The sequence below is a fragment of the Polynucleobacter sinensis genome, from assembly GCF_001595985.1.
In the GTDB taxonomy this organism is placed as follows: Bacteria; Pseudomonadota; Gammaproteobacteria; order Burkholderiales; family Burkholderiaceae; genus Polynucleobacter; species Polynucleobacter sinensis.
Map to the genome: position 1 here is coordinate 1 of NZ_LOJJ01000005.1, position 115,343 is coordinate 115,343.

The 115,343-nt window shown below is 45.6% G+C and carries 108 protein-coding genes, 3 tRNA genes, 1 other RNA gene, 2 pseudogenes and 1 riboswitch (1 of these 115 running past the window's edge); of the genes and pseudogenes, 53 read left to right on the forward strand and 61 right to left on the reverse strand.

Translation table 11 applies throughout. From position 1 onward, the window contains the following. Positions 1 to 923 precede the first annotated feature (923 nt). Together AOB49_RS07195 and AOB49_RS07200 are read left to right on the forward strand one after the other, a co-directional pair. Positions 924 to 1,190, forward strand: a complete 267-nt coding sequence (locus AOB49_RS07195; protein WP_062309447.1) for a hypothetical protein — start codon at positions 924 to 926, stop codon at positions 1,188 to 1,190. 237 nt (positions 1,191 to 1,427) lie between these two features. Then, positions 1,428 to 1,994 carry a tyrosine-type recombinase/integrase gene (locus AOB49_RS07200; protein WP_062309448.1) on the forward strand — a complete coding sequence of 189 codons (567 nt, stop codon included), beginning with the start codon at positions 1,428 to 1,430 and terminating at the stop codon, positions 1,992 to 1,994. Here AOB49_RS07200 and AOB49_RS07205 read toward each other — a convergent pair. Continuing rightward, positions 1,987 to 2,934, reverse strand: a complete 948-nt coding sequence (locus AOB49_RS07205) for a hypothetical protein (RefSeq protein ID WP_156471364.1) — start codon at positions 2,932 to 2,934, stop codon at positions 1,987 to 1,989. The two genes, AOB49_RS07200 and AOB49_RS07205, sit on opposite strands and share 8 nt — an antisense overlap. A gap of 110 nt (positions 2,935 to 3,044) precedes the next feature. Between AOB49_RS07205 and AOB49_RS07210 the strand changes: the two genes are divergently transcribed. Then, complete coding sequence (locus tag AOB49_RS07210; RefSeq protein ID WP_062309452.1) at positions 3,045 to 3,536, forward strand: hypothetical protein; 492 nt, start codon at positions 3,045 to 3,047, stop codon at positions 3,534 to 3,536. Between the two features lies 1 nt (position 3,537). Here AOB49_RS07210 and AOB49_RS07215 read toward each other — a convergent pair whose 3' ends face one another. Together AOB49_RS07215 and AOB49_RS07220 are read right to left on the reverse strand one after the other, a co-directional pair. Continuing rightward, positions 3,538 to 4,014 (reverse strand): hypothetical protein, encoded by a 477-nt coding sequence (locus AOB49_RS07215; protein WP_156471365.1) that lies wholly within the window; start codon positions 4,012 to 4,014, stop codon positions 3,538 to 3,540. 49 nt (positions 4,015 to 4,063) lie between these two features. Further along, positions 4,064 to 5,446 carry a tyrosine-type recombinase/integrase gene (locus tag AOB49_RS07220; protein WP_062309456.1) on the reverse strand — a complete coding sequence of 461 codons (1,383 nt, stop codon included), beginning with the start codon at positions 5,444 to 5,446 and terminating at the stop codon, positions 4,064 to 4,066. A 328-nt stretch (positions 5,447 to 5,774) separates the two neighbouring features. On the opposite strand from AOB49_RS07220, the gene AOB49_RS07230 reads away from it, so the two are divergent. Then, positions 5,775 to 7,091, forward strand: a complete 1,317-nt coding sequence (locus AOB49_RS07230) for a tyrosine-type recombinase/integrase (protein ID WP_062309458.1) — start codon at positions 5,775 to 5,777, stop codon at positions 7,089 to 7,091. Between the two features lie 25 nt (positions 7,092 to 7,116). On the opposite strand, the gene AOB49_RS07235 is transcribed toward AOB49_RS07230, so the two are convergent. Further along, positions 7,117 to 7,773 carry a hypothetical protein gene (locus AOB49_RS07235; protein WP_156471366.1) on the reverse strand — a complete coding sequence of 219 codons (657 nt, stop codon included), beginning with the start codon at positions 7,771 to 7,773 and terminating at the stop codon, positions 7,117 to 7,119. Positions 7,774 to 8,245: 472 nt separating this feature from the next. Here AOB49_RS07235 and AOB49_RS07245 point away from each other — a divergent pair, with 472 nt between their 5' ends. Continuing rightward, a complete protein-coding gene (locus AOB49_RS07245) occupies positions 8,246 to 8,548 on the forward strand; it encodes a hypothetical protein (RefSeq protein ID WP_062309463.1) in 303 nt (100 codons plus the stop codon). Between the two features lie 1,478 nt (positions 8,549 to 10,026). Here AOB49_RS07245 and AOB49_RS07255 read toward each other — a convergent pair. From AOB49_RS07255 to tsaE, 9 genes are all read right to left on the reverse strand, one after another. Further along, positions 10,027 to 10,935, reverse strand: a complete 909-nt coding sequence (locus AOB49_RS07255; RefSeq protein WP_156471367.1) for a hypothetical protein — start codon at positions 10,933 to 10,935, stop codon at positions 10,027 to 10,029. Between the two features lie 2 nt (positions 10,936 to 10,937). Next, positions 10,938 to 11,960, reverse strand: a complete 1,023-nt coding sequence (locus AOB49_RS07260) for an inverse autotransporter beta domain-containing protein (RefSeq protein ID WP_062309468.1) — start codon at positions 11,958 to 11,960, stop codon at positions 10,938 to 10,940. Positions 11,961 to 12,113: 153 nt separating this feature from the next. Then, the gene (locus AOB49_RS12045; protein WP_156471368.1) at positions 12,114 to 12,299 is read right to left on the reverse strand and encodes a hypothetical protein; all 186 of its coding nucleotides are present in this window, start codon (positions 12,297 to 12,299) and stop codon (positions 12,114 to 12,116) included. A gap of 288 nt (positions 12,300 to 12,587) precedes the next feature. Further along, positions 12,588 to 13,196: a hypothetical protein gene (locus AOB49_RS07270; protein ID WP_156471369.1), complete on the reverse strand. Its 609-nt coding sequence runs from the start codon at positions 13,194 to 13,196 to the stop codon at positions 12,588 to 12,590. A 44-nt stretch (positions 13,197 to 13,240) separates the two neighbouring features. Next, positions 13,241 to 14,074 (reverse strand): hypothetical protein, encoded by an 834-nt coding sequence (locus AOB49_RS07275; RefSeq protein WP_062309474.1) that lies wholly within the window; start codon positions 14,072 to 14,074, stop codon positions 13,241 to 13,243. A gap of 40 nt (positions 14,075 to 14,114) precedes the next feature. Next, positions 14,115 to 14,690, reverse strand: a complete 576-nt coding sequence (locus AOB49_RS07280) for a recombinase family protein (RefSeq protein ID WP_156471370.1) — start codon at positions 14,688 to 14,690, stop codon at positions 14,115 to 14,117. 214 nt (positions 14,691 to 14,904) lie between these two features. Further along, a tRNA-Lys gene (locus AOB49_RS07285) sits at positions 14,905 to 14,980 on the reverse strand. Between the two features lie 87 nt (positions 14,981 to 15,067). Next, positions 15,068 to 16,414, reverse strand: a complete 1,347-nt coding sequence (locus AOB49_RS07290; RefSeq protein WP_062309476.1) for an N-acetylmuramoyl-L-alanine amidase — start codon at positions 16,412 to 16,414, stop codon at positions 15,068 to 15,070. Between the two features lies 1 nt (position 16,415). Then, entirely contained in the window at positions 16,416 to 16,943 is a 528-nt protein-coding gene (gene tsaE, locus AOB49_RS07295; protein ID WP_062309478.1) for a tRNA (adenosine(37)-N6)-threonylcarbamoyltransferase complex ATPase subunit type 1 TsaE, read from the reverse strand. Between the two features lie 43 nt (positions 16,944 to 16,986). On the opposite strand from tsaE, the gene queG reads away from it, so the two are divergent. The 3 genes from queG to AOB49_RS07310 are packed head-to-tail and all read left to right on the forward strand — an operon-like array spanning position 16,987 to position 19,257. Then, entirely contained in the window at positions 16,987 to 18,087 is a 1,101-nt protein-coding gene (gene queG / locus AOB49_RS07300) for a tRNA epoxyqueuosine(34) reductase QueG (RefSeq protein ID WP_062309480.1), read from the forward strand. A gap of 43 nt (positions 18,088 to 18,130) precedes the next feature. Beyond that, entirely contained in the window at positions 18,131 to 18,916 is a 786-nt protein-coding gene (locus AOB49_RS07305) for an AzlC family ABC transporter permease (RefSeq protein WP_062309481.1), read from the forward strand. Continuing rightward, positions 18,916 to 19,257 carry an AzlD domain-containing protein gene (locus tag AOB49_RS07310; protein WP_062309483.1) on the forward strand — a complete coding sequence of 114 codons (342 nt, stop codon included), beginning with the start codon at positions 18,916 to 18,918 and terminating at the stop codon, positions 19,255 to 19,257. Before AOB49_RS07305 ends, AOB49_RS07310 begins: the two co-directional genes overlap by 1 nt. A 25-nt stretch (positions 19,258 to 19,282) precedes the next feature. On the opposite strand, the gene AOB49_RS07315 is transcribed toward AOB49_RS07310, so the two are convergent. Both AOB49_RS07315 and AOB49_RS07320 read right to left on the reverse strand, forming a co-directional pair. After that, entirely contained in the window at positions 19,283 to 22,378 is a 3,096-nt protein-coding gene (locus tag AOB49_RS07315; RefSeq protein ID WP_062309485.1) for an FAD-binding and (Fe-S)-binding domain-containing protein, read from the reverse strand. Beyond that, the gene (locus AOB49_RS07320; RefSeq protein ID WP_062309487.1) at positions 22,375 to 23,067 is read right to left on the reverse strand and encodes a GntR family transcriptional regulator; all 693 of its coding nucleotides are present in this window, start codon (positions 23,065 to 23,067) and stop codon (positions 22,375 to 22,377) included. The genes AOB49_RS07315 and AOB49_RS07320 overlap by 4 nt, the downstream gene beginning before the upstream one ends. Before the next feature lie 182 nt (positions 23,068 to 23,249). Between AOB49_RS07320 and AOB49_RS07325 the strand changes: the two genes are divergently transcribed. The 3 genes from AOB49_RS07325 to AOB49_RS07335 all read left to right on the forward strand — a co-directional run bounded on the left by AOB49_RS07325 (position 23,250) and on the right by AOB49_RS07335 (position 26,371). After that, the gene (locus tag AOB49_RS07325) at positions 23,250 to 24,434 is read left to right on the forward strand and encodes a pyridoxal-phosphate-dependent aminotransferase family protein (protein ID WP_062309489.1); all 1,185 of its coding nucleotides are present in this window, start codon (positions 23,250 to 23,252) and stop codon (positions 24,432 to 24,434) included. A gap of 134 nt (positions 24,435 to 24,568) precedes the next feature. Next, complete coding sequence (locus AOB49_RS07330; RefSeq protein ID WP_172793418.1) at positions 24,569 to 24,973, forward strand: GlcG/HbpS family heme-binding protein; 405 nt, start codon at positions 24,569 to 24,571, stop codon at positions 24,971 to 24,973. A 6-nt stretch (positions 24,974 to 24,979) separates the two neighbouring features. Then, positions 24,980 to 26,371, forward strand: coding sequence for a DEAD/DEAH box helicase (locus tag AOB49_RS07335; protein ID WP_062309494.1), 1,392 nt, complete (start codon positions 24,980 to 24,982; stop codon positions 26,369 to 26,371). Here the strand turns inward: AOB49_RS07335 and gluQRS are convergent. Beyond that, positions 26,358 to 27,311 carry a tRNA glutamyl-Q(34) synthetase GluQRS gene (gluQRS, locus tag AOB49_RS07340; protein ID WP_062309496.1) on the reverse strand — a complete coding sequence of 318 codons (954 nt, stop codon included), beginning with the start codon at positions 27,309 to 27,311 and terminating at the stop codon, positions 26,358 to 26,360. The two genes, AOB49_RS07335 and gluQRS, sit on opposite strands and share 14 nt — an antisense overlap. A gap of 15 nt (positions 27,312 to 27,326) precedes the next feature. On the opposite strand from gluQRS, the gene dnaE reads away from it, so the two are divergent. Beyond that, positions 27,327 to 30,944: a DNA polymerase III subunit alpha gene (dnaE, locus tag AOB49_RS07345; protein WP_062309498.1), complete on the forward strand. Its 3,618-nt coding sequence runs from the start codon at positions 27,327 to 27,329 to the stop codon at positions 30,942 to 30,944. 13 nt (positions 30,945 to 30,957) lie between these two features. On the opposite strand, the gene AOB49_RS07350 is transcribed toward dnaE, so the two are convergent. The 3 genes from AOB49_RS07350 to AOB49_RS07360 are packed head-to-tail and all read right to left on the reverse strand — an operon-like array spanning position 30,958 to position 33,679. Continuing rightward, entirely contained in the window at positions 30,958 to 32,115 is a 1,158-nt protein-coding gene (locus AOB49_RS07350; protein ID WP_062309675.1) for a glycosyltransferase family 9 protein, read from the reverse strand. Positions 32,116 to 32,135: 20 nt separating this feature from the next. Further along, the gene (locus tag AOB49_RS07355) at positions 32,136 to 32,921 is read right to left on the reverse strand and encodes a glycosyltransferase family 2 protein (RefSeq protein WP_062309500.1); all 786 of its coding nucleotides are present in this window, start codon (positions 32,919 to 32,921) and stop codon (positions 32,136 to 32,138) included. Further along, the gene (locus AOB49_RS07360; protein WP_062309502.1) at positions 32,918 to 33,679 is read right to left on the reverse strand and encodes a glycosyltransferase family 2 protein; all 762 of its coding nucleotides are present in this window, start codon (positions 33,677 to 33,679) and stop codon (positions 32,918 to 32,920) included. The genes AOB49_RS07355 and AOB49_RS07360 overlap by 4 nt, the downstream gene beginning before the upstream one ends. Before the next feature lie 10 nt (positions 33,680 to 33,689). Between AOB49_RS07360 and msbA the strand changes: the two genes are divergently transcribed. Beyond that, on the forward strand, positions 33,690 to 35,453 hold the full coding sequence (gene msbA / locus AOB49_RS07365; RefSeq protein ID WP_062309504.1) for a lipid A export permease/ATP-binding protein MsbA: 1,764 nt from the start codon (positions 33,690 to 33,692) through the stop codon (positions 35,451 to 35,453). A 14-nt stretch (positions 35,454 to 35,467) separates the two neighbouring features. Here the strand turns inward: msbA and rng are convergent, their stop codons facing one another. The 8 genes and pseudogenes from rng to AOB49_RS07405 all read right to left on the reverse strand — a co-directional run bounded on the left by rng (position 35,468) and on the right by AOB49_RS07405 (position 42,176). Then, entirely contained in the window at positions 35,468 to 36,931 is a 1,464-nt protein-coding gene (rng, locus tag AOB49_RS07370; protein WP_062309505.1) for a ribonuclease G, read from the reverse strand. Beyond that, entirely contained in the window at positions 36,928 to 37,551 is a 624-nt protein-coding gene (locus AOB49_RS07375; RefSeq protein WP_062309507.1) for a Maf family protein, read from the reverse strand. The genes rng and AOB49_RS07375 overlap by 4 nt, the downstream gene beginning before the upstream one ends. Before the next feature lie 7 nt (positions 37,552 to 37,558). Further along, positions 37,559 to 38,002 carry a 23S rRNA (pseudouridine(1915)-N(3))-methyltransferase RlmH gene (gene rlmH / locus AOB49_RS07380; RefSeq protein ID WP_062309509.1) on the reverse strand — a complete coding sequence of 148 codons (444 nt, stop codon included), beginning with the start codon at positions 38,000 to 38,002 and terminating at the stop codon, positions 37,559 to 37,561. 12 nt (positions 38,003 to 38,014) lie between these two features. Continuing rightward, positions 38,015 to 38,404: pseudogene (gene rsfS, locus AOB49_RS07385) on the reverse strand (ribosome silencing factor); the annotation flags it as partial. Positions 38,405 to 38,455: 51 nt separating this feature from the next. Then, positions 38,456 to 39,145: a nicotinate-nucleotide adenylyltransferase gene (locus tag AOB49_RS07390; protein ID WP_245640642.1), complete on the reverse strand. Its 690-nt coding sequence runs from the start codon at positions 39,143 to 39,145 to the stop codon at positions 38,456 to 38,458. Between the two features lie 16 nt (positions 39,146 to 39,161). Further along, positions 39,162 to 40,073 (reverse strand): oxygen-dependent coproporphyrinogen oxidase, encoded by a 912-nt coding sequence (gene hemF, locus AOB49_RS07395; RefSeq protein ID WP_062309679.1) that lies wholly within the window; start codon positions 40,071 to 40,073, stop codon positions 39,162 to 39,164. 55 nt (positions 40,074 to 40,128) lie between these two features. Beyond that, complete coding sequence (purD, locus tag AOB49_RS07400) at positions 40,129 to 41,406, reverse strand: phosphoribosylamine--glycine ligase (RefSeq protein ID WP_062309513.1); 1,278 nt, start codon at positions 41,404 to 41,406, stop codon at positions 40,129 to 40,131. Positions 41,407 to 41,456: 50 nt separating this feature from the next. After that, positions 41,457 to 42,176, reverse strand: a complete 720-nt coding sequence (locus AOB49_RS07405) for a YebC/PmpR family DNA-binding transcriptional regulator (protein WP_062309515.1) — start codon at positions 42,174 to 42,176, stop codon at positions 41,457 to 41,459. Positions 42,177 to 42,317: 141 nt separating this feature from the next. Between AOB49_RS07405 and AOB49_RS07410 the strand changes: the two genes are divergently transcribed. Beyond that, positions 42,318 to 42,402, forward strand: a tRNA-Leu gene (locus AOB49_RS07410). A 251-nt stretch (positions 42,403 to 42,653) separates the two neighbouring features. On the opposite strand, the gene AOB49_RS07415 is transcribed toward AOB49_RS07410, so the two are convergent. After that, positions 42,654 to 42,932, reverse strand: a complete 279-nt coding sequence (locus AOB49_RS07415) for a hypothetical protein (RefSeq protein WP_062309517.1) — start codon at positions 42,930 to 42,932, stop codon at positions 42,654 to 42,656. 98 nt (positions 42,933 to 43,030) lie between these two features. Between AOB49_RS07415 and AOB49_RS12050 the strand changes: the two genes are divergently transcribed. Then, a complete protein-coding gene (locus AOB49_RS12050) occupies positions 43,031 to 43,186 on the forward strand; it encodes a hypothetical protein (RefSeq protein WP_156471371.1) in 156 nt (51 codons plus the stop codon). After that, positions 43,183 to 43,569: a GIY-YIG nuclease family protein gene (locus AOB49_RS07420; RefSeq protein WP_062309519.1), complete on the forward strand. Its 387-nt coding sequence runs from the start codon at positions 43,183 to 43,185 to the stop codon at positions 43,567 to 43,569. The genes AOB49_RS12050 and AOB49_RS07420 overlap by 4 nt, the downstream gene beginning before the upstream one ends. Positions 43,570 to 43,578: 9 nt before the next feature. On the opposite strand, the gene AOB49_RS07425 is transcribed toward AOB49_RS07420, so the two are convergent. Further along, positions 43,579 to 43,806, reverse strand: a complete 228-nt coding sequence (locus AOB49_RS07425) for a helix-turn-helix domain-containing protein (protein ID WP_062309521.1) — start codon at positions 43,804 to 43,806, stop codon at positions 43,579 to 43,581. Between the two features lie 128 nt (positions 43,807 to 43,934). On the opposite strand from AOB49_RS07425, the gene AOB49_RS12375 reads away from it, so the two are divergent. From AOB49_RS12375 to AOB49_RS07440, 3 genes are all read left to right on the forward strand, one after another. Next, on the forward strand, positions 43,935 to 44,069 hold the full coding sequence (locus tag AOB49_RS12375) for a hypothetical protein (protein WP_281177819.1): 135 nt from the start codon (positions 43,935 to 43,937) through the stop codon (positions 44,067 to 44,069). 62 nt (positions 44,070 to 44,131) lie between these two features. Next, on the forward strand, positions 44,132 to 44,431 hold the full coding sequence (locus AOB49_RS11905) for a hypothetical protein (RefSeq protein ID WP_082784099.1): 300 nt from the start codon (positions 44,132 to 44,134) through the stop codon (positions 44,429 to 44,431). Beyond that, complete coding sequence (locus tag AOB49_RS07440; RefSeq protein WP_062309527.1) at positions 44,400 to 44,813, forward strand: surface-adhesin E family protein; 414 nt, start codon at positions 44,400 to 44,402, stop codon at positions 44,811 to 44,813. Before AOB49_RS11905 ends, AOB49_RS07440 begins: the two co-directional genes overlap by 32 nt. Positions 44,814 to 44,914: 101 nt before the next feature. On the opposite strand, the gene AOB49_RS07445 is transcribed toward AOB49_RS07440, so the two are convergent. The 9 genes from AOB49_RS07445 to lptF all read right to left on the reverse strand — a co-directional run bounded on the left by AOB49_RS07445 (position 44,915) and on the right by lptF (position 54,721). Further along, on the reverse strand, positions 44,915 to 46,153 hold the full coding sequence (locus AOB49_RS07445) for a hypothetical protein (RefSeq protein WP_062309529.1): 1,239 nt from the start codon (positions 46,151 to 46,153) through the stop codon (positions 44,915 to 44,917). Positions 46,154 to 46,221: 68 nt separating this feature from the next. Next, positions 46,222 to 46,368 (reverse strand): hypothetical protein, encoded by a 147-nt coding sequence (locus AOB49_RS12055; protein WP_156471372.1) that lies wholly within the window; start codon positions 46,366 to 46,368, stop codon positions 46,222 to 46,224. 86 nt (positions 46,369 to 46,454) lie between these two features. Continuing rightward, positions 46,455 to 47,810, reverse strand: coding sequence for a tyrosine-type recombinase/integrase (locus tag AOB49_RS07450; RefSeq protein ID WP_062309531.1), 1,356 nt, complete (start codon positions 47,808 to 47,810; stop codon positions 46,455 to 46,457). Between the two features lie 160 nt (positions 47,811 to 47,970). Beyond that, positions 47,971 to 49,014: a CobW family GTP-binding protein gene (locus tag AOB49_RS07455; protein ID WP_062309533.1), complete on the reverse strand. Its 1,044-nt coding sequence runs from the start codon at positions 49,012 to 49,014 to the stop codon at positions 47,971 to 47,973. Between the two features lie 8 nt (positions 49,015 to 49,022). After that, positions 49,023 to 50,270: an LVIVD repeat-containing protein gene (locus tag AOB49_RS07460; RefSeq protein WP_062309536.1), complete on the reverse strand. Its 1,248-nt coding sequence runs from the start codon at positions 50,268 to 50,270 to the stop codon at positions 49,023 to 49,025. Positions 50,271 to 50,324: 54 nt separating this feature from the next. Beyond that, complete coding sequence (locus tag AOB49_RS07465) at positions 50,325 to 51,290, reverse strand: Bug family tripartite tricarboxylate transporter substrate binding protein (protein ID WP_062309537.1); 966 nt, start codon at positions 51,288 to 51,290, stop codon at positions 50,325 to 50,327. 160 nt (positions 51,291 to 51,450) lie between these two features. After that, a complete protein-coding gene (locus AOB49_RS07470; RefSeq protein WP_062309539.1) occupies positions 51,451 to 52,392 on the reverse strand; it encodes a CysB family HTH-type transcriptional regulator in 942 nt (313 codons plus the stop codon). 62 nt (positions 52,393 to 52,454) lie between these two features. Further along, positions 52,455 to 53,609: an LPS export ABC transporter permease LptG gene (lptG, locus tag AOB49_RS07475; RefSeq protein ID WP_062309541.1), complete on the reverse strand. Its 1,155-nt coding sequence runs from the start codon at positions 53,607 to 53,609 to the stop codon at positions 52,455 to 52,457. Beyond that, positions 53,606 to 54,721, reverse strand: a complete 1,116-nt coding sequence (gene lptF / locus AOB49_RS07480; RefSeq protein ID WP_062309542.1) for an LPS export ABC transporter permease LptF — start codon at positions 54,719 to 54,721, stop codon at positions 53,606 to 53,608. Before lptF ends, lptG begins: the two co-directional genes overlap by 4 nt. A gap of 118 nt (positions 54,722 to 54,839) precedes the next feature. Here lptF and AOB49_RS07485 point away from each other — a divergent pair, with 118 nt between their 5' ends. From AOB49_RS07485 to AOB49_RS07510, 6 genes are all read left to right on the forward strand, one after another. After that, complete coding sequence (locus AOB49_RS07485; RefSeq protein ID WP_407070232.1) at positions 54,840 to 56,435, forward strand: leucyl aminopeptidase; 1,596 nt, start codon at positions 54,840 to 54,842, stop codon at positions 56,433 to 56,435. 17 nt (positions 56,436 to 56,452) lie between these two features. Beyond that, positions 56,453 to 56,917, forward strand: coding sequence for a DNA polymerase III subunit chi (locus AOB49_RS07490; protein WP_062309544.1), 465 nt, complete (start codon positions 56,453 to 56,455; stop codon positions 56,915 to 56,917). 16 nt (positions 56,918 to 56,933) lie between these two features. Then, a complete protein-coding gene (gene lgt / locus AOB49_RS07495; protein ID WP_062309546.1) occupies positions 56,934 to 57,734 on the forward strand; it encodes a prolipoprotein diacylglyceryl transferase in 801 nt (266 codons plus the stop codon). A 115-nt stretch (positions 57,735 to 57,849) separates the two neighbouring features. Beyond that, positions 57,850 to 59,154, forward strand: a complete 1,305-nt coding sequence (locus tag AOB49_RS07500) for a malonyl-CoA decarboxylase (protein ID WP_062309548.1) — start codon at positions 57,850 to 57,852, stop codon at positions 59,152 to 59,154. A gap of 156 nt (positions 59,155 to 59,310) precedes the next feature. Then, a complete protein-coding gene (locus tag AOB49_RS07505) occupies positions 59,311 to 60,273 on the forward strand; it encodes a Bug family tripartite tricarboxylate transporter substrate binding protein (RefSeq protein ID WP_407070233.1) in 963 nt (320 codons plus the stop codon). A gap of 34 nt (positions 60,274 to 60,307) precedes the next feature. Beyond that, a complete protein-coding gene (locus tag AOB49_RS07510; protein ID WP_062309552.1) occupies positions 60,308 to 61,831 on the forward strand; it encodes a malonate--CoA ligase in 1,524 nt (507 codons plus the stop codon). Positions 61,832 to 61,850: 19 nt separating this feature from the next. Here AOB49_RS07510 and AOB49_RS07515 read toward each other — a convergent pair whose 3' ends face one another. From AOB49_RS07515 to AOB49_RS07545, 8 genes and pseudogenes are all read right to left on the reverse strand, one after another. Continuing rightward, positions 61,851 to 62,669, reverse strand: a complete 819-nt coding sequence (locus AOB49_RS07515) for a sulfite exporter TauE/SafE family protein (protein WP_062309553.1) — start codon at positions 62,667 to 62,669, stop codon at positions 61,851 to 61,853. After that, positions 62,670 to 62,889, reverse strand: a non-coding RNA gene (gene ssrS, locus AOB49_RS07520) — 6S RNA. A gap of 90 nt (positions 62,890 to 62,979) precedes the next feature. Then, positions 62,980 to 63,219 (reverse strand): annotated as a pseudogene (locus AOB49_RS12445) (cell division protein ZapA); the annotation flags it as partial. Continuing rightward, positions 63,194 to 63,478, reverse strand: a complete 285-nt coding sequence (locus AOB49_RS07525) for a hypothetical protein (protein WP_062309555.1) — start codon at positions 63,476 to 63,478, stop codon at positions 63,194 to 63,196. The pseudogene AOB49_RS12445 and the gene AOB49_RS07525, both read right to left, overlap by 26 nt. A 51-nt stretch (positions 63,479 to 63,529) precedes the next feature. Next, complete coding sequence (locus tag AOB49_RS07530; protein ID WP_062309557.1) at positions 63,530 to 64,291, reverse strand: ABC transporter ATP-binding protein; 762 nt, start codon at positions 64,289 to 64,291, stop codon at positions 63,530 to 63,532. Continuing rightward, the gene (locus tag AOB49_RS07535) at positions 64,288 to 65,298 is read right to left on the reverse strand and encodes a FecCD family ABC transporter permease (protein ID WP_245640643.1); all 1,011 of its coding nucleotides are present in this window, start codon (positions 65,296 to 65,298) and stop codon (positions 64,288 to 64,290) included. The genes AOB49_RS07530 and AOB49_RS07535 overlap by 4 nt, the downstream gene beginning before the upstream one ends. Next, on the reverse strand, positions 65,265 to 66,170 hold the full coding sequence (locus AOB49_RS07540; RefSeq protein ID WP_245640644.1) for an ABC transporter substrate-binding protein: 906 nt from the start codon (positions 66,168 to 66,170) through the stop codon (positions 65,265 to 65,267). Before AOB49_RS07540 ends, AOB49_RS07535 begins: the two co-directional genes overlap by 34 nt. Positions 66,171 to 66,172: 2 nt before the next feature. Next, complete coding sequence (locus AOB49_RS07545; protein WP_062309562.1) at positions 66,173 to 68,155, reverse strand: TonB-dependent receptor domain-containing protein; 1,983 nt, start codon at positions 68,153 to 68,155, stop codon at positions 66,173 to 66,175. Between the two features lie 146 nt (positions 68,156 to 68,301). Further along, a riboswitch (cobalamin riboswitch) is annotated at positions 68,302 to 68,516 on the reverse strand. A gap of 71 nt (positions 68,517 to 68,587) precedes the next feature. Here AOB49_RS07545 and AOB49_RS07550 point away from each other — a divergent pair. From AOB49_RS07550 to AOB49_RS07575, 6 genes are all read left to right on the forward strand, one after another. After that, entirely contained in the window at positions 68,588 to 69,205 is a 618-nt protein-coding gene (locus AOB49_RS07550; protein WP_062309564.1) for a Crp/Fnr family transcriptional regulator, read from the forward strand. Between the two features lie 211 nt (positions 69,206 to 69,416). Further along, positions 69,417 to 71,126 carry an oxalyl-CoA decarboxylase gene (gene oxc, locus AOB49_RS07555; RefSeq protein WP_062309566.1) on the forward strand — a complete coding sequence of 570 codons (1,710 nt, stop codon included), beginning with the start codon at positions 69,417 to 69,419 and terminating at the stop codon, positions 71,124 to 71,126. 76 nt (positions 71,127 to 71,202) lie between these two features. Beyond that, positions 71,203 to 72,453, forward strand: a complete 1,251-nt coding sequence (gene frc / locus AOB49_RS07560) for a formyl-CoA transferase (protein WP_062309567.1) — start codon at positions 71,203 to 71,205, stop codon at positions 72,451 to 72,453. 93 nt (positions 72,454 to 72,546) lie between these two features. After that, the gene (locus AOB49_RS07565; RefSeq protein WP_062309569.1) at positions 72,547 to 72,972 is read left to right on the forward strand and encodes a PAS domain-containing protein; all 426 of its coding nucleotides are present in this window, start codon (positions 72,547 to 72,549) and stop codon (positions 72,970 to 72,972) included. Between the two features lie 141 nt (positions 72,973 to 73,113). Then, on the forward strand, positions 73,114 to 74,361 hold the full coding sequence (frc, locus tag AOB49_RS07570) for a formyl-CoA transferase (RefSeq protein ID WP_062309570.1): 1,248 nt from the start codon (positions 73,114 to 73,116) through the stop codon (positions 74,359 to 74,361). Between the two features lies 1 nt (position 74,362). Then, positions 74,363 to 75,295 carry a methionyl-tRNA formyltransferase gene (locus tag AOB49_RS07575; protein WP_062309572.1) on the forward strand — a complete coding sequence of 311 codons (933 nt, stop codon included), beginning with the start codon at positions 74,363 to 74,365 and terminating at the stop codon, positions 75,293 to 75,295. Between the two features lie 25 nt (positions 75,296 to 75,320). Here AOB49_RS07575 and panC read toward each other — a convergent pair whose 3' ends face one another. The 4 genes from panC to metG all read right to left on the reverse strand — a co-directional run bounded on the left by panC (position 75,321) and on the right by metG (position 79,039). Then, positions 75,321 to 76,172: a pantoate--beta-alanine ligase gene (panC, locus tag AOB49_RS07580; protein WP_062309574.1), complete on the reverse strand. Its 852-nt coding sequence runs from the start codon at positions 76,170 to 76,172 to the stop codon at positions 75,321 to 75,323. Continuing rightward, positions 76,169 to 77,038 (reverse strand): segregation and condensation protein A, encoded by an 870-nt coding sequence (locus tag AOB49_RS07585; protein WP_062309576.1) that lies wholly within the window; start codon positions 77,036 to 77,038, stop codon positions 76,169 to 76,171. The genes panC and AOB49_RS07585 overlap by 4 nt, the downstream gene beginning before the upstream one ends. Continuing rightward, on the reverse strand, positions 77,031 to 77,219 hold the full coding sequence (locus AOB49_RS07590; protein WP_062309577.1) for a DUF3460 family protein: 189 nt from the start codon (positions 77,217 to 77,219) through the stop codon (positions 77,031 to 77,033). The genes AOB49_RS07585 and AOB49_RS07590 overlap by 8 nt, the downstream gene beginning before the upstream one ends. Before the next feature lie 149 nt (positions 77,220 to 77,368). Next, positions 77,369 to 79,039, reverse strand: coding sequence for a methionine--tRNA ligase (gene metG, locus AOB49_RS07595; RefSeq protein ID WP_082784103.1), 1,671 nt, complete (start codon positions 79,037 to 79,039; stop codon positions 77,369 to 77,371). Positions 79,040 to 79,178: 139 nt separating this feature from the next. Here metG and AOB49_RS07600 point away from each other — a divergent pair, with 139 nt between their 5' ends. The 3 genes from AOB49_RS07600 to AOB49_RS07610 are packed head-to-tail and all read left to right on the forward strand — an operon-like array spanning position 79,179 to position 82,933. Further along, positions 79,179 to 80,018: a formate dehydrogenase accessory sulfurtransferase FdhD gene (locus AOB49_RS07600; protein WP_245640649.1), complete on the forward strand. Its 840-nt coding sequence runs from the start codon at positions 79,179 to 79,181 to the stop codon at positions 80,016 to 80,018. A gap of 41 nt (positions 80,019 to 80,059) precedes the next feature. After that, positions 80,060 to 80,626, forward strand: coding sequence for a dCTP deaminase (dcd, locus tag AOB49_RS07605; RefSeq protein ID WP_062309580.1), 567 nt, complete (start codon positions 80,060 to 80,062; stop codon positions 80,624 to 80,626). 39 nt (positions 80,627 to 80,665) lie between these two features. Next, positions 80,666 to 82,933, forward strand: a complete 2,268-nt coding sequence (locus AOB49_RS07610) for an arginine/lysine/ornithine decarboxylase (RefSeq protein WP_062309582.1) — start codon at positions 80,666 to 80,668, stop codon at positions 82,931 to 82,933. Between the two features lie 4 nt (positions 82,934 to 82,937). On the opposite strand, the gene AOB49_RS12060 is transcribed toward AOB49_RS07610, so the two are convergent. Beyond that, complete coding sequence (locus tag AOB49_RS12060) at positions 82,938 to 83,168, reverse strand: helix-turn-helix domain-containing protein (RefSeq protein ID WP_156471373.1); 231 nt, start codon at positions 83,166 to 83,168, stop codon at positions 82,938 to 82,940. Positions 83,169 to 83,354: 186 nt separating this feature from the next. Here AOB49_RS12060 and AOB49_RS07620 point away from each other — a divergent pair, with 186 nt between their 5' ends. Next, positions 83,355 to 83,573, forward strand: coding sequence for a hypothetical protein (locus AOB49_RS07620; RefSeq protein ID WP_156471374.1), 219 nt, complete (start codon positions 83,355 to 83,357; stop codon positions 83,571 to 83,573). 28 nt (positions 83,574 to 83,601) lie between these two features. On the opposite strand, the gene AOB49_RS07625 is transcribed toward AOB49_RS07620, so the two are convergent. The 3 genes from AOB49_RS07625 to argH are packed head-to-tail and all read right to left on the reverse strand — an operon-like array spanning position 83,602 to position 87,106. Beyond that, a complete protein-coding gene (locus AOB49_RS07625) occupies positions 83,602 to 85,134 on the reverse strand; it encodes a TRAP transporter large permease (RefSeq protein ID WP_062309587.1) in 1,533 nt (510 codons plus the stop codon). Continuing rightward, entirely contained in the window at positions 85,131 to 85,682 is a 552-nt protein-coding gene (locus AOB49_RS07630) for a TRAP transporter small permease subunit (protein WP_062309589.1), read from the reverse strand. The genes AOB49_RS07625 and AOB49_RS07630 overlap by 4 nt, the downstream gene beginning before the upstream one ends. A 5-nt stretch (positions 85,683 to 85,687) precedes the next feature. Next, positions 85,688 to 87,106, reverse strand: a complete 1,419-nt coding sequence (argH, locus tag AOB49_RS07635; RefSeq protein ID WP_062309591.1) for an argininosuccinate lyase — start codon at positions 87,104 to 87,106, stop codon at positions 85,688 to 85,690. 43 nt (positions 87,107 to 87,149) lie between these two features. Between argH and hemC the strand changes: the two genes are divergently transcribed. Together hemC and AOB49_RS07645 are read left to right on the forward strand one after the other, a co-directional pair. Continuing rightward, a complete protein-coding gene (gene hemC, locus AOB49_RS07640; RefSeq protein ID WP_062309593.1) occupies positions 87,150 to 88,130 on the forward strand; it encodes a hydroxymethylbilane synthase in 981 nt (326 codons plus the stop codon). A 20-nt stretch (positions 88,131 to 88,150) separates the two neighbouring features. After that, entirely contained in the window at positions 88,151 to 88,984 is an 834-nt protein-coding gene (locus tag AOB49_RS07645) for a uroporphyrinogen-III synthase (RefSeq protein ID WP_062309595.1), read from the forward strand. Here the strand turns inward: AOB49_RS07645 and AOB49_RS07650 are convergent. The 3 genes from AOB49_RS07650 to AOB49_RS07660 form a co-directional block, all read right to left on the reverse strand. Continuing rightward, positions 88,976 to 89,548 carry a chorismate--pyruvate lyase family protein gene (locus tag AOB49_RS07650; protein WP_062309597.1) on the reverse strand — a complete coding sequence of 191 codons (573 nt, stop codon included), beginning with the start codon at positions 89,546 to 89,548 and terminating at the stop codon, positions 88,976 to 88,978. The two genes, AOB49_RS07645 and AOB49_RS07650, sit on opposite strands and share 9 nt — an antisense overlap. 2 nt (positions 89,549 to 89,550) lie before the next feature. Continuing rightward, positions 89,551 to 91,065: a DEAD/DEAH box helicase gene (locus tag AOB49_RS07655; protein WP_062309599.1), complete on the reverse strand. Its 1,515-nt coding sequence runs from the start codon at positions 91,063 to 91,065 to the stop codon at positions 89,551 to 89,553. 254 nt (positions 91,066 to 91,319) lie between these two features. After that, on the reverse strand, positions 91,320 to 92,792 hold the full coding sequence (locus tag AOB49_RS07660) for a coniferyl aldehyde dehydrogenase (protein WP_245640645.1): 1,473 nt from the start codon (positions 92,790 to 92,792) through the stop codon (positions 91,320 to 91,322). Here AOB49_RS07660 and msrA point away from each other — a divergent pair. Next, a complete protein-coding gene (gene msrA, locus AOB49_RS07665) occupies positions 92,775 to 93,347 on the forward strand; it encodes a peptide-methionine (S)-S-oxide reductase MsrA (RefSeq protein WP_062309601.1) in 573 nt (190 codons plus the stop codon). The genes AOB49_RS07660 and msrA overlap by 18 nt on opposite strands. A gap of 16 nt (positions 93,348 to 93,363) precedes the next feature. On the opposite strand, the gene pdxH is transcribed toward msrA, so the two are convergent. Then, positions 93,364 to 93,999, reverse strand: coding sequence for a pyridoxamine 5'-phosphate oxidase (gene pdxH / locus AOB49_RS07670; RefSeq protein WP_062309603.1), 636 nt, complete (start codon positions 93,997 to 93,999; stop codon positions 93,364 to 93,366). A gap of 22 nt (positions 94,000 to 94,021) precedes the next feature. On the opposite strand from pdxH, the gene AOB49_RS07675 reads away from it, so the two are divergent. The 6 genes from AOB49_RS07675 to AOB49_RS07700 all read left to right on the forward strand — a co-directional run bounded on the left by AOB49_RS07675 (position 94,022) and on the right by AOB49_RS07700 (position 101,946). Continuing rightward, entirely contained in the window at positions 94,022 to 94,774 is a 753-nt protein-coding gene (locus tag AOB49_RS07675; RefSeq protein ID WP_062309605.1) for a tRNA threonylcarbamoyladenosine dehydratase, read from the forward strand. A gap of 263 nt (positions 94,775 to 95,037) precedes the next feature. After that, entirely contained in the window at positions 95,038 to 96,420 is a 1,383-nt protein-coding gene (locus AOB49_RS07680) for an amino acid permease (RefSeq protein ID WP_082784104.1), read from the forward strand. A 10-nt stretch (positions 96,421 to 96,430) separates the two neighbouring features. Beyond that, positions 96,431 to 97,549 carry an alanine dehydrogenase gene (gene ald / locus AOB49_RS07685; protein WP_062309607.1) on the forward strand — a complete coding sequence of 373 codons (1,119 nt, stop codon included), beginning with the start codon at positions 96,431 to 96,433 and terminating at the stop codon, positions 97,547 to 97,549. 116 nt (positions 97,550 to 97,665) lie between these two features. Beyond that, entirely contained in the window at positions 97,666 to 98,241 is a 576-nt protein-coding gene (locus tag AOB49_RS07690) for a TMEM165/GDT1 family protein (RefSeq protein ID WP_062309609.1), read from the forward strand. A gap of 33 nt (positions 98,242 to 98,274) precedes the next feature. Next, on the forward strand, positions 98,275 to 100,881 hold the full coding sequence (gene pepN, locus AOB49_RS07695; protein WP_062309611.1) for an aminopeptidase N: 2,607 nt from the start codon (positions 98,275 to 98,277) through the stop codon (positions 100,879 to 100,881). 54 nt (positions 100,882 to 100,935) lie between these two features. Then, entirely contained in the window at positions 100,936 to 101,946 is a 1,011-nt protein-coding gene (locus AOB49_RS07700) for a class 1 fructose-bisphosphatase (protein WP_062309613.1), read from the forward strand. Between the two features lie 71 nt (positions 101,947 to 102,017). Here AOB49_RS07700 and cphA read toward each other — a convergent pair whose 3' ends face one another. Next, a complete protein-coding gene (cphA, locus tag AOB49_RS07705) occupies positions 102,018 to 104,588 on the reverse strand; it encodes a cyanophycin synthetase (protein ID WP_062309614.1) in 2,571 nt (856 codons plus the stop codon). Continuing rightward, a complete protein-coding gene (locus AOB49_RS07710; protein WP_062309616.1) occupies positions 104,589 to 106,781 on the reverse strand; it encodes a cyanophycin synthetase in 2,193 nt (730 codons plus the stop codon). It abuts the gene before it with no gap. Between the two features lie 212 nt (positions 106,782 to 106,993). On the opposite strand from AOB49_RS07710, the gene AOB49_RS07715 reads away from it, so the two are divergent. From AOB49_RS07715 to AOB49_RS07755, 9 genes are all read left to right on the forward strand, one after another. Continuing rightward, positions 106,994 to 109,333 carry a cyanophycin metabolism-associated ABC transporter gene (locus tag AOB49_RS07715; protein ID WP_062309618.1) on the forward strand — a complete coding sequence of 780 codons (2,340 nt, stop codon included), beginning with the start codon at positions 106,994 to 106,996 and terminating at the stop codon, positions 109,331 to 109,333. Next, positions 109,330 to 109,806, forward strand: coding sequence for a cyanophycin metabolism-associated DUF1854 family protein (locus tag AOB49_RS07720; protein WP_062309621.1), 477 nt, complete (start codon positions 109,330 to 109,332; stop codon positions 109,804 to 109,806). Before AOB49_RS07715 ends, AOB49_RS07720 begins: the two co-directional genes overlap by 4 nt. 32 nt (positions 109,807 to 109,838) lie before the next feature. Then, positions 109,839 to 109,914 (forward strand) — tRNA-Thr (locus AOB49_RS07725). Between the two features lie 336 nt (positions 109,915 to 110,250). After that, a complete protein-coding gene (locus AOB49_RS07730) occupies positions 110,251 to 111,249 on the forward strand; it encodes a Bug family tripartite tricarboxylate transporter substrate binding protein (RefSeq protein WP_216634701.1) in 999 nt (332 codons plus the stop codon). 113 nt (positions 111,250 to 111,362) lie between these two features. Next, entirely contained in the window at positions 111,363 to 111,890 is a 528-nt protein-coding gene (locus AOB49_RS07735) for a tripartite tricarboxylate transporter TctB family protein (protein WP_082784105.1), read from the forward strand. 44 nt (positions 111,891 to 111,934) lie between these two features. After that, entirely contained in the window at positions 111,935 to 113,434 is a 1,500-nt protein-coding gene (locus AOB49_RS07740; RefSeq protein WP_062309626.1) for a tripartite tricarboxylate transporter permease, read from the forward strand. Positions 113,435 to 113,520: 86 nt separating this feature from the next. Then, a complete protein-coding gene (locus tag AOB49_RS07745; protein ID WP_062309627.1) occupies positions 113,521 to 113,892 on the forward strand; it encodes a DUF2946 family protein in 372 nt (123 codons plus the stop codon). A gap of 73 nt (positions 113,893 to 113,965) precedes the next feature. Further along, entirely contained in the window at positions 113,966 to 114,382 is a 417-nt protein-coding gene (locus tag AOB49_RS07750; protein WP_156471375.1) for a DsrE family protein, read from the forward strand. 79 nt (positions 114,383 to 114,461) lie between these two features. Beyond that, complete coding sequence (locus tag AOB49_RS07755) at positions 114,462 to 114,950, forward strand: copper chaperone PCu(A)C (protein ID WP_062309631.1); 489 nt, start codon at positions 114,462 to 114,464, stop codon at positions 114,948 to 114,950. 92 nt (positions 114,951 to 115,042) lie between these two features. On the opposite strand, the gene ilvD is transcribed toward AOB49_RS07755, so the two are convergent. Beyond that, positions 115,043 to 115,343 carry the 3' portion of a dihydroxy-acid dehydratase gene (gene ilvD / locus AOB49_RS07760; RefSeq protein WP_062309633.1) on the reverse strand. Its footprint extends 1,388 nt past the window's final position, so only the last 301 of its 1,689 coding nucleotides appear in the window; its start codon lies beyond the right edge, outside the window; it ends in the stop codon at positions 115,043 to 115,045.

Sequence of the window (115,343 nt, forward strand, 5' to 3'; positions counted from 1 at the left end):
GCAAAAGTGGTGTTTTCTAGCTTGGCTTTTAGTAACTGTTCTTGCTCCCATAGTTTTGCCAGTAATTTATTGCGCCGGACAACGATAGGGGGCTGATGAATGGGTTTAGTGGATGTGACTAGATTGAGGGCGTCTAAATCGGGCGTTGTTGTGCTCTTTGTGGTTGCCATGTTTTCTCCATAAGTTAATAGGGCAACACAACAATATGGCCAGAAAACCCGTCTGGACAACCGAAAAAGGCTGGATTTTTAGGCTTTGAACAGGATCAAAATAAATTTCAGTTTCTTTATGTTCGGACTAAATAAATTCATAGAAAGATGTAAAACAGTAAGGCAAAGGTTGGCACGCCGAAGGCAATAGTGCTGCGAAACCCGTTCTGATGTGTGACGGTACGCAAATCAGATCTCTTACTATCTGGCCTCTTCGCACTACCAGCCATTACCAAATGGTGAGATGCTTTAAACGACGCCCCTATGTGGCAGTACCGTTTGCGAAGTTGTATGAGTTGGTAGCGTAGAGATACGTGAATGTAGGCTTAGAAGTATTTAGGCTGAAAGTGAGTGGGAAAGCCAATGAAATAAACCCACAAGCTAGTTTGCAAGGGTTCCCTGATATAGACCGCAAATTAGCTGCGTATGACGACACGTAATAGGAGATAGCAAAACCTGCCTATCTTGCACCAGCAAGTTGTGTGTATATCAGTTGAAAACCTCAGTGAAAGAGGCTTGCATGAGTTAAGCCCTTTAACAGGGCTTGGCTTGTGCTTCCTAGTGAAAGATCTTGAAATTCAATAACTCCAATTATGACTATAAAAAATATGATAAAAAGAAGAAAAATGCGATGAGCGGAAGCGAAGAGCTGGTGAACGTAGTTCACCATTGGTATAGTAATTAGTATTAATAAATTAAGATAAAAGGACTGCTATGTTTGTGGTTAACGGTCAAGAATTCGAAGATAGTGATATCAATGCTGTAGCGATGGAGCTCACTGGTCATCTGAGTGACATGCAAATGTCTGATTTAATTAGTCACTTAATGAATGAGTGGCCAGATGAGTCATCTAATGGAGCATCTTTAATGATTCGTGAGGGCGATCAGTCTTTGAAGTTAGGGCACATATCTGATTGTGTTAAAGAAGAAAATGGACATGCATTCATTAGCACTATTCAAGAGTACTTAGACTCAATCTAGCAATATATTCGTGGCAAATCTGCCACGAATTGCCATCAAAATCCATGATTTTTTCACTCAACACATTATTAGTGAATTGTGTTGAGTGCTTGTAACCACTTGAAAATCAAGCGGTAATTTTTCAGTAAATTTCGGTTGAAAACCCATCAAAGTGAACGTATATATGGCCAATTGCGGTAGGAATTTGGCTTTTTTGATTACAAAATATAAGTACAAATAGTAATCAACGGAGGATATATGGCACAAGCAAGAACCCTTACAGATGCAGAGCTAGATAAAGCATTGGCTTATGCACAAACAACAAAAGCAGCAGTACGTAATCGCGCAATACTGCTGTTAACGCATTTAGCGGGCATGCGCATAGGAGAAGTTGCTGGTGTGCGCTACTGCGACGTTTTAAGCAGTGATAAACAGGTTTTAAGTGAGATTCATTTAAGGGCATATCAAACTAAGGGCAATAAAAGTAGGGTGGTCATATTGTCAGAGCGTATGCAAGCCGAATTAACCCAATATATTGCCAAGTACCCTCCGAAAATCCTTACAAATCCCTTGTTTCCAACTCAAAGATCCTCGGGTTTTACTCCCAATACCTTAACGCATGTGATCAATGGCCTATACAGACAAGCGGGGCTAAATGGCGCTACCAGTCACAGTGGTCGTCGTGGATTTTTGACGCGTTTAAGCGAGAAGGGTGTTTCTGTGCGAGTGATGATGCAGTTAGCAGGTCACAGTCAGATGTCGACTACACAGCGTTATATTGATACAAGACCCGATATTTTGCGCAATGCCGTTGAGCTCATCTAGTTTTAAGGGTTTTATAGTGCGCCCTTAGTCGACTATAGATATTCTCAAAATCGTAATTAGGTAGCCTTACTGGTTTTGAACTTGGAAAGCTGCCACGAGCTGCGTTCTCAGCTACTTGCTTGGCTTTCTTAAAAGCTCTGCTGGTTAGGATTGCTAAGTGTTCTTTACTGTCAGCGTCCTCAAACTTCTTCTTAGATTCTTTGAGATCTAATGTCTTGGCATGCTTAGCGCTAACCTTAGCCCATAAACCAATCTTCCATAACGGCATATCGGGGTATTGGGCTTTTGCCATGAAGATGCGTAGTTGAATAAACAAGGGTTCAGAGCGCAGGCGTTGTGCAGCGAGCGCTTTACTTGCTCTTGCTGATTTAGCGGCTAGCGGAACCTTGGCATTATCAATGAGCTTGGAGATCTGTCTGAGTAGATCCACTTTAGGCATGCCAAGTGGGAGGCCTAATACTAATGATGTGGGATTACCTTCGGTGGCGCGAGTTTTGGTTAGATAGTGTTCATAAGGTTTATAAAAAAGCGGTTCAAACACTTCATCCTTTTCAATACGGGCTATTTGTATAACCTTAGGCTTGCTATAAGGAGTGCCATAGATATAAATGCCGCATGTTTGCCACCATGCATCAAATGTCACTGTGGCAATGTCGCCGATTTCATCATAAGTGGCTAGCACCGGTTGAAACTCATTAATAACTACTTGCTTATCAATTGCGGATAGTTTTGTACCCTCTGCTTCATATAGTTGGGCAATGAGTTTATTTTGAGTTTTTTTATCTAAAGCCTTAGTTCGAATCTGCCTGGCAAGTTCATAGCTTGGGCTAATTCGTAAAAACTCAACCATCAGCATGATGTAACCCTTAATACCTTTAGTGGACCAATCCTTCATGGTTCTACCGGGTAGGGCACTAGCGCTTTTTTGAGCTTTATTCATACAAATATATTAACACTTAAGAATGAGGATTAATAGTCAATTCAAAAAAAGTGCTAATAATAAGAAACTACCTATACAGCAATTTCGCTGCTTTATATAGGAGTTTGAAAATGAAGATAACTAATCCAGAAATTACTGAACACATAGAGACGGATTTTTATTCACGACAATATATGAACGTCAATGTAATTTTAACTTTTGACATGGAGAATAATATTGGCGAAACGCAAGAAATGTTTGATTTGAGGTTGCCAGTGAATGCAAATGATAAAAATGCGATTATTTTCTTTCACGAAAAGATGTTTAAAAGAATTTTTAATAAATGTAAGAATATTGGCCGCAATCCCCGTAACTTAATAAAAATAAGTACATGTAGTGATTGGGGGGTATTTGAGTCTTTAACTGGCCATGACTCGTTAGTAAGCTTAGGGCATTCTTGCAAATGGCATTTCGGCAAAAATCGAGATGATTTGGACTCCTGGGAGTTGAATCTAATTAAGCTATATGGCTTTGGTGAAGATGTGGATATGAGTTGGGTGAACGATGAGGAGATAAGAAAGGCTTTGGGAATACCGAAAAAATTAGAGTGGAGAGTTAGTTAAATCAATACGCATAGCCAGCCAACCCCAACTGTTTTTCAACATCTCTAAAGGCCAACTCTATGCTGGCCTTTTTTACATCCTTCGTATTTGGGGATGCGAATACGTATCTACCTTGTGTAGTTACCTTAATTTCTACCAAGCCCAAAGTAGTTGCAAATTGATATGTGGCGGTAAACCTTGGCACTAATTCACCTTTGTAAGACTTATGCGTAACTGATAGCTTAGCTTTGGCTGCTTTGGGTAAGGTCCAATAGTCATTCAAATCAGTGTCGCAGCGCTTAATCAAAGTCTTAACTACGGCTAGAGCATCTTTCTTAGCCATCTTCTTAAGCTGTGGCAGTTCATTGCTTAAATCCTCGCCTGCTTCCAGTCTCGCTTTAACTTGTTTGAAGTGCGATAAGTCACAAGCACGCTCAAGGCTTTGCTTGAGAGCGGCATTTGCTTTACGTTCAAAGAAGGTCTGAATAAATGGGGTCATCAGATCACCATAGCCGTGAGGCATTGAGCAAAGTAGGGTGTATTCATCTTTAGGTAGCCTTACCTAATGCTTTATTGAGTTCGTCCTTAAGCTCTTTCGTGGCTTTCGGGTTGGCTTCTACTAGGGGCAAGTAGATGCCAGTACTTGCACCAACCAAACTAATAACATCATTACGTACTGGGCTGGCGTTCATATAACGCAAAATCTCATCTGCTTGAGCCGTCTTATCATCAGGAATCTTGCCTGCCAACTGCTCAGCAATCATCAGAGGCTTCAAATGACTATAGTGACGCTCAATCATCAGGATTGAAGTGCCCATCTGTTTAGCTAGCTGCCCAAAATCTAATCCCTCTAGTACTCGCTGCGTAGCGTAGTAGTGACGCAGACTATACAAGCTTCTAGGCTTACCATCTTTGTCGCCTTTACTTAATCCAGATTCCCTTAAGCAATCCCCAAAAGCATTGACCAAGTTATACGGTCTTGTGCCATCACGCATTCGGAATAGGTGCTTATCTTCTTTCTTGGCGATTAATTCCTCTAGTGTTAAATCTTTGTATTCAGGTTGAAGTTCCCGCAACTTCTCTAGTAATGGCCACAACTCGTTACGAGCAACGAGTTCACGACCGCCACGCTTACCTTGTGGCAATGTAATGTGGATCACTCGCATGGAAGGCTTTTGAATAAACTCAATATGCTTCCACTTGAGTTCTTTGGTCTCGGTGCCAGGACGAACGCCGGTACAGGCAATGAAAGTGATGTATAGCCCAAGTAGTTCACGTAAGTAGCGTGACTTAGAGGCCCTGCCTTCAGCACCCCATTTACGAATGAACTGTTGAAGCTCAATTAATTCTTCTGTACTAAAGATGCCACGTGCTTCAGTGGCTTCACCAGTGTTCTTAGTGCTAGGTCTTTGGCTCTCGCTCATATAGCCTTGCTCAACCGCGTAATCAAATACGCAGTTAAGTGCGGCATTGTGATTATTCTGAGTAGAGGCTTTGAGTTCGTAGCCAACTTTCTCAGTACGCCAGCGATGAAAATCAGAAATCAGGGCGGGCGTAATGTTGTCTACATGATGGTTGCCAAAGAAGGGCATCAAGTAGGAATCGATGGCTCGATAGTAGTCTGCATAACTCTTTTTGCCTGTTCCAGCCTTTACTTGGGCTTTGAGGTTATTGCTGACGACTTGAGCTACTGCTTTGAACTTCTTGCTAACAACCGATAAACCCCGTTTTTCTAGCACTCTTGACTCGTGAAATAGGTCTTCTGCAACCTGTTTTGCAGCATCTAAATCACTTGTTTTGCTGGTGATTCTGAGCCACTTTTTCTTAGAGCCAATTTTGTAATGTATCTGCCAAAGACTAGAGTTTGAACGGCGTTTTAGGCGCAGTTCATGGGGTCTTAATACGACAGTGGAGTCGGCTATAGCTCGCATCTATAAGGATTCTAGTTGTTAGTCATATTTTATAGAAGTTTTTTCTAAACAGCAAATAATTGAAGTGTGCGATTAGTGTGCGATTGAAATTTGCACAAAAAATAAGCAAAAAAAATGACTTGCGGTTAGCAAGTCATTGTTTCTACTACAGATTCGTGGTGGGTCGGGCGAGATTCGAACTCGCGACCAACGGATTAAAAGTACGACTTTACTGATTCTCTAAAACATAAACTCTATATTTTATATGGTTCACAGGTCGATAGCAAGAAAAAGTATAATACTAAGTATAATAGTCAAAACCCCAAAAACTCTCTAAAAAGAGACCATTTTGACTACTAAAACTGCTGTTCCTGCTGTGAACAAACCAGTCAAAAATCGACTGACTCCCATTGCTGAGTCTATCGAACGTATACGGGGTTATCCATCCACTCTGATTGTCTATAAAACGAATGCCTCTAAGTATTATTGGGTGCGTTTTTTCTTTAATGGCAAGAATCGTATCAAAACGACCAAGAGTGAATCGTCTAAAGATGCCAAGACCTTTGCCATCCAGTTCTATAAAGATGCTCTATTAGACGTTTCTGCCTCTAGAAAGAGTAATAAGAGAAATGCTTTCTCTGTCGTTGCCAATCAGTTTTTTGAGACCACTGAACGCAACAGTAATTCCAAGACCTATAAATCAGACATTAATCGCTATAGACAGAACATTCTGCCGTTCTTTAAACAACAAGATATTGAGACCATTACCAATGCTCAATTGAACGAGTTTGTTGAAGAACTGCATAAGACCAAAATCAAACCTGCCACGATAAAACACCACATTGTTGTGCTTCGTAAGATTATGAAGTATGCGATTGCTAACCAGTTGATGCCCAATCTACCAGTATTCCCTAGAATTACAGGTAGATTGCAGACCTCTGTTAAACGAGATTATCTGACTAAAGACGAATACGAGAAAGTCGTAAAGACTGCCGAGAAACTTGCTGCTGCCAAAGTGAAAGTAAGAACACAGACCATCACACTGCAGATGAAGTATCTCATTCAGTTCATGGTCAATTCTTTCATTCGACCATCCGACCTACGAGTTCTCAAACACAAGCACATTAAAAAGAGAGGTGAGGGTAGGGATGCATGGTTGACCTTGAACCATCCTGCCACCAAGACAAATGCCAATGAAGTACAAGCAATGCCTGCCACAGTAGGCATATACGCAAGTCTAGTCCAACAACTTAAAGACGAGAAATTACCGACTAAACCTGATGACTATGTGTTTTTCCCGCAGATTCGTGAAAACAGAACGACAGCGATGGAAGTGATCTCAAGGTTATTCAAGAAAATCATCGAAGAATCAAAGATTGAAGAAAAAACAGGCAAGAAGATAACCCTATATGGTCTCAGACATACCGCCATCATGTTTAGATTGATTATTGGCAATGTAGATACCCTAGTCCTATCCCGCAATGCTAGAACCTCTCAGAACATGATTGATAAGTTCTATGCCTCACATCTGACTACTGACCAAGTTAGACGACAGTTGCACAATATTCCGTACAAAGAAGTCATCAAGAAGATCTCTACCAAGAAAGTGACTGCTAAAAAGACTTCTGCAACTACAAAGACAAGTTCTAAAACCATTCAGAAGTAGATCGCATAGAGTCTTATCAGAATGATCAATATTTGCCTGGAAACTCACCATTCAATACATTTAGTTGTATCTGTTTTCCCCACTCAATCCACCTTCTAATATTTCTGTTAACTCTTTGACTTTCTGCTGCTGTTGTTGACTTCAACCCAATTGTCTCTGGTATTGATGTTCGCACCTTGAAGTTAGTCGCATAAAACGAATACACCTTTTCACGAAAAACTTTACCCTTATTCTCTTTTGGGTCTGGAGTTTGGGTATATAAACGATAGACATGCAAAACGTCTTTCAAGACACTTAATTTTGGTTCAGAACCTTCAATCAATGAAAATTTACTTGTAGAGATCGATTTATTCTTTTTGCGAGCGTTCTTTAACTTATGTTCACGATTTAAGATAGGTCTCATGTACTTAAGCAAATCACTCACAGATTGATTTACTGGTATTTGAAGAACTATATGATTGTCAAATTCAATTGAATCATTTTTAGACAAAACACGAACAGACTCTTCCTCAAATAGACCTTCGTGCGTTTCCCACCAATCATCAAAGTGTGAGTTCTTAACATCACCCCATTGATAGTAAATTTTTAAAGAACTATCTAGACGTTTGCGTATCTTTGGATCAGACGAATGAAGTGACATCTTGTAAAACTCAAACCAAAGACGATAGAACTCTTTTCTCAAGACTATTGTTTTATGTATCTTTGACATTCACTAATCTCACTTAAAAAATCAGACATAACTTCACTATAAGTCATATGTCTGATTTAATAGTACTGACTCTGTAAGTCATTGAAATATATAGGTATTCCTGTAAAATAGGTACTGTAGATTGAAGTTGAATACTCGATTTCTTAATGCATTATGCAATCTACATAACGTATTGAAAGTGAGATTTACATGCATGAAATTATTGAAGTTCCTGTGAATTGCAAAACACTCTATTTAAGAAATATTGAATCAATTCTGCTGAATTACAACATTTTGTCTCCATCAGAGTTGAGGTATTTCCGAAATAGTGTTGCTGAGCAGTTGCTTGAATTAACGTCCGATCTAGTGGAAGACCTTGGTCGTGACTCAACTCAAAATATGGTTGATAGATTCATTTCAGATTCGTTTCAATCAACACTTATCCATTAATCAAAGAAAGAAATCAATGAATCAAGAAAAAGGAATTAGAGTAATTGGATTTATTACAAACGAAATTGAAGAGAAATATCTTCCGGTTCCAGATAACTACTTATTTAGCGAGAAGGATATGCCAATCGAATTAATTGAAGATTTAAAATTAAACGGTTGGCAAGATAGGAGTGGAAATCTATGGTGGGGAAAAGATTTTCAACCCAATCCTGTCAAAGGAAATGACGGAAATATTTATCTTTGTTTAAGTGATGCAGATATGGAGGATCCTGAGCGTAGCATATCAAGAATGATGCTTGCTCAATCGATGCTTCACTAAAATGCATTGCAGATAGTGTAATTCCCGACAGAGTCCAAAACTCCTGAACCTACATAATAGTGACAACTAATACGAAGAACAAAGTCACTCATTAATAAAAGTTATTCCCACTACGAAACTCTGATTTCAGTAACTTGAAATCTAGGAAATTTTCCAACGGGAAAATACTTTCCATGCTGATTTCATGTTGAAACACTTGAAATCATAAATACAGATGTGACTGTCGTGTGATTAGTCGTGAACTTCACCTAATCCACAGATAGTTACCCAATTTGACCGACAACTCCCTTGAACTCATTGAGACTCAATTGGAGAACCTTTACCTAAAGATTATGAATACAGAACAATTAAGACAATATGCAATAAAAGAACAGGAACTTTCCACAGAGTACCCCAATGAGTCACTTATCCACTCAGAGCGACTCAAATGGAATTCCTATCTATTCAAACCAACCCATTCTGACCTTATAAGACTGTCATTGACTGAATATGTCTACAACCTAGTCAAAGACCAGAATCGATCCATATTCCATCTAACAACCACTTATAAACCATATAAAGACCGAATCTATGCCCAAAGAGATATTGACCAGTTCTTTACTAATTTTTATGTGAAATACCTATTACCTGAAGTATTGAATACCAAGAATATTCATACCGTAATCAAGAAATCCATCCAACCGATTACCTTTACCTTTACCGACGAACATCTACAGTCATTCGATTCAGACCGATTACACCATCATTCCATCCTATGTGTTGATCCAAAAACACTAGATTTCTTCCAATCCCTTTCTGAAGAGAATCCATTCCCATCCAATCTAGAACACACAAAGAAGATATGTACTAGTCATATACGTGAATGTGATCCTATGACTCTCTTGTATTCGTCCAAGATGTTAGACAGATACCCTGACTTCCTTTCATTTCCAGACAAGTTCCACAGAGTTCACCACTAATTTATGTGACCACTATCTATCTAGTGATTCCAAATTAACTAAATAACCATAAGAAACCTAGTCTTCACTAACTTCTCGTTACCCATGTCGGGACAGTCAAGTGAGTTCTAGTCTTAGTTTCTACATCCAATTCTCCAAAGGAAACCCATATGTCGAATTTCCATATTGAATCTACCCCACAAGTTCAATACCCATTACGAATCAGTCGAGAACTTAATACAAGATTTACCAAGATCTCATCTACAACCAAGATACCTAAATCAACACTAGGAAGACTAGGACTCTCAAGATTCTTAGATGACATTGAGGCAAGAGGAATTACTACGGTATTAAAAGAAATGGAATCTGTATGACACCCAAGGAACTGGAAAGTCTTGAGAAAGACTCTATATGCACAATACGTATTAGCAACGACTTGAAAGACCAAGTCATTCAATCTTCTCTTAATAAATTATTAAGTGCTATAAAACTAAACTTAAGGAAAGAAAAATTAATTGTAATTTTGTTGAGAGATAAGTCTTAATCAGCGCAATTTGAGTTGTTGCATGTTGCAAGCAAAAGACTTGCGTTTCCATTTAAAAACCAGAGATGCGGACTTCCTCCATTTTGCAACACCCATGCACCTTCACTTACACGAATTGACATTTTTAATGGGTTAGACTTCTGAGTAATGGTTATGGGTAAAGTTTGAATATTAATCATTTTATTCACGGTACCCATACTTCCAGAAGTAGTTGCGGCAGACTGTTTAAGAGTTGAGTCAACCAAGTAAGTTTCTGTTGTAACACCACCTGAAGTGCTTGTATCACTCATATAAGCAGCACCTGTACCTAATGAATTCAACATAACAGTAGTTAACCCTAAGTTGGATACGCTAGATCCGCATGAAGAACCAGAGGTGGGCACGGGTGAGTAATTGAGAATCGTTGCCTCAGTAGTCCAGCAAGTAGTTCCTGCAGTATTTGGCGAATTAACTCCTGTCCTATTTGCAGAAAACTGTGCGGTAGTTTGAACTATTACCGTAGGAGCAGATTCTATATATGCATAGTTATAAGTTACACCGTCTTTTAAACCACCTGAGAGCACTGATTGTGATGTAGGTTTTCCAGGAAAATTTGATTTCCCATCCTTCCGAACGGTCGTATAACTTCCATCGGAATTTGTCAGCAAATCAGTGCAGTTACCAGCGGCAATATTGACAGGAGAGGATAGTGTCGGTGCAGTAGGTTTTGATTTGCATAATGCCACTCTATACACAGCAAATCTCATTTGAGTTGCGAGTGTATAACAAGCAAGTGAGTCATTAATTTTGCCAGAACCGTCCACTGTACATGCTACAGAACGTTGTGCGTAGGAGTTAAGTGAAAACGTGCAAGCAGCGAAGGAAATAGATGCAAGTAGTATCGAATATAATTTGAGTGTTCGCATTGTTAATACCCTACTGCGTAGAGTCCAAAATTAGGGTTTTGTGTTGCTTTGACAATCAAATTTTCACGTCTGACTTTTTCGTATCTTCTCTCTTCCATACTCTTCAATTCGTATGCATTTTCAGAGAATCTAAATTGCTTTTGATTCGGACTTAAATCTCCACCGAAAATCCACATTAATTTTGCATAATTTGAGTTTGGTAACGCTCCATTGCTATAGTTGACTCTTCCTACATCTAGATTTAAACCATACCAAATTGGTCCCGTGATTGAGTACTGCATGCCATTTGTATTCGGAAGACCTGCCGTACCAGTCCAACTAAAAGTATTTGCCCTTAACATTGTTGTCGGCATGTAGGGGAATGCAATTGCTAGTTCAGCGTTATAACCACCCAGTGATTTCTCTTGCATGCCATTTGCTGCATTAACCCAACCACTTGTTCCCATGTAGTAGTTAAGATTTAACTCGCCTACAGTCGTGCGAATCTCACCACCAACACTTGCTCTTTGATTGCCGTACGGAAATTCATAGTCATAAAAAGCATTTGTTCCCAGTAAAACCTTCTTATCTGCAACCAGTTGACGATAACCAAGACCAAAGTTACCAGTCGTTCTACTGCCTTGTGAGAAAACACTCATTTGAGTAAAAGTTGTGTGAATCTTATCCTCAGACTCATAGATTGGTCGCACTAGCAATATGTTCCATAGCGGCATTCCATTTTGCATGGTTGTTCCGCTAATTTCAGTCGTGCCCCTTTGATAAGAAAAGAGGTTATTTAATATTTCTTGCCCTTGCGCTGAAATTGCACTTGATGCCTGCCCTTTGATGCTATCCAAAACATTTCCTCCTCCACCTGTTGCTGAGGATTGGGCAAGTTGGGCAAGTTTATCTGCAAGCGGATTACCGCTAACAGTACCTGTCGGGGAATTTGTACTTCCACCAAAATTCATGGGTGAGATATCTACAGACTGTGCATATGCATAATTACATAGCACCAACAATCCAATTAATTTTAAATATTTCACTAGGAATTTCTCGTAGATATTTCTACGTATCCTAACAGACCGAAATTATTTAAGCATCAAAATTTATAATTAATTAGGTAATTTATAAAAAATCTAAGGGTAAACATACAAACTAGTAGATCTCTACTGGTTGATTTAAATCATCTTCCCATCCTACGTTTTCTTTGCCATCCGTTGTCTCTGTTCAAACTCAACCGATTCCTGAAACTCTTTATATCGTTTCTCTTGTTCTTTGATGTTCAGAATGACTTCTTCACCAGTAACAATGGATTTATCTTTTAGAAGGTCATCTAGGGTCTTTTTAGGGGGTTTAATAACCTTCTTGAACATCTCTCTCATAAGTCAATTCGGGTACGGGTTTCTGTTCTTGTATGAACATTACCTTTGACTCCTCTTTTAAGATTCTTTTCTTGATTTCCTCGATCCTCATCTCCTCCTCTTTTCTCAAAGAAATAAAGGGTTGTGGATTCATTTTTCCGACGAATTCTAGGTCACTCATGTGAACATACTACCAAGGAATGATGGTTCAGAAATCCATAAAAAAGACCCTCGATTCTACGAGGGTCTAGTGATGTTTTTGGAATGATTTCCTATAGTTCAGAAATCAGTTATTTTGAGAATCTTTCTTTACTGCTTCTGAAAGGCGGGGGATATTTTGCATTCTTCAAGTAATTTTAAAATGTTGGGATCGTTGAATTTAATTAGGACTACTGGCGAACCAAATTTTGAGGGTATTTCCACGTGTAGTTCTGGAGACTTTAATTCAACCGCTAATGGGTTTGTAGATCCCCCAAGGAATAAAGTGGTTAGTCCAGCATACCCATCCAATCCCGAGAAGGGTACTATTGCTTGATTGCTAAACTCTCCCATTGCTAATTTTGCAAACTGTGATTCACCACTGCGCATTCGTAAATATGAAACGTCTTTCTCTTTGGTAATGATTGACTGAGCGTCAGTCTTATCTCCTTTCGTATGCAGAACAAATTCAATATAGGCATCTTCTTCACCCTCGCAAACAATTGAAGTATCTACATATTTTGTTGGATACTGTTCGTCCATAAGTCGTGCTGTTACTAATATTGTTTTGGAGTTAGTGATTTTGTCTATCCTCTCACTAAATACCCATTTATTTTTTAATATTGTTGATTCTCCAGTAAGTTGGTCGCAACCCAGCATACTAAATAATATAAATATTGCCGAAATAGTCTTTAGTCTTTTTGGGTATTGCTTATTCACCGACGTAATCACTGGGTTCACTCACTTGTCTAATTTTTTTATCTTTATAAATTTTTACAGTACTGATACTTTATTCCACTCAATTTTCTAATTTTTTCAGCAAATGCAGTGTATTGAATATCAGTTTTTTTGCAATTATCTACACAAGAGATTTTAGTGATTGTCACTGAATCAGAAGATTGATCATAATTAAGTGAGAGTATTACGTCCTCATCGAACATCCTTGTTTTCATATCAATGACATTCCCTCTGAAGGAGTATTTTGCTTCCAAACTACCTTTACTAGAAACATCATAGAAAAACTTCTCTATTTCTTCTTTATCAGCACTGCTTGCACTAATCCACTTTGGATTTTGCTTACCAATTGTTAAGGTGGAAATAAATCTTCCAGGAATTGGATTTGGTAAAAACCCAATCATTTCAATTGCGTCTGATTTTGAATTTTTAATATTTTCGGAGCAACTAATACCTGTGTAGTCTTTTGAAATCATCCACATATGCGGGCGAAATATTGCGTTTTTAGTTGCATCCGCACCCCCTTCAGTTGCACATAAAAAATTTAACTGAACATCTGTTGAATTATTTTTGATTGCTAATATTTTTTGTTTATTTGAAAAAGAAATAATTACATTTTTATTTTGACTAGAGGCGGACCAATAATCATTTTTCTTGTCATAGTTTGTATCATCCAACTCTTTTCCATTCCAAATAATCTTATCTTTTATTAAACCCCTTTCTAAAGATAGCGACATTGGTTTTTCGGGTTGTCTAAATTTGCTTCCAGTTGGGGATTCCAAGAATTCACAAATCATATTTTGTGTTTCTGCATGTGCATAGAATGTCAAAATTAAAAGTGCTGCTAGCAATATATTTTTCATTTTTTTCCAAGTTTTCGATCTAGAACTAATATTAACTTCTTTATAGAATTGAATAAACAGTGCCTATACCTATTTGTAGTTCTTTTGCAATTTTTTTAATGCCCATACCTTTGCTCCTAAGCAATTGAATTGCGTTTTTCATACCATCATTCATCTTTGTCGGTCTACCCAATTTCACGCCTCTAGACTTTGCCGTTTGAAGTCCTGCAATCACTCGCTCTCTGATGAGTTCTCGTTCATATGCTCCTAATGCTCCCAATATCGAGAACATCATTTTTCCCATCGGGGTGGATGTATCAATCGCCTGCTGATGAAAGAATAGGTCAACTTTGAGTGATTCGAGTTGATTAAGTAACTCAATAAGATTCTGCAAAGACCTGCCGAGTCTGTCGATTGACCAACACATGACCATATCGAATTTGCGTTGAGTTGCCATCTTCATCATTAGATCAAGGGCAGGGCGCCTTGCTTTAACCCCTGAGATGCCTTCATCGATGAACTCTTGAACGATGGTGTAACCCATTCGTTCTGTGATTAGTCGTAGTTCAGTGAGTTGATTCTCACAAGTTTGTTTGTCTGTAGACACTCGTGCGTAGAGTGCGACTCGTTTATTCACTTTAGATAACCTTTCAGAAATGGTGGTTCGGTATCTGGAAGGTAAAGGAGGGCGGGGGAATGGCAAGAATGTTCTGAAGTGAACAGGCAACAAAAAACCCGCAACTCTAATGAATATGCGGGTCTCAGGTTTTTACTGCAAAAGTATAATAATTCACACTAATATACTTTTCTCTAACTAAGTTCAGAATTTATTTAATTAAATCAAGAACTTATGGTGGGTCGGGCGAGATTCGAACTCGCGACCAACGGATTAAAAGTCCGCTGCTCTACCGACTGAGCTACCGACCCAGTAAAGACAGAAATTATAGCAAGAACTTGGTTTGGCTTCCCTGAGTTTGCTGGGGCTGCCCTCTGTGCCTTGTAGTTACAAGTGCTTTAGGCGGTTGAGCGCCTGGCGACTGGTGGATTTTTGGAAAAATAGTCCCTAATTCCCTTCAGAATTGCCTCTGCGATCCGATCTTGATAGGCATCGTCATTGAGCCTGGCTTCCTCTTGTGGATTGCTGATAAAAGCGGTCTCTACCAGAATGGAGGGAATGTCTGGGGCTTTGAGGACGGCAAAACTTGCTTGCTCTACTTTTGGCTTATGCAGGGGTGCGAATCCACCGATTTGTCTCAAGATTGCCTGTCCTACCTGAAGTGAATCTTTGATTTGGGCAGTGGTGGACATATCGAGCAAGAGATTGGCCACTTGCTTGTCTTGAGTCTTGATATTGATACCGCCAATCAGATCCGAGGCATTTTCTTTATTGGCCATCCAGCGCGCGGTAGTACTGCTTGCACCCATTTGAGAGAGTGCAAATACCGATGCACCTTTTGCTCGGGGTTCAATAAATGCATCCGCATGAATGGAGACAAATAAATCAGCTTCAACGCGGCGCGCTTTTTGTACTCTAGTATGTAGAGGCACAAAATAATCCCCCTCTCTGGTCAAGAAGGGGCGCATGTAAGCATCGTTATCAATCTTGTCGCGCAAGCGTTTCGCAATGGAGAGGACGACATGCTTTTCTTTAGAGCCCATTGAGCCAATGGCGCCAGGATCTTCGCCGCCATGGCCCGCATCAATCGCAATCGTAATGAGCCGCCTCTGTTTTTTGGGGGTGATACTTTCTTTTACCTCCGGGATTGCTTGTGCAACTGGTGCCGCAGGTGCTTTAGCGGCTTCCTTTTCTTTCTTAGTTGCAAATTGCGCAATGAGGTCAATTTCTTCATTGGCCTTTTCTAGAGCACTTTCTTTGCGAGCGCTGTTCTTGACTAGCTCCATCAAAGGGTCGGGAGGAGTTGCAGGGTAGAGGTCTAGCACCATCCGGTATTGGTATTCGCCAATCGGATCTAGCGTAAAGAGCTGTGGCTTGATGGGCTCCTTGAGATCAAATACCAGGCGCACCATTCCCGGTTGAAATTGACCTACTCGAATTTGTGAGACATAAGGATCATTAGGTTTGACCTTCGCAACCAAATCCTTGAGGGCAGTATTTAATTCCATTCCTTGTACATCCACCACCAAGCGATCGGGATTGGTCAGGAGTTGCTGCGAAATGGGTAATGCCTTATCGGATTCCAGGGTGACGCGCGTGTAGTCCTCCGCAGGCCAAATGCGTACCCCTAGGATTTTGGCGCCCCAGGCAATATCCATCTCACTCAAGAATAGAATGAAGCCCATCAGCTTGGCTGAGGTTTGAAGATGTTTTCTTCTGGAGGAGTTGATTGCCGACTTACTCATCTCAATTGGATAATCCCTTTAATACTTGATCACCTTGTATAGAGATGGACTTGAGAGTAATTGTTCGTTCGCTCTCTTGGATCCCCGCCTCTAGATAGATCTCAATATCAAATGCGGGGAGGGTGCCTTCTGCTTTACCTGGCCATTCGACTAAGCAGAATCCAGGTTCATCAAAATGCTCTGCAAATCCTGCTTCTTGCCATTCCAGTGGATCACGCATGCGATAGAGGTCAAAGTGATAGGCTGTAATGCTAATTGAACCTGCTAAATCAGCATTTGGGATCTCTAGCGGGTAGGGCTCGCACAGGGTGTATGTTGGGCTTTTTACGCGCCCGTCATAGCCTAACCCCTGAATTAAGTAACGCGCAAAGGTCGTTTTACCGGCGCCCAGATCACCTTCTAGGGAGATGTTGAGGTGGGAGCATGGATTGCTTTGAAAATAATGACGCAGACTTGAGGCCAGTTTTTCGGCTAGGGCGGCGGTTTGCGCTTCCTGCCTACAATGTTGGATTAATGAGTCTTGAGTCATTTGCTTAGTTTATTCAATTATTGCGCTACATTCTGTATTACTTATGTCATCTCCCTCAACCGTAAGCCTTTTAGATCAATCCAATCTGCGTGACTGGCTTAATGAGCAGTCCAAAAAATTAGGCTTTGATGGCTTGCGTATAACTGATACCCATCTAGGGGATGCAAGTGAGCGGCTGAAAGAGTGGCTTGCAGAGGGTAAGCATGGGCATATGGAATATATGAAGCGCCATGCGCAATTACGCTCCGATCCCACTTTATTAGTGCCGGGCACTGTCAGGGTAATTTGCGTCACCATGAACTATCTGTCCCCCACGATTGATTTTGATGGGGAGTGGCAACGTTTGGCTGATCCAACTCAAGCGGTGGTCTCTATGTATGCCCGCGGTCGTGATTATCACAAGGTGATGCGTAATCGTTTGCAAGAGTTCGCACAGATTATTGAATCGAAAATCGGCACATTTGGGTATCGTGTCTTTACAGACTCCGCACCATTGATGGAGGTCGAGTTAGCACGTAAAGCGGGATTGGGATGGCGAGGCAAACACACCTTATTACTCAATCGAGAGTCAGGCTCCACATTCTTCTTGGGTGAAATCTTGGTTGACGTCCCATTACCAATCGATTCGGAAGAAGAATCTCATTGTGGTACTTGTCAATCTTGTATTGAAGTTTGTCCTACTCAGGCGATTACTGCACCCTATCAATTGGATGCCCGTCGTTGTATTTCTTATTTGACCATTGAAAATCCTGATGTAATTCCAATAGAGTTTCGTAGGGCAATCGGCAATCGAGTTTATGGTTGCGATGATTGCCAGTTGATTTGTCCTTGGAATAAGTTTGCCAGACGTACCGACTTACCCGATTTTGCAGAACGTCATGGCATAGGTCAGGCCAGTCTCTTGCAGTTATGGTCCTGGACAGAAGCGGAATTTGAGAAGCGTCACGAGGGAAGTGCCATTCGCCGTATTGGTTATTCTCGTTGGCGCAGAAATCTCGCAGTGGCCCAGGGAAATGCTTTAGCCGATCCAGCTCTTACTGAGGGGGATAAGGCGCCTTTGCGCGAGGCTTTGCTTGGGGCCTTGCCAATGGCTGATACTTTGGTTGCGGAGCATATTCAATGGGCGCTGGGCTCTGAGCTCTAAGTGATTTTTAGCAAAGATCTGCGCTAGCTCTTACAATCATTGCATGTCATCTTCTGACCAACCCTATATCGATCCCAGTGAAATCGCATTGGAGGGTTCGGCGGCGCAACGCTTTAAGAATCGCAGTGATGCTTTCTGGAGTGGCATTCGAGACGCAGCAGGCGCTCCCGCGATGGTCTTGTTTGCTGGTATGGTGGGCTTTGGTGCGATGGGTAAAACCAATGGTCTAGATATTTGGTTCACCACTTTTACCAGTTTCTTCATGTTTGCCTTGCCTGGTCAGGTCGTTCTGTTGGAGATGGTGATCACGGGTTCATCTATGGTGGCAATTGCTTTGGCGGTGACGCTGACCTCCACCCGCTTTATCACAATGACCGTGACACTCTTTCCACAATTTCATGAAAAAGACCGCAATCGCGGTCTCTACGCTTCAGTACATTTGTTGGCGATGACTGCATGGGCGATTTCCATGCGTGAGTTCAATACGATTGAATCAAAGCATCGCTTAAGTTATTTCGTTGGTCTCGGTCTCTTGTGTTGGTGGATTTCTATTCCTGGGACTATTTTGGGCTACCTTCTGGCGGGAGTGGTTCCCGCAGCAATTACTCTGGGGCTCGTATTCATTAATCCTCTTTTCTTCTTGTTAACGTTTACCGAGGTCAAGCCTTGGATCAATCGTATTGCCATAGGACTGGGATTTGTATTGGGCCCACTCTTTTACTTGTTGGATCGCGATACCAGTCTATTAACAACCGGTTTAGTGGCCGGTACCATTGCATACTTTGTAGACCGCAAGTTTTTGCGTAAAAGAGCGGGGTTCGTTGGCTGATGAGTGCTACGCTTGCGGGATGGGGTATTTGGCTTGCTTTATTAGGCGCTACTGTTGGCACTTACTTTTGCCGAGCGATTGGGGTTTTGCTTGCCAAGCGAATAAATCAAGATAGCGAAGTCTTTCGCTGGTTAGCTGCAGTGACCTATTCGATGGTAGCTGCCTTAACAGTCAGAATGATTCTCTTGCCTGTTGGTTTGCTAGATACCGTGCCAGTATGGATTCGGATTTTGATTTGTGCTCTCAGTATTGGCGTGATGGTGTCTCGACCAACACGCCGCCTTGTTCCGGCTCTATTGATTGGAACAGTGCTGATGGTCTCGTACGGCGTAATGCGCTAACTCTATCTCCTTTATATCTGCCGCATCAGAGATGAGCCGCTAGGATGGTGGCGATATGCACTGCATCTCTTTGGGCACCATCTGCAATTTGATGTCGACAGCTTGTACCATCGGCAACCACCCAGCTGTCAGGTGCTTTGCGGATCGTTGGTAAGAGGCTGGCCTCCGCCATCAACTTGGATACTTCGATATGTTCAGCTTCATAACCGAAGCTACCTGCCATGCCACAACAAGAAGACTCAATTAATTTGGGTTCAGCATGTGGGATGAGCTTTAAAAGCGCGAGTGCAGGAGTGACGGCGTCAAAAGACTTTTGATGGCAATGCCCATGAAATAGCACGGGGCGCGTTGCCGATTTAAGTTCAAGTTTGAGATTTCCAGCACTAGCTTCTGCAGCTAAAAATTCTTCCAATAACATCGCTTGTTTGCTGACGGTAACAGCACGTTCGCCAAAGCCCATCACTAAAGCTTCGTCTTTGAGTGTAAATAAGCAGGAAGGCTCAAGACCAATGATCGGAATATTTTTTTCCGCATAGGGCGCCAAGTGATTGACTAGCTCGCTAAGAGTTTCTTTAGCTTGATCAACCATGCCGGCGGCCAAATAAGTGCGGCCACAGCAAAACTCTTTGGAGCAAGTATTGTTTGGTTTCTTGTTAGGAGTAGCGTGCTGATGGGCATTCTTCTGCGGGATATGTACACGATAGCCAGCAGCGTTAAGAACTTTGAGGGCAGCTTGTAAGTTCTCGTCTTCAAAGTAAGCATTGAAGGTATCGGCGAGGAGTACAACGCCTTTGCTGCCGCCCACTTCTATTGCCAGATCTTCCGGCGTAAATTGATGAGACTCTATCTTCTTTCGGTTGCTCCAGAAATGAGTAGATTTCCAGATTGGTAGACTTCTTTGTGCAGAGATTCCCATCAACCATTCTTGTAATTTAGCTATTGGCGCAATGTGGTTGCGAAGATTGAGTAATGCGGGAAGTCCTGGAATGTTACTGATGATAGATGCGTATTTGGGTAAATAAGCAATCGCCAAATCACGCATTGAGTGACCAACCCGCTTCTTATAGGCTGACAGAAATTCAATTTTCATTTTCGCCATATCGACGCCAGTAGGACATTCGCGACGACAAGCTTTGCAGCTCACGCAAAGTTCCATCACCTCTTTGATTGCATCGCTAGCGAGTGGGGAAGTTGCGGGCGAGCCTCCATCTTGAATATCTAGCTGGTTTGAGAGAGCAAGACGGAGGGTATTGGCGCGGCCCCGCGTGAGGTGCTTTTCATCTCTAGTAACGCGGTAGCTTGGGCACATTACCTCAGCATCAAATTTTCGGCAATGACCATTGTTGTTGCATATCTCTACTGCTTTAGCTAAACCATGGGCAGGATCACCGCCCGTTCCCGGTGTGCTGATTTCTTCTGTAACAGGATTGTTTTGCACATTCCATGCCGACCAATCTAGAGCAGGTTGCAGTGGGATAACTTTATAGTGGGGTGGAAAGCGGAAATAATTTGCGTCATCCATTTTGGGTGGATTGATGATCTTGCCAGGATTAAACAAACCCTTGGGATCAAATGCATGCTTGATTTCAGCAAGCGCTTCAGTAATCTGAGGTCCAAATTGCCAAGAGATCCATTCACCTCGGCTGAGTCCGTCACCATGTTCGCCGCTGTACGCGCCTTTGTATTTACGGACTAGGGCAGAGGCCTCTTGGGCAACAGCGCGCATTTTTTGCGCCCCATCACGACGCATATCCAAAATAGGACGGACATGTAGTGTGCCGACAGACGCATGGGCATACCAAGTGCCGCGAGAACCATATTTGGCAAAGACGTCAGTCAACGCCTGGGTATATTCAGCGAGACTTTCTAACGGGACTGCGCAGTCTTCAATAAAGCTCACAGGCTTACCATCACCTTTTAAGCTCATCATGATATTCAGACCAGCTTTACGAACCTCCCATAAATTCTTTTGCATGCTGGCATCGGGCATTGCCACTACAGATCCTGGGAGGCCTAAGTCACCCATCAAGCTTTGTAATGACTTCAATTTTTCTAGTAAGGGTGCATGCGCTTCACCAGAAAACTCCACCAGCAAAATAGCTTCTGGAGTTTGACCATTGACATCAATCAGGGCTGTTTCTATGGTCTTTTTGAAGCTGGGGTTATGACGTGCCAAATCAATCATGGTTCGATCTACAAGCTCAACTGCAGTAGGGCCGAGCTTGACGATATGTTGTGCGCTATCCATCGCTTTAAAGAAACTAGCAAAGTTCACGACGCCCAGCACTTTATGTTGTGGCAGAGGTGAGAGTTTGAGTTCCAGCGACTTGAAGTAGGCTAGAGTACCTTCACTACCTACAAGCAGGTGAGCTAGATTAACGCTGCCATCTTGAGTGTAGGGAAGTTCACTCTGGGGATGAAAGATGTCTAGGTTGTAACCAGCTACACGGCGCAATACTTTAGGAAAGTGCGCTTCGATTTCAGGTTGGAGTTTGTTGGCAAGATTTTTTACAAAATCACCAAATTGTTTGGCAACACCAGAGCTATTTGCGTAGTTGCCAAAATTAGCGACTTGGCCATCAGCAAGCCAAGCATCAATTCCTAAAACGTTGTGCACCATATTTCCGTAGGCGATAGAGCGGCTGCCGCAGGAGTTGTTTCCGGCCATACCTCCAATGGTGGCTTGTCCCGAAGTGGAAACATCGACTGGGTACCAAAGACCATGCGGCTTGAGTGCAGTATTGAGGTGATCCAAGACGATGCCAGGTTCCACAATGGCGGTAGCTCTTTCAGGATCAGCGTGTAGTAGCTTGCGAAAGTATTTGGTGTTATCAATAACGAGTGCGGTTCCGGTGGTTTGACCACATTGACTGGTGCCGCCTCCGCGCGGTAGTATTGGTACCCCAAGATCTGCTGCAATCTGAATCGCATTGGCGATATCTTCGGCGGTTTTGGGTACAAATACTGCGACTGGCATCGCTTGGTAAATAGAGGCATCGGTTGCATAGCGTCCGCGACTGGCGATGTCCGTCATTACCTCGCCTGAGGTTTCTTGGCGCAGGCGTTTGGCTAACTCTGCTTTATTGGCGACAAATTCTGGAAGATCAAGTGGCTTATTCATGCTGTAGTTTTTTCTTCTGATTCTGAATCGATTAATTGGATAACAACATCCCGTTTATTCATCACGTGCTGAATCATCACTTTGCGCATGCGAGCGCTATCGTGGGTCTTGAGCGCATCTAACATTTCTTGATGTTCACCTACGGCCTTTTCCCATTTAACGCCATCTTGATTGGAGCGAAAACGCAGTGCCTCAATGCGGGCATTCACTTGGGTGAAGAGTTGGCTCAAGACGGGATTGTTGGCAGCCTGATTAATCGCATGATGAATCTGAAGATTTAAGCGGTAGTAACTCGATAAATCTCGACGGGCGTACGAGGCCATCATTTCATACTGAAGTGCCTCTAGTTCAGTGAGTGCTTGATCGCTAATATTTTTAGCCGCAAGCTCTCCAGAGTAGCCTTCTAAATTAGCAATCACATCGAAGGTGTGAATAATGTCGTCCCTGCTGAGTTGAACGGCAATCGCACCTCGGTTGGCGATGAGCTCAACTAGGCCATCAGCAGCGAGGCGACGAATCGCTTCCCGAATGGGTGTTCTGGAGACATGGAGTTGTTCAGCCAGCTCTCGCTCATTCAGCTTGCTTCCTGGTGCAATCACGCCTTCGACCAATAAGGACCGGAGCTTTTGGAAGGTCGCTTCGTGCAAGTTTTGGGTGTTGGGCGGTGCCGTCGGCGATAGGGTGGACATTGAATTAATGGGTAAATTTTGTATACATAATGACTATATCTGATTCTGAGGCAAAAATAAGGCCATAAAAACCTATTTTTTTATATTATGGAAAATTATTTTTGCATACAAAATTGTAAATTACCAGAAACTGACTTACACTCATTCGCAAGATTAACTATAAAAACCAAGCGAGACTAGCCATGCTAAAACTTGATAACCACCCGTCTGGACGGCATTTTCTGCATATTCCGGGACCTAGCCCGGTCCCTCCACGCGTTCTGCGTGCAATTAGCTATCAAACTATTGACCATCGCGGACCGGAGTTTGGCGAATTCGGCCTCAAGGTATTGGATGGCATTAAGAAGATCTTTAAAACTGAGCAGCCGGTGATTATTTATTCAGCTTCAGGCACAGGATCTTGGGAGGGTGCCTTGGTAAATGTCCTCAGTCCTGGCGATAAGGTCTTGTTTTATGAAACCGGTCAGTTTGCTAATTTATGGCGTGCTTTAGCAAAGCGCCTTGGATTGGACGTTGAGGTGGTCGGTAAATCAGGGGAAGATACTTGGCGTTGGGGAGTTGATGCCTCCGTCATTGAGGAGCGCTTACGTAAGGATACGCAGCATGAGATCAAAGCGGTTTGCGTAGTTCATAACGAGACTTCGACTGGCGTTACTTCCAATATCGCTGCCGTAAGAAAAGCGATTGACTCGCTTAAGCATCCCGCATTGCTATTGGTAGATAGCGTTTCTGGATTGGGTTCTGCTGACTATGAGCACGATAAATGGGGTGCTGACGTTACTATTGCCGGTTCGCAAAAAGGGTTGATGTTGCCTCCGGGTATTGGTTTTAATGCCCTATCACCAAGAGCAATTGAGGCGAGCAAGAGTAGTAAGACACCCAAATCCTATTGGGCTTGGGATGAAATTTTAGAGTCCAATAAAAATGGCTATTGGCCAACGACACCGAGCACCAATCTGATGTACGGCTTACATGAGGCCATGGATATGATGTTGGCCGAAGGTTTGGATAATGTCTTTGCGCGTCATCAGCGCTTAGCTGCAGCATGTCGTGCAGCAGCCAATGCTTGGGGTCTAGAAATTCAATGCCAAGATAAAGATTGCTATTCACCAGTGCTCACTTGTATTGCCGTGCCCGAGGGAATGGATGCGGATGTCTTGCGTAAGCGCGCTCTTGAGAAGTTCAATCTGTCACTAGGTGTTGGCCTTGGAAAATTGAAAGGTAAGGCCTTCCGTATTGGCCATTTGGGCGACTGTAACGAGCTGAGTTTGATGGCCGCCCTGAGCGGTGTAGAAATGAGTTTAGGCGCCATGGGCTATCAGCTAAAGGCAAGCGGGGTTGTCGCCGCCCAAGAATTCCTCAAATAATCAGTAAGTTGGGTGGAGACAGGGTGTAAGTGGATTTCTGCGGATAGGTTTACTTACACCCCTTATAATTCAAGTACTTATATAGATAGTACTTTCATCAAATAAAGCATATTCGAGTCAGAAAGAAAAACATGTTGGCTACTAAACCTTATTTAACTCAAGCTGATGTTCAAAAGATTTTGGATGCGGCTAACAAGCATGCCGCTGCGAATAACTGGGCAGTGACGATTGCTGTTTGTGATGACGGTGGCCATATGTTGGGCTTAGTGCGTCGCGATGGTTGCGCTCCAGTCTCTGCTTATATCGCTCAAGAAAAAGCGCGCACAGCGGCAATGGGTAAACGCGAAAGTCGTGTTTATGAAGAAATTATTAATAACGGACGAACCTCCTTTTTGTCTGCCCCACATATTGCGGGCATGTTAGAAGGTGGCGTCAATATCGAGGTAAATGGGTTTACCATCGGCGCAGTCGGCGTTTCCGGCGTTAAATCGACCGAGGATGCCGAAACTGCTAAAGCCGGCATTGCGGCCATTCTGTAAGTTACCTTGACAAATACTGTTCCTGAAATAAATTCCCTTACCGGCACCGCTGATAGCGGTGCCACCCCAGCAACAATCACCTTTGCTGATTTTGGTTTAGATCCGAAAATTCAAAAAGCGGTATCTGAGCAGGGCTATAACACCCCAACTCCAATTCAAGCGCAATCCATTCCGCACGTGTTGGCGGGAAGCGATTTAATGGGTGCTGCGCAAACCGGTACCGGTAAAACTGCTGCGTTCGTATTGCCTATCATTCAAAAGATTCTGCGTCACGCTAGTAGCAGCGCCTCGCCTGCGCGCCATCCAATTCGCGCTTTAGTGTTGACGCCGACTCGCGAGTTGGCTGTGCAAGTTGCCGAAAATGCGGCAAGCTATTCAAAGCATACCGATTTGCGCGCTGCCGTGGTTTACGGTGGCGTGGATATGAAAGAGCAAGTGGCGATTTTGCGCAACGGCGTTGAGATTTTGATCGCTACACCCGGCCGCTTGTTAGACCACATCGGTTCAAAAGTCGCCAATCTCTCACAAGTTGAAATTTTGGTTTTAGACGAAGCGGATCGTATGTTGGATATGGGCTTTTTGCCCGACTTACAACGCATCATCGATTTGATTCCAGGACAACGTCAGACTTTATTGTTTTCAGCCACGTTTTCTCCTGAGATTAAAAAGTTAGCGCAAAGTTATTTGCGTACCCCAGTAACTGTTGAGGTGGCACGTCAAAATGCTGCTGCGGATACTGTCAAGCAAGTGGTGCATATGGTGGCGAGTGCCGATAAGCAGCGTGCGATTATGAAGGTTTTAGAAGCACGTACACGCCAAGGCTTATCTCGCCAATGCATCATCTTTACTAATAGCCGTTTAGGTTGCGCACGCTTGGCTCGCGCTCTAGAGCGCGATGGCATTAAAGCTGGCGCGATTCATGGTGATAAGAGTCAGGGCGAGCGCACTTTAACTCTAGATGCGTTTAAGTCGGGGGCAATTGAAGCGCTGGTCGCTACTGACGTTGCTGCACGTGGCTTGGATATTCCTTCAATGCCTTGCGTGATTAATCATGAGTTGCCATTTAATGCGGAGGATTTTATTCACCGCATTGGACGTACTGGGCGCGCGGGTAGTAAGGGTGATGCTATTGCTTTAGTTGATGATAGTGAAAAGCGTTTGCTAGATGACATCGAGAGGTTGATGAAGCGCAAGCTGGAAGTGGCGCCTTTGCCAACGGTTAAAACCGAACCAGGTCAAACCTCCGATCCATTCTTTTATAAGCCGTATGAGGCAGGTAGTGCACCAAAGGCGGCGACTACTGATGCGGTTAATGAAAAACCGGAAGAGAAAAAAGTCGGCATTACCCCGGCTAAGCCATCAGTTGGCGCTTTACTCGGCGGCTTTAAGAAAAAGTAAGCGATTTATTCCAGGCTTGAGTGGCGGCATAAAGCCACTCACCGATAGAAACACTTTCCCCATCAGGTAAATTTTGCAGTCCCAAATGGGTTGCCGCTTTACGCAATTCATTGAGGGACTGTTTTGCATCCTCTGTTTGAATGGCGCTTGCTAAGGTTTGTTTGCTTAATTTCTCGCCATGCTGATCTAGTACTAGTGGTAAGTGAAGATATTGAGGGGTGCTGTATCCCAAGACATTTTGCAAATAAATTTGGCGTGCGGTATTGCCCAATAAATCTTGACCACGTACGACATGGGTGATGCCTTGCTTTGCATCATCGACCACAACGGCGAGCTGGTAGGTGAATAATCCATCCCGACGACGCAAGACAAAATCCCCCACTTCTTGATTGAGATTTTGGCGTTGTTTTCCTAGGGCGCGATCGGTAAATTCAATGACCGAATTGGGGGGTAGCGCTAGCCGCCAAGCGGAGTTACTCGGCGATCCAAGTTCGCATTCATATGTCCTGACCACTGGCGGTCGGCAGATTCCCGGGTAAACAATTTCCTGATTGCGGGCGGGGGTGATTCCTTGAGTCTCTAGAGCGCTCAGAATGGTTTGGCGAGAGCAGGTGCAGGGATAGATCATGCCAAGCCCATTTAGACGCTCTAGGGCGCTTTGATAGGGCTCTGTATATCTCGACTGCCAAGTGACTTCCTCGTCCCAAGAAAGCCCGCATGCAAGCAATTGACGCATGATTTCCTGGTCTGCCCCTGGGACAGTGCGCGGCGCATCAATATCCTCGATTCGCAGTAGCCATTTCCCTTGATTTTTTCGGGCATCCAACCAGCTTCCGAGGGCGGCAACCAAGGATCCGGCATGCAAAGGTCCGGTTGGCGAGGGGGCAAATCGCCCGCGATAGCCGTCGGCTGGGGATAGGGGGTTCTGATGATTCGGCACAGCTAAAATGATCTCATGGCTTTACCCCGTTTTGTTCATCTTCGCGTCCATTCCGAGTTTTCGATTACGGATGGCGTCGTTCGCATTGACGATGCGGTTGCTGCCGCTGAAAAAGATGGCATGGGGGCTTTAGCCCTGACCGACCTGAGTAATTTATTTGGATTGGTGCGGTTTTATACTGCCGCGCGCTCCGCTGGGGTCAAGCCTATCGCGGGAGCGGATGTCTGGATTAGTAATCCTCAGGATCCTGACCAGCCTTATCGTCTTTTGTTGCTGGTGCAAAACCATTCTGGTTATCTCAATCTTTGTCAGTTGCTGAGTAAGGCCTCTCTCGAAAATCAGTCTCGTGGTCGCGCTGAAGTCGACCCTCGGTGGTTTAGTGAGCCTGCTTCAAAAGCTGAGGATAAGGCTGCAAAAAGAACCTTGGCTTATGGTTTGATCGCTCTTTCTGGTGGACGCTGGGGAGATGTCGGTGTCGCGCTGTTAGCGGGGCAGGAGGCCCAGGCTAAAGAGGCCGCTAAGCGCTGGGAAAAAATATTCCCTAATGCGTACTTCATTGAGGTGCAACGTGGTGGTCACCCTCAAGATGAAAAACAATTGCAACTGGCCTGCCACCTTGCGAGTGAGCTCGATTTACCTGTGGTTGCCACGCACCCCGTGCAATTTATGCAAAAGAGCGATTTCACGGCACATGAGGCGCGCGTGTGTATTGCTGAGGGTGAGCTCTTGGGTAACCCACGTCGCCAAAAGAAATTTAATGAGGAGCAGTATTTCTTATCTCAAGAGGAGATGGAAAAGCGCTTCGCTGATTTACCAGTTGCACTTGCGAACTCTGTAGAGATTGCGAAGCGTTGCAATCTTTCTTTGACTTTGGGTCAGCCGCGTTTACCGGATTTCCCAACTCCGCCAGGCATTACGCTGGATGACTACTTGCTGCAACAGTCTGAGATCGGATTGAAGCGCCATATGGAGCGCAACTTCCCTGATCCAGAAGAGCGTGCTAAAGAAGAGGCTCGATATCATGAGCGGCTCGTCTTCGAAGTGAAGACGATTGCTCAAATGGGATTCCCTGGCTATTTCCTGATCGTTGCGGACTTCATTAACTGGGCGAAAAACAATGGTGTTCCAGTGGGGCCTGGACGGGGATCTGGCGCGGGTTCCTTAGTTGCCTACTCTCTGGGTATTACCGACCTTGATCCACTGCGTTACAACTTACTGTTTGAGCGCTTCTTAAATCCAGAGCGGGTATCGATGCCCGACTTTGATATTGATTTTTGTCAGCATGGGCGCGATCGCGTGATTCAGTACGTAAAAGATAAATACGGAAAAGATGCGGTAAGTCAGATTGCAACCTTTGGAACGATGGCTGCGCGTGCAGCGATTCGAGATGTGGGTCGTGTGCTTGAGCAGGGTTATAACTTTGTCGACGGTATTGCGAAGTTAATTCCGAATAAGCCTGGTCAATATATGACCATTGAAATGGCGAAGAAGGAAGAGAAGCAATTAGGCGAACGCGAGAAGAATGAGGATGAAGTGCGTCAGCTTCTCTCTTTGGCGCAGCAGCTAGAAGGCATGACACGTAACGTGGGTATGCATGCTGGAGGTGTATTGATTGCGCCAGGGCGTCTCACGGATTTTTGTCCGCTCTACACCCAAGAGAGTAAAGATCAAGATAGTAGCTCTGTTATTAGTCAGTTTGATAAGGATGACGTTGAGGCGATCGGCTTAGTGAAGTTCGACTTCTTAGGCTTAACGACGCTCACTATTCTTGCGGCTGCTGAGAAGTGGATTAAGACGCTGCATAGCGATCGTCGCGATTGGAATATTGGTGAGATTCCCTTAGATGATCAAAAAGCGTTTGAGGTTCTGAAGAATGCCAATACAGTCGCAGTCTTCCAGCTAGAAAGTCGTGGCATGCAAGGCATGCTTCGTGAGGCTAAACCAGACCGTTTCGAAGACATTATTGCGCTCGTTGCGCTGTATCGTCCGGGCCCAATGGATTTGATTCCAGACTTTATTGAGCGTAAACACGGTCGCCAAAAAGTAGAGTATCCCGATCCGCGTATTGAGCCAGTTTTACAAGAGACCTACGGCATCATGGTGTATCAGGAGCAGGTGATGCAGATGGCGCAAATGATTGGTGGCTACTCATTGGGTGGCGCGGATATGTTGCGTCGTGCGATGGGTAAGAAAAAGCCGGAAGAGATGGCTCAGCATCGCAAGATCTTTAGCGATGGCGCAAAAGCGGGCGGTATCAGTGAAGCTAAAGCTAATGAGATTTATGACTTAATGGAGCGTTTTGCGGGTTATGGATTTAATAAATCCCATGCTGCCGCATACGCACTATTGGCTTATCAAACTGCTTGGTTAAAGGCCTACTATCCCGCTGAATTTATGGCGGCCAACTTATCGCTCGCCATGGATGACACCGATAAGGTGAAGATTCTCTATGACGATTGCTTAGTCAATCAGATTCGGGTGTTCTCCCCTGATATCAATACTGGCGTATATGTATTTACACCTTTACGGGCACCTGATGCGGCACCAGATACACCAATCAGCCATATTCGTTATGGACTTGGCGCAGTCAGGGGAACTGGTGAGGCTGCGATTGAGGCGATTGTGAAGGCGCGTGAGGCAGGTGGGCCATTTAAGGATTTATTTGATTTCTGTGCAAGAGTAGATCGTCGTCAAGTTAACCGTCGCGCAATTGAAGCACTCATGCGTGCTGGTGCATTTGATAGCCTCTATAAAGACTCTATTCCAGCAGGCGGTAATCTTTACGATATTCGGTCTACTTTATTAGCTTCCTTGGCTCGCGCAATTGAGGCGGCCGAGCAAGCTGAAGCCTCTATTAATCAAGTGAGTTTGTTTGAGGTTGCCGGTGAAGCAGATCGTCATTTACCTGAGTTAGTGCGTGAGCCCATCTGGTCGGAGAAGAAGCGTCTTCAAGAAGAAAAAACCGCTCTAGGCCTATGTCTAACAGGCCACATGTTCGATGCCTATCGAGAAGAGACGTCACACTTTATTCGTCAGCCATTGGCTAAGGTAACTGAAGGTAAGGATCAATTGATTGCCGGCATCATCACTTCCGCTCGGATGTTAACGGGCCAACGGGGTCGCATGATGATTGCCACCATCGATGACGGTACTGCTGCAATTGAGGTAACCCTCTACAGCGAGGTATATGAGCCAAATCGCTCATGGCTCAAAGAGGATGAATTACTTGTGGCAAAAGTGAATGTCACGCCCGATAAGTTTTCAGGGGGGATGCGTATTGTGTCCGAAGCGGTGATGGACATCACTGGCGCACGCATGCGTTTTGCTCGCAATATTCATCTCAATATTGATTCGGCAATTGATTTAAAGTCTTTGCGTAGTCAAATTAATCCTTACTTGATGAGTAATCGCGTACGTGATCCAAAATTAGGTCCTGCTAGCGCATCTATGCCAGGTGCGAATGAAGGAATGAAGGGTTTGATGCTGACCGCAGCAGTAACCACTAGTGGCGGCGCATGTTTAATGCAATTCCCGGACGAGTTACGCATTTATCCTGACGATGCTTGTCTACATGGCTTAAATCAAATCTTGGCCGCCAAGCAATCTAATACCGTCCAAGTCCAATACCACTAGTTTTTTTAAAGGCCTACGCTTGAAGCGCTTTTTGAAGTGCCTCAATCACTTGTGTAGGTTCTAGATGGTCTAGACATTCGCTATTACTACTAGCGCGATCCTCGCAGCCTGCTTTGCGACAGGGTACGCACTCCCCGGGGCCTTGCAAAATAGTGATGTTTCCAACGGTTTGTGAGCGCGCTCTCAATTGATAAGGTTGCTCGCCAATAAAACCATTGGGCCATGGGCCAAAGTTTGTCGGTGGAGTGGGTCCAAACAAAGCAATAGTCGGGGTGTTGCAGGCTGCTGCTAAGTGCGTAATGGAGGTATCTACGCCAATATAAGCAATGGCCCCGCGAATTAATGTGCCCGCCTGTGGAATGGAGAGATCGCCAGAAGTATTGACGACGTGTTGACGGGTTTGTGCATCCAATAGAGACAAAATATCCTGATTAAGCTGTAAATCTTGCTTGGCTGGGGATGCGCTCAGAACGACTTGATAACCCTGTTTGACAATCCAAGTTACTAGAGCCTGCCAATAGGCTAGCGGCCAGCGCTTATAGGCGGTGAGCGGGCCTGGGTGAAGCACTATATAAGGTGAGCGAAGTTGATTGGCTATCGCTGGTGTGAGTGGATCACCAACAGGAGGTGTAACCGAAATCATTTTATTGAATACATCGCGAGCATTTTGATAAAACACCTCAAGCAGGCGGAGCTTTTCTGTAATGACATGTTGCGCAAAATAGTCCACATTTACTGTATGTAAGCAGATCGCTTTTTTCCAAGCGTTTTGCTTATCGCTCTTACTGCGTTTGGCTTTATCTTGCTCGGTAAGTCCTTGTGGGTGACCTCCTAGGATCCCAATCCTTCTGTGTGCGGCCACAAGACCATAAAGATAGGCGCGATCGCTAGGTTGGGTTACTACAGCTAAGTCGTAGCGCTGAAAGAGTCTTCCAATCAGTGAGAGATATTCTCCAAACCCAGGGCGATCTGAGGTTTCGATTAGCTTACTAATATTCGGATTGCCCTTGAGCATTTCGAGCTTGCCGCGATAGCCTAGAAAATGAAATTCCGCATCTGGCCACAGTTCCCGCGCTTTGGTGATGAGGGGTGTGGTTACCAGCACATCGCCAATTTGACGTGTAGCGATAAACAATACCTTTTTTGGTTTTAGATTTGAAAAGAGGGGCATGGCAGACATTTCAGGCAATTCTATCGACCTGCCTTGGCAAGAATTTTTTCACGCACATGGCGCGCATTTTCTGCTGCGTGTGATTGGTCATTAACGCGATGGTAAAGATGAAGTACTTCAGTAGACCAAGATCCAGACTTGCGAATTAAACCGGCGTTATGCAGTCTGAAAACAAAATCGGCATCTTCATGACCCCAGCCGGTCATCGTTTCATCAAAGCCGCCAATCGCCTCAGCATCGGCTTTCCAGCAGGCAAGATTGCAACCTTTAATGCGTCGCCAGACAAACTTTTTATAGTTACGCCACCAACCATCGCCTAGCTTAATTTTGAGTGGCCAGTATTTATTAATGCCGCCAGATGCGCGAAAGTTCAGGAGATTTTTTGCGAAACGTTGGTAGTCCCAATGGGGCCAGGATAGGATTTCTTTCGTTAAGCGTTCATCAAGTAATGCTCGGCTTCCGGTGATGAAATATCCTGCTTGAGCAAGTTTTCGATGTTGCGCAATGAAATCTGGTTGCACCATGCAATCACCATCTAAAAAAATGAGGTATTCCCCAGATGCTTGTGCGCTTGCGAGATTTCGAATTAAGGAGAGGCGAAATCCTAAATCCTCATGCCAGACATGCTTTATCGAGCGCTTTGATTGGGTTTTAAAGGTATTGATAAATTCAGTGGTCTCAATTTTTGAGCCATCATCCGCAATCACGATTTCAAAGTCATCATCCGTTTGAGATTCTAGGGATTGAAGAACAAAATTCAGAGCATCAATTCTGTTATAGGTTGCAACGATAACGCTGATCTTCATTTTTCTACTTGATTTTGAATGAGCCAGATTTTCATATAGCGATAGTAGCTACCTTCGGCATTTGAGATCGCCAATGCAAGACCTTGCTGACCATCTAAGAAGCCGGCGCGTATGAAATACGTTCTGATAAAAGCCCATGCCCCATGAAGAATTGCCTTGAGCGGTGAACTTCGTTTGCCTTTGGCATACGCTTGTTCTGCTGAGGCAGTTGAGTAGCGGTCGATCTTTTGCAGTACTTGGGAGAAATCCATAAAGCTGTAGTGCAGCATAGGGTTCTCAAGTTTGGCAACCTGACCATCCGGTAGAAGACGCTCATGAACGAGATCATCTGAGAATCGCGCGGTTCCTCGCTTGAATAATCGATCTACGTAGTCTGGGCTCCAGCCTGAGTGGCGAATAAATCGACCACAGTACCAAGATAGGCGTGGAATCGCAAAGCAATTGACATGGGCGGAATGGTGAATAGCGGTCAAAATCTCGCTTTTTAAGGCGGGAGTCAGTCTTTCATCGGCATCTAATGACAAAACCCAGTCTCCAGTTGCTAGGTCTAAAGCCCGATTCTTTTGGGGGCCAAAGCCGGGCCAATCAGCCGGCTGAGAGACTAGGGCGCCGTGCATTTTGGCGATTTCTAGAGTGCGGTCAGTGCTATTGGTATCCACCACCACAATTTGCTGGGCAATCCCCTCTAGGGACGCTAAACAATCAGCCAAATTGGCCTCTTCGTTGCGAGTGATGAGTATGACGGATAAGGTGGGCATAATTCATTATATGAATGCTCAAGACCGTACCGCCCTAAATCGCTTAATTCAGTACCTCAAACCCCATATTGGCTTGATTATTGGCTCTTTATTGGCTATGGCCCTGGTAGCGGGTGCAGAAACCTCCATTCCTGCCTTAATGAAGCCTTTGCTCGATAGGGGGTTCACCGGTGAAATGAACGACAAGCTCTGGCAAGTCCCAGTTTTTCTGGTGGGCTTGGCTTTTGTTCGCGGCATGGCGCAATTTTTATCTAACTATTTGCTTAATCGGGTGATTAATGCAGTTCTGCTCAAGATGCGCATGCAAATGTTTAAGGCCTTGCTGCATTCAAGCACCACTTTCTTTCAGAAGAATTCGGCATCTAGCCTGATTAATGCCGTAGTTTTTGAAGTGAATAACGCCCTTTCAATTATGGGTAGCATGCTTATTAGCCTGGTGCGTGACTCGCTAACGGTAGTGGGATTAATTGGGTACTTGATTTATCTCAATTGGCAACTCACGTTGGTGGTGTTGATGATTTTCCCAATCATCGCCTTGATCATCGGCCGGATTAATAAACGCTTGCGTTCGCTCAATCGTGAGCAGCAAACAATGACCAGTGAGTTAGCTTACATTGTTGAAGAGTCGGCAGCGGGCTATAAGATCGTCAAGGTTCATGGCGCGGAAGAGTATGAGATGCGTCGCTTTATGGATAAGGCGGAGCGCCTACGCCAATTTGCTCTGAAGTCTGCTGTAGCTGGCGGTCTCAATCAGCCGATTACCCAGCTGATCGCATCAATGGCGCTTTCAGTGGTCCTGGTGATTGCCTTGATGCAGTCCGCAACCGAGGGAACAACGGTTGGTGGTTTTGCGGCCTTTATTACTGCCATGATGTTGGTGATCTCACCGATTAAGCATTTGGCAGATATCAATCAGCCTTTGCAGCGTGGTCTTACTGCGGCAGAAATGATCTTTTCATTGATGGATCAACCCTTTGAGGAGGACGAGTCTCGCAAGGCAAATATGAAGCCTCTTCAGAGAGCAAAAGGCGGAATTCGGTTTGAGGATGTAGGTTTTTCATATCAGCAAGAGGCAGGAAGAAAAGATGCTCTTCAGGGCATTAACCTGAATATTCATCCTGGAGAGGTCGTTGCTTTTGTTGGGCCTTCAGGAGGTGGTAAATCCACCTTGGTTAACCTCTTGCCACGCTTCTTTAAGCCAAGTAGTGGGCATATTTTCTTGGATGACATTCCATTGGAGGATATTGTGCTCTCCGATGTGCGCAAACAAATTGCGTTTGTGAGTCAAGATGTCATTCTCTTTAACGATACGATTGCCGCTAATGTGGCGTATGGCGCAGTCGGTCCAGAAGGTATTGATCGTGGCCGTGTGATTGAGGCGCTTGAGGCCGCCAATTTGCTATCCCTCATGAAAGAGTTGCCAGACGGTATTGATACTCAGATTGGGGATAACGGCAATCGCCTGTCAGGCGGTCAGCGTCAACGATTGGCTATTGCTCGTGCGATTTACAAAGATGCGCCGATTCTGATTCTTGATGAGGCTACCTCTGCGCTAGATTCTGAGTCCGAACGTCAGGTGCAGGATGCCTTAGAGCGCTTGATGGCCGGTAGAACTACATTAGTAATAGCACATCGCCTATCGACGATTGAACATGCGGATCGTATTGTGGTTTTGGAGCATGGCCAGGTAATCGAAAATGGATCGCATGAAGACTTGATTAAGCAAGATGGTTTATATGCCAATCTTCACCGCATTCAGTTCTCAAATGCCTAGATGCTCATGGGCCTCTAGCTAAGAACGATGTCGTATTGCTCCTGGCGGAAGCTACCTTCTGCCTGGAGTTTGATCGGCTTGCTGATGAAATCACCTAGCTGCGCCAAGAATTGATTTTCTTCTTCCAAGAAGAGGTCAATGACATCAGGGGCCGCTACGATTCTAAATTCTCGAGGATTGAATTGGCGGTGTTCACGCACAATCTCACGCAAAATCTCATAACAAATCGTCTGGGCAGTTTTGACTTCGCCCTTGCCTTGACAGGTTGGGCACGGTTCGCAGGTAATGTGGGCAAGAGATTCTCTAGTGCGCTTGCGTGTCATCTCCACTAAGCCAAGGGATGAGAATTCGCTGACCGAGGTACGCGCATGATCACGTTCTAAATTGCGCTTGAGCTCATGCAAGACGGACTCTTGATGATCTTTGCTCAGCATATCAATGAAATCAATAATAATGATGCCGCCTAGATTACGAAGGCGGAGCTGACGTGCAATTGATTGAGCCGCCTCCAAATTTGTTTTAAATACGGTGTCATCCAGATTGCGCGCGCCGACATAGCTGCCGGTATTCACATCAATAGTAGTCATGGACTCCGTTTGATCGATCATGAGGTAACCGCCGGACTTGAGATCTACTCTTCGACCAAGTGCTTTATTGATTTCAGCATCTACGTCGAATAAGTCGAATAGAGCGCGCTCACCGCGATGCAGGGTTAGCTTATCCAAAAGATTGGGCATATAGAGCGTGGCAAAGCTTTTCAACTTTTCAAAGTTCTCGGCAGAATCTACGCGGATTTGGGTAGTTTCTTCTCCGGCAACATCACGCAATACACGTTCCGCCAAGCTGAGATCTTGATATAGCAAGCTTGGGGCTGATTTGTGATTTACAGCCTCGCGAATTTTTTCCCAGGTCGTACGTAAGTAGTGCATATCGAGCTGCAACTCAGTATCGCTTGCATCTTGAGCGCTAGTCCGTACAATAATTCCGCCTTTTTCATCGGCAGGCATGAGTCCTGCTAAGCGAGCTTTAATCGCCTCCCGCTCTTCTGGCTGATCAATTCTTTGGGAAACACCAATGTATTTTTCTGTAGCGATATCAGTGCCTGCCGGGGGTAGATACACCAAATTACGCCCTGCAATGCTGAGTTGCGTGGTGAGGCGAGCACCTTTTGTTCCTAATGGATCTTTGAGTACTTGTACTAAAACATTTTGCCCTTCAAAGAGCAGTTTTTCGATCTGTGCTTGGGGATTATTTTGGGTGATATCGGCTACATGCATAAATGCTGTTCGCTCTAGACCGATTTCAATAAACGCTGATTGCATTCCAGGAAGTACGCGTGCCACTTTGGCGAGGTAGATATTGCCAACAATCCCGCGCTGGCGGGTGCGTTCAATCTGGAGCTCTTGAACAGCGCCTTGCTGAATGAGCGCCACCCGAGTTTCCTGTGGGGTGATATTAATCAGAATTTCTTCATTCATATGCGGGTAACTTTGGCGAAATCCAATAATTGGCTTGCTTCATAAATAGGTAATCCCATGATACCGCTATAGCTACCCTTAATTGAGGGAATGAAGGCGCCACCACGCCCCTGAATTCCGTAGGCTCCAGCCTTGCCAAACGGTTCGCCACTAGCGATGTAGTTTGTGATTTGTTCTTTAGACAGATGGGCAAATTGCACTTCTGAAACCTGCACCAAGAAGAGGGGATTTGTTTTTTGGTCAACCGTTAATACAAGAGCGGTCAGGACTTCATGGGTCTTCCCGCTGAGCATTTCTAAAATACGCTCGGCATCTTGTGAGTTGCTCGGTTTTCCTAGAATTTCACCATCAGGATGGTTGGGTAGACTCACTGTAGTGTCTGCGCACAAAATCGGGGCCCAAGGCTTTCCACTTGCTTGCCAACGTTTTAGCGCAATTGCGCTTTTGACAAAAGTGACGCGCTGCACATAATCGCGCGCTTTTTCATTGGGTAATGGAGTCTCAATTGCTTCGGTATCTTCACCTGCTGGCGCAACGAGCATTTCAAACTGCACACCAATTTGTTTGAGTAATTCTTGGCGTCGCGGACTTTGTGAGGCAAGGTAAATGTGGGAATACATGTCAAGCTTACTCTCGATGATAGGGGTGGCCCTGCAAAATTGTCCAAGCGCGATATAGTTGCTCTACCAATAAGACTCTGGCCATGGCATGGGGCAGGGTGAGGCTAGATAAGCGCCACATTGCTTGCGCACCCTCTTTGAGGCTTGCGTCTAAGCCATCGGCGCCACCGATTAAAAAGGTGATATCAAAACCTTCTTGTCGCCAATTTGCTAGCTGCGTGGAGAGGTTCTGAGTAGTTTGATCTTTACCACGCTCATCAAGTGCAATGACGCGAGATCCTTTGGGAATAGCGGCAGCAATTTTGATCGCTTCTTTAGCGGGCGTGAGATCGGGTTTGATTTCTTTGATCTCAATACTGCAATCAGCTGGCATACGTTTGACGTAATCGTGTGTGGCTGTAGCCACCCAGTCTGGCATTTTGTGCCCAACAGAAACGATGGTTAAGCGCATGCCTGAAAATTACTCTTCGTCGTCTTCAGGTTCGCTGGCTTTAGCTAAACCCTTGTCAGCCGCTAATTTCACGCGTACAGGTTTTGCTCCCCACATGCCTTCAAGTTGATAGTAAGCGCGCAAAGCAGGTTGCAGAATATGAACTACGATATCGCCGCAATCAACTAAGACCCATTCTCCGGTTTCGAGTCCCTCTACAGAGATGACTTCTCCACCTTTGGCGTTAACTGCTTCTTTAACCGACATTGCTAGCGAGCGTGTTTGGCGATTGCTAGAGCCAGTTGCAATAATGACGCGATCAAATAATTCACTAAGTTTTGTAGTGTCGTAAACGCGAATGTCTTGCGCCTTAACATCTTCTAAGGCGTCAATCACAACGCGCTGTAATTTTTTTAAGTCCATATTTTCTTTACTATTTTTGAGATATTTGAATTAAGGGTGATCTTAGCCTGATTACTTGTATAAGCCTAGATTTGTAATGATTTCGAGGACATGTGAAGGGATTTGCTCGGATGCAATGGTCTCGCGCGCCGCGCTCTTCAGTTGATTGCGCAAATGAGTTGAGGAAAGATCTACCGCGAGGGTCTTATCCACATATATGTGGCCAAATGCGCTGTTTTCAAGGGTGTTGGTATCGGCACACTGATGTTTATTGAGTAATTCAGTGATTTCTTTAGAAATCTCGCTTGAGAGTTCGTGGTGGGGTCTACTAGCTACTGCAAAATTGACGTAGTTCAGCAATTGATCCCAAGAATTCCATGTAGGAAGGTTGATGAGTGAATCTGCCCCCATTAACCAAATTAAGTTTGCGCTAGGTCCAAAGCGCTCTCTTAAAGCCTTGGCTGTATCAATAGCGTAGCTGGGGCCAGATCGATCAATTTCGATGCGATCGATTCCAATTTGTGTGGCGATCTTGAGATAGAGAAAGGCTCTTGCCAAATCAATACCTGCCGCCTCGGTGAGCCGAAAGCGCACTTCTGCAGAGGTAATCAAAGCGCTTTTTTGCCAGGGCGTGCCACTTGGAATAAGTAAGAGCTCGTCTAAATGCAAAATCTTTGCAAAATGGGTGGCTAGTTTGAGGTGGCCCAGGTGAGGGGGATCAAAGGTTCCTCCCAGAATGCCAATTTTTTTTGGGGTATCCAAATTGAGTGAGACCAATTTAGGCCAGCCAATCACGAGGCTTAAGATAGTGATCGTAAAGTTTGGCTTCAGGAGTGCCAGGCTTAGGTTGCCAGTTGTACCACCATTGCACTACTGGCGGCATCGACATCAAAATCGATTCTGTACGACCGCCCGAGTGCAGACCAAAGATTGTGCCGCGATCGAAAATGAGGTTGTATTCCACATAACGGCCACGACGGTATTCCTGGAAAGATTTTTCTTCGGGCGTAAAAGGTGCTTGATAGCGTCGTTCCACAATCGGAAGGTAAGCATTAATAAATGCATCACCGACTGCGCGAGTCATCGCGAAGCTTTGCTCAAATCCCAGCTGATTAAAGTCATCAAAGAAAACGCCGCCAATACCACGGGGCTCTTCACGATGCTTTAAATAAAAATACTCATCACACCATTTTTTAAAATGCGGATAGAGGTCTTCCCCAAATGGATCTAATGCATCTTTCGCTGTTTGATGAAAGTGTCTGCAGTCCTCATCAAAGCCGTAATAGGGCGTTAAATCAAAGCCGCCGCCAAACCACCATACTGGCTCTTTACCTGGGGCTTGAGCAATAAAGCAGCGCACATTCATGTGGGTGGTCGGAACCTTAGGATTGTTTGGGTGAAATACTAAAGAGACTCCCATGGCCTCAAAGCTACGTCCGGCTACTTCAGGGCGGTGATGCGACGCTGAAGGTGGCATTTGATCTCCGCGGACATGCGAGAAGCCAACCCCACCTTTTTCCAGAATATGACCGCCATCCAAAATACAGGTTCGACCATATCCTTTGAGCTTGCTGTCTTCTGGCTTGTGCCATTCATCCGCAACAAAGGTCTTGCCGTCTAAGGCGCTCATTGCGCTCGTAATGCGATCTTGCAGCCCTAAGAAGTAATCTTTTAAGGCGGCAATATCAATCTGGGTATGTTGTATGTCGGACAAGGGTGACAGTTTTCTCAATATCTAAATCGTGTTATTTAACCGCGCGATAGCCAATATCCTTGCGATATTGCATGCCATCAAACTGAATTTTGTCGATCGCTTCGTATGCTTTGTGTTGTGCGCCGCGCACAGTATCTGCCAGTCCCACCACACACAGTACGCGACCGCCTGATGTGAGTAACTTCCCATCTTGTAACTTTGTGCCGGCATGGAAGGTTAATTGGTCTTCTGTATCTGCAGGAATGCCGGTAATGACATCGCCATTGCGCGGGGTATCGGGGTAGTTATGGGCCGCGAGTACTACTCCCAGGGCAGTGCGACGATCCCAATCTAGCTCGATTTCATTAAGCTTGCCATCTACCGCATGGTCAAGGGCTTTGACTAAATCACTTCTCAGGCGTGCCATGATGGGTTGTGTTTCAGGATCACCCATACGGCAATTGAATTCTAGGGTCTTTAATTTTCCGTCTGGAGAAATCATCAGCCCTGCGTACAAAAATCCTGTATATGGAATGCCGTCAGCCTCCATGCCTTTTACCGTTGGAATAATCACTTCACGTAATGCGCGTGCATGAATTTCAGGTGTTACCACTGGCGCAGGGGAGTATGCACCCATGCCCCCAGTGTTGGGGCCTTGATCGGCGTCTAGTAGGCGCTTGTGATCTTGACTCGTTGCCAGGGCTAAAACATTTTTTCCGTCTACCAAAACAATAAAGCTCGCTTCTTCGCCCGTCAGAAACTCTTCAATCACTACGCGCGCACCTGCATTACCAAATTTATTGTCCGCCAGCATCATGTCGATGGCTGCATGCGCTTCTGCAAGCGTCATAGCTACTACAACCCCTTTACCTGCGGCTAGCCCATCAGCCTTAATCACAATGGGCGCACCTTTAGAGTCAATGTAGGCGTGGGCTTCTAGAGCGTTGGAGAAGGTTTGGTAATCCGCAGTAGGGATACCATGACGCTTCATAAATGCCTTAGAAAAATCTTTTGAGGACTCTAATTGGGCTGCCAACTGTGTTGGTCCAAAAATGCGTAAGCCATTGCTGCGAAACACATCCACAATGCCAGCGGCCAAGGGTGCCTCTGGACCGACTACTGTTAAGTGAATTTTTTCTCTTTTAGCAAAGTCCGCTAATTCTTGAAGATCGGTAATCGGCAAGTTTTCGATAGTGGCAGGAGTTTTTTTAGCGGTCGCGGTGCCACCATTTCCTGGTGCAACATACACTGTTTGCACTTGAGGCGATTGCGCTAATTTCCAAGCTAGAGCGTGTTCGCGACCACCGGATCCGATTAAAAGAATTTTCATAGCGAGCTAAATTAAAAGATAAATAAAAAATGGTTTAAATATGCGGCCAATTACAGTGAGGCATTTGTAAAGACTTCTTGGACATCATCTAAGTTCTCAAGGGCGTCGAGCAGTTTTTGCATGCTCTCAGCTTGTTCGCCTTCAAGCGCAATTTCTGTTTCTGGGCGCATTGCCACAGTAGCTAACTCTGCCTTAAGCCCGGCTTTAGTGATGGCATCTTGCACTTTGGAAAAGTCTGGCACCGGCGTTAACACCTCAAGTGATCCGTCATCATGAGTAATCACATCTTCTGCGCCAGCGTCCAAAGCAACTTCCATGAGTTGATCTTCGCTCGTCCCTGGCGCAAATAACATTTGTCCGCAATGTTTGAAAAGGAATGCCACAGAACCCTCAGTGCCCATGTTGCCACCATTCTTGTTGAATGCATGACGTACTTCAGCAACGGTGCGGGTACGATTATCGGTAAGGCAATCCACAATAATGGCTGCACCATTAATGCCATAACCTTCGTAGCGGATTTCTTCGTAATTTACGCCCTCTAGAGAACCAGTGCCGCGTTGGATAGCGCGTTGCACATTGTCATTGGGCATATTCGCATCTTTGGCCTTATCGATTGCTAGGCGCAGACGAGGGTTCGTGGCAACGTCTCCGCCACCTAATTTAGCGGCAACAGTGATTTCTTTGATGAGTTTGGTCCATATCTTTCCGCGCTTTTCGTCTTGACGTCCTTTGCGGTGTTGAATATTGGCCCATTTCGAATGGCCGGCCATACGGGTAATTCCTTCTCATAATTTGGCTTGAAGACCTCATTTTAAGGGCTTCTGGAGGCAAGAATGGGGGTCCCCCCACTTTTTTTGTTACACTCTCAGCTCTTAGTTTGCTTCAATGCAGTTTTTCCACTGCAAACACCTGCCTCGGTGATGGAATTGGTAGACGTGCCGGACTCAAAATCCGGTGCCGCAAGGCGTGGCGGTTCGAGTCCGCCCCGAGGCACCATGTACTATTTTCTGTAGTACTTCATACACTCGAAATCCTATGTAATTAAAGGCTTCCAAGCCCACTGTATCAAATCTGTAAACTCCCGTCTATTGATTTGTACATAATTTTGTACATAAACTGAGTATTCGCATCTGCCCTATGGGGGGTGGGGTGTACGTTTGCTGCATATATTCCAGCAGCATCATAGATTCAGAAAAAAGCTAATTGAGTAATGAAAGAGCCATTATTTGAAAGATTCGGCTGCTGAACTACTTCAGGCTATATCTTCTAAAGCACTGGTCAATCTGTGCATCCCTCATCTTATTGATGTCATTTGCAATAAATGGGTTTAAGTCACATCTCGGAGCTTTCTTATCCGAAGAACACTTTTCATCCCATAACCTAGAGGCAATTTCATTCGTGCTGTCGAGACAGTCATCAAGCCTGTATTCCCTGTAGAAATAGATAGCAAGCAATATCACCACTACCGCCACTATGAATAACTTAAACCAGTTGCCCGCAATAAAGCCTTTAGATGCTTCACTCATGAGTATGTCTTTCAGAATTGACTATCAATAACCTAATCCTAACATTGACTATGAGTGGATTTAGAATAATTCCAATACATATAACTAAGGGATAGAGTATGGACAACATTGTTGGTTTAATCATTGCACTTGGCATCATGCTTCTCTTTTTCCTGCTGGGCAGGGAGCTGGTTTGCTGGTATTTCAAAATCAATAAAACAGTAGAGCTACTGGAGGAAATTAGAGATTCACTGAAAAATAAGACCCAGCAATGAAGAAGCAAGACGGCTTTCTCTATATCCTCCGCCATCCATGTCGTGTTTTTTCAGACTATGGGGTAGGAGATGATGAATACCTATTCAAAATTGGTGTCACAACTAGAACGGTCAATATTCGTTTAAAGCAGCACAACACAGACTTTAAAAAACATGCTGGAAAGGTGGTTCAGGAAACTGGGCAACTATGGGAAGTGCATGAGGTTTACTCTGTGCAAAATGTGTATGTGGCGGAAAGTATATTTTGGAAAAATACTAAATTTGCCGACATACCTTTTATGGGTGGTGTAGAAATCATAGCCATGAAGTCTGAGGAAGTGCAGCAGGCAATAGATGTTGTTTTAAAGCTTTCTACTGGTGCATCCAGAATGGAGTCTTGGTAATCCCAAAAACTATTTCTTTTTAATTAGGTCTTTAATCTCAACCTGCAGAATTTCGGCAATTCTAGATAAAACCAAAAGGGATGGATTTGCTATCCCCCTTTCAACCTTGCTAATGTACGTCCTGTCTATGTCGCATTGAAAGGCTAAATCCTCCTGCGATAAGCCAATATTTTTCCTGAGAGACCTTACGTTCTTAGCTAGTAACCCCAAAAGCTGCTTATTTCGGTCAGTTTTCATGCTGACAGAGTGCTATGAATGTTCTTTTAGCTCCACGGCATATAAGCTACAAAATAGTTATAAATTCTATTGAATTAATGATGCTTATAAGCTACATTAAAAACTTAGGTACTTTTAAGGGGTTAAAAATGAAATTCATTCTCAAAGCTGCTGCTGTTCTCGCTTTAACTGCAACTGTTGCTTATGCTGCATGTCCTCCATATGCACCATACAACTGCCGACCAGGTCCAAATGGGAAGCAGATTTGTGGCTGTGGCGTTTAATAACTTTTAATTGCTATGAGACCGCCCTCTGTGGCGGTTTTTTTAATTTGAGTGAGCTAATAATGAAAAAGTTAATGATGGTATTAATTTCTTTAGCAAGCACAGTTGCTTTTGCTCAACAATCTAACAACTGGAACAACAGTCCAAACAACTGGAATAACAGCCCAAACAACTGGAATAACAGCCCAAACAACTGGAATAACAGCCCAAATAACTGGAATAACAGTCAGAATAACTTTAATAGCCAGAATGGTGTTTACGACAACAATGGCAATAGGCAGGGTTATCAAGTTCAATCCCCTTCAGGGGTTGTGAATTATTTTGATAACAATGGAAACAGAATTGGATATGCACCCAAGTAAAGCTCTAAAGACAATCTTATTTCTGGCTCTAACATCGATTTCCATGTTTGCTGCTGCTGGGTGGAGTCAAGTCTCAAGTGGCGAAGATGTCGTTGCATACATTGACCCTGCAACTAGAAAAAATGTAAATGGCTACATTAGGGTTTGGGTTCTTTATGACTACAGAGTACCCAAGGTAATAGCAGGGAAATCAACTGGCTCAATTAAGTCTTTGCAAGAATTCGACTGCAAAGAGGACCGTTCAAGAAGTCTATCTACAGTGTTCAATTCTGAGCATATGGGTATGGGAGAAATAAATCACTCAAACTCCGCTTTAGGGGTTTGGGATTACATTCAACCTGACACGGTAAGTATGAAAATCCTTAAAACCCTCTGCAAGTGAAAGCAATCTTGGGGTCTTATGAACCCCTCTATAGGGAGACTATGAAGACTAAGTTATCTCTATGTATGCACAGATTAGAGATAGACAACTAAATACACACCCTACAGAGCTTCTGCTGAGACTGTAGCATCTAGTTTTGTATGTTGTTTAAAGACTCTTAGCATTACATCCTTAGCGACCTTTTGAGCAGATTCTTTTACCAAAATACAGTCGTGAATGGGAAGAGCAACAATTCCTTTGCCATTTAGCTCCAGAAGGACATCAATCAGTATTTCACTCTCCAGGAACATAAACTTCATTCCATTTGATTTGCCAAAGAACCTGCTAATTGGCTTATGAAAAGAGTAAATATCAGCAAATAGATTTCTTTCAATCTTTTCTCGGTAGGGATAAAGTTTTTCTATCTTTTTGGGCACTGTTAGCTCGTAGTCGGTTGAGTTGAGCATCACATTAATCAGCTTTTTAGTCACATCACGAGCTTTTTCCCAGCTTGGGATTAAGTAGCCATCATCAAAGGGTATCGGTGCTTTAGCAAGGCTATAGGCAAGTCTTACAGCCATTTGCCCGTAGTCAAGAGCAATAACCCATTCGTCATCGATAGTTATTTCCCTGATGTCTTCTGACTTCATTCCAATCCAAAAACCACCGTATAGTCTTCCGCCTTCTTCAAAGCTGCCGTTATTGAAGATTCGTTTTAATTCCACTCTTGAATCATCTATATCCTTGTTACCCTGATAGCAAATATCAGCAGCCCTTAAAAAGGAGTTGATTTGCTCCATTTCATCACGGTAATGCCTTGTCAGAGGCGTTTCCTGATAGTGAATTAACTTTCCCCTGGTCTTTCCAATGGGCTTTTCTTCCCTTAGTTGAATGACATTCTTTGACCTCTCTAGTTCTAGGTCTCTAAAGCTGATACCAGCCTCTTTAATTCGGCTTATGAGGCGTTTTCCAGCCCAAAATGTGGTTACCTCACCCGAACTTCTATCGCCTCTTGAAAGCCCTAAAAAAGCCATCTCTGGGGATGTTAGGTTTTTGATATTTTGAGATAGGGTGTTATTAAGAATCTTATGCTCAGAGTCCTGTCGGCTAAGCTGCTGATTTGAGAGGCTAATTGCAATTCGTTTGTTTTTATCGGTAAGGTGACGATGAATCGCTTCACAAATAATGGCAGTAATTTGCCTTTTAAATAGCTCTAAATCTGCTTTTTTTCGAGACCTTTTTCTTAGTCCTAGATGAAGCTCGTAACTCATCAATTGCTTGATTACATCGTCAACCAATGCTTTCATAGCAGCTGTCTTAGCTTGCCTGAGAGGATTGAAGAAGCGGTCTCTTTTAGTCATAAAAAGTATCTAATAAATACCGTTAATTCAACCATGTTTTAGGGTGCTTTTCAGGCTTACACCCTCTATTAATTTCTCCTGCGTTTCTTCCATGTATATATTTCCCCATTCGGAAACTTGCCGTCTAAGATGCCGTCAGCTCCAAACTTACCCGCAATTTCTAGTTCGTTAAATTGAATCGTCACAAACTCACCCAATGCTTTAGCCCATGCCATTGCTTCATCTAGCGTTTGAAACTCATGAATTATGGAATTATGTTTTATGGATATCACTTTAGGCTGGGGAAATATTAAATATGTTTCTACAAAATTGGCTTTAATGCTCGCTTGAGAATCTTTAGTTTTATCTCTCTTCCTCTGCCGCTTCCGTAAGTATCATTCATCGTTTGACGACCCCAGCCGCAGATTTCATCCCGTTGTTCTTTTGGGGTATTGGCATTTCTAAGTAGGTCATTCATGCTGTGCCTAAAGCTATGGGTAGTTTTGTCGATATGCATGGATTTTCTTATCCATTTATTGATGGTTTGGCTGGCTCCATTTGCATTGGGTTTCTTGTCGCCAATCCCATCGCAATACCGAGGGAATAGTGCTTCACCGCTAAAGTCATTTATCTGCTTTTGAATAATCTTTTTTGCGAGAGGTATGAGAGGGACTTCACGAACTGAGTTTAGGGTCTTTAACCTTCTCTTTCCGTAAGGCACTAAATTGATAAAAGGAGTGGCTTCATCTAAGTGGCAATCTTTTTTGCGTAAACCTACTATTTCACCAAGTCTTGCTCCCGTCAGTGCTGATAAAAGAATCACTCTTCTTATCTCGTCATCATTCTCAGAGCAGAATTTAATAATGTCCTGAAGTTCTTCGTTGGTGAAGGGGATGCGCTCAACCTTGTCTTGACCAAGATTTTTTGCTGTTATTGCCTCAAAGGGATTGTTGATAATTACATTCTCTTGTTTGGCTCTTTGAAAGATTGCCTTGATATCATTGATATTGCGTTGAACGGTACCGCTTTTGACTCCGCTTGCCTCCCTATAGGAGACGAACTGTCGTGCATGTTCCCTTGTAAAACTTTCTGCGGGAATATCTCCTGTGGCTTCAATTAACTTGCCCCATCGCATCAATACTTTTTTGCGAAATAATGGGTCGTTACCTTTACCTGCTCGATGATGTTCAAAATAAATATCAGGTAATTCAGATAGCAGGGTAGGGAAGGGTTGAGTCAAGGCGACTAGGGCAAGTTTTTCTACTTCAGTAATTGAGCCATCTCGCTTTTTCTCCTCCAAGTCGCTATGAATTTGATTTAGATGAGGTGTATCGTCAATTTCCCAGCCAGAATTTTCTGCAAAACCTAGCTTTACATTGCCATCACCCTGCTTGAGGTTATAAAAGCTAAGTATTGCTAATGCAGCTAATTTTTTCTCTGGGATTGTGAGTGTTGGATTGTCTCTAAGTGATTTGAATAAAGCATCATGCTCTTTAGCTAAGCGTTGCACTAAAGCAATGGGCTGCCCTGCTGCTGGGTCCAGCTTGATATTGAACTTTGTTCGTCCCAAACGCTCTTGAAGGTCGTTGGGAACCCTTCTTTGATACCAAGCCTGTCCATGATTGTTAAATAAATATTTCACTATCAGCGTGCTTTGGTTGATTATGAATTTAGCCATTTTAACCTTTGTACTTAAAAATGTACATAAAATAGCCTTATTACAAGAATCTAAATCATTGATTTTATTGAATATTTTATCCAGTAAAGAGACCGCCCCGAGGCACCATCAAACCTCAATCCCAGCTCCCCTTTTTTGGGTTGAAGCCTTCGGGGTATTTTCAGATTTTTGTAATGGCTCCAACGGCCTTAAATAATGACTCAATAGTCTCCGCAGAGATATTGGTAGTGATAAATACGATTCTGGAGCCATGATCATCGCTTGGCCAGGCATCCAATTTAACTGGGGGGTGAAATATATGCTGTACGCCTTGTATCACTACGGGCTTACCATCAATATTAAGAATGCCTTTGACTCGGAGGAGATCTGAACCCCTGAGAGTTGTCAGCAATTCCAATGCCGAAGAGGCGGCCTCCCAAGTAAAGGGCTCATCAAATCTCAGCGATAGCGTTTTAATGTTGCGATTGTGTTTTGCGGAAAAGTCCCCCAAATACTTCGGAGATGCTTCGCTATCCTCATCAAGCAAAGATCCTAAAAAGCTCAATGTTTTAGGGTTTACTCTTGCCGAAGAGAGGCCTAAATTAATTAGGCTATAGGGGTCGATTTCACCGTTGACTACGAGTAGCATTTTGGCACTTGGATTGATGGCCGCAATTTCAGATTTAAGTGAGCTTAACTGAGACTCATTAATTAAGTCGCTTTTGGTAATGAGAATTAAATCCGCAATCGCCACTTGCTTAACGACTTCTGGTTGATGTTCAATTTGGTGAAGGCCGTTGAAGCCATCAACCAATGCAACCAATCCATCAAGTCGGTATTGGGCTTCCAGCATAGTGTCACTTGAGAGTGTTTGGACCACTGGGGCTGGGTCAGCTAATCCAGTAGTTTCAATAATGACTCTATCAAATTCGGGAATTTCCCCTACGTGGCGACGTGCAAATAGATCGCGTAATGTCTCCTGCATATCCGTTCTAACGGAACAGCAAATACAGCCATTCGCAAGAAGGGAAATATTTTCAGATGACATTGTCACTAAATCATTATCAATGCCGATTTCACCAATTTCATTAATGACTACTGCCACCCGATTCATATCGGGGTGCAGTAGTAATTTTGAAATCAAGGTGGTTTTACCGCTCCCTAAAAAACCGGTAATAACAGTTACCGGAATTTTTCCGGATAGATGATCCCTCTGAAATGACACGGTATGGCTTAGATATTCATCTCAAGAATGTATAAACCACCACCAAATCGATCAATTGTGTAAACAATGCGTCGATCATCAACAAATACATCATTTAACTGAATTGCACCTGATGGGCAAAGCTTTGGCGCGCCCGGTACGTAATAGGCAATCTCTTCTACCTTGTAAGGATTGGTGGTGTCGTATACGCGAACGCCAGCATTGAAGAAAGTGCCGATGATGATGTGGTCGGATACAAAAGAGCATGGTCCAGGTAGATTTTCATGCAAGTTGTGCGCCCCAAATCGACCGCCACGTTTCGCAAACGCATCATAAGATGGTGCTGGGAATGTACCAATTGGCACTGGATTACCTTCATTACGGGCATCCAATACCCAAACCAATTTAGGCCAATCTGCGCCATTGTCGCGAACACATTCATCGCTCACAATCCAAAGGCCTCTATCAAACAGTGGCAAGACTGTGTGGATGAATCCGTTGAAAGGTGGTGAGTGATTCCATTTGGATACAACTTTGATATTGCTCTTGTCTGAGATATCTAAAACAAATGCACCGCCATCAATGTAACCAACATAGGCTCGATCTGGGCGCTGAGGGAACACGTTTGTGTTATGTGCGCGAAATCCTGTGTCAAATTGCTTTGGAAGGCGTGTAGGTTCTGGCTCCGGGTCACCAACGCGAGTACCGGGATACCACCAGCGTCCAGCTTCAAATGGTTTTAGAGGATTTGAGACATCAATAATGCGATAGAACTGATCGTCCAAAGGGTTTTTAGGTTCGAAGTCCGCTGCGCCGGATGACATGTGAACATAGTTTTCATCTACAAACCAAACTGCATGTACTCCGCGGGAGTGAGGTCCCGAGCAGTCAAAGTAGGAGAGTAATTTAGGCTCTTCAGGAACGGAGATATCAAAAAGATAGAAGCCAACACCTGGCATGCCAACCTGTTTTCCTTGGCGCGCAACAACCATTTTGTTGCCCACTACATCCAGGGAGTTTGAACGAACCTGCATATCAGGTAGATTGGTTTGAATAATTAATTTAGGATTTTTGGGATCAGTTACATCCACTGCAGTGAAATCTTTTGGGGCTGATTCATGCGCCATCCACAATATGCGTCTACCGTCATCTGTTTTTTGCATGGCAATGCCTTCGCCCATGCCGCCAAAACCTGCTAACTCGTGATGAGCAAGCAGTTTCATATTTAGGGATAGGGTTTGATCTGGGCGTGAGGTGGGGGTTGGGTTATTCAACATAAAAGCCTTTTACAGTCAATGTGTTAGTGGTTATTGTGATGCAACTTTTACAGCTTACTCGGATCTAATGCGATTATCTTTGATTAATTTTCCATATCTAGCATTCTCATTGGCAATGAATGCCTTGAACTCATCAGCTGATACATTTTGAGCTTCAAAACCCATTTCAGCATAACGTTTAATCAAGTCGGGGTCTGACATAGCCTTCTGAATACCTGCTTGCATTTGGCGGACGATGGCTGCAGGCGTGCCTGCAGGTGCATAGGTACCCCATGAGTTCACGGTAATAAAATTAGGCACGCCGCTTTCAACGAAAGTGGGTACATCAGGCATTAAGGGAAAGCGTTTTGCGGAAGTCACAGCGAGAGCTTTTAATTTTCCCGACTTAATGAAGGATAAAACAGGCGCGGGATCGGTGAAGGTAAATTGAATCTGATTGGCAGCCAAGTCATTGATTGCCGCAATTCCGCCTTTGTAGGGAACGTGCACGGTTTTAATTTGGGCGAGATTATTAAACATCTCAGCGCCAAGGTGGGCGGCAGTTCCAACACCTCCGCTACCGTAATTAATTTCATTGGGCTTCGCCTTTGCTGCTGCAATTAAGTCTTGAGCATTGTTATAAGGAGATGTTGAATTTACCATCAAGACGCTTGGCCCTGTAGCAATCAGATTGAGTGGGATGAAGTCCTTAGCCATGTCATAAGGTACTTTTGATAGTAAAGGTGTAACGATGGTTGAGCCTTGCGCTCCAAATAAAAAGGAGTAACCATCTGGAGCTTGGCTCGCGGCGTAAACCATTCCAATACTACCGGCTGCACCTGCTTTATTTTCAACTACGACGGATTGCTTCCAGACATCGCTTAGTTTTTGAGCTAGCAGTCTAGCCATAATGTCTGAGCTACCACCCGGTGGATTGGTAACGATCATTTTTACCGGCCTGCTCGGATAGCTTTGGGCTAATACTGTTTGGGTAAAAATGCCTGCGAAAATGGCGATGACAATATATTTACGCAAGATCATAGTCTCTCTGATGTACTTTATTTTTATAAGAACTGTTTTTTTATCGAGCCAGCATATAGGAGGCCTGAAGCTCAGTCAACACCAAACAAGTTGCACACAAGTTTGAGGTTCATTAATACCGTACTACTGCCCGAATGGTGAGCCGGGCATTTAAAACACTTTATATTTCGTAGGGCTCCGACTCATTGTTCATCGCCTGTTCAACAATCTTACGCGTTAAGGTTGGCGAGAATAATTCAATGAAGGTGTATACAAAAGAGCGCAGATAAGCTCCTTGTTTCACCCCCAAATGGGTCACGTTATTGCCGAACAGATGCCCTACGGGGATCACTCGAAGATTCCGATCTCGATCAGCGTCGTAAGCTAGGCCTGCGACGATTCCTACCCCCATGCCCGTTTCAACATAAGTCTTAATGACGTCAGCATCAATCGCCTCCAAAATAATATCTGGAGTGAGATTGCGTTGCGCGAACGCAGCATCAATTTTGCTGCGGCCTGCAAAGGCTCTGTCGTAGGTGATGAGTGGGTACTTTGAGATTTCTTCTAAGGTGATTGTGGCTTGATTAAGAAGGGGGTGGCTTAAGGGCACCATGATGACGTGTTGCCATTGGTAGCCAGGTAAGGCGAGAACTCCTGGGGTATTAGCAATGCCTTCAGTAGCGATGGCAATATCTGCGCGATCATGAATTAATAGCTCAGCAATTTGCCCAGGACTTCCTTGCTGAATACTTACTCGCACCTTTGGAAAGCGCTTGGTAAATTCAGTAAGCACTTTCGGGAGGGCGTAACGTGCTTGCGTATGGGTTGTGGCGATAACGAAATTACCTTGGTCCTGGCTCGCAAAATCTTTGCCTACGCGCTTTAAGGTTTCCACCTCATCAAGGATGCGCTCAATGGAGATCAATATCCGTTTGCCAGGCTCGGTGAGGGATCGAATCCGTTTTCCATGGCGACGAAAGATTTCAACGCCCAATTCATCCTCGAGCTCAATGATGGCTTTAGAGACTCCCGGTTGAGAAGTGAAAAGCGCCTTGGCGGCGGTCGTGAGGTTAAAGTTTTGCCTGACGGCTTCACGCACAAAGCGAAATTGGTGCAAGTTCATATCGATCCCATTCTTTATATCAACAACGATATAGGAATTAAATTCTATATGATTTTGAGGTATTAAGCCTTAGAAACCCAACGCAATCCCACAATTGCCAATATGAAATAGACCAGGGGTGGAATGATGGCGGTCAGCAAAGATGGCCATGAACCCAGAAGCCCCACATTGGAGAAGAGTGAGTTGAATAGTTGAAAACTCATGCCCAGCATGATGCCGCCGAACACTTTGATACCCACGCTGCCTGCTCGGACTTTCAGGTACGCAAATGGCAGGGCAAGAGCAAGCATGACAAAAATGGTTAGTGGATAGACTACCTTCTTCCAAAACGCAATCGAATGCCTTTGAGCATCCTGCTTGTTATCTTTCAGATGAGAAATGAAACGCCCCAAACTGAGGATGGACATTTTTTCAGGGCTCACTAACAGCACGCTCAGAATTTGCGGTGTTACTTCTGACTCAAGACTCACAATCGGGTGGGTAAAGGTATGCGCTGAATAGGCTGGATTTAAAGGATCTGAGGACTTTATTTCTTTAAAGCGAGTTTCAGTCACATCATCTAGAACCCATGTTCCCGATTGATCGAAGCGGCCCGATACTGCGCTACGAATAGATAGTAGACGATAGGCATCATCAAACTCATACATGCGAATATTTTTGATCTCATTGTCTTGTTCAATTTTTCCGACGTTGACGTAACGCACTCCTGGTCGAACGGGCCCGCTACCATCCTCGTCTCGTAAGCGATCTTTGACCCAAACCCCCGTTTTGAATTGCGAGCTATACGAAGAGCCCAAGGCCTTCATACGAATTTGGTCGGAGAGGCTCTCGGTATAAGGCCCAAGCCACTCACTCATGATGAGCGTGACAATAATCAGCGGTAGTGAAATTTTCGCTAGGGTAGTTAACCCCCTGCGGACATCTAAACCAGCAATACGCAAAATAGTAAATTCTGACTGACTGGCCAGCATTGCGAAAACATAAATACTCCCAATCAGTCCTGCGATTGGGATGATCTCAGAAATGCGACTGGGGGCCTTTAATAAAACATGAAGCAGTGCCAATGGGAGTGTGTATTGACCTTTGACAGATCCCAGTTCGCCAAGGATGTCAAAAAATAAAAATAGCGCCACTAAGGCAAATAGAATGAAGCCAAAAGCAGCATAGATCTGCTTGGCTAAATAGCGCTCAAAAATGAAAGGAAAAAGAATTTTCATTTGTTAGCTAAGAAGGCTGGCAATTGACGGCGCCACCACTTTAATGAAGGGTTAATGCGATTGCGAATGAGCACAAATGCGATTCCGAAAGCGAGTAGATGAACTGGCCAAGCTGCCATGAATACATTTACCTTGCCTTGGGCGACAAAATTTTGCGTCAGGTTTAATAAGTTGCTATAGATGAGGTATATCAGGACTGCATAAAACATCGCCGTATAGTTACCAAGTCGAGGATTGACATAGGCGAGCGGAATGGCAATTAACACTAAACCTAAGGCCATTAACGGTAAACCAATGCGCCACAATAACTCTGCGCGATTGGGGTTTGTCGCATTGGTATCGGGGTCGTTCAGAAGCTCAAAGACAGTTTTTTCTCGATCTCTTGGCGCTGGATCTAAGGCGCTCTTATTCTGAATCTTGGTGCTGTATTGAGCAAACTCTAAAATTCGAAAATCGGGTTGAGTGGGCAATCCTTCATAGCGTCTACCATTGCTCAGTACGATCGATTTTTCGCCGCCTTCTGCATTTTGAATAAATCCAGTAGAAGCTACGGCAACACTTAAGCGCCCATTTTTTGTTTCAGCGGCGAAAATATTTTTCACCTCACTTTTTTCAATATCCAATTCTTCGATAAAGAACACACGCTCCGCTTTGGCGGATTCTTTAAATTGGCCAGCAGCAACCATCGAAACATCACTACGCTGTTGGAATCGTTGGCTAATGATGGTTGATTCCCGATTAGCCCAGGGCCAGACAAACAGGGCGAGTAGTCCAATAATCACTAAAAGAGGGGCGGCAAATTGCAGGATGGGCCTGATGAGGCTGGCAACACTCAGGCCGCTGGCGAACCAAACAATCATCTCAGAATCTTTGTACCATCGCACTAGTACGATCAGAACCGCTACAAATAGCGAGACGGTCAACAATACGGCCATATAGCCCAGTGTGGCTAGGGCGATTAATACTAGGGCATCCTCAGGGTTTACCGCCCCGTTGGCGGCAAATCCCAGAATTCGAATCACTAGGGTGGTGATCATGATGGTTACCAAAACCAAAAAGACGCCACCAGTCGTAAAACTGAGTTCTCGGCGTAGGGCTTGGTGAAAAATCATGAATGGATGATGGCGGTTATTGGCTCAGACAGGATGCGAACCTTCATGTCGGAGGATAATGGATAAACAACCCTTTTCCTTTTGAATTGATTTAAAAATACCTTAAGAGATCATGACTATTCAATTTAGTACCAAGATTTTTGCTCAGGCCGACATTAATAACCCTAAATTGCTCAAATCGAGCCTGGTAACCCTACTATCCCAAGCCTCGGATTGTTTAGTTTTGGCCTATTCAAAGGCCGATTTAGACGCCCTCGGCTCTGCAAAATCCAAAACTGGAATTTTGCTTGAATTAGATCGCCTGCTCAATGGCTCGGTTATGCATGCCAACCTCGTTGGTGATCTAGATGCTTTGCAGGCAAGCACCTGTATTTTGCGTGCGGATCCGTCTTGGGGTAAATCTGGTGTTAAGGTCAAGCGCATATTGCTCGTTTCCTTGGGGGATGTAAGTTCGGCTGTTGCGCGCAGCCTTACTGCTTACTCTAAGATCGCACGTGCGACTTTGAAGCAATTGAGCGGTGGATCTATTCAAAACGCATTGTGGTTCATTCCCAGTTTTGCTTTGGGTCATCGCGCAGACTTTATCGCTGAGGAAGTGCGTTTGGCAATTCAGTATGCGGGTGATCAGGCTTATCGTTTTGGGGTTCGTCACCCAAGCATGAAATTCAAAGCCAAAGATAAGGCGGACACCTTTGCTCACCTGATCTTTGCTGGAAACGAGGCTTGTGCCAAGGAGCTCAAGTCGGCAGTCTCTGAGGGCGCTGCCATGGTTGAAGGTATGAATCTTTCTAAAGACCTGGGTAATTTACCGCCCAATATCTGCACCCCTACATACCTTGGTAAAACTGCTCAGGGCTTGAGTAAAAAAACTGGATTAAAGGTTGAGGTTTTGGGGCGCAAGCAAATTGAAGCATTGGGCATGGGCTCATTTTTGGCGGTGGCAAAAGGTTCCGATACGCCTCCTCAATTTATTGTGATGCGCCACCAAGGCGGTAAAGCAGGTGAAGCTCCGATCGTATTCGTAGGCAAGGGCATTACCTTTGATACTGGTGGAATTTCATTAAAGCCGGGCGAGGCGATGGATGAGATGAAATATGACATGTGTGGTGCCGCCTCTGTGATTGGCACTATGTATGCGGCCGCCTTAATGAAGTTGAAAAAGAATGTGATTGGCGTGATTCCTACTTGCGAAAATATGCCATCTGGCCAAGCAACACGTCCAGGCGATATCGTGAAAAGCATGTCAGGTCAAACGATTGAAGTTCTCAATACTGATGCGGAAGGCCGTTTGATATTGTGTGATGCCCTCACCTATGTGGAGCGATTCAAGCCAAAGGCGGTTATTGATGTGGCGACATTAACAGGCGCTTGCATTATTGCTTTGGGCCATGTCCATAGTGGATTATTTTCCGAGGATGAAGGTTTGGTGCAGGCTTTGACTAATGCAGGACACGCTTCGCTTGATACTGTGTGGCGATTGCCTTTAGATGCTGCCTATCATGAGCAACTCAAATCTAACTTCGCTGATGTAGCTAATATCGGTGGAAGACCGGCTGGTAGCGTGACCGCGGCCTGCTTCTTATCTCGTTTTACTGAAAAATATAAGTGGGCACATTTAGACGTGGCTGGTACTGCATGGAAGAGTGGAGCAGCTAAGGGGGCGACTGGTCGTCCAGTACCCCTCTTGATTAATTACTTGCTCGAACAAAAGTAAAAGCGGAAGGTGCTTTGATGGCCCGTATTGATTTTCATAGCAACGTCAGTGACAAGCTGGAATACGCTTGTCGCTTGACTCGCAAAATTTGGAGCGGCACTCCGTCCGGTGAAGCAGTTCGAAATATTGTGATGGTCGGAGAAAAGGCTGATCTCAAAAAATTAGATGAGCTTCTTTGGACTTTTAGTGCAACTGATTTTTTGCCACATTGCTTCATTGAGCATGAGGCAGCCAGTGAAACGCCTATTGTATTAACGGACGATTTCGCATCTGCTGCCCTAGCGCAACTCCCGCATGCAGACATCATGATTCATCTGGGGATGCGAATGCCTCAAGATGTGGCGGCATTAGTTGCTCGTTTCCCGAGAATCGTTGAGGTTGTTACTGTCAACGAGGCAGAGAGATTAGCGGGGCGCGAGCGTTACAAAGCCTATCGCGCGTTGGGTCATGAGTTGCACAACTTCGATCAATCCAAATCCTAATTGTTGATTGGCGCTAATGCTCATTCATCCTCAATTTGATCCTGCAGCACTCCGTATTGGATCATTTGCCATTCATTGGTACGGCTTAATGTATCTCATGGCTTTTGCCCAATTTTTATTGTTGGGTCGCATACGCATTCATGCGCCAAGATACCAATCCTTAGGTTGGGGTTATAAAGATCTTGAGGATCTTTTGTTTGCCGGGGTTTTAGGTGTAGTTTTGGGCGGACGCTTGGGATACACCTTGTTTTATATGCCTGGCTACTATTTGTCTCATCCCTTAAGTATCTTCAAAATTTGGGAAGGCGGCATGTCTTTCCATGGTGGTCTTCTGGGGGTATTACTTGCTCTGCTTTGGTTTGCCCATCGCCGCAACGTATCTTTCTTCGTGGTCAGCGATTTGGTCGCGCCTCTTGTCCCATTTGGATTGGCGTTTGGGCGTTTAGGTAACTTCATCAATGGCGAGTTATGGGGAAGGCCAACCGATTTACCATGGGCAATGGTGTTCCCCTTGGTGGATGCCTTACCTAGACATCCATCACAGCTGTACCAACTCTTTGGAGAAGGTCTATGCCTAGGTATCTTGCTATGGATTTATTCGAGTAGACCTCGAAAAGTTGGGCAGGTATCTGGATTCTTTTTGCTTGGCTATGGCATTTGCCGTTTCTTGGCTGAATATGCTCGGGAGCCAGATGCTTTTCTGGGTTTGCTTGGTCTGGGGCTTTCCATGGGACAGTGGCTTTCTCTGCCAATGATTATTTTCGGAATTTACCTTATAGTGAGAGTAAGTGCGAAAAAAGCAGCTATCAGTAGTTAAAAACGAGGTTTTTTTGGTCTTTTGTAGCTAACTTGCTTTATTGGCCAAAATAAACGTCATAAAACCACTGTTTTGCCTAATTTCGCATCGTTTTCACCTTCCTTGAAAGTCATTCATGCTGGAAAAGTTAACTAAGGCCCGAAATTTATCAAAAGCCAATAATGCGATTAAGCGCCTGATATCTGAGCGTGGTGAATCCAACGCTGTCAGCATGGCTGATGATGTGGTTAATAACTACCGCAAATTGACTAAAGACCAGCATGTGTCTTTCTTTACATTTCTGTTTGAAAAACTCAACCCTGAAGCTGAAGCTGTTTTAAAGGCAGCGCAAAATTTTGCCGCCGATTCTAGTGCCCGCAATTACATCCAATTGCAAAAAGTTTCAGAATCTCCTCGTCAAGAATTTTTTCGTCGATTAAATCGGGCAAGCGAGGGAACGGCCGCAGTGGTGCAAATGCGGCGTGATTTATTGCAGTTACTCGATAAAAAACCGGAGCTAGCAGCGGTCGATTTTGATCTGCGCCATTTGCTTTCTTCTTGGTTTAATCCAGGCTTTTTGAAGATGCACCGAGTGGACTGGAAGTCTCCAGCGGAGGTGTTAGAAAAGCTCATACAACATGAAGCTGTTCATGCGATTGATGGCTGGGATGATTTGCGCCGTCGCCTTCAACCTGATCGTCGCTGTTTTGCCTTTTTTCATCCACAGCTTCCCAGTGAGCCCTTGATATTTGTTGAGGTTGCACTTCTCCCAGAAATCCCTACCGTTATTACGCCTCTGGTGGATAAGAAGGCGGAAACCGTAGACCAAGTTTCTCAGTACAAGGTTGCCGTTTTTTACTCAATCAGTAATTGCGAGCCTGGTTTACGCGGCGTATCGATGGGCAATTTCTTAATTAAACGGGTTGCAGAGCAACTGCATGCAGAGTTTCCCGGCATCAAAACTTTTGTGACATTGTCGCCAATCCCAGGCTTTATGGACTGGGTAGCGGCTGGGGCGAATTTAGGTGAGGGCGTGCCCGCCGAGCGATTAAAGTCAAATGTAAAGGCGGCTCGCGATGCGGCTTTGGCAACGTTGAGCTTGGATGGCCAGTCTTGGGCTGAGCAGCTATCTAGTGGTTGGCATCCTGATCATGCAAAGGCGGGCGAGAAAGAGGCATTTTTATGTCTGGCCAGTATTTATCTAGGATTAGCCTCTACTGGGCGCGATGGCAATCCAGTGGCAAAGTTTCACCTTGGGAATGGCGCTAAGCTGCATTTAATTAATTGGGCTGGAGATTTGTCGCGCAAGGGCCTACGTCAATCGGCTGGTTTGATGGTGAACTACCTGTACGATCTCGCTAGCGTTGAGGAGAATCATGAGCGTTTTGCCAATGGTGAGATTGTTTATTCCAGGGCTGTAGGGCGCTTGATGGCGCCTTAGTGCTAATGCTGAGGGTGAACTTCTGCCGAAATAGCCAAGTCCCCTTAGAATGAAGGGGTTTAGAATTCCGCCGCACAAATAAAACCAACAGATCAGTTGGTGAAAACACAGGAGACAAAGATGTTTAATCAAACAAACAAACTTTCCGTATCGACGATGAATGCATTAAAGCGGGCGCTATTTCTCATTTGCGCCACACCGCTCGTTGCCATGGCTCAAGAGTGGCCCACTAAGCCGATTACATTTGTTGTGCCATTCCCAGCGGGTGGTGGAACTGATGCTTTTGCACGCCCTCTTGCAAACCAGTTAACAAAGCAACTGGGTAAGCAAATCATTATTGATAATCGCGGTGGTGCAGGGGGTACTGTCGGCGCATCGATTGCGGCTAAAGCGGCTCCAGATGGTTATAGCTTCTTTGTTGGAGCGGCACATCATGCAATCGCACCAGCGATGTATCCCAGCTTGGACTATGACATTGAGAAAAGCTTTATCCCTGTCGCCATGATTGCTAGTCCACCTCAAGTGATTGTGGTTAATCCTAAAAATGTCCAGGTAAAAAACCTGAAAGAGTTTATTGAGCTCTTGAAAAAGAATCCTGGTAAGTTTAATTATGCGAGTGCTGGCAATGGGTCCTCCCATCATTTGGCGGGTGAGCAATTTAAGATGCTTACAAAGACATTCATTACGCACATTCCTTACCGTGGTGCTGGTCCTGCGATGCAGGATTTAATTGCCGGTCAAGTAGATATTGAGTTTGATGGCTTGGGATCTTCCGCTGCGCAAATTAAAAATGGCTCGATTGTTGCGCTGGCAGTGGCTTCACAAAAACGCGCCCCTGGATTTCCGAATATCCCCACTGCAGCTGAGGCAGGTTTGGTTGGTTATGAGGTGTCTACTTGGTATGGTTTGTTTGCCCCAAAGGGAACGCCACAAGCGATCGTGGATAAGATGACAGCTGAGGTGCAAAAGGCAATTAACACCCCAGAGCTCAAAACGATTTGGACGAATAACGGTTCTGATACACCCAACTTGACTGGGGATGCTTTTGGCAAGTTCGTATCTGCCGACATTAAGCGTTGGGCCGCAGTAGCTAAAGCATCCGGCGCGAAGCTTGATTAATTACTTGATTTAACTTACTAGTTTTGAGGCTCTAATGAATTTATATTCACTCCTGGAAAAAGGTTTTCCAAAGGATAAGCAGGCGTGTGCGCTAGAAACCCATGATGGTCTTTATTACTCCTGGAGTGATTTAGAGCGTGCAACCGCCAAGATGGCAAACCTGCTCAAGAGTCTCAAACTACCCGCTGGCTCTCGTATTGCCGTCCAAGTAGAAAAATCTCCTGAGGCTCTTTTCCTTTACTTAGCCACTATTAGAGCTGGCTACGTATATCTGCCACTAAATACGGCCTATCAAGCCGCAGAGATTCAGTATTTTCTGGAGAATGCTGAGCCAGCAGTAGTGGTGTGCAGCAGTAAGAATTTCTCTTGGGTATCTAAAGTAGCTTTTAAGGCAGGCACCAAGCATGTGTTTACTTTGGATGAAGATCGCAAGGGAACTTTACTTGAGCGTGCGGGCGCTCAGTCCGATAAGTTCAAAACAGTTGCCGCTAAAGATGATGATTTGGCCGCGATTCTGTATACCTCTGGAACTACTGGGCGCAGCAAGGGTGCAATGTTGACTCATCAGAATTTAGGTAGCAATGCGCAAGTATTGCAAAAGTTCTGGGGATGGAAAAAAGGCGATGTCTTATTGCATGCATTGCCTATTTTCCATGTGCACGGTTTGTTCGTAGCTGCTCATGGCGCACTGATTAACGGTAGCAAAATGATTTGGTTGCCACGTTTAGATACTCCCCAATTGATTCACCATATGCCTAATTCAACAGTCATGATGGGCGTCCCTACTTTTTATGTGCGTCTATTAGCGGACAAAGGATTTAATAAGAATGTGGCGCGTAATATGCGCTTGTTTATCTCTGGCTCTGCTCCGCTTTTAACGGAAACCTTTAATACCTTTAAAGAGCTTATTGGCCAGTCTATTCTTGAGCGTTACGGCATGAGTGAGACGGTGATGTTGGTCTCCAATCCCTACAAAGGTAATCGTGTAGGAGGTTCTGTTGGTTTGCCATTGCCTGGCGTGAAAGTACGCGTAGTCGATGAGAACAATAAGCCTTGTGGAGTTGATGAGATTGGCAATATTCAGGTTAAAGGGCCGAATATATTTAAAGGCTACTGGCGTATGCCAGAAAAAACTGCCGAAGAATTTACCAAAGATGGCTGGTTTAAAACTGGTGACGTAGGTCGCTGGGGTGGCGCTGCAAATGGCGGTAATGCACCGAAGGATTATCTGTGTATTGTTGGACGAAGCAAAGACTTAATTATTTCTGGTGGATATAACGTCTATCCAAAGGAAATTGAAAGTTTTATTGATGATATGGATGGCGTGGATGAAAGTGCTGTGATTGGTATTCCGCATCCTGACTTTGGTGAGGCGGTAATGGCGGTGGTAGTGCCCAAGACGGGCGCGAAACTCGATCCTCAAGCCATGATTGCAACACTAAAAACTCAAATCGCAAACTTCAAGATTCCTAAGCGATTAGAAATTGTTGCTGACTTACCTCGCAATGCAATGGGCAAGGTACAGAAGAACATTTTGCGTCAGCAATACACCAACTAATGGTATTGAGAGTGTTGGTTTAGAAGCCAAATGCTTTGCGGCTTTCATTAAACATGAAGGCCGCAAGCAAAAATAACATCACGCCAAAAATGCGTTTGAGTTGAGTAACATTGAGTTTTCTGGCCATCTTTGCGCCTAGCGGAGCGGTGAAGATGCTTACCACCACGATGCAGAGTACGGCTGGAACATAAACAAATCCCAATGATCCTTCAGGAAGATTGGGATTTCCCCAACTTCCGTACATGTAGCCGATCGTCGCTGCAGCTGCAATTGGAAATCCCAAGCCTGAAGAGCTGGCCATCGCGGTATGCGGTTTGACATTGCACCAAAGCATGAAAGGCACGGTAATAAATGCTCCGCCAGCCCCAACTAGACTTGCAACAATACCCGTCAACACACCGAATGAAAAAAGCCCTAGGTTGCCAGGCAACTCCCGCCCAGGAGCCTGCTTTTTGTTGATGATCATTTGAATTGAGGTGTAGACGATAAAAATCGCAAATACCAGTGAGAGCCAGGAAGTATTAATGGCCTCAAATATTTCACTACCGCCAAAGAGACTACCCAATACCAATCCAGGGCTTAGTGCTGCGACTAGTTTCCAATCGATAGAGTTGTGTTTATGGTGCGCCCAGATTGCTGAGGTGGTAGTAAACAGAATGGTTGCCATGCCGGTGGCAATTGCCATGTGGACGATGATGTTTTGGTTAAATCCCAGGTGATTAAAAATCACAATCATGATGGGGACGAGAATCATTCCGCCACCAATGCCTAGAAGGCCAGCTAGAAAGCCAGACACGCTGCCGCACAGCATCAGTATGAAGATATCGTTTATTGACATGAATTCCCCGCCTTAGCCGCTAGGCCGTCATCCTGAACCCTAAGGTTCAAGGTGGAACGGCTACTCTGCTTCGGGTGCATTAAGAAGCTCAGGGAGTGAACAGCGCGAGGCTGCCACTGTGAAACATTCGAAACGCTCACGCCCACAAGGTAAAGATCGTTCCGGATGCTTGCGCATCGGTTCAAGGAACTATTGGCCTTGGCGAACCAGGCAGGGAAAGGGTTTGCATCAACGCATCTACTTGATCTTCCAGCGAGCGAATCTCTTGTTGAAGTCGCGCAATTTCAGTTGGATCAGTATTGGAGGCGGCGCTTTGAATTGGGGTCTGTGATGATGTGGTTTGCAATTTTATGAGATCGCCGGCGATCTTGAGCGCTGCCATCATGCTAGCGCGTTCAATACTGCGATTGCCACCATTAATTGCTAGTTGAATTTGTTCGTCAACGAGAGTGCAGGCCGCACGCAATAATGGCTCATGCTCCGCGCTAGTTGCTAGAGTAATTTTTTGCCCGGCGAGGCTTACTTCAATGCGTTGTTGGCTCATTGCCATCCTCTGGGTTTGTTGGCGCTACTGCTTCACCAAGTAAATTCATTTGGCGACCATCACTTTGCTCCGGTAGCCGACTTAGTATATGTTGAATCCGTTTTTGCGCATCTTCAATTTTGCCCTCCAATTGAGTGCGGTCTTGATGCAGAATTTTCACGGCATCAGTAATGGCTTTAATTTTGGCAGATAGCCTCGCAATGGAGGTGTTAATCTCGTCCGTTGGCGCTTGGTTGCTCGATGTATGAGGAGTGTGCTCGTTCATATGAGCATTGTAGTCTCAGGAAAACGCTTTGTGGAACTCCTGTCTTTAGGCTTAATTGGGCAGGGCCACCCAATCATTTCCAAGTTTTTCTAGGCGAATCCGTCCCTGAAATAGCTCGATCAGGGCCTGATGTGTTTTTGGGTCTTGGCTTGGCCCTTGGTAGTGCAGTTTGCCCTGATTGAGCATGATTAAGTGATTTGCCCTTAGGGCCAAATGTACTTCATGAAGGACGGTAATTAAGGTTTTACCCTGCAGTAGCAAGGTCTGTTGCCAGCCAAGAAAATCTGCCTGGTGTGGGGGGTCTAAATTTGCCAGCGGCTCATCCATCAGCAGAATTTCTGCATCCACTGCGAGGAGTCGCGCTAATAAAACTCTCTGACGTTCGCCCCCGGAAAGTTGTTGTAAAGGGCGGTGACGCAGTTCCCATGCATCAGTTTGTTTCAGGCATGCCTCAACCCGAAGGTGATCTAGGGCAGATGGTAGACGTAGCCAATTTTGATGTGGCATGCGTCCGAGCATCACCGTGTCATATACATTGAGCGTGTCATAAAACTCATCGTGTGAAGTCGAACCCTGATCAAGCCACGCTAATTTCTTGACCAACTCTTTTTTATTAAAAGTGTTTAGTTCTAATCCATCTAGCGTGAGAGAGCCTGAATATTTGAGAAGACCGGCCATCGCTTGCAGGAGGGATGATTTACCCGCCCCATTGGGCCCTATGATGCTTGTCCATTGCCCTTGTGGGATATCCAGGTCAAGGTTGCTGAGAACTGCGCAGGGTCCTCGATAAATTGATGTCTGGCGGGACCTCATGAGCGACCCCTGAAAGGCGATTGCCTTAATAGAACTAGTAGATAAAAACCACCAAGGACTGCAGTAACGATGCCGACTGGAATTTCTATGGGGGCAAATATTGTCCGTGCTATGAGGTCTGAACTTAGCAATAAGATGCCACCACCCAAACAGGAAAACAGCAACTGAATTCGTTGACGTCCACCCGATAATTTTCGGACTAAATGGGGTGCAGCTAAGCCTACAAAAGCCACCAAGCCAGTTTGCGCCACGGCGCATCCAGTAGTTAGCGCAAGGATGCCAATGAGTACAAGGCGTAATTGATCTAGCGGCAGACCCAATGTGCGAGCGGTATTTTCACCAAGAGCCAGTGCATCCAAAGAAGGGCTGATGAAAAGCGTTATCAGTAAGCAAACACACAATACAAAACTCATAACGCTTACACCTGACCAGCTGAGCAGGGTAGTGTTACCAAGCATGAATGACTGAATGCTCTGAAAGAGATCGGGTCGGATAAAGGTAAATAAAGAATTTGCAGCGCCCAGAATGACGCTAATGACTACGCCAGACAATAAAAGACGCAATGAACTTTGGTAACCACCCGCCAGTAAAAGGGAGGCCAATACGCCAAGCAATGCACCAATGAAAGCGCCGCCATTTAAACCAATCAGTTCAAGCCAAGAGTTACCTAGATAGGCAAAGCAAAGAACGCTCCCAACACCAAGTAAGGCACCTGAAGCGCTTCCCAGTAGATAGGGATCAGCTAATGGATTACGAAAGAGGCTTTGTGCAATGCCTCCTGCAAGCCCTAATAAAGCGCCCGCAAGATAGGCACCTAGAGATCTTGGCAGGCGTATATCCAGAAGAATCGTTTGATCAGAATTTCCTAGAGCCCAACTTGCCCCGGCGCTTCCCAATAGAGATCCCAGTAGGATCAATATTAGGCTGAGAGCTACAAGGCTGAGGAGTTTTCCAAGGAAGTAATTTTTTTGCATTACTGGGATGATGACATCTTCTCTTGGATGCATTGGGAAATTAATAGGGCCGCCTCACCCATGCGTGGTCCTGGGCGGACCAGGATGTCATTTTGCTCGCTGGTAAAACTGCAGATACGTTTTTTTGAAACTGCTGGAATAGTATTCCAACCGGGGCGCTTCTGAAGATCGGTAAGAGTTGATTCGGTTAATAGAATGACTTCTGGGTTAGCTTGAACTACAAATTCTGGATTGATTTTGGGAAACGGTCCGAGAGATTCGGGAATGATGTTGCTTAAATCGAGTTGCGTCAGAATTTCTCCGATAAAGGAAGTGCGTCCCGCGGCAAAAGGGCTTGGGTTTACTTCAAAGTAGACCTTGATACTCTTATCCCTAGATGAAAGTTGTTTGCGAGCACGCATGATTTCTTGTTGAATTTGATTCCAGACGCGCTTGCTTTCGGAAGCCCCTAGAAGCGTATCTAATTTTTCAAGCGCACGCAGCTCATCATTCATGGATTTGATATCCAGTGCAAATGTTTGTATACCTAAGTTATTCAAGCGTGCGATGACTGGCGACGTTTTATCCAGAAGCACAAGGTCTGGCTTGAGCTGTACGATACGCTCAATATTGACATCACCCATGCCGCCAAGTTTAGGTAAATGCTGAATGGATTTTGGCCAATTAGAGAATCGATCAATGCCGACTAAGGTAGAGCACTTCCCTAATGCGCAGACGGATTCCGTAAGCGATGGTAAGAGGCTAATCACGCGTTGTGGTGGATTACTTAATGTAATGACAACACCCCGATCGTCGCTTACCGAAATTGGTGCAGAAAAAACTGACAAAGAGAGACCAAATAAAAATACAACAACCCCTACTGCTAAAAAGCAAAAGCGCATTGAGGGTTGTTGTATATCTCTCATTGTTATTTCATTGCATAACGAATACCAGCAAATACATTAGATCCTGGTGTATTGCTGCCGTATGCAAGTTGATAATTGCTGTTGAACATATTGTTCCAGCGAGCAAATATTGTCCACCGTGGATCAAATTCATAACTGGAGTAAAGGTTGACTAATGCGTAGGGTGCCATCCATTGGGTATTTGAGCTAGATGCTGGAGAGCCATATCTTTGGCCTGAGAGGGTTATATTCGAGCCAATTTGAACTTTATTGTGGTTGTATTCAAGCCCAATATTCCCAACCTGCCTTGCTCTATTGGGTAGATCAAGATTTGTTTTTTGATCGATTGCGCTTAGTGAGTCGGCAGATGCCTTTAAGATAAATTTCCCCAGTCTAGCGTTGCCACCCAAAGACACGCCTCTAATTTGCACAAGACCATAGTTGGCTGGTGCCCATAAACCGTATGGATCTGCTGTCGTAGGTTGCCATTGAATCAGGTTTTGAATGTTATTTTGGTATGCAATCAAATGTAAGTCATACACTTGATTTTCATGATGCAGGCCTGCCTCTACATTTCGATTTGTTTCGGGCGCTAGTGTAGGGTTGCCGGATCCAGGGTAATAGAGCTCATTGAACGTAGGCGCTCTAAATCCAGTTCCATAATTTATATTGGCGCGCCATTGTTTTGTAAAGAAATATCCATAAGCCACGCTTCCAGTCACTTTCGAGCCATAGCTTGTAATGGAGTCGTTTCTAATTGAAGCGTTAGCCAAGTTATTTCCTCTTTTTAATTGGTAAGAGGCGGCAAATGAATCTGTCGTACGAGATTGATTGACTGCACACGGGATCCCGTATCCGCAACCGCCCCCAGTGCCGGTTGGTGAGTTAGATGCATTGACATATTGATCCCTACGCTCTGCCAATAACTGCAAAGTATCGGATCCAATTGCAAAATTATTCTGCCAAGTGTAGGTATTTTCTGGTGTATCAATCTTGTCATTACTAAAGCCGGTCAAGTTTTGTCCAGAGCTAGTTGAATTTGCAAGCTGGACTATGCTCTGCCAATATTGATTGATTTGATTTTTTGAGTATATTGAGGCGACTAATAAATTATTGACTTGATTATTCTGCGTTGGCGCGCTTGTTGCGACGTAGGCTGAGTCGTAATACGCATCACTGGGGTATTGCCAATTGACGCGCGTAGCTAGTAACTTCAAGCCTAACTCTTGTCCTTGTGCCCACTCTTGTGAAATTTGTCCGTTTGCCCCTAATCTTGTGAAGCCATTATTTACCGTGGGGAAGGCGCAGGTCCGAGTTGGGTTTTGGGGGGAGCAGCCATTATTACTGGCGACGGAGTTAAAGCCCAAGGAGTTTTCTTGGCTTACTCCTAATGCGTATGCCGTCCTGTTGGCGCCCTCAATCGTGCCTGATGCACTCGCGTTAGTGATGCTGGTGCCGTAGGTTCCATATCCGGCTGATGCATCCAGCGTGGTGGCGCCACCACCTTTTTTGGTGAAAATTTGAATGACGCCGCCCATTGCATCTGCTCCGTAAAAGGTGCTTTGGGGACCGTAAATAATTTCAATATGGTCAATTGAGGATAGGGGGATTGAATTCCAAATGGGTCCCCCTAGGGCTGAAGACTCTACACGTACTCCATCAATCAAAACTAGACTTTGATTATTGTTAGTACCCCGGATATAAATGCTTGAAACGTTCCCGGCGCCGCCGGTATTAGATACTTGAATGCCTCGTTGCTGCTGCAGTAATTCCGGCAGACTAGTTTGAGCTGCTTGCTCAATTTCTTCGCGGCCGATATAGGTAAAGTCCGCCAGCACATCTTTAGCTTCGGTGGGCGTTCTGGTAGCCGTCACAATAACAGGAGTCATTGGGGTCGACTGGTTGATTACAGAGACCGATGAATTGTTTTGCGCCACTGCATGGAGTGTTAATGCTGTGCCGCAAATGAGTGCCACTAGGGTTTTGTTGCTGAACTGCTTTTTCATGATGAACTTTCTGCCTTCGAATCACCTGGCTCACTTCCCCGTAAGCTGGGTCGAACAGAATTTCACATTTTGAGAGTTCAGGCGTCAATTGGGCATCTTTGCAGTTGCTTGGGATGCTTCATTAGCGCGCGAAGATCCCCGTCCGCAAAATTCCACCTGTCTTGGCCGGTATCCGGGCTAGTAAATCTCAGAATTTGGCCTTCCCATGCAATTGACGCGCACAGTGGCTTAATCAAATTCCTGACACCTTCACTCGGAAGTTAGGGTGCATTTACTTACCGTTGCGGGGGCAGCACACGTTTAGTGTTTCCCGTTTAACTTTATTGCACTGCAATAAAGCACCACGACCCCGTCATTCTATCCTACCCTCTAGGGCTAAGTCGTTCTGAGGGGGAAAAGAGCCTACAATAAGGCCTACAGGATTAAGAATTCATGACAGCATTAGATAAGCACCCCGAAAAAAACCTCATTCGCCTTCAGCTTAGCCAAAATTCAGTACTCAAAAGCTTGGATTCGGCGGCAATGGCGGAGTTAGAGCACTATTTGGAGGTCTCAGACCTTAAAAAATCGGAAATATTGCTTCATCAGGGCGATCACCAGATGGAGCAGTACTTTGTGCTGGACGGTATTTTGAAGCGCATTGTTTCTAGCGCTGATGCCAAAGAGATGATTTTGCGCTTTGCCATCGAGAAGGATATTGAAACCAGTTACGCCGCATGGCGCCTAAAGACGGCTGCCCCATATAGTATTGCTTGCGTTACTAAGGCCCGTGTTGCCAGAATGCCTCTGAAGAAGTGGGCTGAATTTCTGGATACCCATAAGCCCCTAAAGGAAAGTTTCGAGTTTGAAGTCATGCGCCTGATGAGTGAAATCATGGCCCACACAATTACCTTGCATATGCTTGATGCTCCGGGTCGGGTAGAGCGTTTTCTGCGTAAATATGAGGATTTATTTGAGTTACTCCCTAAAAAAGAGTTGGCCGCCTATCTCAACCTGTCCCCAGAGACTTTGAGTCGCCTTAAAACAAAGCATAAAGAGCTCTTTGTTTAGTTAATTCTCTAGTTGTTTCTAGAATTCAGGGGGAAATTGACCGAAGTCAATGATGATCTACATCCCTAAGCCTAAGATTCACCTCAGCCTTAGCGGGGTGTAGATAATTACCCGTGGCACTACTAATAACTTAATTGGAGACAGTTAGCGAAAGCTAAATTGCACTGAACATATTTTGCGTTCGGGCAGTGTGATTAACTAAAAAATTTCTATGACAACAGACAATCAAAATACACAAGTAACTGATGGCTTTCACCTCGTCATTGATGCTTTAAAGGCAAATGACCTTGACACCATTTTTGGTCTCGTTGGCATTCCAATTACTGACTTGTGCCGCTTGGCTCAAGCAGAAGGATTGCGCTTTATTGGTTTTCGTCATGAGCAGCACGCTGGTAATGCTGCGGCAATTGCGGGCTACATGACACAAAAGCCTGGTATTTGTATGACAGTGTCTGCGCCAGGTTTTTTGAATGGTTTAACAGCCCTTGCAAACGCCACTGTGAACTGCTTCCCAATGATTTTGATCTCAGGCTCAAGCGAGCGTGAGATTGTTGATTTGCAACAAGGCGACTACGAAGAGATGGATCAGTTAAATGCTGCCAAGCCTTATTGCAAAGCTGCGTACCGTATCAATCACATCGAAGATATTGGCATTGGTTTTGCTCGCGCAATTCGTGCTGCAGTTTCTGGTCGTCCAGGTGGTGTGTATTTGGACTTGCCTGCGCAATTGCTCTCCCAGACAATGCCGGTTGAAGAGGCTAAAAAGTCTATCTTCAAAGTAATTGATCCAATTCCACGTCAAATTCCTGCTGCTGATGCCGTAGAGCGTGCATTGAATGTATTGAAAGGCGCAAAGCGTCCATTAATTCTCTTGGGTAAAGGCGCTGCATACGCTCAGGCTGATGCTGATATTCGCGCATTAATTGAAAAATCAGGCATTCCTTATTTGCCAATGTCGATGGCTAAAGGCTTGTTGCCAGACAATCATCCGCAATCCGCATCCGCGGCCCGTTCATTTGTATTGGCTGAAGCTGATGCAGTGATGTTGGTTGGTGCGCGTTTGAACTGGTTACTTGCACACGGTAAAGGTAAAACTTGGGGTAAGGATCCGAAGAAATTTATTCAGATCGATATTCAAGCAAACGAAGTCGATAGTAACGTTCAGATTGATGCCCCATTGATTGGTGACATTGGTTCAGTTGTTGGCGAGCTCTTGAAGGGTATTGCCGCAGTTCCAAAGCCAAGCTCAGAGTGGATCAACGCGATCAATGAGAAGAAGGATAAGAACACTGCCAAGATGGCTGAGACTCTTGCCAAAGAAGTTTCACCAATGAACTTCCATGGCGCATTGCGTGCGATTCGTGATGTGATCAAGAAAAACCCAGATGTTAATTTAGTTAACGAAGGCGCAAATACGCTCGACTATTGCCGTGCAATCGTAGATATGTATAAGCCACGGAAGCGTTTTGACTCCGGTACATGGGGCATTATGGGTATTGGTATGGGTTACGCAATTGGTGCGGCTGTAACTAGTGGCTTGCCAACAGTAGCTGTTGAGGGTGATAGCGCTTTTGGCTTTAGCGGCATGGAGCTAGAGACTATTTGTCGTTACAACCTGCCAATTACTGTAGTTGTATTTAATAACAACGGTGTATACCGCGGTACTGATAAGAATCCAACGGGCGGCGCCGATGTCGCTCCAACGGTGTTCGTGAAGGATGCGCGTTACGACAAGATGATGGAGGCGTTTGGTGGCGCAGGTTATTACGTAACCACCCCAGCAGAGTTGGAAGCAGCATTAACGAAGGCTATTGCTGAAGGTAAGCCAGCCCTTATTAATGCGGTGATTGATGAAACTGCTGGTACGGAAAGTGGACGTTTAACAAACTTGAATCCATCTACCGCTGCTAGCAAGAAATAATTTGGAAACAATAAACAAGCAATATTTTTTGAACCAATTAAATAGTAAATAAGAAATACTTTAAGGAGAAACAAACATGACTAAACCATTAGACGGTATTCGCATTATCGATTTCACACACGTGCAAGCTGGCCCAGCATGTACTCAGTTGTTGGCTTGGTATGGTGCTGACGTGATTAAAGTTGAGCGTCCAGGTGCTGGCGACGTAACTCGTAGTCAATTGCGCGATATTCCAGGTGCGGATGCTTTGTACTTCACTATGTTGAACGGTAACAAGCGTTCTTTGACTTTGGATACTAAGACTGCAGAAGGTAAAGAAGTATTGGAAAAGATGATCAAGACATCTGACGTGATGGTTGAGAATTTTGGTCCAGGCGCGCTCGATCGTATGGGTTTTTCATGGAAGCGTATTCAAGAGTTAAATCCTAAAATGATCATGGCTTCGGTAAAAGGTTTTAGCGATGGCCACTCATACGAAGATTTAAAAGTGTATGAAAACGTTGCGCAGTGTGCTGGTGGCGCTGCCTCAACAACTGGCTTCTGGGATGGTCCTCCAACAGTTTCTGCTGCTGCTTTGGGTGATAGCAACACTGGTATGCATCTTGCAATTGGTATTTTGACTGCATTGATGCAGCGCCAAAAAACTGGCAAAGGCCAAAAGGTATCCTGCTCAATGCAAGACGCAGTATTGAATCTGTGCCGTGTGAAGTTGCGCGATCAACAGCGTTTGGACAAAGTTGGCTACTTGGAAGAGTACCCACAGTATCCACATGGCTCATTCACTGATGTAGTACCACGTGGCGGAAACGCTGGCGGTGGCGGTCAGCCAGGTTGGGTATTGAAGTGTAAGGGTTGGGAAACAGATCCAAATGCTTACATCTACTTCACTATTCAAGGTCATGCATGGGAGCCAATTACCAAGGCTTTAGGTAAGCCAGAGTGGGCAACTGATCCAGCATATATGACTGCTGAAGCGCGTCAAGATAAGATTTTTGATATCTTTGCAACGATTGAAGATTGGCTCAAGGATAAGACTAAGTATGAAGCTGTGGATATCCTTCGCAAGTTCGATATTCCTTGCGCACCAGTTCTCTCAATGAAAGAATTGGCTGCATCACCAGATTTGCGTAAGAGTGGATCTATCGTTGAAGTAGATCACAAAGTGCGCGGCAAGTACTTAACTATCGGTAGCCCAATCAAGTTCTCTGATTTAGAGATCGAAGTTGGTCCATCACCAGTATTGGGTGAGCATACCGATGAAGTATTGGCAGATCTTGGTTATAGCGCTGACGACATTGCTAAGTTGCATGCAGCTAAAGCAGTTTAATAACAATAAATAGCTTGTTTTGACTTCAAAGGCGCTCTAAATGGGCGCCTTTTTTATTCCCCATTTATCAATAAAATTCTTTAGACTGAGAACATGAAAACTAGTGTGGATTTATTGCAATTACTGGATGCCGTTGGCGATGCGGTGATTGTTGCCGACGCCCAGGAGCATATTGTTTTATGGAATGCTGCCGCTACCAGAATCTTTGGCTATTCCGAGGAAGAGGCTTTGGGCCAGACCTTAGATCTCATTGTTCCGGAGCGACAACGTCAAAGGCATAGCGAGGGCTATAGCCACTCGATGGCAACAGGAACTACGCGTTATGGCACTTCTTTATTAAAGGTGCCTGCCAAGCATAAGGATGGACGCACTTTATCGATTGCTTTTACCGTGGGGATGCTGTTTGATGAAAAACATCAGGCCAATGGCGTTGCGGCCATTATTCGGGATGAGACGGAGCGTTTTGCTGAGGAGCGGGCACTGAAAAAGCGCCTTTCCGACCTTGAGAACCCTCAATAATCATTTGATATACCAAAACAGATCAAATTGAGGTCTCTAAAAGGGTGTATGCCTATTATTTAGGCAGTCCATGTTGCACCGCAATCCCTCGCTGTTAAAATCGGACTAATTCAAAATTTCAATCTTATTAGGACGTTCATCATGGCAAAAGCATTAGAGGGAGTCAAAATCCTCGACTTTACGCATGTTCAGTCGGGGCCAACTTGTACGCAGTTGCTGGCTTGGTTTGGAGCAGATGTGATCAAAGTGGAAAAATCGGGAGAGGGCGATGCTACACGCGGTCAGTTGCGCGACATTCCCGATGCCGATAGTTTGTATTTCACGATGCTGAACCATAACAAGCGTTCAATCACTGTAAATACGAAGACTCCAAAAGGCAAAGAAATTCTGGAGCGATTGATTAAAGAATGTGATGTGCTTGTTGAGAACTTTGCTCCTGGCGCATTAGATCGCATGGGTTTTTCCTGGGAACGTATCCAAGAGCTCAATCCGATGATGATTATGGCTTCTGTGAAAGGTTTTGGTCCTGGCCCCTACGAAGACTGCAAGGTTTATGAAAATGTAGCGCAGTGTGCCGGTGGTTCAGCATCGACTACTGGTTTTGATGACGGCCCTCCGATGGTCACTGGCGCACAAATTGGTGACAGCGGCACTGGATTGCATTTGGCCTTAGGGATTGTGACAGCGTTGTATCAGCGCACGCACTCTGGTCGCGGACAAAAAGTTTTGGCAGCAATGCAAGACGCAGTATTAAACCTGTGCCGCGTGAAGTTGCGTGATCAACAGCGTTTAGAGCGCGTAGGCACGATGCAGGAATATCCACAATTTCCGAATGGTGAGTTTGGAGACTCCGTACCCCGCGCTGGCAATGCTTCTGGTGGTGGTCAGCCTGGTTGGATTGTTAAATGCAAAGGCTGGGAAACAGACCCCAATTCCTATATGTATGTCATCGTGCAAGCCCCTGTTTGGGAAGCAATTTGTAAGGTGATCGGCCGCGAAGATTGGATTACTGATGTGCGTTTTGCATCACCAATGGCGCGCCTGCCCCACTTGATGGAAATTTTTGGCGAAATTGAAAAGTGGACCATGACTAAGACGAAGTTTGAAGTCATGGACATCCTGAATAAATATGACATTCCTTGTGGCCCAATTCTTTCTATGAAAGAAATTGCTGAAGAGCCTGCATTGCGCGCTACTGGAACTGTTGTTGAAGTTGATCACCCTATTCGCGGAAAATACCTCACTGTGGGTAATCCAATTAAGATGTCTGACAGCCCAACTGATGTTACACGTTCACCGTTATTGGGGGAGCATACTGATGAAATCCTCAGTGAGCTGGGTTACTCCACTGATGAGTTGATTGCACTTCGTCACGATAAGGTAATCTAAGATGCGGGTTGCGCTGATTGGAAGTGCGGATTTTGGCAAGGCGGCATTAGAAGCCTTTTTGGATCGCGGTGATGAGGTTGTTGCTGTTTTCTGCCCGCCAGATAATCCGAAATCTACCAAGCCTGAAGTACTGAAAGAGGCGGCGATTGCAAGAGGGTTATCGCCCTTGCAGTTTGCCTCATTGAAGAGTGCTGAGGCAGCGCAAGCCATGATTGATAGCAATGCCGATATTTGCGTGATGGCTTATGTTCTGCAGTTTGTTCCGCAAGAGCTTTGCAAGATCCCAAAACACGGCACGATCCAATATCACCCGTCTTTATTGCCCAAGTATCGTGGTCCTAGCGCGATAAATTGGGCGATCGCCTTGGGTGAAGAGGAGACGGGTTTAACTATTTTCCGACCCTCCGATGGTTTGGATGAGGGTGAAGTGATTTTGCAGAAAGAGGTAGCAATTGGACCTGACGACACGCTCGGCGAGATTTACTTCAATCATCTTTTCCCAATTGGAGTGAGGGCCTTACTTGAGGCTGCTGACTTGGTCGTTGCGGGCAAGCATCAAGAATTGGTTCAGGATGAGTCGCAAGCAAACTATGAGGGTTGGTTTGACTCTAATGCCGCTCAAATTCATTGGTCTACTCACATCACGCAGATATACAACCTGATTCGTGCCTGCAATCCTGCACCAGGTGCATGGACAAAGTTTGGCGAGCAAAAAGTACAGGTCTACGATTGCCATAAACACGTAGCAGCTACTTTTGCAGCGGTTAAGGGTAAGCCTGGTGAGATCACCCAAATTACCCTGGATTCATTCTTTGTCGCCTGCCATGGCGGGCAAATTGAAGTCTTAAAAGCAAAGGGGTCCGCTGGAAAAGTCAGCGGCGCTGAATTGGCTAAAGAGTTGAGTCTGGAAGTAGGGCAGTTTTTCGCGCTCTAGTCACGCTGCCAACAATACCGAGATGCTAGATTTCGAGGTTATCAATCAAACGGGTTTTTCCTAGCTTAGCAGCAGTCAGGATAACTAGCGGCTCGCCAGCCTGAAGACTTTCATTAGAAGCTGGCGCTAAATCACTTTGTTGGCGAATGGCAATGTAATCAGGTTGCCAGCCGCGGCCAGTCAAAAGGTCTACTGCGTTTTTTTCAATCTCTAAGAGTGAATGCGTGTTGCGCTGACTTAAATCCAGTACGCGCGCACGAACTTCTTGCAAGACTCTCTGTAATTCAGGCGCTTCCGCACGCTCAGAAACAGAGAGGTATCCATTGCGCGAGGAGAGCGCTAGACCATCTTCTGCGCGGATGGTTTCACCTGGAACAATTTCAACCGGGAGTGCAAATTGCTTTGCCATCTGACGAATGATCATGAGTTGCTGGTAATCCTTTTTCCCGAATACTGCCACTTTAGGTTGTACGCAGGAAAGAAGTTTGAGTACAACAGTACAAACGCCTTTGAAGAATCCAGGACGAAACTCACCCTCAAGAATGTCACCCAATTGCTGTGGAGGATCGACGCGGTACTCTTGGGGCTGAGGATAAAGATCGCGCTCGGTTGGCGCAAACAAAATGTAGACACCTTCTTTTTCTAGCTTCTCTATATCGGCCTGCATCGTACGAGGATAACTATCAAAATCCTCGTTTGGACCAAACTGTAGGCGGTTTACAAAGATGCTGGCAACAACTGGGTCACCATGTTGCCTGGCTAAACGCATGAGCGAGAGGTGGCCCTCGTGAAGGTTTCCCATTGTTGGCACAAAGGATGCGCGATTTTGTCCACGCAAGTGGTCACGCAACTCTTGTATATCGCTAATGATTTTCATGCAACAGGGGTATAAGCCAAGCGAACGTAGATTGGGGCATACGGTTCTGCCTGAGTGATTTCCACTAAAGCTTCACGAGAAAGTTCTAGCATGGCGATAAAGTTCACAATCACAACCGGTACGCCCTTACCCGATTTAATTGCCTCTTCAAATAGTTCGCCAAATTCTACAAAGCGAGTATTTTGTAAGCGACGCAAAATACGGGTCATAAAATCTCGTACAGATAATTCTTCGCGAGTAATAGTGTGATGCTGATTGAGTTTTGCGCGATGAAGCACATCACGCCAGGCCATCTGCAGATCATCTAGATTTACTTCGGGCCAAGTTACTGCCACTGTTGTATCTACATAGCCGTGAGCGATTTGGAAGTCGCGTCCTTGCTGTGGAATTTGGTCTAACTCTTGTGCGGCAAGTTTCATGCGCTCGTACTCCAAGAGGCGACGAACCAATTCAGCACGTGGATCCTCAACCTCTTCATCGCTATCTGCTTTTTTCATCGGCAATAGCATGCGAGATTTAATTTCAATCAACATCGCAGCCATCAAGAGGTATTCAGCGGCGAGCTCTAGATTATGGTGACGAATTTGATCGATGTAGCTCAGGTATTGTTGCGTCACCTGAGCCATAGGAATATCAAGTACGTTGAAATTCTGCTTGCGAATGAGATAGAGCAATAGATCCAGTGGACCTTCAAACGCCTCTAGAAAAACCTCTAGAGCATCAGGCGGAATATATAGATCAGTAGGAAGCTTAAATAACGGCTCGCCATATAACTTCGCGAAGGCGGAAGACATTCCATCCGTCACGGATGGGGTGCTGTCTAGTAATTCAGATTGAGCGCCTGGCTCGGTCCTTAACTCAGTCATTCGAGTAAACGTAAGCGCGCTGTTTCAGTTTGGCAGCTTTAGCGCGACGTTGATCCTCTACGCTCAAAGGCTCTTTATCCCATAGGAGGGCGCGACCAGCTTGCTGGCCTGCTTCGAGGTCTGGTTTCTCGGATTTGAGCTCATTTAAGAACTGGGTGAATTCGGAGGTATATCTTGCCATCATATTTCCTAAAATTCTTAATTAAATCAACAGCTTAAAAAAATTACCAGGCAAGAATACCTTGCCAACCCATCATTATTAACGATTTTTCCTACAAAGCCGCCAAATTTTGCTCAATTGCTAGGGATAGCCCCGAAAAGAGGCTAGCTTCATAGATTGGCGGCTAATAAAGCCTCGATTTGAGGGGCTTCTACGCGCGTCATGAGGTGCTTGTAGGGCTTGATAGGGGTTTGGCTGGAAAGAGGCTTTGTAACGTCATTCCAGCTCATGGCCGGGATTGATAGGAAGTCTTCTACGCCGGCAGTCACTCGAGGCAAGACTGGCTTGAGATAGAGACTCAAAAGGCGAAATGCCTCTAATGTGACGCTACAAACTCGTTGAAGATCTGCTTCGCGCTCAGGATCTTTTGCGATCTCCCAAGGCTTGTTCTCATCAACAAAGGCATTGACCTTATCCGCAAGCTCCATGATGTTGCGCAACGCTTTGGCGTATTCACGCGCTTCATAAAGCGCTGCAATTTTTTCGCTAGCGGATGCGATTTCAGTTAACAGCGGATTTGCCATGGCAGCATCAGACACAACGCCGCCAAAACGCTTCACTAAGAAGCCCGCGCTACGGCTAGCAATGTTGATGTACTTCCCTAAAAGATCGCTATTCACTCTGGCTACGAAGTCTTGAAGATTTAGGTCTAAGTCTTCCATGCTGTCGTTGAGTTTTGTAGCGAAGTAATAACGGAACCACTCAGGATTAAATCCAGATTCAATGACGCTGTGCGCTGAAATGAGTGTGCCACGTGACTTACTCATCTTCTCGCCATCAACCGTTAGGAAGCCATGAGCAAAAACATTGGTCGGTGTGCGGTAGCCCGCAAAGTGCAAAGTTGCCGGCCAAAATAGTGTGTGGAAATACAAAATATCTTTACCGATAAAGTGATATTGCTCGGTGGTGGTGTCTGGTCTTACCCATTCCTCAAAATTTAGCCCTTTGCTTTGACAGTAATTGAGAAAACTAGCGTAATAGCCAATTGGGGCGTCTAACCAGACATAGAAGTACTTACCTGGCGCATCCGGAATTTCAAAGCCAAAATAGGGTGCATCACGCGAGATATCCCAGTCACCAAGCTTGCTATCACCGGGCTGTCCAACCCATTCCTTCATTTTATTGCGAGCTTCAGGCTGAAGCGGAGTCTTGACCTGAGTCCACTCGCGCAAAAAAGTTTCACAGCGTGGATCCGATAGTTTAAAAAAGTAATGATCGGAAACTTTTTTAATTGGGGTGGCACCGCTGACTACTGAAAATGGATTTTTTAAGTCCGTTGGAGAATAGGTTGCACCGCATTTTTCGCAAGAGTCACCATACTGATCTTTAGCACCGCATTTAGGACACTCACCCTTGATAAAGCGATCCGGTAAAAACATCTCTTTCACGGGATCGTAGGCTTGCTCAATGGCACGCTTCTCAATCAGGCCAGCATCGCGTAATTTGAGGTAGATGCTCTGAGAAAGGGTTTCATTTTCAGTGCTATCGGTGGTGTAGTAATTGTCAAAAGAAATTAAGAAGTCATCAAAGTCACGCTTATGCTCTTTCCAGACATTGGCAATTAACTCTTTTGGTGTGAGACCTTCTTTTTCTGCGCGCAACATGATCGGCGTGCCATGAGTGTCATCAGCGCCAACATAATGTACTTCATGGCCGCGCATTCTTTGGAAGCGTACCCAAATGTCCGTTTGGACATATTCCACCAAATGGCCGATGTGGATTTGACCATTGGCATAGGGCAGGGCTGAGGTGACTAAAAGACGGCGTTTAGGGCTACTCATGAAAAGCGGACTTAAATAGAAATAAATTCGATAAAGGGGAATCCAAGATTATGGGGCTTGGGTTTTACTTGTGCAGTAATTTTAGTCTGCGGTTAAAGTTAATACCGATTTGAACCCATTTAAAGAGATGTTTATGGCCTTGCCTCCCAATATTCAGATGTCGAATGCCTCAGTGCCCTTGGTGCATGAGGTGCAGATTATGGATGAGGCTGGGCGCCTAAAAACCACCCATATTCCTGGGGAGCGGCCTTTAACCATCTATTTGGATAAACGTGAGGTTGTAACCTTGATGACGCTGGGAAGTGCCCCAGAGGCTCTGGTTTTGGGTTATCTACGTAATCAGCGTTTGGTCGAGTCCCCAGAGGATATTGCTAGCATTCAGGTGGACTGGGAAACTGATTCTGCTGCCGTAAAGACCCATCGCAGCACTGTGGATATCGACGCCTTAACCAGTAAACGTGTGGTAACTACAGGATGTGGCCAAGGCACCATGTTTGGGGGGTTAATTGAGGAAATGTCCGAGATTCGCCTGCCTGATGGTCCCAAGTTATCCCAAGAGGCAATTGTTGCTCTGATTGACAGTATTCGTATCCACGACACGATTTATAAGAAATCGGGCTCAGTCCATGCTTGTGCGGTCTTTGAGCGGGATGGCGAGGGCGTGCGTTTGTTGCACTTTATCGAGGATGTTGGTCGCCATAATGCCGTTGACTCCATATCGGGATTAATGTGGTTGGCGGACAAGCCGGGTAAGGATCTCATCTTCTTCACCACAGGGCGCCTTACCTCCGAGATGGTGATCAAGGGTGCCCAAATGGGTATCCCCTTTCTCTTGACGCGTTCAGGGGTGACTCTGATGGGCTTGGAGTTAGCTCGCAAAACCAATCTCACTCTTTTATCTCGCTGCTCAGGCAAGCATTTTGAGATTTATAACGCCCCAGAGAGGGTTGTTTTTAGCTCCCACCCTAGCTCTTCGTAAATTGATGAGCATAGGCATGGCGATGGTTTTACAATTCGGCCATGACTATTAAATCTGACCACTGGATCCGCCGCATGGGCGAGCAAGGCATGATCACCCCGTTTGAAGCTGGGCAGGTCCGCCAAGATGCCGCCGGGCAAAAAATTGTGAGCTATGGCACTTCGAGCTATGGTTATGACATTCGCTGCGCTGATGAATTCAAGATTTTTACGAATATCAACAGCACTATTGTTGATCCCAAGAATTTCGATGAACAATCTTTTGTCGATTTCAAAGGCCCAGTCTGCATCATTCCCCCGAACTCTTTTGCTTTAGCAAGAACGGTTGAGTACTTCAAGATTCCACGCAGCGTCTTAACGGTGTGCGTTGGCAAAAGCACTTACGCACGTTGTGGAATTATTGTGAACGTCACTCCCTTTGAGCCTGAGTGGGAAGGTTATGTCACATTAGAGTTTTCTAACACTACTCCATTGCCCGCTAAGATTTATGCGGGTGAGGGTTGTGCACAAGTTCTGTTCTTTGAAAGTGATGAGGTGTGTGGTACATCGTACAAAGATCGTGGCGGTAAGTATCAAGGCCAAGTTGGCGTAACTCTGCCGAAGACTTAATCTGTTTAATCGCCGCATTGGCGAATTTAAAGGGTACTCATGAAATTTCGTTTTCCAATCATCATTATTGATGAGGATTTTCGCTCTGAAAATATTTCAGGATCAGGTATTCGCGACTTAGCGGAAGCGATTGAAAACGAGGGTATGGAAGTCATTGGCCTGACTAGCTATGGTGACCTGACATCCTTTGCCCAACAGGCTTCGCGCGCCTCCACATTCATTGTTTCGATTGATGATGAAGAGTTTGTATCCGACTCTGAAGATCATGATTTACCTGCCTTGAACAATCTGCGCGCCTTTATTACTGAAGTGCGTAAGCGCAATGAAGATATCCCTATTTTCTTGTATGGTGAAACTCGCACTTCACGCCATATGCCTAATGACATCTTGCGTGAGTTGCATGGCTTCATTCATATGAATGAAGATACGCCAGAGTTTGTCGCGCGTCATATTATTCGCGAAGCGAAGGTGTATCTGGATTCTTTGGCGCCTCCATTTTTCCGCGCCCTCACTAATTACGCATCAGAGGGTTCTTATTCTTGGCATTGTCCAGGGCACTCTGGTGGCGTAGCTTTCTTAAAGAGTCCAGTAGGGCGCATGTTCCATCAGTTTTTTGGTGAGAATATGCTCCGCGCAGACGTTTGCAATGCGGTTGAAGAGCTTGGTCAGTTACTTGATCACACTGGCCCTGTGTTGCAGAGTGAGCGTAATGCCGCACGCATCTTTAATGCCGATCATTTGTTCTTTGTAACCAATGGAACTTCTACTTCTAATAAGATTGTTTGGCATTCGACGGTCGCCCCTGGCGACGTTGTGCTGGTCGATCGAAATTGCCATAAGTCAGTAATTCATTCGATCACGATGATGGGCGCAATTCCTATTTTCTTAATGCCAACCCGCAATCATTTGGGGATTATTGGCCCAATTCCCAAAGAAGAATTTGAGTGGAAAAACATCAAGAAGAAAATTGATGCCAATCCTTTTATCAAGAATAAAGATGTAGTGCCTCGCGTCATGACGCTCACCCAGAGTACTTATGACGGTATCGTCTACAACGTTGAGATGATCAAAGAGATGCTCGATGGCAAGGTCGACTCATTGCATTTCGATGAAGCTTGGTTACCACATGCTGCATTCCACCCTTTTTACAAGGATATGCATGCGATTGGCGCAGATCGCAAGCGCACTCAAAAGAGTTTGATGTTTGCGACTCAATCAACCCACAAATTATTGGCCGGTCTTTCCCAGGCTTCGCAGGTATTGGTGCAGGATGCGGAGGAGCACAAGCTTGATCGTGATTGCTTTAATGAGGCTTACTTGATGCACACCTCGACTAGCCCACAGTACGCCATCATTGCCTCGTGTGATGTCTCTGCTGCCATGATGGAGTCTCCTGGTGGAACTACCTTAGTTGAGGAATCTATTGCTGAAGCCATGGACTTCCGTCGCGCCATGCGTGAAGTGGACGATAAATTTGGCTCTGATTGGTGGTTTAAGGTTTGGGGTCCGGATCATTTGGCCGAAGAAGGTATTGGTGAGCGCTCTGACTGGATTTTGGAGCCCAATGCAAACTGGCATGACTTTGGTAAGGTCGCACAAGATTTCAATATGCTCGATCCAATCAAAGCAACAGTTGTAACGCCTGGCCTGGATATCGAAGGCAACTTTGGTTCAATGGGTATTCCGGCAAGTATTGTCACTAAGTACTTAGCTGAGCATGGTGTGATCGTAGAGAAATGCGGTCTCTACTCATTCTTCATTATGTTCACTATTGGTATTACTAAAGGACGTTGGAATACTCTGGTCACTGAGTTACAGCAGTTCAAGGATCACTTTGATAAAAATGCCCCTTTATGGAAAGTGTTGCCAGAGTTTGTGGCTAAACACCCTCGTTACGAGCGTGTTGGCCTAAAAGACATCTGCCAGCAGATTCATGAATTCTATAAAGGCCGCAATGTTGCTCGCATGACAACCGAGATGTATACCTCAGATATGGTGCCGGCAATGATGCCTTCCGAAGCTTGGGCCAAGATGGCGCACAAGGAGGTTGATCGCGTGCCCTTGGATCAATTGGAAGATCGTATTACGGCGATGTTGGTAACACCATATCCTCCAGGCATTCCATTGCTGATCCCGGGCGAGCGCTTTAATAAACGGATCGTTGATTACCTGTACTTTGCCCGTGACTTCAATGAGCGCTTCCCGGGATTTGAGACGGATATTCATGGCTTAGTCAAAGCTGATGTTGATGGACGTAATGAGTACTACGTTGATTGCGTCAGGCAAGAGCGGGATATCACCCTCTAAAGGATTATTTGCCAGCAGCCTTAGCTAGATCGTTGTAACGCTTAAGACCGAGCTCAGTCAGCTCGACGTATTTTGCTCTGCTGTCAGGCGCTTTTCTCAGGGTGATTAAACCTCTGGCTAATAACTTTTTCAGTGCCGCATGAATTGTTGCTGGGGAGGCAATCTGCTTGAGAAGCAGCAGGTCTCCAACTCTGCCATCTCGCTTCTCATACACTGCAAAGATGACGGCGTTCAAAACTTTTATTTGCGTACTATCAAGACCATATAGCTCATTGATAGCATCTTCTTCTCTCAGATACTTTATATAAGCTAAAAGCTTTTTGTTGATGTTGGTATTAATTTGCCCGCTCCAGCAAAAACTTATACTTTTCAATATACTATTTTTAGTTTATAAAATTTATAAAATAAAAATACCCACCCCATGGATTGCGACCATTCTGACAACTCAATTAGATTGCTAGACATCGTATATGACTTATATGGTAACGATTCTGGCTATCCCGAGAAAAACCTTCCTTTTTCGGTTGATGAAAAGGGTGTAGTTACTCTTGGTGATGAACTCATGGTCGAATTGCTTAAAGAGCAAAACCAGGATTTAATAGATTGGGCAAAAAAGAATATTGTGAAGCTGTTTGAGTAGAGCCTGCTTATCCGCTTGTCCAAGCGCTTTATTTAACCGCTTTATCCAATTGAAATGTGACTGGCGCATCTTCGTCGGTTTTGCCTGAGGATGGGTCGGGCTTAGTCGACTCACTGTCTGTGAAATTGAATTCCTGGCTCTGAATTACTGCTGCAGGCTTATCTAGGAAGGTAGTGACTAGGGCGGGGAATGCCATCACCACCACTACCATGATCATTTGCAGGCCTACCCAAGGCAAGGCACCCCAGTAGATGTCGCTACTCTTTACCTCTTTGGGCGCAACGCCACGCAAATAAAACAGCGCAAATCCAAAAGGAGGGTGCATGAATGAAGTTTGCATATTGACGCACAGCATTACGCCAAACCACACGAGTGCAGCGCTGGCGGCAGCCTGAGGGTTGCCATTCATTGAGTCGAGCAAGACGGGCGACAAGAGTTTGACTGCAACTGGCGCCAGCATTGGCACAACAATAAAAGCAATCTCAAAGAAGTCTAAAAAGAATGCCAAGAAGAACACAAATAGATTTACAACGATCAAGAATCCCACCCAGCCGCCAGGCAAATTCGAAAAGAGTTCTTCAACCCAATGACCACCATCGACCCCCTGGAAGACTACTGAAAAGCACGTAGAGCCAATCAGAATAAAGACAACCATTGCAGTAATTCGCATGGTGTTTTGGTACGCCTCTTGAATTAATCCTTTGAGATTGGGGATGCTTGCACGTCGGATCCATGCCAAGATAAGAGCACCCATAGCTCCCATGGCGCCAGATTCTGTTGGGGTGGCGATGCCGGTCATGATGGTCCCTAAGACTAAGAAAATTAATACTGCCGAGGGGATGATGCCCATCAGGCATTTTCTCCAGAGGGCTGAGCCCTTCAAGGTGAGCGCGCTTTCTGGCACTGCAGGTAAATAGTCGGGTTTAAAGCGTGACAGAAAAAAGGTGTAGAGGGCGAATAAGCCAATTTGGAGCAGCGAAGGACCCCAGGCACCCAGATACATGCTGCCAACATCCGCGCTGCCACTTTGAGTTTTGAGTTGATCGGCTAAAACAATCAGCACTAGGGAGGGGGGTACTAGCTGCGTAATAGTCCCAGAAGCTGCCAGAACGCCCGTAGCGTAGCGCATGTTGTAACCGTAACGCATCATCACCGGCAGAGAGATCATGGCCATGGCGATTACCTGGGCGGCTACTGTCCCGGTAATTGCTCCTAGAATGAAACCCACAATGATGACCGAGTAACCTAATCCCCCGCGAATGCGTCCAAATAGCTGCCCCATGGAGTCGAGCATTTCTTCAGCAAGCCCGCAACGCTCAAGAATAGCGCCCATAAATGTGAAGAAGGGGATTGCCAGTAATAAATCATTGGCTAGGACGCTACCAAAGATACGCTGCGGAATAGCCTGCAGAAATGGCATGCCAAAAAAGTTTTCGCTAATCGCAATGCCAGCGAAAAAGAGTCCGGCCGCCATTAAAGAAAAGGCTACTGGGAAGCCAATCAACATAAATACAATCAGTCCGCCAAACATGAGCGGTGGCATCCATTCAATTGGAATCATTGCATGGGCTTTTCATAATGGAGATCTACTGCTGGCAAGATGTCCTTCCCTTGCAGCATGCCAATTCTTTTGATGATTTCAGAGAGGCCCTGAAGGCTGAGCATAAAAAATCCGAATGGCACAATAAATTTAATGGGGTAGCGGGATAGTCCACCAGCATTGAGCGAGTGCTCAGAGATCAGCCATGAAGGGTAAAACAGGGATGTCCAAGACAGCCATGCGAATAAAACGCAGGCGGGCATTAAAAAGAGAATCAGACCAAACAGATCAACATAGATGCGACCGCGATCAGAGAGTTGGGAGTAAATTAAATCTACTCTGACATGCTCATTTCTCTTGAGGGTGTAGGAGGCTCCCAGCATGACTGAGGCGGCAAAAAGATACCACTGCAACTCTAGCGGCCAGTTATTGCTGATATCTAGGCCATAGCGCAGTAAAGCGTTGGTCGCTGATACTACGCAAGACAGTAAGATCATGATGCCTGCCGCCTTGCCGAGCAGTTCATTGAGGCGATCAATTCTCGCTGAGAGTGTTCCCCAAAAACCCATGCGACTTAGAGATCTGCGCGACCCCGTTTGATGGCGGCAAGTACTTGTGCGGGGGCAGTGCCACCAGCATGCTGACGAGAATTTACCGAGCCATCGACCGTCAATAGCGCAAAGACATCATCACCCATGAGTTCTGGGCGATTATCTAATCCGCAGGCAAAGCGTAATTCAGAAAGGCTGAGGTCTGTGAGCATGCAGTTGCGGCCAACGCAAGCCTTTACCGCATGGGCTACCGCTTCATGGGCATCCCGGAAGGCCAGGCCTTTTTTCACAAGATAGTCTGCCAAATCTGTTGCAGTAGCAAAGCCCTCTTCTGCGGCAGCTTTCATGACATCCGCCTTCACTTCAATGTGGGGCACCATATCGGCGAAGATGCGCAATGTGTCTTGCACGGTATCTACCGCATCAAATAAAGGCTCTTTATCTTCTTGATTATCTTTGTTGTAGGCCAAAGGCTGGCTTTTCATTAGTGTTAATAAAGAAATCAAATCGCCATACACGCGACCTGTTTTGCCGCGTGCTAATTCAGGAACATCGGGATTCTTTTTCTGCGGCATGATGGAGCTGCCAGTGCAAAAACGATCCGGTAAGTCAATAAAGCCAAAACGTGGACTGAGCCAAAGAACAAGTTCTTCAGACAAGCGCGAGATATGCATCATCAATATTGACGCGAAAGCGCAAAACTCAATCGCGAAGTCACGATCAGATACGGCATCTAGAGAGTTATTACAGATCCCATCAAAACCTAAAATTTTGGCAACCTGCTCACGATCGATGGGATAGGTGGTTCCCGCCAAGGCTGCTGCGCCTAATGGCAAGCGGTTAAAGCGGGCGCGAAGATCTGCCAAGCGGCTAGCATCACGAGTAAACATCTCGTAATAAGCCATTAAGTGATGACCAAATGTAATTGGCTGCGCCACTTGTAAGTGAGTATGACCTGGCATGATGATGGCTGAATGTTTTTCAGCCAGATCTAACAATGCACCGCGCAATGTCTTCAGAGTTATCGCGATTTGATCGACACTGCCACGCAACCAGAGACGTAAATCTGTTGCCACTTGATCGTTACGTGAGCGACCAGTATGCAGACGTTTGCCGGCATCGCCAACCAATTCAGTAAGACGAGCTTCGATATTGAGGTGCACATCTTCTAATGCGAGTTGCCAGTTAAATTCACCAGCTTCAATCTCACCTTTGATCTGGGCCATACCTTTTTGAATATCAGCTAAATCTTGCGCGCTGATAATTTTTTGAGTAGCAAGCATTTCTGCATGGGCTAGGGAGCCTTCGATATCAACTAGGGCAAAACGTTGGTCAAAGCCAATGGAGGCTGTATAACGTTGAACGAGTTCGTCAACAGGTTCGGTAAAACGGGCCGACCAAGCTTGGGCTTTGTTGGCAAGGGAATTTTTAGATGAGCTCATAAACGCAGTATATTGGTGTAGGTCTTTGATTATTTTAAATGTTATGTCCCAAACCCCTATTTCTAGCTCTACAACCAGTCCCACTACCACCCCTAAACGCCTTGTAATCGCCTCTCGCGAGAGCCGGCTTGCCATGTGGCAGGCTGAGCACGTCCGGGATTGCCTTAAAAGGCTCTATCCAGGGTGTGATGTCCAGATTCTCGGAATGACAACTAAGGGCGACCAGATTTTGGATAAAGCCCTGTCAAAAGTTGGTGGAAAGGGTTTATTTGTGAAGGAGCTTGAGACCGCTCTGGAGGATGGCCGGGCAGATTTGGCGGTGCACTCCTTAAAGGATGTCCCCATGGTGATGCCAGAGGGCTTCGATTTGTCCTGTGTGATGGCGCGTGAAGACGCCCATGATGCCTTTGTTTCTAATGATTACGCCAGCCTGGACGATTTGCCCCCTGGCGCAGTGGTTGGTACCTCAAGCCTGCGTCGTGAATCAGTGCTTCGCTCCAAATTCCCGCATTTAGAGATTCAACCGCTTAGAGGAAATTTAGATACCCGCATGGGTAAGTTGGATCGTGGTGAGTATCAGGCGATTATTTTGGCTGCTGCAGGCCTTAAACGCCTCGGTTTAGAAAGTCGCATTCGTGCGCTCTTGCCGATCGATCCATACACCCCAGCAGCCGGTCAGGGCGCTTTAGGTATCGAAACTTTGAGCAAGCATCCAGACATTAAGCAATGGCTTGCCCCCTTAAATGATTTGCCTACCTTGTTCGCAGTCTCAGCTGAGCGCATGGTATCTCGTCAACTGGGCGGTTCTTGTGAGGTTCCCTTGGCAGCTTATGCTACTTGGGAGCAGGGGCATATGAAGATTCGATCTTTTGTTGCTAGTGTGGATGGCAAAGCAAGTTGCTTAGCTAGCGCACAAGGTTCTGTGAAGAGCTTGGAGGAGGCTGAAGCATTAGGTCTCACAGTTGCACAAGATCTGATTTCGCAAGGTGTTGAGCACTTGTTACCCAACGGTTTACCTAAGTAAAGATTAGCCAGTCAATCGAGATGAGCGCCAAGACTATTGTGATTACCCGTCCTAGTGGACAAGCACGTCAGTTATCTGAAATGCTCCAGTCTAATTTGCTCGCAATGGGTATCAATCAGCAGAATTTTCCCGCCATCATTTCTTTGCCACTGCTGACAATTGTTCCAAAGACTGACCAGTCTTTGGTTGGGCAAATCGAAGTAGCCTTAAAAGATGCGGACCTCGCTATTTTCGTTAGTCCAAACGCCATTGAGTGTGTCATGAGATTGCTTGAGCGTGCTTGGGGTGATATCTCCAACCAGTCGATTCCTATTGGAGTGGTAGGCGGTAGCAGTATGGCTGCACTTAGGCGTCATGGAGTTGGTGATGAGAGCAACCCCACCCAAATTATTCTTCCTCAAAATAATGCGAACTGGGACTCTGGGGGCTTATGGACCGAGTTAAAGAAATTGGACTGGGATTGGTCAACTAAAAAAGTGATCATTTTTAAAGGTGAGGGTGGTCGTGAGTGGTTAGCCGATACCTTAAAAAATGCTGGTGCAAATATTGCGGCGATTTCAGTTTATGCCCGCGTACCCTTAGATCTAGACAGTCCGATCTGGGGCGACATACGTAAAATCGATTTTTCTCAGTCACTTTGGCTGCTTACTTCATCAGAAGCGGTGCGTTATTTGGGGCAAGTGATTACTGATCAAACTGAACTTCCTAAGAAGACCTTGGCACTAGCTACTGCGATCTGCTCCCATCACAATATTGCAGACGCTGCCGAGCAAATCGGTTTTGGCAAAGTATTGATTTGTGAGCCAGGTGATGATGCTTTGATTGCAGCATCGCAAGCCTGGTTATCAAGCTAAAGAGTAATTGAGTAAAGCGGGTAGGAAGACTTCGCTCACCAAGAGTGGACGGCCTTTAAGGTTGTACAGAGTTCTTCTTGCCCATGCTGTCTTTGGCAGTTCAGGAAACTGCTTAAAACATTTTTTCCACAAGACACTCCGCTTATCTAAGCGTGCGATTTCCCGCATAGGTTTTTTCTTAGAGTGCATGCGTGTTTTCGCAAAAAGCACTGCCCCTAACGGTTTTTTACCTAAGCGTAAAACATCGTGATTGCTGCCGCTCGAGCTCGCTGTGGGAATAATGCTGTGTGCCATGACCAGCGGAATACCGTTTAGGCAAAGTAACACCTCACGCACACGGCAACGATTTATCTTGAAATGAAAATAGCGACCTTCGTCGCTATTTAGGTTTTGGCGGCAATCTCGCAAAACCAATACCTCTAGTTTTTGACCAATTGCACGTTCAATTTTTTGAGTTAAAGAACCCGTGTCGCCAAGCCAAGACTGCCACTTTCGTGGCGCTTGGTGAAGCTCACCGGAATCGACTCGATTCCATGCAGAACGGAGACGACGACGGTGAATCACTTTTAGCTACCGCTGAAGTTTCTACGTTGACCGCCAGATTTTGGTTTAGCAAAACGTGGACCAGCGGATGGACGAGAGTCACCAGAGCGAGCTGGACGTGAGTCAGCAGAGCGGGCAGGGCGAGAATCAGCAAAACGATTGGCACCAGCAGGGCGTGAGTCGCCAGAGCGGGATTCAAAATGATTGCCAGAACGGTTGCCACCACCGCCACCGGAGCGACCACCACCAAAGCCGCCACCACCAGAGCGACCACCGCCACCGGAACGACCACCAAAGCCGCCACCACCAGAGCGACCACCTGGACGACCGCCACCACCACCAAAGCTAGGTTTGGCTTGTGGCTCAAGACCATCAATTACAGAAGCAACGATATCTTGCTGTGTGAAGCGCTCGATGTTGCGAATCTTGGCGCGATCACGATGTTCAACCAAAGTAATTGCTACGCCATTACGACCAGCGCGTCCAGTTCTACCGATGCGGTGCGTATAGTCTTCGGGTTTCATTGGCAAGCCAAAGTTAATCACGTGACTGATACGGGGCACATCAATGCCGCGAGCGGCGACATCGGTTGCAACCAAAATCTTGGTATGACCTTTGCGAAGAGACTCAAGACGACGCATACGAACAGCTTGAGGCATTGCACCGTGCAGGGCGCTTGCTTCGTAACCGTTGGCACGCAATGTATCAGCAATTTTTTCGCTTTCAACTTGAGTGCTTGCAAACACAACTGCTTGATCCAAAGAGGCGTCAGCCAAAATGTGCTCGAGTAATTTATGTTTGTGTGACATGTTGTCAGCCCAGTGCAATTTCTGCTCAATGTTGGCATGCTTTTCGCCAGCATGAGCAAGCTCAATGCGCTTGGCGTTAGTCGTCAATTCATTAGCCAGAGACATAATCTTTGGTGCAAAAGTTGCCGAGAACATGAGAGTTTGATTGCGCCCAGCGCAACGCTTATCAATCGCCTCGAGATCATCCGCAAATCCCATGTCGAGCATGCGATCGGCTTCGTCGATAACGAGTTGTTTTACATCGTCTAAGCGAATGGCCTTGCTATCGCTCAAGTCGAGTAAACGACCTGGTGTTGCGACAACTAGCAATGCGCCCTTCAGTGCTTGGATCTGCTTGCCGTAAGGCATGCCACCCATCACAGTTGCGATTCGGATGCCTTTCATGCCGCGAACTAAGTTCACTGCATCTGCGGCAACCTGCTGAGCTAATTCACGAGTAGGGCAGAGCACCAACACTTTAGGTTGTGCGCGACCTGGTACAGGTGAGCTATTTGGGTTGTCTTCGATGAGTTGATTAATCAAAGGCAATAAAAAGGCCGCGGTTTTACCGCTACCAGTTTGGCTGCTGACTAATAAGTCACCGCCAGCGAGAGCTGCAGGAATAACCTGAGCTTGCACTGGAGTGGCCTGGGTGTAACCCAATTCAGCAACGTTTTTAAGAAGTGGTGCCGCGAGGGCAAAAGACTGGAAATCATTTCCAGCAGGATTGGTTTCTTTAGAAAAAGTCATGCTATTACACATCCCCTTTAAGGGATGTCTCCGTGTATACACTCTCTGTTTTTTATTGAGTGTGATGGTCAAAGGCATCGACCATCAGACAGGCGGCAGCGCGTTTTTTTAAACTTCGGTGTTTATGACTTCTAAACGGTACGCTGAAATATAGCTGGGGGGCGATGAATCAAATTGCTTTAAAAAGCCTCTCATTATGACATTTTAAGAAAGGAATTACAAGGGTTTTCCCGAATTAATTACTAGCAATGCAATTAACGTAGCCAGCGCAATAATCGCTCAACCCCTTTGCCGTAGGGTGGTCGGACTAATTGTGTACCTCGAAAGAAATTCAGACCAAAGAATCCTCGAGTCTCCAGGATTGATTTACGAACACTAAAGGTCTCAAACCCTGTCTTGCCATGGTATGCGCCCATACCGCTGGCACCGGTACCACCAAATGGCAAATCCTCTACTGCAGCATGTAATAGGGTGTCATTAATGGTCACCCCTCCCGAGCGAGTTTCACTCAGGATGCGCTGCATTGCCTTTTTATCTTTGCCGAACCAGTAGAGCGCAAGTGATTTTGGATTGTCGTTGATATATCGAATGGTTGAGTCGAGATCGTTAATGGCGATGATCGGCAGAATAGGTCCGAAGATTTCTTCCTGCATCAGTAGGGCATCTTCAGAAACATTGAGTAGGACGATGGGCATAAACGCTGGAGATGAGTTTTGATCAAAAGAGATGAGGGGAATTGCCTCTGCTCCTCGATCAACGGCATCCTGCACTAGCAGGTTCCAGCGACTGAGTTGTTGTTCATCGATTGGCCCAGTAAATTCTTCTGGGTTAGCAAATTGTTTTTGAGCAGCATGTTGAAGTTCTCTTACGAACTCATCGCTATTGTTTGCATGAATTAATACATAGTCGGGCGCTATACAAGTCTGCCCTGCATTAATTAATTTGCCATAAATAATGCTAGCGGCAGCATCTTTTAATTTGGCCGATGGATCAACGATGGCGGGCGACTTGCCTCCGAGCTCAAGCGTTACTGGAGTGAGATGGTCGGCTGCTGCCCGCATGACTTTTTTACCAACTTGTTCGGAGCCGGTAAAAAAGAGATGGTCAAACGGTAGTGCTGCAAAAGATTCTGCTATGTCTGTGCCGCCCGTAGTGACGCAAAATTCACTTGGATGAAAATATTCCTGAATCAGATTGGCTAGAAATCCTGAGGTACGGGAGCTTCTTTCGGAAGGCTTTAACCAAACGCGATTACCAGCCGCAAGCGCAGCGATAGCGGGAACAAGCGCAAGTTGAACGGGATAGTTCCATGGGCTCATGATGCCTATGACCCCCATCGATTGCATTTCAGTCCAAGCGTGCGAGGATCCTAAAAAACCTGGTGTCTCCACCAAATGCGGCTTCATCCAATTCTTCAGATGTTTGCGCGTGTATTTGCAGGCTTGGTACACCATTTGAAACTCAAGTAGTCTGCTCTCAATTGGATGACGAACACCAAAATCTGCTTGGAGGGCTTTACATATTTTTTCTTCATTGTCGGCAACCATCCGCTCAATACGTCCAATGCGCTCCAGGCGAACCTCAAGCGTAGGGTTGGGTTCGGCAGCATAGGCTGCTTTGATTTCATCTAACTGGAGCGTAAAGCGATTTATGGACATTGTTGGTATAGGCTGCAAGCAAACGATTGAATAAGGCGTTAGGATAAAGCCATGAGCGAAATCATCCATAAAAATCCTGCAGATCTTGAGCGCGCTACCTTAGGTGGCGGCTGTTTTTGGTGTTTGGAGGCGGTTTACCAGCAAATTTTCGGGGTGCAGGCCGTGATATCAGGTTATGCGGGTGGCGCAATGCCCAATCCAAGCTACGAAGCCGTTTGCTCAGGGCTGACGGGTCACGCTGAGATTGTGGATATTTATTTCGACCCCAAAATAGTGTCTTACCGAGATTTATTGGAGATCTTATTTGTAATCCATGATCCAACGACGTTGAACTATCAGGGAAATGATCATGGCACGCAATATCGTTCAGTCATATTTACGCATAGCGAGGCGCAAAAAATCATTGCGCAAGAGGTGGTTCAACTACTGGATGATGCTGGTGTTTATGCCAATCCAATCGTCACTCAAATTGAAGATGCACCAGTTATTTATCCGGCGGAGGAGTATCACCAAAACTATTTCCGTCAGCACCCCGGGCAGGGTTATTGCATGGCGGTAGTTGCGCCTAAATTAGCAAAATTTAGAGCAAAGTTTCAGTCTTTGATCGCTCCAGAGTATCGGTAAAAATTGCTTAATCTCTTTAGGGGGCTAAGCGAGTAATTCGCCAGGCTGAGCCTTCTAGCTGGTAATGAATGCGGTCGTGAAGGCGTGAAGGGCGACCTTGCCAGAATTCGATTTCCATTGGATGTAGGCGATATCCGCCCCAATGCTCAGGTCGCGGTGGTTGCGTGCCATATTGATCGGCAAAACGTTTTTCAGCCCGCTCTAAAAATTCGCGATTAGGAATTTCCGCGCTTTGTGGCGAGGCCCATGCGCCAATGCGCGAGGCTGTTGGACGTGAATGAAAGTATTCATCACTTTCTAGTGGGGTAACTTTTTCGACGGCGCCTTTAATGCGCACTTGGCGCTCAAGTTCATGCCAATGAAATAACAGGGCGGCATGAGGGCGAGCAGCTAAATCCTTACCTTTTTGGCTTTCATAGTTCGTAAAGAAGGTAAAGCCTGCTTGGTCGGCGCCTTTTAGTAAGACAATACGGGCTGATGGATTACCCGCTTTATCGGCAGTTGCTAGGGTCATAGAGTTCGGTTCAGGACACTCTGCCTTAATAGCTTGGTCAAACCATAGTTGAAACAGGGTGAGTGGGTTGGCTGGAACCTCGGTTTCAGAAAGTTGGCCAAAGGTATAGTTTTTGCGGAGTTGAGCTATGGAATCCATTTTTTCAGTATAAAGAGAAGCTATGGCAGAAGACAAGATAGAAGACAGTTTGCAGGATCGCCGTTTTGGCGGTGTTGCTCGCCTATATGGCCCCGAGTTGCGTGAGCGCTTTCGCAATGCTACGGTGGTAGTGGCTGGATTAGGTGGCGTTGGTTCTTGGGCGGCTGAGGCACTCGCGCGCACTGCAATTGGCCATCTTGTTTTGGTTGATTTTGATCACATCGCGGAGAGTAATACGAACCGCCAAATTCATGCGCTTGAAGGTGAGTATGGCAAGGCAAAAGTTCAGGCCATGTTCGACCGTATTAAACAAATTAATCCTGACATTGCTTTGACGGCGCATGATGAGTTTTTGGAGCCAGCGAATTTAGATCGCATCATTCCTGAAGGTGCAATTGTTCTGGATGCTACTGACTCAGTGCAGACCAAAATTGCTTTAGCAGTTTGGGCCACCAAAAATCAACGCGCATTAGTGATGTGTGGTGCGGCCGGTGGCAAGTCCGACCCTACTTCAGTGCGCTGCGACGATCTCTCTCGAACGGAGCAGGATGCTCTGTTGGCAAAGGTTCGACAAGGCTTGCGACAGGATCATGGCTTCTCGAGAAACTTAAAGAAAAAAATCGGTATCAGGGCAATTTATTCCCATGAACCAAGAGCTGGTGTGGCTACTGGCGGACTGGCTTGCTCTGGGTATGGATCAACCGTGATGGTTACTGCCGCATGTGGCTTGGCAGCTGCTGCTGAAATTCTGAATTTAATCGCTACTCAAGAATAAATTTCTTCAAATGGCTTGAAGAGAGCTGATTACGCTCTAATTCTTTAAGGGGAATCCCTGTAGGAAATTACGGATTCTGTTGTCGTCCCCTTGGTTATGAAAAATCCCTTGTCTTTTGTTTACAGGGCAGGCCCATTTTTAAGTCCCCATATTTATTGATTTAGTCACTTTGGCTATTTTTAGCCCCTAGTGCAGATCGAAAGTGATCCCTAGACTTTGCTCCGTTGGTGAGTTGCCAACGACAAATCGAAAGGAGGTCTCTCTTGCAGACTGAACACACTGGTTTAAAGCGCCATCTCAAAGTACGGCATATTCGTCTCATGGCTTTGGGATCAACGATTGGCGTTGGATTATTTCTTGGCTCGGCAAGTGCAATACAAATTGCTGGACCTTCCATCCTCTTGGGTTATCTCTTGGCTGGCATCGTGGCATTCATTGTGCTTCGAACACTTGGTGAGATGGCAGTGCATGAGCCGGTAGCAGGTTCATTCGCAGCCTATGCCAATAGCTATGTTGGGCCTCTCGCTGGTTATATGGTGGGCTGGGGTTATTGGACCTACTGGATTGTGGTCGGCATTGCGGAGGTTACGGCTGTTGGTATTTATATGGGGATCTGGTTTCCCGAAACGCCGCAGTGGATTTGGGCACTGTCTTCAATTCTGATGATGGGTTTGATTAACCTGATTGCCGTCAAAGTATTTGGTGAGTTTGAATTTTGGTTTGCCTTAATTAAGGTAGTTGCCATTGTTGCCATGATTGCACTTGGTGGATCGGTCATTTTCTTTGGCTTTACAAATGACTGGAGCCCAATTGGATTTGGCAATCTTTGGCAACACGGTGGCTTCTTCCCAAATGGTATTAGCGGCATGCTGCTCTCCTTGCAGATGGTCTTGTTTGCTTATGTTGGGATTGAGATGATTGGTTTATCTGCTGGCGAGGCAGAGAACCCACGTAAAACCATTCCGATGGCAATTGATTCCTTGGCATGGCGCATCTTAATTTTTTACATGGGTGCAATCCTAGTGATCCTGGCAATATTCCCTTGGAATGAAGTCGGTCAGCAAGGCAGTCCATTCGTTGTCATGTTTGAGCGCATCGGCTTACGAGAGGCTGCAGGCATCATTAATTTTGTGGTGATTACTGCTGCTTTGTCGTCGTGCAATGCCGGTATCTTCAGCGGCGGACGGCTGTTGTACGCCTTGTCAGTTAATGGCTACGCTCCTTCACCATTCGCGAAACTCTCAAAATATGGCGTTCCGCATCGAGCAGTCATGGCGACCGTGGCAGTCTGCATGACTGGTGTGGTGCTTAACTATTTTGTGCCTGATAAAGCCTTTCAGTACATTATGGCCGCAGTGACTTTTGTTGGTCTCATGGTGTGGATTGCTATTTTGTTCACCCAAATTCAATTTCGTCGTTCACTTACCAAAACCCAGGTTGCGAAGTTAGCTTATCGCGCACCTTGGTGGCCTTATTCCTCGTGGTTTGCATTGGCATTCATTGCCCTGGTTGTGGTGCTAATGGGATTTCATGAGGATGCACGGATAGCCTTAGTTCTGGGGCCGTGTTTATTAGGTGTGTATCTCGCCATGTTTTATCTCGTTGGCTTGCATCGCAAAACAAAACTCAATCGTGAATTCAAATAAGGAGACTTAAATGATTGTTGGCGTACCTCAAGAAGTAAAAAATAATGAATTTCGTGTTGGCTTAACTCCAGGTAATGTGCGGGGGCTGTGTAAGCAGGGTCACTCGGTGCTAATACAGCGTGGCGCAGGTGAGCAAATTGGTTTGAGCGATGAGTCTTATCGCTTGGCGGGTGCCACTTTGATCAATAGTGCCGCCGAAGTCTTTGCTAAGGCGGAGATGATTGTGAAAGTCAAAGAGCCGCAGTCCCAAGAATGCGCGATGTTGCGAGAGGATCAAATTCTATTCACCTATTTGCATTTGGCGCCCGATCCAACACAGACTAAAGCTTTACTCGCATCGGGGGCAAGCTGTATTGCCTATGAAACAGTGACCTCATGTAATGGTGGCTTGCCATTATTAGCTCCAATGAGTGAGGTGGCGGGCCGGATGTCTATTCAGGCGGCTGCAACCCATCTGGAAAAAACACATGGCGGTCTTGGAATTTTGATGGCGGGTGTGCCTGGGGTTGCTCCTGCAAAGGTAGTGATTTTGGGTGCGGGAGTGGTAGGCCGTAACGCACTACAAATGGCTGTCGGTATGGGTGCTGACGTATGTATTTTTGATCGGGATATCGACCGTTTAAGACAGATTGATATCTTGTGCGGAAACCGCGTTCGAACCTTTTATGCGGATCCTTTATTGGTTGAGATGGAGGTCTGTGAAGCGGATGTTGTGATTGGTGCTGTTCTGCTCCCAGGGGCTGCAGCGCCCAAGCTTGTATCGCGAGAGATGGTGCGCAAGATGAAGGCTGGGGCAATTGTGGTGGATGTAGCAATTGATCAAGGGGGTTGTTTTGAGACGTCTAAGCCAACGACGCATGCTGATCCAACTTTTATTGTTGATGGCGTGCTTCACTATTGCGTAGCAAATATGCCGGGCGCAGTTGCTCGTACTTCCACGTTTGCATTAACTAATGCCACCTATCCCTTTGTCGAGGCATTAGCAAATCGAGGTGTCATGATGGCTTTAACTCATGACCACCATTTGCGTAATGGCCTTAGCGTTTATCGAGGTAATTTAACTTCAGAGCCGGTAGCCACAGCCCAGAATCTGGACTTTGTGCCTACTGATGAGTTGCTTGCGGCTTAAGGTCGTGTAGATGACGCTAGCATCTTCCGGGGTGCTAGCATTTGTATTAAACCTAGTCTTGTCATATTTATCCGCTATGATTTCGGCATTGCAAAACAACACATCATGCTGAATTTATGGATCTTTCCGCATTAGCGCTTTCTACAGGCGTTGTCGCTTTGGCCGAAATGGGTGACAAGACCCAGCTTCTTTCCTTAATGCTCGCAGCACGCTATCCCAAGCAGGCTTTGGCGATTATTTGCGGCATCTTCATTGCGACAATTGCTAATCATGCGTGTGCGGCGTTTCTAGGCCACTGGCTTACTTCGTTTGTTAGTCCAGATATGCTCAAGTGGATCTTGGGTTTAAGTTTCCTGGGGATCGGTTTATGGCTTTTGGTTCCTGATCATATTGACGATGCTGCCGGATCTAAAGTCGCGGATCGCGCGTTTCAGGTTTTTATCTTGACCGTAGGGCTATTTTTCTTGGCAGAGATGGGTGATAAGACTCAAATAGCAACCATTGCCTTAGGTGCAAAGTATCCCGATGTATTTTCGGTGACTATGGGCACCACTTTGGGGATGATGGTGGCTAACGCTCCGGCGGTATGGATTGGGCAGAAATTCACTAAGCGTATGCCGATTAAATGGGTGCATGCTATTGCGGCCGTTACCTTTATCGCAATTGGTGCGGCTACGCTCATTTGGGGTTGAGCTAAAGTCCCTCTTGGGGCTTAAAATTGCCCCATGAAAACAGATCTTCCGCAGAGCTTTCATAGGCTCGAATACCGTCCTCCAAATTACACTTTTGGGCAAGTTGAGCTAGACATTGCTCTAGACCCCGCTAGAACGATTGTGAAGAGTCGTTTAGAGGTTTTGCCCGGGCAAGGCTATGAGGCGGGTGCGCCATTGGTATTGCAGGGGCATGAGCTTGAGTTTGTGAGCTTGCGTATTAATGGAGAGGCTCATCGCCAGTTTGAACTCACTCCTGAAACATTAACCATCCATGCTTTACCAAATGATGGTAAGCAGTCTTTCATCGTTGAAATTATTTGCATATGCGTTCCGGAGAAAAATACCTCTCTCATGGGTTTGTATGTTTCTAATGGCAACTTTTTTACCCAGTGTGAGGCGGAAGGTTTCAGAAAAATTACTTACTTCTTGGATAGGCCTGACGTTATGGCGCGCTATCGTGTGACTTTGCGCGCACGCGAGACGGAATATCCAGTTTTATTGTCTAACGGTAATTTAGTTGGTACAGAGAAGTTACCTAATGGCTGGCATAGTGCAATCTGGGAAGATCCATTTCCGAAACCATCCTATTTGTTTGCTCTAGTTGCCGGAAAGCTTGAGTGTGTCGAAGAAATTATTTACACGAGTAGTGGTGCTAAAAAATTACTCCAAATTTGGGTGGAGCCCCATGATCTTCAGAAGACTCGACATGCCATGGACTCTCTTATTGCGTCAATTCATTGGGATGAGAAGCGCTTTGGTCTTGAATTGGATTTAGAGCGGTTCATGATCGTCGCGGTAGGCGATTTCAATATGGGTGCGATGGAGAACAAGGGCCTGAACATCTTTAATACTAAATATGTATTGGCTCAACCCGAGACAGCGACAGATGCTGATTTTGCCAATATTGAGAGCGTGGTTGCGCATGAGTATTTCCATAACTGGACAGGCAATCGAGTCACTTGTCGCGATTGGTTTCAGCTTTCCCTCAAAGAGGGTTTAACGGTCTTTCGCGATCAAGAGTTTTCAGCAGATCAAATGGGAAGTGAATCGGGTAGAGCGGTAAAACGAATTGAGGATGTGCGTCTACTGCGTCAATTGCAATTTCCTGAGGATGCGGGCCCAATGTCCCATCCAATTCGTCCAGACGAGTATCAGGAGATTAATAATTTCTATACGGTCACAGTCTACGAGAAGGGTGCCGAAGTGGTGCGTATGTACCAAACCCTATTGGGTGTTGAGGGCTTCCGCAAGGGGATGGATCTCTACTTCAAGCGCCATGATGGTCAAGCAGTGACTTGTGATGATTTTCTATCTGCTATGGCGGATGCTAACGGCCGAGATCTTTCCCAATTCAAGCATTGGTACAGTCAAGCTGGCACTCCCAGAGTGAGCGTGAAAGAGTCTTATGATGCTGCAAAAAAAGAGTATCAGATTACCTTGGCGCAGAGCTTGGCAAAGCCTGAAAGCAAACCGTTCCATATTCCTTTGAAGATGCGATTGCTAACGCCTGCGGATGATCAGGCGGAGTTTTTGCTTGAGCTTACTCAGGATCAGCAAAGTTGGACATTTAATAATATTCAGCATCGACCAGTTTTATCTATCAATCGAAATTTCTCGGCACCCATTCATTTAAGTTTTGAGCAAAGCGAAGCGGATTTATTAATCATGCTTTCAAGTGATGATGATGCATTTAATCGCTGGGAGGCTGGGCAAAAGTTGGCTATGCAAATGATCCTGGAGGGTCGTGTGCCTGATACGGCATTGATTGAGGCTTATCGCAATCTTTTGACCAATCCAGAGCTTGATCCCGCCTTCAAGGAGTTGGCTTTAACTTTGCCGGCTGAAGCCTATCTTTATGAGCAGTGCGTTAGTGTGGATCCCCAAAAAATCTACTCTGCCCGTCGAGCCTTCCGTCATGCGATCGCCAGTGAGCTGCGTATTGAGTGGGCGGCGCTCTATCAACAAATGCAGTCAGCAGAACCATTTAGTCCGGATGCAGCCAGTGCCGGAAAGCGTGGTTTGAAAAACTTAGCGCTGAGTATGCTGCTTGATGCAGATCCGTTGATCTGGGCCCCAATGGCGGTTAATCAATATCAAAATGCGGACAACATGACTGATCGCTACGCTGCTTTAGCGGGTTTAGTGATTCATGGTTCAAAATTAGCATCAGCTTGTCTGGAGGATTTTTATCAGCGCTTTGCTGATGACGCTTTGGTCATTGATAAGTGGTTTGCACTGCAGTCTAGTCGCCCACCTGTGCCAGGTGCCGAACCCACATTGCAGGAAGTGAAGCGTCTGCGAGAACATGACGCCTTTAGGCTGAATAATCCCAACCGGGTCCGAAGTGTTATTCATGCATTTTGTATGAATAACCCAGCAAGTTTTCACCAAGCGGATGGAAGTGGCTATGAATTTTGGGCGGAATCTGTTCTTACCTTGGATTCGATTAACCCTCAGGTAGCCTCCCGCCTGGCCAGAGGCTTGGATCGCTGGCGTCACTTCGCCCAACCTTACCGGGATCTTATGTTGGTAGCTCTAAAGCAGGTCGTGGCCTGCCAAACCCTCTCTGCCGATGTCAAAGAGGTCGTTTCTAAGGCTTTGGCGAATGAATCTCAGTAGAACAAGGCAAAATAGCGCTAAGACAGAAATAAACCCATTACGGAGAAGCTCCTTTTGACTGCTGCAAATCAATTTAATCTGAATTTCAAGCAATACCTTCAAACCTCGAGAGTGAAGGGTGTTGCGATCCCTGCTGGCCTGCAAGAGCTATTGCTTGCAGTCGCGGATACTTGCTCAACTTTGAGTCATGAGGTGGCGCAGGGTGCCTTGATTGGTTTATTGGGTTCTGCTGGATCTGGCAATGTTCAGGGTGAAGTTCAGCAAAAACTGGACATCATCGCCAATGACTTGTTAATTGAGGGCGTGCAAGGGTGTAAATCTCTAGCCGGACTGGCTTCCGAGGAAATGGAGTTGCCAGTGGAAGTTCATGGAACCGGTGATTATTTACTCTTGTTTGATCCATTAGATGGCTCATCAAATATTGATGTGAATGTCTCTATCGGAACTATTTTCTCAATTCTCAAAAAACAAGATCCTTCTACACCTTTGCAGACATCCGATTTTTTATTGTCAGGCCGTCATCAAGTAGCTGCTGGTTATGTGGTGTACGGTCCTCAGACCACCATGGCTTTAACGCTGGGTGATGGCGTAGTGATGTTCACTTTAAACAAGGTCACTGGTGATTTTGTATTAATTAAGGATTCTGTAGAAATTGCACACTCCACCAAAGAATTTGCGATCAATATGTCCAATATGCGCCATTGGGCTGAGCCTGTGCGTCGTTATGTTGAGGAATGTTTAGCGGGTGCGAGCGGCGAGCGTGATAAAGACTTCAATATGCGTTGGATTGCCTCAATGGTGGCCGATGTTCATCGCGTACTCTCTCGGGGCGGTATTTTTATGTACCCATGGGATCAGCGTGAGCCTCATAAGCCAGGAAAGTTGCGATTAATGTATGAGGCAAACCCCATGAGCTTCTTGGTGGAACAGGCGGGTGGCGCCTCCACAAATGGCGAGCATCTGATCATGGATCTAGTGCCAACCGATTTACATGAGCGCGTTTCTGTCATGCTGGGCTCTAAAGAGGAGATTGAGCGTTTGCAGCATTACCATTCACAAGCTTAATGTTTCGTGATATTCGTGAATAAAAAAAAGCCCAATCCGTTGATTGGGCTTTTTGTTTTGGACGGATTCTCTTAAGGATGAACTTTTTCCTTAAGATATGCCAGCGATTCCTCTACTTGATCGATTAATATCAAGCAAATATCACCCTCTGCTAAATCGTTTAGGGCAGTATCAATTGCCAAGAATTCACCGGTAATCTCTTTGACTTGCTTCGCTTTCTTGGTACCTACTAAACCTTCCTGCAAAAGTTTGAGCACCTCGCCATCTGCGCGACCGCGTTGACATTGATCTTGATAGAGAATGACGTTGTCAAAGCTATTACCTAAGATACGAGTGAGATCACGAATATCCTCGTCACGGCGATCGCCGGCGCCACTAATAACAACATGACTTCTCTTGGGCTTCATCGCTTCAATTGCACTTGCTAGGGCACGCATTGCATCAGGATTGTGTCCATAGTCGGCAATAACCGTGGCGCCTTTGTGTTGGAACTGATTGAAGCGTCCAGGGACGGCGTTTGCAGAGCTTTCAAAGGTCAGAAGTCCGCGGGCAATCGCGTCGGTATCTAAGCCTAAGGCCCATGCAGCGCCAATAGAGGCCATTGCATTTTCTATTTGGAATCCTAAAACTCCATTCTGGGTAAATGGAATCTCACTTACCGGAAAGCGCAGGAGTATGCGCGATCCCTTGGATGCCACGATGTGAGTGCCATCAAAGTAAATTACTTTCTTATTCTTAGCGCGATGTGCTGCGATGACAGGATGGTGTTGATTTTGGGCAAAGAAAATCACGCGACCAGTGCAAACATCACCCATTTTGACAACAATTGGATCGGCTGCATTTAAGACAGCTGCGCCAGTTGGAGCAACGTTTTGAACGATCACTCTTTTAAGGATGGCCAGATCTTCAACGCTGGTAATGTAATTGAGGCCTAGATGATCGCCTTCGCCAATATTGGTCACCACTGCAACTTCGCAGCGGTCAAAACCAAGGCCTTCACGGAGCAAGCCTCCACGAGCAGTTTCCAGTACGGCGGCATCAACATCGGGGTGCATAAGGACGTTACGTGCGCTCTTAGGACCGCTGCAGTCTCCAGAATCTATTAGGCGATGATTGATATAGACGCCATCAGTGGTGGTCATGCCGACACGTAAGCCAGTCTGGTTGAGTAGGTGGGAGATTAAACGAACAGTCGTGGTTTTACCATTCGTACCGGTAACCGCTACTACCGGAATGCGACCATCCTCACCTAGTGGGTACATCATATTGATGATGTCTTCACCAACTGGGCGACTCTTGCCGTACGAGGGTTTTAGATGCATACGCAAGCCAGGCGCGGCATTGACTTCAACAATGCCGCCACCTTGTGCTTCTAAGGGCTTATAGATTGCTTCACACAGAATGTCTACACCGGCAATATCAAGACCGATCATTTGCGCTGCTGCAATTGCGCTAGCAGCTACATCTGGATGAACATCATCCGTGACATCGGTCGCAGTTCCGCCGGTGCTGAGATTAGCGTTATGACGTAATAAAACACGTTCACCAGTTTTAGGGACATATTGCGGAGTGAGATTGTTACTAGCGAGATGAGCAAGCGCAATGTCATCAAAGCGGATCTTCGTTAATGCTGTAGCGTGGCCATCGCCTCGCAATGGATTTTTATTTTCCAGCTCAACTAGCTCTGCAATCGTATGCTTACCATCCCCGACAACCTGAGCAGGTTCGCGGCGGGCAGCAGCTGAAAGACGATTGCCAACAACGAGGAGGCGATAATCCGCGCCAGGAAGATAGCGCTCAACGATAGTTTCTCGGCCGAAACCTTGGGTGACCTCAAAGCCTGCTCGTACTTCCGCTTCGGTTTGAATATTGGCAACAACACCCTTGCCCTGATTTCCATCTTTAGGTTTAAGAACTACGGGGCCACCAATTTTTTGGGCAGCGCGCCAAGCATCATCTGCGGTAGTGACAACTTCCCCGATTGGAACGGACACACCTGCAGCTGCGAGTAAATTTTTAGTGAGTTCTTTGTCTTGCGCAATAGCTTCTGCAATTGCGCTAGTAGCGCTTGTCTCAGCTGCTTGTATGCGTTTTTGTTTACTACCCCAGCCAAATTGCACCATGCTGCCTTCGGTCATTCGGCGATACGGAATATTTCTTTGTAACGCCGCATCAACGATAGAGCCTGTGCTTGGCCCGAGGCGAACATCTTCGTAGAGAGCTTCTAATTCAGCGAGGGCGGCCGCGAGATCAAATGGAACATCGCTTAAGGTTGATTGAATTAGTGCAAACGCAAAATCGAATGCCATGCGCCCAACAACCTCTTCGGTATATTCCACTACAACCTGGTAAACACCGGCATCAATTGTTGGAACGGTACGGCTAAAAGTTACTGGGCAGCCTGCCTGAGACTGTAAGCCCAGGGCTGCATGCTCTAAAGCGTGGGCTAGAGAGAGAACTTCATTATGTCCACCGCGACGCATACTACCAAGTTGAGGAAAGCGTTCACGAATCTTAATTTCAAACTGTGGGATTGAATCAATGGAGCGTTCAGTTTCTTCACAAGAAACAATTGCTTCCAGAGCCGTATGACGACTCCATAAATTTGGTCCGCGCAACATGCGGATGCGAGTAATTTCCAATTAAGCTCCTGCTGCAGTAGCGGTATCAGAAACAAATGTCTCAACACCGGCTTCAATTACGTTAAACGGAATATCCAAAGCCCAGGCAGCTCCAATTGCAGCTGAGAGGCTTAAATGTGGAGCCCACTCCAAAGAGGTGCGCTTCACTGATGCGGGAATTGGAATTACCATTTTTTCTAATTTACCCTGTTTGAGGGTGATCACGCCCGGACTGGCAATGATGGTGCGCCCATTTTTCTCTTGATGCTCAGTAATAACTGAAGACGATGGATTTTCCGAAAAATACATCACTTCACCTTTACTAAGCTCAGCCATCTTCACAATCATTGGATCATCTGCATTTAGTACACAGACACCGTTGGGCAAGACTACATCGACTTGGGTGCGCACTACGTTGAAAAGCTGATCTTCGTCGCTGATAAAGTGCTCAGGAAATAATTGGAGTGGATCGACATTTAAAACAATGCCAACTTGGCATTGATCATAGGCCAGGCCTTCAAGCAAGAGTGAAGCATTGTCGTTTTCAATGACGGCAAGTTCAATCGCTCTATTTTGTAGAGTGCGTCGCGCATTTTCCCAATTGGAAGGGGATGTACGCTTAATATTCCGGTTGCCAAAATAGAGGCCATTGCTAGTGGATAGTCCAACATGCACATTCGTGAGTCTGGCGAAATGGGCAACCATTTCAGCGACGATGGTTCTGCCGGAATTACCGCTGATTCCAATAATAGGAATCCGGAAATCAAAGTCAGGCGGAAATAAGTGGTTTGCTATCTCCTCACCAACTGGCTGGGGTTTGCCGCTTGCAGGTTTGAGATGCATTAATAATCCAGGACCGGCATTCACTTCAACGATCGCCGCATTTTGGGATTCGAGTGGCTTGCTGATGTCTTGTGCAACCAAGTCAACGCCAGCAATTTCTAGGCCAACTACCCGAGCAGCTAAAGCAACTTGACTTGCTACTTCAGGGTGAACTAAGTCTGTGACGTCAAACGCAACGTTGCCGTTACTCTGAATCAATACTTTTTGATCTAAGGGTGGAATGCTTGAGCCTGTGAGTTTTTGGCGCGCGAGCTCTAATTCAACAGCAGAATCAATGCGCACTGGATTGAGTGGAAACTCTTCTGTTGTGCCGCGGCGCGGATCCGAATTAATCTGAATCTGAATCAACTCTAAGACGGTATGTTTGCCATCACCAGTAATCCAAACGGTTTCGCCTTTTGCGGCCGCAACTACCTTATTACCCACCACTAGAAGTCGATGCTCATCACCAATGATGTGACGCTCAACCAATACTTCACTACCCTCATTAATCGCTACTGCATATGCTGCTTCAATCTCTTGTTGGGTATATAGATTAATAAATACCCCCCGTCCATGATTGCCGTCGATAGGTTTAACGACTACGGGTAGACCAATTTCTTGAGCTGCTTCCCAGGCATCATCTGGACTGGTAACAGTTCTGCCTTCGGGGGTGGGAACGCCGGCGCTAGCAAGTAAGCTTTTAGTGAGATCTTTATCGCGAGAGATGGTTTCAGCAATTGCGCTGGTTTGATCTGTTTCTGCTGTCCAGATGCGGCGTTGTTTGGAGCCGTAGCCTAATTGCACTAAGTTACCGCTTGAAAGTCTGATATGGGGAATTTCTCGGGCAGTGGCAGCATTCACAATACATGCTGTACTAGGTCCCAGGCACAAATCATCGCTCAGCTCCCTGAGCTCTTCAATGATCTGGTCTCTTTGAGCAATAGCATCGCCATTGTCTTGAATTAAGGTGAGCAGAAGGTCGCGCGCAAATGTGAATGCCTGTAATGTGACGGCCTCTTCAGTGGCGCTAACGATCACTTTGTAAACACCGCGACGTCCGCCATCACGAGCCCTGCCAAACCCACCTGCGATCCCGGCTAAATTTTGGAGTTCAATGGTGAGATGCTCGAGAATGTGTCCTGGCCAAGTGCCTTCTTCAACACGCTTGAGGAATCCTCCGGGCTCTCCGTAGCTACAGCGGTGCTCATGAAGACTGGGAAGGCATTTGCAGAGGCGATCGTAAAACCCAGGAATTAGGTCAGAAGGGTAGTCTTCCAAATCTCCAATATCGATCAACACTTCAAGAGCTGGGTTGTAGCTCCACATATTCGGGCCACGAAGATGTCTGTGACTAAGGATCTTGATGGTTTTATCTAGTAATTGGGGCATATGTGGAAAAGGAGGAGGAAAGGCGCCGCTGCAGGAGGTGAGGGCGGGGTCGTATCGAACAGTCTCTCTGGTTCTAGTAGTTATTGAAAATCCACAAAAGTAGCAAAAATACCTAAAAAAGCTTACTCCAATAATTTAACGGCTTTCTGGTGCTGAAAGTTGACAGCATTAATAAATCTAAAAAATTCAGCTCCACTATACTTTTAGTACCCATGAACCCAGAAACATCACCTTCTACCCCCTCGCTCCCTAGACTTTGGGATGGCGTTTTAGGGGATCCTAAATTCCCGGTTCAGGATCGGAACTCCATACTGGCATGGGTTGAGCTGGATCTTGATGATGCGATGCGATTTGAAAAAAGCATCCTTTGTCTTGTTCCGTCAGGCTTATTTTGGAGTGATGGCAGGCAATCTGAGTTTTGGTCTATTGACCCTAGGGCTAGGCTCTTGCATGGTGACCATGCGGGGGTTGGGCATCTCAAGCTGGAGTCGGAAGCCGGGCTTGTGCGTGTTTGGTACTTTACGTTGGCGGTAAACCCTCAAATATTGCGCTTGCAGAGTAGTTTTAGGGTTTTATTGCGGGATGGCTTGATTGGCGAGCCTCTCGCCGAGCTCTCGGAATACGACAAACTCGTTTGTCCTGTCTGTTTGAATCCCAAGCCAGTCCAGTCAGATGTTTGTCCAGTATGCGATCCCGAGGAGGATGCACCCCCATCAACCTGGACTTTATTGAAATTGTGGCGTTTTGCCCGTCCTTATAAAAAAGAGCTTCTACTTGGTTTTGTTTTGACCTTGCTTTCTACAGGCGCTACTTTAATTCCGCCATATCTCACGATGCCCCTGATGGATCATGTGTTGATTCCTTATGAAAAAGGTAATCCCATCGATTTTCAGTTGGCGACTAAGTACCTCTTGGCTTTGTTTGGTGCGGCTCTCATTGCTTGGGGTCTGGGATGGTGGAAAACCTATCTTCTCGCCTTGGTGAGTGAGCGCATTGGCGCTGATTTACGTAACACCACTTTTGAGCATCTACTCAAACTTTCTTTGGAGTACTTTGGCGGAAAAAGAACTGGTGATTTAATCGCTCGTATTGGTGCAGAGACAGATCGTATCTGCGTCTTCCTATCCCTTTATGCGCTCGATTTTGCTACTGATGTGTTGATGATCACCATGACGGCTGCCATCTTGGTGTCGATTGATCCACTCTTGGCTCTAGTGACCTTAGCGCCACTGCCATTTATTGTGTGGATGATTCATGTGGTGCGAGATAAATTGCGTTTTGGATTTGAGAAGATTGATCGTATTTGGTCCGAGGTGACCAACATCTTGGCCGACACGATTCCGGGTATTCGTGTTGTGAAAGCCTTTGCGCAAGAGGAGCGTGAGCTCAAGCGTTTTGTCGACTCCAACAAACATAATTTACAAATCAACGATCGAGTCAATCGAGTATGGGGATTATTTTCCCCCACTGTCACTTTGCTCACAGAAACAGGTTTATTGGTGGTTTGGGGGTTTGGTATTTGGCAAGTTGCCCATCAAAAAGTAACGGTTGGTGTCTTGATTGCATTCCTGGCGTATATCGGACGTTTTTATATTCGACTGGATTCTATGAGTCGTATCGTTTCACATACTCAGAAGGCGGCTGCTGGGGCTAAACGCATCTTTGATATTTTGGATCATGTCTCTAGTGTTCCTGAACCGATTAACCCCGCTCCTCTGGGTAATGTTCAAGGCCATATCTCCTTACGTGGCGTTGGTTTTCGCTATGGCAACCGTGCCGTATCTAAGGGAATTGATCTGGATATCGCCCCTGGGGAAATGATCGGTTTAGTAGGTCACAGTGGTTCCGGTAAAAGTACTTTAGTTAACCTCATTTGCCGCTTCTATGATGTCAGCGCTGGCGCTATTACTTTGGATGGACGGGATATTCGGAGTATTGGTATTTCTGACTATCGCAAATGCATCGGCCTGGTTTTGCAAGAGCCATTTTTATTTTTTGGCACCATTGCTGAAAATATTGCCTATGGCAAACCAGATGCTACCCGCGAAGAAATTATCGAAGCGGCGCGCGCTGCGCATGCGCATGAATTTATTCTGCGCTTACCTCTCGGGTACGACTCTTTAGTGGGTGAGCGTGGTCAATCACTCTCTGGCGGTGAGCGTCAGCGTATCTCCATTGCGCGTGCTTTGCTGATCAATCCAAGTATTCTCATTTTGGACGAGGCCACCTCTTCGGTTGATACGACTACTGAAAAAGAAATTCAACGCGCCTTGGATAACTTAGTAAAAGGTCGCACTACGATTGCGATTGCCCATCGCCTCTCAACCTTAAGAAAGGCTGATCGCCTAGTGGTGCTGGATAAGGGTGAGATTGTGGAGATTGGTTCTCATGAAGAGTTGATGGATAAACAAGGGGCTTATTACGCACTCTATCAAGCGCAGCTACGCCATGCGGCAGAGCTTGTCGAAGGTGGTGCTATTGGGGAAAGTATTGAAGAGGGCGAGGAAGAGCGTCTGGAAGTTTTGGCGAAGCAGGCTGGAGGCGGGGTATGAGTATGTACTTGAAGCCACATTCATTAGAGCGTGACCCATTCGGTTCATTGGTTTTGATAGATTCCGCAGGCAATCGTCATGTGGGTGTATTTCCCGTGAGGGCTTTCCCGATTACAGCACCAGGCTCCGGGATTTCTTTAATGGATTCTTCTGGCAAGGAATTATGTTGGTTTGACGACCTGAGTCTGATACCTTCTCAAGAGCTCGCCTTGATTGAGGAAGAACTTGCTACCCGTGAGTTTATGCCGGTAATACAAAAAATCACCCAGGTTTCTACTTTTGCTACACCCAGCATTTGGGATATTGAAACGGATCGTGGTCCGACAAGAATTCGCCTAAAAGGGGAGGAAGATATTCGTCGGATCGCAGGTAACACCTTGCTAATTGCAGACTCTAATGGGCTTCAATTTCTGATTAAAGATGCCACTCGACTTGATAAATTCAGTAAGAAACTTTTAGATCGGTTCCGCTAAAATTTAACCGTGTGGTTCCGATCGTTCCCCAAGCCGCTTTAGCTCAGTTGGTAGAGCAGTTCATTCGTAATGAAAAGGTCGCCAGTTCGATTCCGGCAAGCGGCACCAATATTGCTCATTGACAAAATGGACGCGCATCTTTTTTGGAGATTCCCAGTAAAAATTGAGGGTTAACCCTTAATTTATTTTTACCTTTTCATTCTCCTATAGCTTGTGCGAATTCGATGCCATAAAAGCAGTTTTTATCTTCAGATGAAAGTACACTAACCATTGTCTTTGGCTTGATTTATGAGGGTTTCTACTAGATTTCAGGAGCTCGTGTAAGTCGATTTTGAATTTATTGATGGCAGTCAAGTTCTGTCTGACTATCTTGTTTAAAAATCGTACTCACATTAGATAAGCCAAATTTAAATTGGTAAACCACTTGGAGACTACTTTATGAAGATGAAGTTAAAAGGGGCATTGATTTCCACCGCTTTAGCCCTCGGTGCTGCTGGCGTTTCACCTGCATTTGCTGCCTGGGAGCCAACTAAGCCGGTAGAATTTATTATTCCTGCCGGTCCTGGCGGCGGTGCCGATCAAATGGCGCGCATGATCCAGGGCATTATTACTAAGAATAACTTGATGAAGCAGGCAGTCATTCCTGTGAACAAAGGTGCTGGCGCCGGCGCTGAAGGCTTCTTGGCAATGAAAGAAGCAAAAGGCGATCCAAATAAGATCGTGATCACACTCTCTAATTTGTTTACCACTCCATTAGCAACTGGCGTCCCGTTTAACTGGAAAGACATTACCCCAGTGGCGATGCTAGCTCTTGATCAGTTCGTATTGTGGACGAATGCAGATAAGCCTTACAAGACTCCAAAAGAATATATCGAGGCTGCTAAAGCAGCTGGCCCAGGTAAGTTCAAGATGGGTGGTACAGGCTCTAAATCAGAGGATCAAATCATTACCGTTGCCCTTGAAAAAGCAACTGGTGCCAAGTTCACTTACCTGCCATTCAAAGGGGGAGGTGACGTTGCAGTTCAGCTCGTTGGTAACCACATTGATTCATCTGTAAACAATCCTATTGAAGCTGTAGCCCAATGGCGTGCTGGTAAGTTGCGTGCACAGTGTGTATTCGATGACACACGTATGCCTTACAAAGAAAAGATCACTCCCACTCAATCTTGGAATGATGTTCCAACCTGCAAAGAGGTTGGTGTGCCAACGGATTATGTGATGTTGCGTGGCATCTTTATGGCGCCTGGCGTTACTCAAGAGCAAGTTGATTACTACATCAATGTGTTCAAAAAAGTACGTGAGACACCAGAGTGGAAGAAATTCATGGCTGATGGCGCATTTAATCAAACATTCATGACTGGCAAGGAATTTAACAACTGGTTGACCTTGAATGAAGCATTGCACAAGCAGTTAATGGCCGAAGCTGGTTTTTTAGCCAAGTAATCGCTCGATAGAAATAGAGCCTCTTTGTGGGGGCTCTATTTTTTTGAATGCAATAACAATAATTATTAAAAGCACAGCAGTATTAATTAACCATTTATTAGTGAACGAAGCACATGTCTGAACATTCAAATAATTCAAATCAAGAATCCGTGATCAGCGTAAGAGCGATGGATATCATCACCGCTCTCTTGTTTATCGCCGTTGGTTTTGTGGTGATGACTGGAAGTATTAAGTTAGGCGCTAGTTGGGGTAGCGATGGCCCGGAGGCTGGTTACTTTCCGTTCTACATTAGCTTGATCATCATTCTCTCTAGTGTTGTAACGCTCTATCAAGCGGCAGTGGTAGATAGAAAAAAGAAAAAAGAATCATTTGTTGATAGAGAGTCTTTGAACCAGGTGATGGCCGTACTATTGCCAGCCATTGTTTTCGTACTCGGCGTTCAACTCATTGGTATTTATGTGTCTTCTGTAATTTATATCGCGATCTTTATGGTCTGGCTTGGTAAGTACCCAGTTTGGAAGGCAATTGCAGTCGCAGTCGGTGTGAGCGCAACTCTGTACCTCATGTTCGAGTATTGGTTCCAAGTCCCCTTGCCACATGGCTCATGGATTAATCCACTCGAGTTTCTAGGCGTGCAATAAAAAAGAATAACTATTAAAAAAGATTAGAAAAGAAGGAGTTCAAGTTGGAAGAAATTAGCGCTCTATTCAGCGGCTTTGCCGTTGCAATGACACCCTTTAATCTGCTACTGATGCTAGTTGGTGTAACTCTTGGTGTAATTATTGGTGTGTTACCAGGCTTGGGTGGTGCTAACGGAATTGCCATTCTGTTGCCACTCACTTTTACTATGCCGCCAACATCCGCAATCATCATGCTCTCCTGTATTTACTGGGGTGCGTTGTTTGGTGGTGCGATTACATCTGTTCTGTTTAATATCCCGGGCGAGCCCTGGTCCGTTGCGACAACCTTTGACGGTTATCCAATGGCCCGTAACGGTAAAGCGGGTGAAGCATTAACTGCAGCGTTCACATCCTCATTTGTAGGTGCGTTCTTTGCAATTGTCATGATTACTTTCTTGGCGCCACTTGTTGCAAAGTTTGCTTTGCAATTTGGTCCGCCGGAGTTTTTCTCGGTGTACTTGCTTACCTTCTGTAGTTTCGTGGGCATGAATAAGGGATCTCCGTTCAAGACCATCTCTGCCATGATGCTAGGTTTTGCCTTGGCTGCAGTAGGTATGGACACTGTTACAGGACAATTGCGTTTGACATTCGGTAGCCATGAATTGATGCGCGGCTTTGACTTCTTGATTGCGGTGATTGGTCTGTTCGGTATCGGTGAGATTCTCCTGTCTATGGAAGAAGGTCTTGCATTTCAAGGTGCTGCTGCCAAGATTCGCCGTCAAGTGGTTCTTGAGACTTGGGCGAAGTTGCCAAAATACTGGGCTACTTCAATCCGTAGCTGTTTGATTGGTTGTTGGATGGGTATTACTCCAGGCGGTGCAACTCCAGCATCTTTCATGGCATACGGTGTTGCGAAGCGTGTCTCTAAGAATAGCGAGAATTTTGGTAAGGGTGAGATGGAGGGTATCGTTGCTCCAGAAACTGCAGCGCATGCTGCTGGTACAGCCGCATTGTTGCCAATGCTCTCATTAGGTATTCCAGGGTCACCAACAGCTGCTGTGTTGCTTGGCGGTTTGTTGATCTGGGGCTTGCAACCAGGACCATTGCTCTTCGTTGAGAAGCCAGACTTTGTTTGGGGCTTGATCGCTAGTATGTACTTGGGTAACTTGGCAGGTTTGTTTGTTGTATTAACTTGTGTCCCATTGTTTGCTTCGATTTTGAGAATTCCCTTCTCAATCATTGCTCCGGTCATCATTGTGATTTGTGCGGTTGGTGCATACACCGTTCACAATGCAACATTTGATGTGTGGTTGATGTTAGGTTTTGGCTTGCTTGGTTACATCTTTAAGAAACTTGACTACCCAATGGCTCCAATGGTTTTGGCTTTGGTATTGGGCGATCGTGCGGAAGACTCTTTCCGTCAGTCTATGTTGATTTCTCAAGGTAGCTTGGATGTATTCTTCTCCAACTACTTGGTAGGCGCAATCACTACTGTTGCAATGGTATTGCTGTTCTGGCCATTAATTGGCAAGTTCATCGGCAAGAAAAAGGCAGCTGCGGCTTAAGCAAAGAACTGGCAATTGAGTCAAGAGAAGGGGGCGTAAGCCCCCTTTTTTCATGCCCCAATGGCGAATCCGATAAAATCCTCATTATGAATTTCCATAAAAGTCGCCTCATTCACTGGATTGCAGCTCTGGCAATCGCGATGAGTGCTCTTGCGCCAGCAGCATCTCAGGCGGTATCGCTAGCAAAGCATGGCCAAGGGTTTGTGATGGAAATTTGTACGGCTGATGGGGTCGCAATGCAAATGATTGTTCAAGGCGGCGACCAAGCTGGTGATTTGGAGGCGCAATTCTGCCCAGCTTGCTTGGCTCATGTCAGCATTGCCCCTGCATTTGATACCAATCTTACTTTTGAAGCACCGCAAACATTATCTTTGCTACCGCAGCTGTTTTATCAATCGCCCAAGCTACTTACCGTTTGGTTAACTCCTCCTTCGGCAGCGCCCCCTCGTAAAACCTGAAACATTTTTTAGGTCACGGCTTACGGTCGTGTATTGAGCAATTTTTGTTGCTGAAATTTGATGGGGAATTATTGTGTTCATAAAATTATTCAAGGTAATGACCTTGGTATTAGCGCTTACAACTTCATCATTGGTATTCTCTGCTGCCAATGATCCACTCTTTATTAATCTTTCAACTGATGAGCCGGCCCGTGCTTCAATGGCGATTAACTTTGGCAAGCATCATTCTTCTGCCGGACACCCACTGACTATTTTTTTGAATGACAAGGCGGTGATGATGGGTGTGAAGGCTGGATCTACAAAGTTTGCCGATCAACAACAAGCCTTATCAGGACTTATTTCTAGTGGTGCTTTGGTCATCATGTGCCCAATATGCTTGAAGCAGGCGGGCTATATGGAGTCTGACCTGATAGCTGGGGTAAAGTTAGGCGGGCCTCAGATTACTGGTGAAGCCTTATTTAAGGATGGCACTAAGACAATGAGTTGGTAGGGTGGGATTGATTTCACGAAATTTGAAAAACAACTCGAGAGCCATCTCGGGGCTTAAGGTTAACTAGGAGGATGTACGAATGAAACGCAATACATTATTAAGTGCATTATTGCTTGCTGCTATGGGTTTTGGTTTGACGGCTACCGGAAATGCGCAAAACGCTAAGGTAGGTAGTGTCCAAATTGAAAACGCATATACCCGCGCTACCGTCCCAGGCCAGCAAGTGGCTGGCGGTTTTATGAAGATTGAAAACAAGGGCGCCACCGATCAACTCGTGTCTGCTAGCTCTCCAGTTGCTGGTGAAGTGCAATTGCATGAGATGGCCATGGAAGGTAATGTCATGAAGATGCGTCAAGTCAAAGATATTCCGGTGCCTGCAGGCGGGGCTGTTGAATTAAAGCCGGGCGGTTTGCATTTAATGTTGATGAATCTCAAAGCGCCATTGACTGCTGGCGAGACTGTTCCAGTCAAACTCAAGTTTGCTAAAGCAGGGGAAGTGGAAGTGAGGCTGCCTGTCAATGCTATGGGTAACCCTGGCGCTGCTCATAGTGGGGCCATGAAGCACTAAGCTATCCCTTAATTTAATTAGCTTAGATATTAAAAAGCCCCTAGTTTTACCTAGGGGCTTTTGTTTTGATGCTTTGGAATGATTGTTTATGCTTAATCCAAATTGAGATCGGTGACCGCGCCTTTACTTGCTGTACTTGCGAGGTGAGCATATTTGGCGAGTAAGCCGCGGGTATAGCGCGGTTTGGGTTGCTTCCATGCTGCGCGACGTTTCGCAATTTCTTCATCACTAACGTTCAGTTGAATGAGTAGCTTGTGTGCATCAATCGTGATGGAGTCACCCTCCTCAATTAAAGCAATCGTGCCACCAACATAGGCTTCCGGCGCAACGTGACCAACCACCATCCCCCAAGTGCCGCCAGAGAAGCGTCCATCAGTGATCAGGCCAACCGTC

Coding starts and splice junctions, on each gene's coding strand:
- AOB49_RS07195 (WP_062309447.1), top strand. CDS start 924: ATGTTTGTGGTTAACGGTCAAGAATTCGAAGATAGTGATATCAATGCT.
- AOB49_RS07200 (WP_062309448.1), top strand. CDS start 1,428: ATGGCACAAGCAAGAACCCTTACAGATGCAGAGCTAGATAAAGCATTG.
- AOB49_RS07205 (WP_156471364.1), bottom strand. CDS start 2,934: ATGAATAAAGCTCAAAAAAGCGCTAGTGCCCTACCCGGTAGAACCATG.
- AOB49_RS07210 (WP_062309452.1), top strand. CDS start 3,045: ATGAAGATAACTAATCCAGAAATTACTGAACACATAGAGACGGATTTT.
- AOB49_RS07215 (WP_156471365.1), bottom strand. CDS start 4,014: ATGACCCCATTTATTCAGACCTTCTTTGAACGTAAAGCAAATGCCGCT.
- AOB49_RS07220 (WP_062309456.1), bottom strand. CDS start 5,446: ATGCGAGCTATAGCCGACTCCACTGTCGTATTAAGACCCCATGAACTG.
- AOB49_RS07245 (WP_062309463.1), top strand. CDS start 8,246: ATGAATCAAGAAAAAGGAATTAGAGTAATTGGATTTATTACAAACGAA.
- AOB49_RS07255 (WP_156471367.1), bottom strand. CDS start 10,935: ATGCGAACACTCAAATTATATTCGATACTACTTGCATCTATTTCCTTC.
- AOB49_RS12045 (WP_156471368.1), bottom strand. CDS start 12,299: ATGAGAGAGATGTTCAAGAAGGTTATTAAACCCCCTAAAAAGACCCTA.
- AOB49_RS07275 (WP_062309474.1), bottom strand. CDS start 14,074: ATGAAAAATATATTGCTAGCAGCACTTTTAATTTTGACATTCTATGCA.
- AOB49_RS07290 (WP_062309476.1), bottom strand. CDS start 16,414: ATGAGTAAGTCGGCAATCAACTCCTCCAGAAGAAAACATCTTCAAACC.
- tsaE (WP_062309478.1), bottom strand. CDS start 16,943: ATGACTCAAGACTCATTAATCCAACATTGTAGGCAGGAAGCGCAAACC.
- queG (WP_062309480.1), top strand. CDS start 16,987: ATGTCATCTCCCTCAACCGTAAGCCTTTTAGATCAATCCAATCTGCGT.
- AOB49_RS07305 (WP_062309481.1), top strand. CDS start 18,131: ATGTCATCTTCTGACCAACCCTATATCGATCCCAGTGAAATCGCATTG.
- AOB49_RS07310 (WP_062309483.1), top strand. CDS start 18,916: ATGAGTGCTACGCTTGCGGGATGGGGTATTTGGCTTGCTTTATTAGGC.
- AOB49_RS07315 (WP_062309485.1), bottom strand. CDS start 22,378: ATGAATAAGCCACTTGATCTTCCAGAATTTGTCGCCAATAAAGCAGAG.
- AOB49_RS07320 (WP_062309487.1), bottom strand. CDS start 23,067: ATGTCCACCCTATCGCCGACGGCACCGCCCAACACCCAAAACTTGCAC.
- AOB49_RS07325 (WP_062309489.1), top strand. CDS start 23,250: ATGCTAAAACTTGATAACCACCCGTCTGGACGGCATTTTCTGCATATT.
- dnaE (WP_062309498.1), top strand. CDS start 27,327: ATGGCTTTACCCCGTTTTGTTCATCTTCGCGTCCATTCCGAGTTTTCG.
- AOB49_RS07350 (WP_062309675.1), bottom strand. CDS start 32,115: ATGCCCCTCTTTTCAAATCTAAAACCAAAAAAGGTATTGTTTATCGCT.
- AOB49_RS07355 (WP_062309500.1), bottom strand. CDS start 32,921: ATGAAGATCAGCGTTATCGTTGCAACCTATAACAGAATTGATGCTCTG.
- AOB49_RS07360 (WP_062309502.1), bottom strand. CDS start 33,679: ATGCCCACCTTATCCGTCATACTCATCACTCGCAACGAAGAGGCCAAT.
- msbA (WP_062309504.1), top strand. CDS start 33,690: ATGAATGCTCAAGACCGTACCGCCCTAAATCGCTTAATTCAGTACCTC.
- rng (WP_062309505.1), bottom strand. CDS start 36,931: ATGAATGAAGAAATTCTGATTAATATCACCCCACAGGAAACTCGGGTG.
- AOB49_RS07375 (WP_062309507.1), bottom strand. CDS start 37,551: ATGTATTCCCACATTTACCTTGCCTCACAAAGTCCGCGACGCCAAGAA.
- rlmH (WP_062309509.1), bottom strand. CDS start 38,002: ATGCGCTTAACCATCGTTTCTGTTGGGCACAAAATGCCAGACTGGGTG.
- purD (WP_062309513.1), bottom strand. CDS start 41,406: ATGAAAATTCTTTTAATCGGATCCGGTGGTCGCGAACACGCTCTAGCT.
- AOB49_RS07405 (WP_062309515.1), bottom strand. CDS start 42,176: ATGGCCGGCCATTCGAAATGGGCCAATATTCAACACCGCAAAGGACGT.
- AOB49_RS07415 (WP_062309517.1), bottom strand. CDS start 42,932: ATGAGTGAAGCATCTAAAGGCTTTATTGCGGGCAACTGGTTTAAGTTA.
- AOB49_RS12050 (WP_156471371.1), top strand. CDS start 43,031: ATGGACAACATTGTTGGTTTAATCATTGCACTTGGCATCATGCTTCTC.
- AOB49_RS07420 (WP_062309519.1), top strand. CDS start 43,183: ATGAAGAAGCAAGACGGCTTTCTCTATATCCTCCGCCATCCATGTCGT.
- AOB49_RS07425 (WP_062309521.1), bottom strand. CDS start 43,806: ATGAAAACTGACCGAAATAAGCAGCTTTTGGGGTTACTAGCTAAGAAC.
- AOB49_RS12375 (WP_281177819.1), top strand. CDS start 43,935: ATGAAATTCATTCTCAAAGCTGCTGCTGTTCTCGCTTTAACTGCAACT.
- AOB49_RS11905 (WP_082784099.1), top strand. CDS start 44,132: ATGAAAAAGTTAATGATGGTATTAATTTCTTTAGCAAGCACAGTTGCT.
- AOB49_RS07440 (WP_062309527.1), top strand. CDS start 44,400: ATGGAAACAGAATTGGATATGCACCCAAGTAAAGCTCTAAAGACAATC.
- AOB49_RS07445 (WP_062309529.1), bottom strand. CDS start 46,153: ATGACTAAAAGAGACCGCTTCTTCAATCCTCTCAGGCAAGCTAAGACA.
- AOB49_RS12055 (WP_156471372.1), bottom strand. CDS start 46,368: ATGGCATGGGCTAAAGCATTGGGTGAGTTTGTGACGATTCAATTTAAC.
- AOB49_RS07450 (WP_062309531.1), bottom strand. CDS start 47,810: ATGGCTAAATTCATAATCAACCAAAGCACGCTGATAGTGAAATATTTA.
- AOB49_RS07460 (WP_062309536.1), bottom strand. CDS start 50,270: ATGTTGAATAACCCAACCCCCACCTCACGCCCAGATCAAACCCTATCC.
- AOB49_RS07465 (WP_062309537.1), bottom strand. CDS start 51,290: ATGATCTTGCGTAAATATATTGTCATCGCCATTTTCGCAGGCATTTTT.
- AOB49_RS07470 (WP_062309539.1), bottom strand. CDS start 52,392: ATGAACTTGCACCAATTTCGCTTTGTGCGTGAAGCCGTCAGGCAAAAC.
- lptG (WP_062309541.1), bottom strand. CDS start 53,609: ATGAAAATTCTTTTTCCTTTCATTTTTGAGCGCTATTTAGCCAAGCAG.
- lptF (WP_062309542.1), bottom strand. CDS start 54,721: ATGATTTTTCACCAAGCCCTACGCCGAGAACTCAGTTTTACGACTGGT.
- AOB49_RS07490 (WP_062309544.1), top strand. CDS start 56,453: ATGGCCCGTATTGATTTTCATAGCAACGTCAGTGACAAGCTGGAATAC.
- lgt (WP_062309546.1), top strand. CDS start 56,934: ATGCTCATTCATCCTCAATTTGATCCTGCAGCACTCCGTATTGGATCA.
- AOB49_RS07500 (WP_062309548.1), top strand. CDS start 57,850: ATGCTGGAAAAGTTAACTAAGGCCCGAAATTTATCAAAAGCCAATAAT.
- AOB49_RS07505 (WP_407070233.1), top strand. CDS start 59,311: ATGAATGCATTAAAGCGGGCGCTATTTCTCATTTGCGCCACACCGCTC.
- AOB49_RS07510 (WP_062309552.1), top strand. CDS start 60,308: ATGAATTTATATTCACTCCTGGAAAAAGGTTTTCCAAAGGATAAGCAG.
- AOB49_RS07515 (WP_062309553.1), bottom strand. CDS start 62,669: ATGTCAATAAACGATATCTTCATACTGATGCTGTGCGGCAGCGTGTCT.
- AOB49_RS07525 (WP_062309555.1), bottom strand. CDS start 63,478: ATGAACGAGCACACTCCTCATACATCGAGCAACCAAGCGCCAACGGAC.
- AOB49_RS07530 (WP_062309557.1), bottom strand. CDS start 64,291: ATGAGGTCCCGCCAGACATCAATTTATCGAGGACCCTGCGCAGTTCTC.
- AOB49_RS07535 (WP_245640643.1), bottom strand. CDS start 65,298: ATGCATCCAAGAGAAGATGTCATCATCCCAGTAATGCAAAAAAATTAC.
- AOB49_RS07540 (WP_245640644.1), bottom strand. CDS start 66,170: ATGAGAGATATACAACAACCCTCAATGCGCTTTTGCTTTTTAGCAGTA.
- AOB49_RS07545 (WP_062309562.1), bottom strand. CDS start 68,155: ATGAAAAAGCAGTTCAGCAACAAAACCCTAGTGGCACTCATTTGCGGC.
- AOB49_RS07550 (WP_062309564.1), top strand. CDS start 68,588: ATGACAGCATTAGATAAGCACCCCGAAAAAAACCTCATTCGCCTTCAG.
- oxc (WP_062309566.1), top strand. CDS start 69,417: ATGACAACAGACAATCAAAATACACAAGTAACTGATGGCTTTCACCTC.
- frc (WP_062309567.1), top strand. CDS start 71,203: ATGACTAAACCATTAGACGGTATTCGCATTATCGATTTCACACACGTG.
- AOB49_RS07565 (WP_062309569.1), top strand. CDS start 72,547: ATGAAAACTAGTGTGGATTTATTGCAATTACTGGATGCCGTTGGCGAT.
- frc (WP_062309570.1), top strand. CDS start 73,114: ATGGCAAAAGCATTAGAGGGAGTCAAAATCCTCGACTTTACGCATGTT.
- AOB49_RS07575 (WP_062309572.1), top strand. CDS start 74,363: ATGCGGGTTGCGCTGATTGGAAGTGCGGATTTTGGCAAGGCGGCATTA.
- panC (WP_062309574.1), bottom strand. CDS start 76,172: ATGAAAATCATTAGCGATATACAAGAGTTGCGTGACCACTTGCGTGGA.
- AOB49_RS07585 (WP_062309576.1), bottom strand. CDS start 77,038: ATGACTGAGTTAAGGACCGAGCCAGGCGCTCAATCTGAATTACTAGAC.
- AOB49_RS07590 (WP_062309577.1), bottom strand. CDS start 77,219: ATGGCAAGATATACCTCCGAATTCACCCAGTTCTTAAATGAGCTCAAA.
- metG (WP_082784103.1), bottom strand. CDS start 79,039: ATGAGTAGCCCTAAACGCCGTCTTTTAGTCACCTCAGCCCTGCCCTAT.
- dcd (WP_062309580.1), top strand. CDS start 80,060: ATGACTATTAAATCTGACCACTGGATCCGCCGCATGGGCGAGCAAGGC.
- AOB49_RS07610 (WP_062309582.1), top strand. CDS start 80,666: ATGAAATTTCGTTTTCCAATCATCATTATTGATGAGGATTTTCGCTCT.
- AOB49_RS07620 (WP_156471374.1), top strand. CDS start 83,355: ATGGATTGCGACCATTCTGACAACTCAATTAGATTGCTAGACATCGTA.
- AOB49_RS07625 (WP_062309587.1), bottom strand. CDS start 85,134: ATGATTCCAATTGAATGGATGCCACCGCTCATGTTTGGCGGACTGATT.
- AOB49_RS07630 (WP_062309589.1), bottom strand. CDS start 85,682: ATGGGTTTTTGGGGAACACTCTCAGCGAGAATTGATCGCCTCAATGAA.
- argH (WP_062309591.1), bottom strand. CDS start 87,106: ATGAGCTCATCTAAAAATTCCCTTGCCAACAAAGCCCAAGCTTGGTCG.
- hemC (WP_062309593.1), top strand. CDS start 87,150: ATGTCCCAAACCCCTATTTCTAGCTCTACAACCAGTCCCACTACCACC.
- AOB49_RS07645 (WP_062309595.1), top strand. CDS start 88,151: ATGAGCGCCAAGACTATTGTGATTACCCGTCCTAGTGGACAAGCACGT.
- AOB49_RS07655 (WP_062309599.1), bottom strand. CDS start 91,065: ATGACTTTTTCTAAAGAAACCAATCCTGCTGGAAATGATTTCCAGTCT.
- msrA (WP_062309601.1), top strand. CDS start 92,775: ATGAGCGAAATCATCCATAAAAATCCTGCAGATCTTGAGCGCGCTACC.
- AOB49_RS07660 (WP_245640645.1), bottom strand. CDS start 92,792: ATGGATGATTTCGCTCATGGCTTTATCCTAACGCCTTATTCAATCGTT.
- pdxH (WP_062309603.1), bottom strand. CDS start 93,999: ATGGATTCCATAGCTCAACTCCGCAAAAACTATACCTTTGGCCAACTT.
- AOB49_RS07675 (WP_062309605.1), top strand. CDS start 94,022: ATGGCAGAAGACAAGATAGAAGACAGTTTGCAGGATCGCCGTTTTGGC.
- ald (WP_062309607.1), top strand. CDS start 96,431: ATGATTGTTGGCGTACCTCAAGAAGTAAAAAATAATGAATTTCGTGTT.
- AOB49_RS07690 (WP_062309609.1), top strand. CDS start 97,666: ATGGATCTTTCCGCATTAGCGCTTTCTACAGGCGTTGTCGCTTTGGCC.
- pepN (WP_062309611.1), top strand. CDS start 98,275: ATGAAAACAGATCTTCCGCAGAGCTTTCATAGGCTCGAATACCGTCCT.
- AOB49_RS07710 (WP_062309616.1), bottom strand. CDS start 106,781: ATGCCCCAATTACTAGATAAAACCATCAAGATCCTTAGTCACAGACAT.
- AOB49_RS07715 (WP_062309618.1), top strand. CDS start 106,994: ATGAACCCAGAAACATCACCTTCTACCCCCTCGCTCCCTAGACTTTGG.
- AOB49_RS07720 (WP_062309621.1), top strand. CDS start 109,330: ATGAGTATGTACTTGAAGCCACATTCATTAGAGCGTGACCCATTCGGT.
- AOB49_RS07730 (WP_216634701.1), top strand. CDS start 110,251: ATGAAGTTAAAAGGGGCATTGATTTCCACCGCTTTAGCCCTCGGTGCT.
- AOB49_RS07735 (WP_082784105.1), top strand. CDS start 111,363: ATGTCTGAACATTCAAATAATTCAAATCAAGAATCCGTGATCAGCGTA.
- AOB49_RS07745 (WP_062309627.1), top strand. CDS start 113,521: ATGAATTTCCATAAAAGTCGCCTCATTCACTGGATTGCAGCTCTGGCA.
- AOB49_RS07755 (WP_062309631.1), top strand. CDS start 114,462: ATGAAACGCAATACATTATTAAGTGCATTATTGCTTGCTGCTATGGGT.